The organism is Rhizobium yanglingense, from assembly GCF_977109285.1.
This window is the reverse complement of the sequence record NZ_CDSAWY010000005.1, coordinates 710,016-825,358: the sequence shown is the minus strand read 5'-3', so window position 1 is coordinate 825,358 and position 115,343 is coordinate 710,016. Positions and strand designations below refer to the sequence as shown.

Annotated in this window: 78 protein-coding genes, 2 tRNA genes, 23 pseudogenes and 2 riboswitches (2 of these 105 cut by a window edge); of the genes and pseudogenes, 74 read left to right on the top strand and 29 right to left on the bottom strand. The window is 59.4% G+C overall.

All coding sequences use genetic code 11. From position 1 onward, the window contains the following. Positions 1-820: the 5' portion of a DUF6880 family protein gene (locus ACW4PC_RS13630; RefSeq protein WP_455874148.1), read on the bottom strand. Its footprint begins 617 nt before the window's first position; 820 of the gene's 1,437 nt are visible here — the first part of the coding sequence; its start codon is at positions 818-820; its stop codon lies off the left edge, out of view. A gap of 383 nt (positions 821-1,203) precedes the next feature. Here ACW4PC_RS13630 and ACW4PC_RS13625 point away from each other — a divergent pair, with 383 nt between their 5' ends. The 4 genes and pseudogenes from ACW4PC_RS13625 to ACW4PC_RS13610 form a co-directional block, all read left to right on the top strand. After that, positions 1,204-2,562 carry a GGDEF domain-containing protein gene (locus tag ACW4PC_RS13625; RefSeq protein WP_455874147.1) on the top strand — a complete coding sequence of 453 codons (1,359 nt, stop codon included), beginning with the start codon at positions 1,204-1,206 and terminating at the stop codon, positions 2,560-2,562. An 824-nt stretch (positions 2,563-3,386) separates the two neighbouring features. Further along, the gene (locus ACW4PC_RS13620) at positions 3,387-3,674 is read left to right on the top strand and encodes an NAD-dependent epimerase/dehydratase family protein (protein ID WP_455874146.1); all 288 of its coding nucleotides are present in this window, start codon (positions 3,387-3,389) and stop codon (positions 3,672-3,674) included. Then, positions 3,619-4,332 (top strand): NAD-dependent epimerase/dehydratase family protein, encoded by a 714-nt coding sequence (locus tag ACW4PC_RS13615; protein WP_455874145.1) that lies wholly within the window; start codon positions 3,619-3,621, stop codon positions 4,330-4,332. Before ACW4PC_RS13620 ends, ACW4PC_RS13615 begins: the two co-directional genes overlap by 56 nt. A gap of 88 nt (positions 4,333-4,420) precedes the next feature. Continuing rightward, a pseudogene (locus ACW4PC_RS13610) lies at positions 4,421-4,575 on the top strand (NAD(P)-dependent oxidoreductase); the annotation flags it as partial. A gap of 25 nt (positions 4,576-4,600) precedes the next feature. Here the strand turns inward: ACW4PC_RS13610 and ACW4PC_RS13605 are convergent. Further along, a complete protein-coding gene (locus tag ACW4PC_RS13605) occupies positions 4,601-5,425 on the bottom strand; it encodes an alpha/beta hydrolase (RefSeq protein ID WP_455874144.1) in 825 nt (274 codons plus the stop codon). A gap of 523 nt (positions 5,426-5,948) precedes the next feature. On the opposite strand from ACW4PC_RS13605, the pseudogene ACW4PC_RS13600 reads away from it, so the two are divergent. The 4 genes and pseudogenes from ACW4PC_RS13600 to ACW4PC_RS13585 all read left to right on the top strand — a co-directional run bounded on the left by ACW4PC_RS13600 (position 5,949) and on the right by ACW4PC_RS13585 (position 9,660). Next, a pseudogene (locus ACW4PC_RS13600) lies at positions 5,949-6,886 on the top strand (HEPN domain-containing protein). Positions 6,887-6,891: 5 nt separating this feature from the next. Beyond that, positions 6,892-6,981: transfer RNA gene (locus ACW4PC_RS13595), tRNA-Ser, on the top strand. 170 nt (positions 6,982-7,151) lie between these two features. After that, positions 7,152-8,132, top strand: coding sequence for a UDP-glucose 4-epimerase GalE (gene galE, locus ACW4PC_RS13590; RefSeq protein WP_132562172.1), 981 nt, complete (start codon positions 7,152-7,154; stop codon positions 8,130-8,132). A gap of 10 nt (positions 8,133-8,142) precedes the next feature. Continuing rightward, positions 8,143-9,660 (top strand): alkaline phosphatase family protein, encoded by a 1,518-nt coding sequence (locus ACW4PC_RS13585; protein WP_455874143.1) that lies wholly within the window; start codon positions 8,143-8,145, stop codon positions 9,658-9,660. Between the two features lie 4 nt (positions 9,661-9,664). Here the strand turns inward: ACW4PC_RS13585 and ACW4PC_RS13580 are convergent. Then, positions 9,665-10,175: pseudogene (locus tag ACW4PC_RS13580) on the bottom strand (DUF1993 domain-containing protein). 331 nt (positions 10,176-10,506) lie between these two features. Here ACW4PC_RS13580 and ACW4PC_RS13575 point away from each other — a divergent pair. The 17 genes and pseudogenes from ACW4PC_RS13575 (at position 10,507) to ACW4PC_RS13495 (ending at position 34,171) form a co-directional block, all read left to right on the top strand. Then, the gene (locus ACW4PC_RS13575) at positions 10,507-11,436 is read left to right on the top strand and encodes a sugar ABC transporter substrate-binding protein (protein WP_455874142.1); all 930 of its coding nucleotides are present in this window, start codon (positions 10,507-10,509) and stop codon (positions 11,434-11,436) included. 78 nt (positions 11,437-11,514) lie between these two features. Next, positions 11,515-13,057: pseudogene (locus tag ACW4PC_RS13570) on the top strand (sugar ABC transporter ATP-binding protein). A gap of 34 nt (positions 13,058-13,091) precedes the next feature. Then, a complete protein-coding gene (locus ACW4PC_RS13565; protein ID WP_455874141.1) occupies positions 13,092-14,117 on the top strand; it encodes an ABC transporter permease in 1,026 nt (341 codons plus the stop codon). Positions 14,118-14,269: 152 nt separating this feature from the next. After that, positions 14,270-15,328, top strand: coding sequence for a dipeptidase (locus ACW4PC_RS13560; RefSeq protein ID WP_455874140.1), 1,059 nt, complete (start codon positions 14,270-14,272; stop codon positions 15,326-15,328). A gap of 46 nt (positions 15,329-15,374) precedes the next feature. Then, positions 15,375-17,018, top strand: coding sequence for an ABC transporter substrate-binding protein (locus ACW4PC_RS13555; protein ID WP_455874139.1), 1,644 nt, complete (start codon positions 15,375-15,377; stop codon positions 17,016-17,018). 18 nt (positions 17,019-17,036) lie between these two features. Beyond that, positions 17,037-18,104 (top strand): ABC transporter permease, encoded by a 1,068-nt coding sequence (locus ACW4PC_RS13550; protein ID WP_455874138.1) that lies wholly within the window; start codon positions 17,037-17,039, stop codon positions 18,102-18,104. Beyond that, entirely contained in the window at positions 18,101-19,036 is a 936-nt protein-coding gene (gene nikC / locus ACW4PC_RS13545; RefSeq protein WP_455874137.1) for a nickel transporter permease, read from the top strand. Before ACW4PC_RS13550 ends, nikC begins: the two co-directional genes overlap by 4 nt. Continuing rightward, positions 19,033-19,865, top strand: a pseudogene (locus tag ACW4PC_RS13540) (ABC transporter ATP-binding protein); the annotation flags it as partial. The gene nikC and the pseudogene ACW4PC_RS13540, both read left to right, overlap by 4 nt. Beyond that, positions 19,856-20,638 (top strand): ABC transporter ATP-binding protein, encoded by a 783-nt coding sequence (locus tag ACW4PC_RS13535; RefSeq protein ID WP_455874136.1) that lies wholly within the window; start codon positions 19,856-19,858, stop codon positions 20,636-20,638. The pseudogene ACW4PC_RS13540 and the gene ACW4PC_RS13535, both read left to right, overlap by 10 nt. 136 nt (positions 20,639-20,774) lie before the next feature. Then, positions 20,775-20,963 (top strand): hypothetical protein, encoded by a 189-nt coding sequence (locus tag ACW4PC_RS13530; protein WP_239596426.1) that lies wholly within the window; start codon positions 20,775-20,777, stop codon positions 20,961-20,963. Between the two features lie 124 nt (positions 20,964-21,087). Next, positions 21,088-21,252, top strand: coding sequence for a hypothetical protein (locus tag ACW4PC_RS13525; RefSeq protein WP_455874135.1), 165 nt, complete (start codon positions 21,088-21,090; stop codon positions 21,250-21,252). A 453-nt stretch (positions 21,253-21,705) separates the two neighbouring features. After that, positions 21,706-30,224 (top strand): annotated as a pseudogene (locus tag ACW4PC_RS13520) (GH36-type glycosyl hydrolase domain-containing protein). A gap of 98 nt (positions 30,225-30,322) precedes the next feature. Continuing rightward, the gene (locus ACW4PC_RS13515) at positions 30,323-31,552 is read left to right on the top strand and encodes an OpgC family protein (protein ID WP_455874134.1); all 1,230 of its coding nucleotides are present in this window, start codon (positions 30,323-30,325) and stop codon (positions 31,550-31,552) included. A gap of 157 nt (positions 31,553-31,709) precedes the next feature. Next, positions 31,710-33,023 carry an MFS transporter gene (locus ACW4PC_RS13510; protein WP_455874133.1) on the top strand — a complete coding sequence of 438 codons (1,314 nt, stop codon included), beginning with the start codon at positions 31,710-31,712 and terminating at the stop codon, positions 33,021-33,023. 142 nt (positions 33,024-33,165) lie between these two features. Next, positions 33,166-33,489 carry a DUF6074 family protein gene (locus ACW4PC_RS13505; RefSeq protein WP_455874132.1) on the top strand — a complete coding sequence of 108 codons (324 nt, stop codon included), beginning with the start codon at positions 33,166-33,168 and terminating at the stop codon, positions 33,487-33,489. A gap of 203 nt (positions 33,490-33,692) precedes the next feature. Beyond that, positions 33,693-33,965: pseudogene (locus ACW4PC_RS13500) on the top strand (transcriptional regulator). Continuing rightward, entirely contained in the window at positions 33,962-34,171 is a 210-nt protein-coding gene (locus tag ACW4PC_RS13495; RefSeq protein WP_455874131.1) for a hypothetical protein, read from the top strand. Before ACW4PC_RS13500 ends, ACW4PC_RS13495 begins: the two are co-directional and overlap by 4 nt. 146 nt (positions 34,172-34,317) lie before the next feature. Here the strand turns inward: ACW4PC_RS13495 and ACW4PC_RS13490 are convergent, their stop codons facing one another. Beyond that, the gene (locus ACW4PC_RS13490; protein ID WP_455874130.1) at positions 34,318-36,081 is read right to left on the bottom strand and encodes a glucan ABC transporter ATP-binding protein/ permease; all 1,764 of its coding nucleotides are present in this window, start codon (positions 36,079-36,081) and stop codon (positions 34,318-34,320) included. A 185-nt stretch (positions 36,082-36,266) separates the two neighbouring features. Beyond that, a complete protein-coding gene (locus ACW4PC_RS13485) occupies positions 36,267-36,530 on the bottom strand; it encodes a hypothetical protein (RefSeq protein WP_455875079.1) in 264 nt (87 codons plus the stop codon). Between ACW4PC_RS13485 and ACW4PC_RS13480 the strand changes: the two are divergent. The 3 genes and pseudogenes from ACW4PC_RS13480 to ACW4PC_RS13470 all read left to right on the top strand — a co-directional run bounded on the left by ACW4PC_RS13480 (position 36,411) and on the right by ACW4PC_RS13470 (position 41,350). Continuing rightward, a pseudogene (locus ACW4PC_RS13480) lies at positions 36,411-37,128 on the top strand (helix-turn-helix transcriptional regulator). The gene ACW4PC_RS13485 and the pseudogene ACW4PC_RS13480 overlap by 120 nt on opposite strands. 128 nt (positions 37,129-37,256) lie before the next feature. Next, positions 37,257-40,722, top strand: a pseudogene (pyc, locus tag ACW4PC_RS13475) (pyruvate carboxylase). Positions 40,723-40,789: 67 nt separating this feature from the next. Further along, the gene (locus ACW4PC_RS13470; protein ID WP_455874129.1) at positions 40,790-41,350 is read left to right on the top strand and encodes an NADPH-dependent FMN reductase; all 561 of its coding nucleotides are present in this window, start codon (positions 40,790-40,792) and stop codon (positions 41,348-41,350) included. A 171-nt stretch (positions 41,351-41,521) separates the two neighbouring features. Here ACW4PC_RS13470 and ACW4PC_RS13465 read toward each other — a convergent pair whose 3' ends face one another. Continuing rightward, positions 41,522-42,328, bottom strand: coding sequence for a class I SAM-dependent methyltransferase (locus ACW4PC_RS13465; protein ID WP_455874128.1), 807 nt, complete (start codon positions 42,326-42,328; stop codon positions 41,522-41,524). A 664-nt stretch (positions 42,329-42,992) separates the two neighbouring features. Here ACW4PC_RS13465 and ACW4PC_RS13460 point away from each other — a divergent pair. From ACW4PC_RS13460 to ACW4PC_RS13450, 3 genes are all read left to right on the top strand, one after another. After that, a complete protein-coding gene (locus ACW4PC_RS13460) occupies positions 42,993-45,461 on the top strand; it encodes a hypothetical protein (protein WP_455874127.1) in 2,469 nt (822 codons plus the stop codon). Positions 45,462-45,537: 76 nt separating this feature from the next. Beyond that, the gene (locus tag ACW4PC_RS13455) at positions 45,538-47,307 is read left to right on the top strand and encodes a type I secretion system permease/ATPase (protein WP_455874126.1); all 1,770 of its coding nucleotides are present in this window, start codon (positions 45,538-45,540) and stop codon (positions 47,305-47,307) included. Between the two features lie 3 nt (positions 47,308-47,310). Continuing rightward, positions 47,311-48,771 (top strand): HlyD family type I secretion periplasmic adaptor subunit, encoded by a 1,461-nt coding sequence (locus tag ACW4PC_RS13450; protein ID WP_455874125.1) that lies wholly within the window; start codon positions 47,311-47,313, stop codon positions 48,769-48,771. A gap of 234 nt (positions 48,772-49,005) precedes the next feature. Here the strand turns inward: ACW4PC_RS13450 and ACW4PC_RS13445 are convergent, their stop codons facing one another. From ACW4PC_RS13445 to ACW4PC_RS13435, 3 genes are all read right to left on the bottom strand, one after another. Then, positions 49,006-49,767 (bottom strand): amino acid ABC transporter ATP-binding protein, encoded by a 762-nt coding sequence (locus ACW4PC_RS13445; protein WP_455874124.1) that lies wholly within the window; start codon positions 49,765-49,767, stop codon positions 49,006-49,008. Next, positions 49,764-50,444: an amino acid ABC transporter permease gene (locus tag ACW4PC_RS13440; protein ID WP_074070024.1), complete on the bottom strand. Its 681-nt coding sequence runs from the start codon at positions 50,442-50,444 to the stop codon at positions 49,764-49,766. The genes ACW4PC_RS13445 and ACW4PC_RS13440 overlap by 4 nt, the downstream gene beginning before the upstream one ends. 104 nt (positions 50,445-50,548) lie before the next feature. After that, positions 50,549-51,322, bottom strand: a complete 774-nt coding sequence (locus tag ACW4PC_RS13435) for an amino acid ABC transporter substrate-binding protein (RefSeq protein WP_455874123.1) — start codon at positions 51,320-51,322, stop codon at positions 50,549-50,551. A 240-nt stretch (positions 51,323-51,562) separates the two neighbouring features. Here ACW4PC_RS13435 and ACW4PC_RS13430 point away from each other — a divergent pair, with 240 nt between their 5' ends. From ACW4PC_RS13430 to ispG, 3 genes are all read left to right on the top strand, one after another. Continuing rightward, positions 51,563-52,345 (top strand): DeoR/GlpR family DNA-binding transcription regulator, encoded by a 783-nt coding sequence (locus ACW4PC_RS13430; protein ID WP_455874122.1) that lies wholly within the window; start codon positions 51,563-51,565, stop codon positions 52,343-52,345. A 55-nt stretch (positions 52,346-52,400) separates the two neighbouring features. Then, positions 52,401-53,594, top strand: a complete 1,194-nt coding sequence (locus ACW4PC_RS13425) for an MFS transporter (protein ID WP_455874121.1) — start codon at positions 52,401-52,403, stop codon at positions 53,592-53,594. 94 nt (positions 53,595-53,688) lie between these two features. Continuing rightward, on the top strand, positions 53,689-54,939 hold the full coding sequence (ispG, locus tag ACW4PC_RS13420; protein WP_455874120.1) for a flavodoxin-dependent (E)-4-hydroxy-3-methylbut-2-enyl-diphosphate synthase: 1,251 nt from the start codon (positions 53,689-53,691) through the stop codon (positions 54,937-54,939). 46 nt (positions 54,940-54,985) lie between these two features. Here the strand turns inward: ispG and ACW4PC_RS13415 are convergent, their stop codons facing one another. Beyond that, positions 54,986-55,900: a polyprenyl synthetase family protein gene (locus ACW4PC_RS13415; protein ID WP_455874119.1), complete on the bottom strand. Its 915-nt coding sequence runs from the start codon at positions 55,898-55,900 to the stop codon at positions 54,986-54,988. Between the two features lie 136 nt (positions 55,901-56,036). Between ACW4PC_RS13415 and mtgA the strand changes: the two genes are divergently transcribed. The 4 genes from mtgA to ACW4PC_RS13395 all read left to right on the top strand — a co-directional run bounded on the left by mtgA (position 56,037) and on the right by ACW4PC_RS13395 (position 58,403). After that, positions 56,037-56,783, top strand: coding sequence for a monofunctional biosynthetic peptidoglycan transglycosylase (mtgA, locus tag ACW4PC_RS13410; protein ID WP_455874118.1), 747 nt, complete (start codon positions 56,037-56,039; stop codon positions 56,781-56,783). A 74-nt stretch (positions 56,784-56,857) separates the two neighbouring features. After that, positions 56,858-57,505 (top strand): glutathione S-transferase family protein, encoded by a 648-nt coding sequence (locus ACW4PC_RS13405; RefSeq protein WP_455874117.1) that lies wholly within the window; start codon positions 56,858-56,860, stop codon positions 57,503-57,505. A 156-nt stretch (positions 57,506-57,661) separates the two neighbouring features. Then, the gene (gene rpmF / locus ACW4PC_RS13400; RefSeq protein ID WP_003543812.1) at positions 57,662-57,847 is read left to right on the top strand and encodes a 50S ribosomal protein L32; all 186 of its coding nucleotides are present in this window, start codon (positions 57,662-57,664) and stop codon (positions 57,845-57,847) included. A 148-nt stretch (positions 57,848-57,995) separates the two neighbouring features. Continuing rightward, entirely contained in the window at positions 57,996-58,403 is a 408-nt protein-coding gene (locus tag ACW4PC_RS13395; protein ID WP_039846462.1) for a hypothetical protein, read from the top strand. 3 nt (positions 58,404-58,406) lie between these two features. On the opposite strand, the gene phaR is transcribed toward ACW4PC_RS13395, so the two are convergent. Then, entirely contained in the window at positions 58,407-58,979 is a 573-nt protein-coding gene (gene phaR, locus ACW4PC_RS13390; protein ID WP_455874116.1) for a polyhydroxyalkanoate synthesis repressor PhaR, read from the bottom strand. 237 nt (positions 58,980-59,216) lie between these two features. On the opposite strand from phaR, the pseudogene ACW4PC_RS13385 reads away from it, so the two are divergent. The 3 genes and pseudogenes from ACW4PC_RS13385 (at position 59,217) to ACW4PC_RS13375 (ending at position 61,495) form a co-directional block, all read left to right on the top strand. After that, positions 59,217-60,399, top strand: a pseudogene (locus ACW4PC_RS13385) (acetyl-CoA C-acetyltransferase). Positions 60,400-60,464: 65 nt separating this feature from the next. Further along, positions 60,465-61,190 (top strand): acetoacetyl-CoA reductase, encoded by a 726-nt coding sequence (gene phbB, locus ACW4PC_RS13380; RefSeq protein ID WP_039846460.1) that lies wholly within the window; start codon positions 60,465-60,467, stop codon positions 61,188-61,190. A 41-nt stretch (positions 61,191-61,231) separates the two neighbouring features. Then, positions 61,232-61,495: a hypothetical protein gene (locus tag ACW4PC_RS13375; protein ID WP_455874115.1), complete on the top strand. Its 264-nt coding sequence runs from the start codon at positions 61,232-61,234 to the stop codon at positions 61,493-61,495. Between the two features lie 10 nt (positions 61,496-61,505). Here ACW4PC_RS13375 and ACW4PC_RS13370 read toward each other — a convergent pair whose 3' ends face one another. The 3 genes from ACW4PC_RS13370 to ACW4PC_RS13360 all read right to left on the bottom strand — a co-directional run bounded on the left by ACW4PC_RS13370 (position 61,506) and on the right by ACW4PC_RS13360 (position 62,425). Beyond that, a complete protein-coding gene (locus ACW4PC_RS13370; RefSeq protein WP_455874114.1) occupies positions 61,506-61,772 on the bottom strand; it encodes a YMGG-like glycine zipper-containing protein in 267 nt (88 codons plus the stop codon). 43 nt (positions 61,773-61,815) lie between these two features. Beyond that, positions 61,816-61,971, bottom strand: coding sequence for a DUF3309 family protein (locus ACW4PC_RS13365; protein ID WP_022717477.1), 156 nt, complete (start codon positions 61,969-61,971; stop codon positions 61,816-61,818). Between the two features lie 328 nt (positions 61,972-62,299). Continuing rightward, positions 62,300-62,425, bottom strand: coding sequence for a hypothetical protein (locus tag ACW4PC_RS13360; RefSeq protein ID WP_455874113.1), 126 nt, complete (start codon positions 62,423-62,425; stop codon positions 62,300-62,302). A 331-nt stretch (positions 62,426-62,756) separates the two neighbouring features. Between ACW4PC_RS13360 and ACW4PC_RS13355 the strand changes: the two genes are divergently transcribed. From ACW4PC_RS13355 to ACW4PC_RS13335, 5 genes are all read left to right on the top strand, one after another. Next, on the top strand, positions 62,757-65,831 hold the full coding sequence (locus tag ACW4PC_RS13355) for a helicase-related protein (RefSeq protein ID WP_455874112.1): 3,075 nt from the start codon (positions 62,757-62,759) through the stop codon (positions 65,829-65,831). A gap of 3 nt (positions 65,832-65,834) precedes the next feature. Next, a complete protein-coding gene (locus ACW4PC_RS13350) occupies positions 65,835-66,239 on the top strand; it encodes an RNA-binding S4 domain-containing protein (protein ID WP_455874111.1) in 405 nt (134 codons plus the stop codon). Positions 66,240-66,433: 194 nt separating this feature from the next. Continuing rightward, positions 66,434-66,772: a ferredoxin FdxA gene (fdxA, locus tag ACW4PC_RS13345; protein WP_028739996.1), complete on the top strand. Its 339-nt coding sequence runs from the start codon at positions 66,434-66,436 to the stop codon at positions 66,770-66,772. A 399-nt stretch (positions 66,773-67,171) separates the two neighbouring features. Beyond that, complete coding sequence (locus tag ACW4PC_RS13340) at positions 67,172-67,744, top strand: CarD family transcriptional regulator (protein ID WP_455874110.1); 573 nt, start codon at positions 67,172-67,174, stop codon at positions 67,742-67,744. 373 nt (positions 67,745-68,117) lie between these two features. Beyond that, a complete protein-coding gene (locus ACW4PC_RS13335) occupies positions 68,118-68,981 on the top strand; it encodes an RNA polymerase factor sigma-32 (RefSeq protein WP_022717472.1) in 864 nt (287 codons plus the stop codon). 50 nt (positions 68,982-69,031) lie between these two features. Here ACW4PC_RS13335 and ACW4PC_RS13330 read toward each other — a convergent pair whose 3' ends face one another. The 4 genes and pseudogenes from ACW4PC_RS13330 to thiB form a co-directional block, all read right to left on the bottom strand. After that, the gene (locus ACW4PC_RS13330; protein ID WP_455874109.1) at positions 69,032-70,576 is read right to left on the bottom strand and encodes a M48 family metalloprotease; all 1,545 of its coding nucleotides are present in this window, start codon (positions 70,574-70,576) and stop codon (positions 69,032-69,034) included. 252 nt (positions 70,577-70,828) lie between these two features. Beyond that, positions 70,829-71,548, bottom strand: coding sequence for a thiamine ABC transporter ATP-binding protein (locus ACW4PC_RS13325; protein ID WP_455874108.1), 720 nt, complete (start codon positions 71,546-71,548; stop codon positions 70,829-70,831). After that, positions 71,535-73,173: pseudogene (gene thiP, locus ACW4PC_RS13320) on the bottom strand (thiamine/thiamine pyrophosphate ABC transporter permease ThiP). The gene ACW4PC_RS13325 and the pseudogene thiP overlap by 14 nt, the downstream one beginning before the upstream one ends. Beyond that, positions 73,173-74,195 (bottom strand): thiamine ABC transporter substrate binding subunit, encoded by a 1,023-nt coding sequence (gene thiB / locus ACW4PC_RS13315; RefSeq protein WP_455874107.1) that lies wholly within the window; start codon positions 74,193-74,195, stop codon positions 73,173-73,175. The pseudogene thiP and the gene thiB overlap by 1 nt, the downstream one beginning before the upstream one ends. A 48-nt stretch (positions 74,196-74,243) precedes the next feature. Next, a riboswitch (TPP riboswitch) is annotated at positions 74,244-74,357 on the bottom strand. 96 nt (positions 74,358-74,453) lie between these two features. Here thiB and ACW4PC_RS13310 point away from each other — a divergent pair. Both ACW4PC_RS13310 and ACW4PC_RS13305 read left to right on the top strand, forming a co-directional pair. Further along, positions 74,454-75,105, top strand: a pseudogene (locus tag ACW4PC_RS13310) (thiamine diphosphokinase). Between the two features lie 3 nt (positions 75,106-75,108). Next, positions 75,109-76,936, top strand: a pseudogene (locus ACW4PC_RS13305) (ABC-F family ATP-binding cassette domain-containing protein). Between the two features lie 91 nt (positions 76,937-77,027). Here ACW4PC_RS13305 and ACW4PC_RS13300 read toward each other — a convergent pair. Continuing rightward, entirely contained in the window at positions 77,028-78,863 is a 1,836-nt protein-coding gene (locus ACW4PC_RS13300; protein ID WP_455874106.1) for an ABC transporter ATP-binding protein/permease, read from the bottom strand. Positions 78,864-79,018: 155 nt separating this feature from the next. Next, a riboswitch (SAM riboswitch) is annotated at positions 79,019-79,096 on the top strand. Positions 79,097-79,158: 62 nt separating this feature from the next. On the opposite strand from ACW4PC_RS13300, the gene metA reads away from it, so the two are divergent. From metA to ACW4PC_RS13270, 6 genes are all read left to right on the top strand, one after another. After that, positions 79,159-80,082, top strand: a complete 924-nt coding sequence (gene metA, locus ACW4PC_RS13295; protein ID WP_455874105.1) for a homoserine O-acetyltransferase MetA — start codon at positions 79,159-79,161, stop codon at positions 80,080-80,082. A 122-nt stretch (positions 80,083-80,204) separates the two neighbouring features. Continuing rightward, a complete protein-coding gene (locus ACW4PC_RS13290) occupies positions 80,205-81,227 on the top strand; it encodes an aldose epimerase family protein (RefSeq protein ID WP_455874104.1) in 1,023 nt (340 codons plus the stop codon). Positions 81,228-81,339: 112 nt separating this feature from the next. After that, positions 81,340-82,113, top strand: coding sequence for a GntR family transcriptional regulator (locus tag ACW4PC_RS13285; RefSeq protein WP_455874103.1), 774 nt, complete (start codon positions 81,340-81,342; stop codon positions 82,111-82,113). After that, on the top strand, positions 82,110-83,141 hold the full coding sequence (locus tag ACW4PC_RS13280) for an SIS domain-containing protein (protein WP_455874102.1): 1,032 nt from the start codon (positions 82,110-82,112) through the stop codon (positions 83,139-83,141). The genes ACW4PC_RS13285 and ACW4PC_RS13280 overlap by 4 nt, the downstream gene beginning before the upstream one ends. After that, positions 83,141-84,292 (top strand): N-acetylglucosamine-6-phosphate deacetylase, encoded by a 1,152-nt coding sequence (gene nagA / locus ACW4PC_RS13275; protein ID WP_455875006.1) that lies wholly within the window; start codon positions 83,141-83,143, stop codon positions 84,290-84,292. Before ACW4PC_RS13280 ends, nagA begins: the two co-directional genes overlap by 1 nt. A gap of 15 nt (positions 84,293-84,307) precedes the next feature. Beyond that, positions 84,308-85,036 carry an SIS domain-containing protein gene (locus ACW4PC_RS13270; RefSeq protein ID WP_455874101.1) on the top strand — a complete coding sequence of 243 codons (729 nt, stop codon included), beginning with the start codon at positions 84,308-84,310 and terminating at the stop codon, positions 85,034-85,036. A gap of 55 nt (positions 85,037-85,091) precedes the next feature. Here ACW4PC_RS13270 and efp read toward each other — a convergent pair whose 3' ends face one another. Beyond that, positions 85,092-85,661, bottom strand: a complete 570-nt coding sequence (gene efp / locus ACW4PC_RS13265) for an elongation factor P (protein WP_039846444.1) — start codon at positions 85,659-85,661, stop codon at positions 85,092-85,094. Between the two features lie 151 nt (positions 85,662-85,812). Between efp and epmA the strand changes: the two genes are divergently transcribed. The 7 genes from epmA to ACW4PC_RS13230 all read left to right on the top strand — a co-directional run bounded on the left by epmA (position 85,813) and on the right by ACW4PC_RS13230 (position 93,993). Beyond that, the gene (gene epmA / locus ACW4PC_RS13260) at positions 85,813-86,874 is read left to right on the top strand and encodes an EF-P lysine aminoacylase EpmA (protein WP_455874100.1); all 1,062 of its coding nucleotides are present in this window, start codon (positions 85,813-85,815) and stop codon (positions 86,872-86,874) included. Then, positions 86,874-87,926 carry a lysine-2,3-aminomutase-like protein gene (locus ACW4PC_RS13255; RefSeq protein WP_455874099.1) on the top strand — a complete coding sequence of 351 codons (1,053 nt, stop codon included), beginning with the start codon at positions 86,874-86,876 and terminating at the stop codon, positions 87,924-87,926. Before epmA ends, ACW4PC_RS13255 begins: the two co-directional genes overlap by 1 nt. A 264-nt stretch (positions 87,927-88,190) precedes the next feature. After that, entirely contained in the window at positions 88,191-88,442 is a 252-nt protein-coding gene (locus ACW4PC_RS13250; RefSeq protein ID WP_022717455.1) for an acyl carrier protein, read from the top strand. Then, positions 88,442-89,623: an acyl-CoA dehydrogenase family protein gene (locus tag ACW4PC_RS13245; protein ID WP_455875005.1), complete on the top strand. Its 1,182-nt coding sequence runs from the start codon at positions 88,442-88,444 to the stop codon at positions 89,621-89,623. Before ACW4PC_RS13250 ends, ACW4PC_RS13245 begins: the two co-directional genes overlap by 1 nt. A 5-nt stretch (positions 89,624-89,628) precedes the next feature. After that, complete coding sequence (locus ACW4PC_RS13240) at positions 89,629-90,537, top strand: amino acid--[acyl-carrier-protein] ligase (RefSeq protein ID WP_455874098.1); 909 nt, start codon at positions 89,629-89,631, stop codon at positions 90,535-90,537. A gap of 8 nt (positions 90,538-90,545) precedes the next feature. Beyond that, entirely contained in the window at positions 90,546-91,508 is a 963-nt protein-coding gene (locus ACW4PC_RS13235) for a DUF1839 family protein (RefSeq protein ID WP_455874097.1), read from the top strand. A gap of 16 nt (positions 91,509-91,524) precedes the next feature. Continuing rightward, positions 91,525-93,993, top strand: coding sequence for a glycoside hydrolase family 2 protein (locus ACW4PC_RS13230; RefSeq protein ID WP_455874096.1), 2,469 nt, complete (start codon positions 91,525-91,527; stop codon positions 93,991-93,993). On the opposite strand, the gene ACW4PC_RS13225 is transcribed toward ACW4PC_RS13230, so the two are convergent. Continuing rightward, entirely contained in the window at positions 93,956-95,749 is a 1,794-nt protein-coding gene (locus ACW4PC_RS13225) for a serine aminopeptidase domain-containing protein (protein WP_455874095.1), read from the bottom strand. The genes ACW4PC_RS13230 and ACW4PC_RS13225 overlap by 38 nt on opposite strands. Positions 95,750-95,829: 80 nt before the next feature. Further along, positions 95,830-97,344 (bottom strand): lipopolysaccharide biosynthesis protein, encoded by a 1,515-nt coding sequence (locus ACW4PC_RS13220; protein ID WP_455874094.1) that lies wholly within the window; start codon positions 97,342-97,344, stop codon positions 95,830-95,832. Positions 97,345-97,504: 160 nt separating this feature from the next. On the opposite strand from ACW4PC_RS13220, the gene ACW4PC_RS13215 reads away from it, so the two are divergent. After that, positions 97,505-98,383 carry a glycosyltransferase family 2 protein gene (locus tag ACW4PC_RS13215; RefSeq protein ID WP_455874093.1) on the top strand — a complete coding sequence of 293 codons (879 nt, stop codon included), beginning with the start codon at positions 97,505-97,507 and terminating at the stop codon, positions 98,381-98,383. Here the strand turns inward: ACW4PC_RS13215 and ACW4PC_RS13210 are convergent. From ACW4PC_RS13210 to ACW4PC_RS13200, 3 genes and pseudogenes are all read right to left on the bottom strand, one after another. Beyond that, positions 98,359-99,525, bottom strand: a complete 1,167-nt coding sequence (locus ACW4PC_RS13210) for a glycosyltransferase family 4 protein (RefSeq protein WP_455874092.1) — start codon at positions 99,523-99,525, stop codon at positions 98,359-98,361. The two genes, ACW4PC_RS13215 and ACW4PC_RS13210, sit on opposite strands and share 25 nt — an antisense overlap. 120 nt (positions 99,526-99,645) lie before the next feature. Then, complete coding sequence (locus ACW4PC_RS13205; RefSeq protein ID WP_016556708.1) at positions 99,646-99,882, bottom strand: Lrp/AsnC ligand binding domain-containing protein; 237 nt, start codon at positions 99,880-99,882, stop codon at positions 99,646-99,648. 72 nt (positions 99,883-99,954) lie between these two features. Beyond that, positions 99,955-100,850: pseudogene (locus ACW4PC_RS13200) on the bottom strand (LysR family transcriptional regulator). 109 nt (positions 100,851-100,959) lie between these two features. Here ACW4PC_RS13200 and ACW4PC_RS13195 point away from each other — a divergent pair. From ACW4PC_RS13195 to ACW4PC_RS13165, 7 genes and pseudogenes are all read left to right on the top strand, one after another. Continuing rightward, positions 100,960-101,139 (top strand): hypothetical protein, encoded by a 180-nt coding sequence (locus ACW4PC_RS13195; RefSeq protein WP_455874091.1) that lies wholly within the window; start codon positions 100,960-100,962, stop codon positions 101,137-101,139. A gap of 3 nt (positions 101,140-101,142) precedes the next feature. After that, positions 101,143-102,429, top strand: a complete 1,287-nt coding sequence (locus tag ACW4PC_RS13190; RefSeq protein WP_455874090.1) for an NAD(P)/FAD-dependent oxidoreductase — start codon at positions 101,143-101,145, stop codon at positions 102,427-102,429. A gap of 36 nt (positions 102,430-102,465) precedes the next feature. After that, positions 102,466-104,003: pseudogene (amaB, locus tag ACW4PC_RS13185) on the top strand (L-piperidine-6-carboxylate dehydrogenase). 78 nt (positions 104,004-104,081) lie between these two features. After that, positions 104,082-105,078 (top strand): annotated as a pseudogene (locus ACW4PC_RS13180) (Ldh family oxidoreductase). 140 nt (positions 105,079-105,218) lie between these two features. Continuing rightward, positions 105,219-106,264 (top strand): annotated as a pseudogene (locus ACW4PC_RS13175) (iron ABC transporter substrate-binding protein). Positions 106,265-106,334: 70 nt separating this feature from the next. After that, a pseudogene (locus ACW4PC_RS13170) lies at positions 106,335-108,046 on the top strand (ABC transporter permease). Beyond that, positions 108,043-109,100: pseudogene (locus ACW4PC_RS13165) on the top strand (ABC transporter ATP-binding protein). Before ACW4PC_RS13170 ends, ACW4PC_RS13165 begins: the two co-directional pseudogenes overlap by 4 nt. Here the strand turns inward: ACW4PC_RS13165 and ACW4PC_RS13160 are convergent. Further along, positions 109,097-110,430, bottom strand: a pseudogene (locus tag ACW4PC_RS13160) (glucoamylase family protein). The pseudogenes ACW4PC_RS13165 and ACW4PC_RS13160 sit on opposite strands and share 4 nt — an antisense overlap. Before the next feature lie 507 nt (positions 110,431-110,937). On the opposite strand from ACW4PC_RS13160, the gene ACW4PC_RS13155 reads away from it, so the two are divergent. Beyond that, on the top strand, positions 110,938-111,435 hold the full coding sequence (locus tag ACW4PC_RS13155; protein WP_455874089.1) for a dioxygenase family protein: 498 nt from the start codon (positions 110,938-110,940) through the stop codon (positions 111,433-111,435). On the opposite strand, the pseudogene ACW4PC_RS13150 reads toward ACW4PC_RS13155, so the two are convergent. Together ACW4PC_RS13150 and ACW4PC_RS13145 are read right to left on the bottom strand one after the other, a co-directional pair. Further along, positions 111,432-111,647 (bottom strand): annotated as a pseudogene (locus ACW4PC_RS13150) (hypothetical protein); the annotation flags it as partial. The gene ACW4PC_RS13155 and the pseudogene ACW4PC_RS13150 sit on opposite strands and share 4 nt — an antisense overlap. A 233-nt stretch (positions 111,648-111,880) precedes the next feature. Beyond that, a tRNA-Gly gene (locus ACW4PC_RS13145) sits at positions 111,881-111,955 on the bottom strand. Positions 111,956-112,208: 253 nt separating this feature from the next. Between ACW4PC_RS13145 and ACW4PC_RS13140 the strand changes: the two genes are divergently transcribed. The 4 genes and pseudogenes from ACW4PC_RS13140 to ACW4PC_RS13125 all read left to right on the top strand — a co-directional run bounded on the left by ACW4PC_RS13140 (position 112,209) and on the right by ACW4PC_RS13125 (position 114,730). Further along, positions 112,209-112,718, top strand: a complete 510-nt coding sequence (locus tag ACW4PC_RS13140; protein WP_455875004.1) for a prolyl-tRNA synthetase associated domain-containing protein — start codon at positions 112,209-112,211, stop codon at positions 112,716-112,718. A gap of 54 nt (positions 112,719-112,772) precedes the next feature. Next, on the top strand, positions 112,773-113,744 hold the full coding sequence (gene trxA / locus ACW4PC_RS13135) for a thioredoxin (RefSeq protein WP_455874088.1): 972 nt from the start codon (positions 112,773-112,775) through the stop codon (positions 113,742-113,744). A gap of 104 nt (positions 113,745-113,848) precedes the next feature. Then, positions 113,849-114,531, top strand: a pseudogene (locus ACW4PC_RS13130) (LON peptidase substrate-binding domain-containing protein). A gap of 10 nt (positions 114,532-114,541) precedes the next feature. Next, the gene (locus ACW4PC_RS13125; RefSeq protein WP_039846422.1) at positions 114,542-114,730 is read left to right on the top strand and encodes a Trm112 family protein; all 189 of its coding nucleotides are present in this window, start codon (positions 114,542-114,544) and stop codon (positions 114,728-114,730) included. Here the strand turns inward: ACW4PC_RS13125 and ACW4PC_RS13120 are convergent. Beyond that, positions 114,727-115,343 (bottom strand): annotated as a pseudogene (locus ACW4PC_RS13120) (ubiquinone biosynthesis hydroxylase); it runs 599 nt beyond the window's last position. The gene ACW4PC_RS13125 and the pseudogene ACW4PC_RS13120 overlap by 4 nt on opposite strands.

Below are 115,343 nucleotides of genomic sequence, written 5' to 3'. Positions count from 1 at the left end.
GGCCCGCCTTCAGCAGTCGCTGGGCGATTTCTGCCGCAATCATCGGCGCGGATCTCGCCTGCTCGCTCTGCTGCGCGATGAAGGCATCAACGTCGCCCTGGGCATCGGCGATCTGCTCCAATGCTGACCTGATGGTTCTGTCGCGATGGCGGAGATTGATTTCGTCTTCGTAAACCGGGCCACTGCTTGCCCAACCGATCGCGACAAGGCCTGCCTCAGTTGGCGTATCGACTGGCGTGCTTGCCAAATCGTCGAACAACGACTTCAGCCGGTCGAGGCCTTCCGCACCCAGCGCCGGCGACAGATTCTCGATCAGAAGATCATACTGTCCGTAGTCATTGTCCTGCAGCGCGCGGAAAGTTTGTTCGCCGAGCAGGCGCGGGTCCGGTCTTGCCGCGCTCGCTATTGTGCCCAGATCAACGCAGGCCTGATGAAAGACATCCATGATCGTGCCGTTGCCATCGTCGCATCGCTCGAAAATCGAACGCGCCAGGCCCATGAAGCGCCACATCACCTCCAGCGCCTCGTCCGGATCGCTGCTGGCGATCGTATCAACGATCACGTGCCGCTGCGTCTCCAGATCGTTCTTCAAGGCCTTCACCCGGCGCCAATTGATCATGGAGCGGGAGCGTTCGATCGATGAAAGCCGCTTTGTTACTTCCCTTGCAACTTCAGTGCTGCTCTGCGTTCCGGCGAGCTCGATCCGCAGCCGGCGTTTGGTCGCGGCGCTGCCCGTGCTGATCTCGATCAGCAACTCGGCCAGCCTCTCGGCGCCCAGCACTTCCAGGTTTTTGGCGTTCAGCGTCGTTTTCGGTGCCATCCATCTTTCCAAGGTATCAAGAGCGAGGAATCATACAGGTCGCTGGTATCCGGGCCAACAGAGGGTTCCACCTCTCGACGGCGCCTCTCCCTTAGTTGAGATCGATGAGTGCCGGGTAATCCTTGGTTCCTCAATATTCATTGGAGATCGTATGAAGACGATCGAAAATTCACAGGACGCTGGCAAGCTCAGGCATAATGATGAATTGAAGCACTCGACACGCTTAGCCATTGCGCTGGCCTTCTTTGCCGTTTCCAGGTCGCAATCGATGGCGAGCCCTTCTGAACTCAAACATCGCAAACCGATAGTCCTCGTAAACGAGGTTGATCTCGCGGACTCGCAACTAGGTCTCCGGCGGTTAGGGTAATCTGTCGAGGGGCGGCTTGCCCAAAACGAACAACCCTCTGTTAACGAGTTGCGTCCAGATTAATATCACCGCCTTTCTAGTGGATGATCCGCCTTGTCTATTGATTTTGAGCGCTCCTGGCCACGTTGCAGGTGTGCCGGACGGAACATTATACGCAATGGAAATGCAAAACATTATCTTTTACCTCCCGTCGAGCCTTTTCCTTATCATGGCTTTCGTCTTTCTTCTCCTATGGCGTATTGGACTTTCTTCGTCATGGCAGTGGGGAGCGGGCTTCGCGCAGACCGCGAGCGGCTTTGCTCTCTCGTCGTTTCCGATTGAACCGACCTTCGACCAATTTACCTCAGGCATTTTATACATTGGCGCGGCTTACTCTTATGGCAGCGCGATCCTTATTCATTTTGAACAACCGTTGTGGCAATGGACGCGGCGCGCGCTGGCAATAGGCTTTTTGGCACCGCATACCTATCTCGTCTTGATCATCCCTAGTCTGCGCTGGGACCTGTTTCTGATTGAGATCGTGTTTGCCTGCCTACTCGGATCGACCATCTGGCTTGCCTCAAGTAGGGCAAAGTTCGCAGCAGACGTTGCGTTCATTATCGCGAGCTCACTTGTGGTGATCGATTGTCTCGTTAGAGGCGTAGTTTTCACCTTTCTCATCCAGACCAGCGACGAGATGGCTGACTTCCTGCACTCTGCCTACAATCTTTCTGTCCACGTTTCGACGATAACCGTCTGCATGCTCTTTCCGTTCTCGGCAATCGCAGCAATGACCGCTGCTGCCGTCAACAGACACCGTAATGCCGCGGAGCAGGATCCGCTGACCAGTCTCTTGAACCGTCGAGGTTTCGAGCAGGCCATTCAAAGATCGAGCGGGGGAACCCTGCTCACCGGCGCGATCATTGTTTGCGACATAGATCATTTCAAGAAAATCAACGATAGCTTCGGCCATACAACCGGCGATCACGTCATTGTTGAAGTTTCGAAAGAGCTGTCAAAAATCCAAAATCAAAAGACGCATATCGCGCGCTTTGGCGGAGAAGAGTTTGTAATTTTTGTTTTGGACGCATCCGAAATAGAAGTTGCTCAGATTGCAGAGACGTTGAGAGAAAAGATTGCGACCCGACGCTGGGTCGACTTAGGTTTCGATCGCAAAGTCACAGCAAGCTTTGGTGTCGCAGAGTTGGATCTTTCCGACTTCTCAGTGGATGCCGCAATCGATCGAGCTGATCGAGCCCTCTATCTCGCGAAACTTGCCGGGCGCAACCAGGTGGCCTTGGCATCGTCTATTCAGGAAAAACACTTGGGATCAGCCGGTGCGATGAAAAGCAAGACCGCGCGGCCGTCTAGCAGACCCACAGCCGCGAGCGTCTAACGCACAAAAGATCGAAATCTCCACGTCTTCGCCAGCGCGACGGTGGCCCATAGTGGTCGATATAGCCCACAGCTACTTCCTAGGGCGTCCTGCGCAATCCCAACAACCCGTTGGAGATCACATGGCGACCATCGGTAGGCTAAGAGGCGGTGGCAAGTGCACGGTGCTTGGGCTTAACTTGCTCCAAATGTCAATTTAAGCGTAACTTTGTATGTCATTCGGAATTGGATGGTAAATCTTTGGAAGCCTTGCGATCTGTCTCGCAGGCCGACTTCGGAATGGATGAACCGCCACTGGGTGGCCTAGGGTCCATGAGGACCGTGCAGCAGCTAGTGATAAGTGAACTGGTCCTCGCGATCCAGGCGGAGATAGCGAAACGAAGTCCGTAAAGGCGCATCTCGGGCACGCTCGCATGCGACCCGTCATCTGCCAGGCCGTCAGGTTCGAAGCGGAGCTGCAGCTTCGCGCCCCGCATCCGGACCGTGCTGGGGATGCCGCGAAGGTCACCTCTCGACCCGAAGGGTCCGTTTGTCGCACGGTCATCCACGTGACGCCATGACCCTGAGCCGACCTCCATCGATCCCTTTCATTGCGATTGGGAACGTTCGCGGAACGGATGCCAATTGGAAACGTTTCCTCGCCTCTACCTCGAATGCCTGCCTGCGATCGGCCGTAGAATGCTGCCGTATGGTTCGGCAGCCAGCGAGGACTCGCGGAACGAGAAACTCTCATCCCGCCGAGCGGGATCAAGAGCAGAGGCGGGTATTGCGGTAAACTCGGAGAACGCGACGATGCGTCGCTAGGTGATGGTCTTAGAGAGCAAGATGACTAACCAACCTGGTCGAAATGATTTAGCCGGCGAAAACATTGTGGCAGTGTTCGGCGGAACGGGCTTCCTCGGGCGGCGGATCGTGACCAGCCTTCTGGACAAGGCTGTTGATGTACGTGCCATCTCGCGCCATCCGCACAAATATAAGTTGGACAACGTGTCCGGTAAGAAGCCATCTCAGGAGATCGAGGCGGACATACTCGAATTCATCCTCGATCGCCGCTGCCGTGGCTGGATCTCGCGCGGTTGTGAATGCGGTCAGCCTTTATGTGGAGCGCGGTGAGCAGACCTTCGAGCGCGTCCATGTAGAAGCTGCGGCCGATCTGGCGAACGCTTCGCGGGATGCCGGCGTCGAGATGTTCGTCCAGATTTCGGGCATTGGATCGGATCCGAAATCCCGTTCGAATTACATCCGGGCCCGGGGCCGCGGCGAGGAGGTGGTGAAGGCGGCGTTTCCAGGCGCGGTGATCGTCCGTCCCTCTGTAATGGCGGGACCCGACGACACGTTCATCACAACGATCGCGAGGCTGGTGCGCATCCTCCCGATCTATCCGCTGTTTGGAGAAGGCCGCACTCGGTTGCAGCCGGTTTATGTCGAGGACGTGGCGGAAGCCGTGAGCCGCTTGGCCTCAGGGCAATATTCCACGGATGCTTCGATCTTCGAGTGCGCCGGTCCGCGCATTTATGCGTATCGGGAACTCGTCCAGGAAATCGCCACTCAACTCAACGTGCGAAGCAGGCTTGTGCCCGTGCCATTCGCGGTATGGAGCATAGTGGCGACTGCTGCGGAGTTTCTTCCCGCTGTGTCCCTAACGCGCAACCAAGTCGATCTCATGCGGCGTGACAATGTCGCGGCAAACGATCTTCCGGGCCTGGAAGAACTGGGCATCCAATCCCGCGGCATCGAGGGACTCGTCCATATGATTGGGCACGAGGCTTGAGCCAGAACCTCGCGAGCAACCTGTTGCTGCTCGCGAGGTTGGTATGGCTCAACAGGAGGAATACAGCCATAGCAGATGCGACCAGTGAAAACGCGGCGCCTATCTGGTGAACACCGCGCGGGCAAGATCTGCGATCGCAACGCTGTTGCCAGAGCATTGGCAAGCTGTCAGCTGGCCGGCTATGCGGGGGATGTCTGGTTTCCGCAACCGTCGCCGCAAGAACATCCGTGCCGACCTAGACACAACGGCGAAATGGCAGCTAAAGCCGTCATGGGGCGGCCCTGGTGATGTCTCTTTTCAGCGCCTCCACGAAGCGGATGACCTGGCCAATCGTGTCGTCGAACCAAATATCATTGTGACCAGAACCGTCATAAATCCGCATCTGCTTTGGCTCGGGAGCGATGCGATATAGCGCTTCGCCCGAAGACAGCGGGATGATGTCGTCACGCCGGCCGTGGATGAACAGCTTCGGTTGCCTCAGCTTCGCGATTCTGAGGTCCGAGCGGAAGGGATCCTTGACAAGAAGCGCAACCGGAACGAACGGGTAGTACGTCTGTGCGAGCGACAGGACCGACAGGTAGGCGGACACCAGGATGATAGCCGCAGCCGGCCTTTGTGCCGCCGTGTTGACGGCGACGCCGCTGCCCAAAGACTGGCCCAGCACAACGATCTTGCCTTCAGTGCGCATAAAAAGCCAATCGAACGCGGCGATGCCGTCGGTCAGAAGCCCGTCCTCGCTCGGCGAGCCGGTCGATCCCGGATAGCCGCGATAGGAAATCGCCAGCAGGCCAATGCCCCGCGCCGCCAACGCCTGGGCGAGGAAGCCGTAGTTGCTGGCCCGATCAGCATTTCCGAGAAAGAAGAGCACAGACGGCTTGCCGGACTCGCCCCGGCGGTAGAGTCCATGAAGCGTCTCTCCGTCGGGCGTCCTGATAAAGATGCTCTCGCCCCAGCGCGCGTGCTCTGGAGCAAGTGTAGGGCTGGCGCCCGGATAGAGGAGGGCGCGCTGTGAAAGATACATCAGGCCGACAAGCGACACATACGCGAAGGCCGCCATCAGCGGCAAGATCAGCACGAGTTTGGTGACGCTCACGACAATATTTCCAAACGTAGGTCCGTCGAATGTCCAGAACCTCTTCCGGCAAAGCCATTCCGTTCCCGAATGAAGCGGAACCGCGCGGCGGACTTGCCCTGAATGGAAGGGCACAACTATACGGTAGCACCCAGAGCCTGGCGATGCAGAGATTATTTGACGTTTCAGTGGTCGAAATAGTCGGGTGCGTCGGACCGAAACAGGGTTTTCACAGATTGCAGCTTGTGACCGGGTTAACCCTCCGGCTCGCGTCAATCGCGTCTGTTAGCTTGCCGCCATGGCCTTCTCGCGCGAGGGCGTCGGCTTCTGGCTAGCCATCCAATCAGATCAACGGCCAGACAGCCGAAGAGCGCAAGGCGGTGCGTCAGCTCACTGCGCGGCATCGCTCTTGGGCGGCGAGCTTAGCTGTTTTGCGGCTGATCGCGGTGGCGCCTATACACTTCTCCGGATTCGAAACTTGGTTGTAATTTTCGAAACATGCGCGTAGAGAGTTTAGATGCGCAACAACCGATGAGCCGCTACGATGGATATGATTCCCACCGAAGGCTTCGACGCGGCAGTGACCCTGACAGACCATCTCGACCATCTGCCCGACAAGAAGCGCCGGGAGCTCGCCCGTATTCTGCAAATCCTGTTTTTCGAGGTCGAGCAGTTCCGCGTCCACCAAGCTGTCCGGCAAGAAGGCCGCCGGCAAGGTGCTCAAGGTGGTTCTTTACGGCTCCTATGCCCGCGGCGACTGGGTCGAGGATCGCTCAAGCGGCTACCGTTCCGACTATGACCTTCTGATCGTCGTCAACACCAAGAGCTTTGCCGAGGAGCACGCGCTGTGGGAGGCGCTGGAGGAACGGTTGCTGCAGGAGCAGATCAGCCACCGGATCGAAACGCCGGTGATCCCGATCGTGCACTGCCTGGCCGACGTCAACGGCCAGCTTGGCGCGCGGCCGGCCGTTCTTCACCGACATCGCCAAAGACGGGATCGTGCTCTACGAGGAGCCCGGCCATCCGCTCGCCCAGCCGAAACTTCTTTCCCCAGAAGTCGCCAGAGCCGAAGCGCAGCGGCATTATGACCAGTGGTTTGTAAGTGCTGTCGAGTTTCTCGACGGTGCTGAATTCTACTTGGGTCGGGGCAGCACGAACAAAGCGGCTTTCCTGCTACATCAATCATGCGAGGCGTTCTATCACTGTGTGCTCCTAGTCCGAACCCTTTACAGTCCAAAGTCTCACCGCATCAAGGTACTGCGCTCGCAAGCCGAAAGCGCGGATGCGCGGCAGGTTTCCGCCTGGCCGCGCGACACCCGCTTTGCCCGCCGCTGCTTCGAGCTGTTGTCGCGGGCTTATGTCGAGGCGCGCTACTCGTCGAATTACACGATCAGCAATGATGAGCTGCAATGGCTTGTTGCGCGCGTGAAGGACCTGCAGGCGCTTGTGGAGATGATCTGCAAGGAGCGTCTGAACGGGTGACCGGACGGTTGGTGCGGCAGAGTGGTTGAAATGCGCCGCGCTCGAAACGCGGCATGCCTGCAAGGGGATCGGGGGTTCGACCCCTCTCCGACCGGGCTTGGGTAGCGCTGCCCGAGAAAAATTCCGCCGCCGTTTGGCCGGTGCCGTAAAGCTTTTGCGGACATCGGCATGCTGCGCTGCAGCACGTTTTGCGGATTCCTTCTTTTTCTTGCCGTCGATCTCCTCTAAGTCTCTCATATCCGATGTGGCAACAAAGGTGATATATATGGCAGGTGAAACTGTTCTCGTGGTCGGCGGAGCCGGCTATATCGGCTCTCATACGTGCCTTGATCTGGCGAACAAGGGTTACAAACCCGTCGTCTTCGACAATTTCTCGAATGGTCATCGCGAATTCGTCAGGTGGGGGCCCGCCGAGGAGGGCGATATTCGCGATCGCGCCCGGCTCGAGGAGGTGCTGGCCAAGCACAAGCCGTCGGCGATCTTGCATTTTGCAGCGCTGATCGAAGTCGGCGAATCGGTGAAGGATCCTGTTTCCTTCTACGAGAACAATGTTATCGGGACGCTGACCCTGCTTTCGGCCGCGCAGGCCGCAGGCATCAAGGCCTTCGTCTTCTCATCCACCTGCGCGACATACGGGCTGCCGCAGAGCGTGCCGCTTGACGAGACGCACCGGCAGGTGCCGATCAATCCCTACGGACGGACGAAGTATATCGTCGAGCAGGCACTCGCCGATTACGACCAGTACAAGGGTCTCCGATCCGTGATCCTGCGGTATTTCAATGCGGCGGGCGCGGATTTCGAAGGACGGATAGGCGAGTGGCATCAGCCCGAAACCCATGCCATTCCGCTTGCAATCGATGCGGCACTCGGCCGCCGGCAGGGTTTCAAGGTCTTCGGTAGCGACTACGAGACACGCGATGGCACCTGCGTGCGCGACTATATCCACGTGCTCGATCTGGCGGATGCGCATGTGCGCGCTGTCGAATATCTGTTGAAGGGCGGCGATTCCGTTGCGCTAAACCTCGGGACGGGGACGGGCACGACGGTCAAGGAACTGCTCGGGGCGATCGAAGACGTGTCGAAGCGGCCGTTCCCGGTCGAATATATCGGGCGCCGGGAAGGCGATTCGCACACGCTGGTTGCCAATAACGACAAGGCTCGCGATGTGCTTGGCTGGGCACCCCAATATGATCTTTCGCAGATCATCCAGTCGGCCTGGAACTGGCATTCCAGATCCAATCACTGAGGCGGCTTTCATGAAGCGGCCGAACGTCCTTCTCATCACCGCGGATCAATGGCGCGGTGATTGCCTTTCGGCCACCGGCCACGCCTGTGTCAGGACGCCGAATGTCGATACGCTGGCGAGAGAGGGCGTGCTTTTTCGCAATCACTTCGCCGGCGCGGCACCCTGTTCGCCGGCGCGGGCGACGCTTTATACCGGCCTTTACCAGATGAACCACCGGGTTTGCCGGAACGGCTCGCCGCTCGACCGCCGCTTCGACAACTTGGCGCTGGCGGCAAGGCGCGCCGGCTATGACCCGACGTTGTTCGGCTATACGGATACTGCGCCTGACCCACGCGAACATGATCGGAACGACCCGCACCTTGAGACATACGAAGGTCTGCTGCCAGGGTTTACCGCGCGCCAGCTCCTGCCCGAGCATGAGAAGCAGTGGCTTTCGTGGTTGCGCTCACGCGGGCATCGCGATGCAGTCAGCCGGGACATCCATGTTCCGCCAGGTGCCGCCCGCGGCGAAATTTCGTCGGAACCGACCGCTTACTCCATGCAGGAAACGCAAACTGCGTTTCTTGCCGGCGAATTCATTCGCTGGCTCGGCGAACAGGATGCGCCGTGGTTTGCCCACGTTTCCTTCCTGCGGCCGCATCCGCCATTTTCGGTGCCTGAGCCCTTCGGCAGGATGTTCAAACCGGACGACGGACCGGAATTTTCTCGAGGGAAAAGCCGTGAGATCGAAGAGACGCTGCATCCTTATCTTAGCTATTCGATGCCGAAGAACGACAAGGGCAGCTTCATATATGGCGCCGAGGGGTCGGTCAGCGACTGGGGAGCCCAGGATTTCGCGGCGATCCGGGCGATCTATTACGGGATGATTGCCGAGGTGGATGCGCAACTCGGCCGGATCTGGCAGGCGCTGAAGGATGCCGGCGTGTGGGACGATACGATCGTCATCTTCACCTCCGACCATGCAGAGATGATGGGCGATCACTGGATGCTTGGAAAAGGCGGCTTTTTTGATGGCAGCTATCACATTCCCCTGGTCATTCGGGACCCAAAAGCGGCGGCGAGAGGTCACGTGGTCGAGCGCTTCACGAGTGCGGCGGATATCTTTCCCACGCTTTGCGTCAGCTTGGGCGTCGAGACGGCCAACCATGTCGACGGCCGCTCATTGCGCTCGTTCATCGATCATAAAGATGCAATCGACTGGCGGGAGGCGGCATTCTGGGAATTTGATTTCCGCGACATCGCCAATGGCGAAGCGGAGCGCCACTTCGGCCTGAAATCGAACCAGTGCAATCTCGCGGTCATCCGGGACGAACGGTTCAAATATGTGCATTTTGCTGCCCTGCCCCCGCTGCTCTTCGATCTCAAGACCGATCCGATGGAGCTCAACAATCTCGCTCCCGATCCAGCCTACGCGGTGAGGCGCCTGGAGTGCGCCGAAAGACTGTTATCGCTCCGGGCGCAGCATCTCGATCAGACGCTCGCCTATACGGAGCTGACGAAAGACGGGCCGGTCACGCGCCGGCCCTGATTACTCACGAGAGGCGGCCAAGATAATCAATCTTGCCGACCGGCACGCCCTGATTGCGCAGGATCGCGTGTGCCGTCGCAACGTGAAAATAGAAGTTCGGCAGTGCGAAGGTCGCGACATATTCGTCGCCGCGGAAGGTCATCTTGTTGCCCCCGGGCGCGATCGTCACTTCATTCGTTTCTGTGCCTTCGAGCGCTTCCGGCGCGATCGTCGCGAGATAGGCTTCGGTCTTGGCGATACGCTCGCGCAGCTCGGCGATCGTCGTTTCGCTGTCCTCGAATTTCGGCGCTTCGGTGGCGGTTAGGCGGGCAACTGCCAGCTTGGCGCTGTCGCTCGCACGTTGATATTCGGCCCGATAGCGGCAGCATATCGGGCGCAAGCCTGGCAGCGACCAGTTCATTCGGATCGATCCCCCTTTCCTTTGCATAAGCCTCGGCCTTTTCAAGATAATTTTTGAGTGTCGTAAGCCCGCGTTGAAACATCGGAACGGTCAGGCGGTACATGGAAATGGACATGGCTTCTCCTTGGGGATTTTTCGTCGGCGCAGCGTTTTTGATCGTTACGTCCGCACATTTAGGCGCGCGCTGTGACGATTTCATCGGCCTGCCCGCCCATAGATTCCTATTTCCAGTGCGGCTTTCGGTCTTCACTTTTTAAAAAGAGTTGACGCCGTGTGCGGAAAATGGAATGAATATTCCGCGAAACAAACGATACGGTTTGTTTGTTCCGTTTTGACGGAAGCTGCGGAACGGGAGTGGCAGCGCGAGGTAATACGGCTTTTGGGCAGCGCCCAAAGTTCCGGCGTGAGGAGGGTGCAGCCGGACACCGCTTTGTGGAGGAAATAAAATGAGAAAGTTTATTCTGGGCACTGCGATGGCGCTCGTCATGTCGACGGCGGCTCACGCGGAAACTGTTGGCGTTTCCATGGCGCTTTTCGATGACAATTTCCTGACCGTTTTGCGCAACGGAATGCAGGATTACGCCAAGACGCTGGATGGCGTGACGCTGCAGGTAGAAGACGCACAGAACGACGTCGCCAAGCAGCAGAGCCAGATCCAGAATTTCATCGCATCAAAGGTCGACGCCATTATCGTTAATCCGGTCGATACCGATGCCACCACCGCCATGTCGAAAATTGCTGCCGATGCCGGAATTCCGCTCGTCTACGTGAACCGCGAGCCGGTGAATGTTGATACGCTTCCGGACAAGCAGGCCTTCGTCGCTTCCAACGAACAGGAGTCCGGCACGCTGGAAACGAAGGAAGTCTGCCGCCTTCTCGGTGGCAAGGGCAAGGCTGTCGTCATGATGGGCGAGCTTTCCAACCAGGCTGCCCGCATGCGTACCAAGGACGTCCATGACGTCGTCGCGACCGACGAATGCAAAGGCATCGAGATCGTCGAAGAGCAGACGGCCAACTGGTCCCGCACCCAGGGTTCCGATCTGATGACCAACTGGCTCTCCAGCGGCATAGAATTCGATGCCGTCATTTCGAACAACGACGAAATGGCAATCGGTGCGATCCAGGCGCTCAAGGCTGCCGGCAAGGATCTGAGCAAGATCGTCATCGGCGGCGTCGATGCCACACAGGATGCGCTCGCCGCCATGCAGGCCGGCGACCTCGACGTGACGGTGTTCCAGGACGCTGCAGGTCAGGGCAAGGGCTCGCTTGATGCGGCTCTGAAGCTCGCCAAGGACGAAAAGGTCGAGAAGAAGGTCTATATTCCCTTCCAGCTCGTCACGCCGGAAAACGTCAAGGACTTCGTTGCCAAGAACTGAGGCGAAGAAATTGCGGATGCGGGCCTAGCCGGCTCGCATCCGCTTCGTCCGTCGTCGGACATCCGGAGAGGAGATGAGATGGCTGTCAGCCCTTCCACTATGGCCGCTGTTCGTGCAAGCGGAGCGATTCCGAACGCGGAATATCTCCTGAGCGCCGAAGGCATCCGCAAGGAATTTCCCGGTGTTGTCGCACTCGATGATGTGCAGTTCCGGCTGAAGCGCGGCTCCGTGCACGCGCTGATGGGGGAGAACGGCGCCGGCAAGTCGACACTGATGAAGATATTGGCCGGCATCTATACGCCGGACAAGGGCGACGTGCACCTGAAGGGCATGGAGATCCAGCTCAAATCGCCACTCGATGCGCTGGAAAACGGCATCGCCATGATCCATCAGGAACTGAACCTGATGCCTTTCATGACGGTTGCTGAAAACATCTGGATCCGCCGCGAGCCCAAGAACCGGTTCGGCTTCGTCGACCATGGCGAAATGTACCGGATGACCGAAGAGCTTTTCCATAGGCTCAATATAACCATCGATCCCGACATCGAGGTTCGGCACCTCTCGGTCGCAAGCCGTCAGATGGTCGAGATCGCCAAGGCGGTATCCTATGATTCCGACGTGCTCATCATGGACGAACCGACTTCGGCGCTCACCGAGCGCGAAGTGGCGCATCTCTTCGAGATCATCCGCGGTCTGAAGGTGCAGGGTATCGGGATCGTCTACATCACCCACAAGATGAACGAGCTGTTCGAGATTGCCGATGAGTTTTCGGTATTTCGTGACGGCAAATATATCGGCACGCACGCATCGACCGATGTGTCGCGCAACGACATCATCCGGATGATGGTCGGCCGCGAGATCACGCAGATGTTCCCGAAGGAAGTAGTTCCGATCGGCGATGTGGTGCTGTCGGTCAAGAATCTTCAGTCTCGACAATGTCTTCCATGAGGTTTCCTTCGACGTACGCGCGGGGGAAATCCTCGGTGTTGCAGGCCTCGTGGGCTCTGGCCGTTCGAACGTTGCCGAGACGCTGTTCGGCGTGACGCCGGCAAGCTCAGGCACGATCGAGCTTTTCGGCAAGAAGATCGATATCAGCTCGCCGACGGTGGCGATCAGGAATCACATGGCGTTCCTCACGGAGGACCGGAAAGATACAGGCTGCCTGCTGATCCTCAACGTGCTCGAGAACATGCAGATTGCCGTGCTGCAGGACAAATTCGTCAAGGGCGGCTTCGTGCAGGAAGGCGCGATAGAAGCGACATGCGAGGACATGGCGCGCAGGCTGCGCGTCAAGACGCCGAACCTCGATGAACGCGTCGAGAACTTGTCGGGAGGCAACCAGCAAAAGGTGCTGATTGGGCGCTGGCTGCTGACCAACCCGCGGATCCTCATTCTCGATGAGCCGACGCGCGGTATCGATGTCGGCGCCAAGGCGGAAATCCACAAACTCGTGACGGAGATGGCCCGAAACGGCGTCGCGGTCATCATGATCTCGTCGGAGATGCCGGAGGTGCTCGGCATGAGCGACCGCATCATGGTCATGCATGAAGGACGCGTGACTGGTTTTCTCAATCGCGACGAAGCAACGCAAGTCAAGGTGATGGAGCTCGCCGCGCAGTGATTGCGGCCCAATCAATCGCCGGAGGGAGGTTAACATGAATACTGAGGCAGCCGAAAGCCAGGCCCCGCTCGCAACACGGACGAGGCGGCACCGCGTGCCGCCGGAACTCACCATCTTCCTGGTGCTGATCGGTATTGCGCTTGTTTACGAAATTCTCGGCTGGATTTTCGTCGGCCAGAGTTTCTTGATGAACCCGCAACGCCTGACGATCATGATCCTGCAGGTGTCGGTGATCGGCATTATTTCGGTTGGTGTTACACAAGTGATCATCACCGGCGGCATCGACCTCTCCTCCGGCTCCGTCGTCGGCATGACGGCCATGATCGCGGCGAGTTTCGCCCAAGCGTCGACCTGGCCGCGGGCGCTTTATCCAGGCCTGACCGACATGCCGTTTTTCGTGCCTATCGGCGTCGGCCTTCTGATCGGCCTCCTGGCCGGCTACATTAACGGACAGTTGATCGCCAAGACAAAGATTCCGCCCTTCATCGCTACGCTCGGGATGATGGTCTCGGCGCGCGGTCTTTCCAAATGGTACACGAAGGGCCAGCCGGTATCAGGGCTTACAGATCAGTTCAATTTCATCGGCACGGGCATCTGGCCGGTCGTCGTTTTCCTTGTCGTTGCGCTGATCTTCCACATCGCCCTTCGCTATACGCGCTACGGCAAGTTCACCTATGCGATCGGTGCGAATGTGCAGGCGGCGCGTGTTTCCGGTATCAATGTCGAAGCACACCTGATCAAGGTCTATGCGATCGCCGGCCTTCTGGCAGGTCTTGCCGGCGTCGTCACGGCGGCTCGCGCTCAAACGGCACAGGCCGGCATGGGGGTGATGTACGAACTCGATGCGATCGCCGCTGCCGTTATCGGGGGCACGTCGCTGACGGGCGGCGTCGGCCGCATTACTGGTACGGTGATCGGCACGGTCATTCTCGGCGTGATGACGTCGGGCTTCACCTTCCTGCGGGTGGATGCCTATTACCAGGAGATCGTCAAAGGCGTGATCATCGTGGCAGCCGTCATCGTGGACGTCTACCGACAGAAGAAGCGGACAAAGCACTGATCGGGAATGGGGCCTTCGGGCCCCGTTTTCATTTCAAGCCAAGGCGCGTTTACCCATCCGCTATAAATTTCTGAGAAGGGGGCTGGCCAATTCTGCCAGCTTTTCTATTCTGCACGCTTGTCATTGCTCGGCAGGGCAGAGCAGGAAAACAGATGCAGCTTGTATTTGATGGCCATAATGACGTTCTCCTCAGGCTTTGGACACATGAAAGGGACGGTAGCGACCCGGTTGCCGAATTTCTGAACGGGACGACATCAGGCCACATCGATGGACCGCGTGCCCGGCAGGGTGGTCTCGCCGGCGGCCTTTGCGCCATCTACGTGCCCTCGGGCGATCTCGTCTTCGCCGATCCCGATCAAAACGGACATTACGAAACGCCGCTGGCCGCACCTCTCGACCGGCTGCCGTCACTTGGCGTCGCGACCGAGATGGCGGCGATTGCACTGCGTCTCGACAAGGCGGGCGCCTGGCGCCTCTGCCGGACGGTGAAGGACATCCGCAACGCCATGGCAAGCGGTGTTTTCGCCGCGGTCATGCATATGGAAGGCTGCGAGGCGATCGGGCCCGACCTTTCCGCGCTCGAGGTCTTTCATGCGGCGGGCTTGCGCTCTCTGGGACCTGTCTGGAGCAGGCATAACGTCTTCGGACACGGCGTGCCCTTCGCCTTCCCGATGTCGCCAGATACTGCGCCGGGGCTGACCGGCGCCGGCATTGAGCTGGTGCGCGAATGCAATCGCCTGGGCATCATGATCGATCTGTCCCACATAACGGAAAAGGGCTTCTGGGACGTCGCGAAGACAACAGATCAACCGCTGGTCGCTACGCATTCGAACGTGCATGCGCTGACGCCGGTGGCGCGCAATCTGACGGATAAGCAGCTTGATGCGATCAGGGAGAGCAAGGGGCTTATCGGTCTCAATTACGCGACTGCGATGCTGAGGGCGGATGGCCGCTCCGAGGGCGACACACCGATCAGGGACATGATCCGCCATATCAACTATCTCGTCGACCGCGTCGGGATCGATTGCGTTGCGCTCGGATCCGATTTCGACGGCGCGACCATTCCGGACGAAATAGGCGACGCGGCTGGCAACCAGAAGCTGATTGCTGCTCTCCGGGACGTTGGATATGGTGAGGAGGATCGACGGAAACTCGCCAGCGAGAACTGGCTTCGCATCCTGGCTTCGGCGTGGGGGGAGAAGAACGCCTGAGCCAAAATACTGCTTTGTAATCAATCAATAACAGGGGATCAAATCAATGATGATTACTAAACTCGGCCGCAACTTTCGTGCCCTTTCTGCGGGTGCCGCGCTTTCGCTGCTCATGCTGACGGCGCCTGCCGCTTTTGCCGAGACGCCGAAGGATACGCTCGTCGAAGGTTTCGCCATCGATGACATCATTACGATGGACCCAGGCGAGGCCTTCGAGCTTTCAACGGCGGAAATGACAACCAACTCCTATAGCCTGCTGGTCCGCCTCGACCTCAACGACACGACGAAGGTCAAGGGTGATCTTGCCGAGAGCTGGAGCGTCTCCGATGACGGCCTGACCTATACGTTCAAGCTGAAGCCCGGTCTGAAGTTCGCCTCCGGTAACCCGGTCACCGCTGAAGATGTCGCCTGGTCCTTCGAGCGCGCCGTCAAACTCGACAAGAGCCCGGCATTCATCCTGACGCAGTTCGGCCTGACCGGAGACAACGTGACTGAAAAGGCCAAGGCTGCGGACGAAAACACGTTCGTCTTCACGGTCGACAAGGCCTATGCGCCGAGCTTCGTGCTGAACTGCCTGACGGCGACGGTTGCCTCCGTGGTCGACAAGAAGCTGGTGATGGATCACATCAAGCCGATGACGCCGAGCGCGGAATACAAGTATGACAACGACTTCGGCAATGAATGGCTGAAGACGGGCTATGCCGGCTCCGGCGCCTACAAGCTTCGTGAATGGCGCGCCAACGAAGTCGTCGTGCTGGAGCGCAACGACAATTACTACGGCGACAAGCCGAAGCTGAACCGCGTCATCTACCGCAACATGAAGGAAAGTGCCGCGCAACGTCTGGCGCTGGAGGCAGGCGACATCGATATCGCGCGCAATCTCGAGCCGGGCGATCTCGACGCTGTTTCGAAGAACGCCGACCTTGCGGCGACGAGCGCACCGAAAAGCACGATCTATTATGTCAGCCTCAACCTCAAGAACGAGAACCTGAAGAAGCCGGAGGTACAGCAGGCCTTCAAGTATCTCGTCGATTACGATGCGATCAGCTCGACGCTTATCAAGGGCATCGGCGAAATTCACCAGACATTCCTGCCGGAGGGCCAGCTCGGCGCGCTTGACGAAAATCCGTTCAAGCTCGACGTCGCCAAGGCGAAGGAACTGCTGGCAAAGGCCGGTCTTGCGGATGGCTTCTCGGTGACGATGGACGTGCGGAACACTCAGCCTGTCACCGGCATTGCCGAATCCATGCAGCAGACGCTGGCACAAGCCGGTGTAAAACTCGAGATCATTCCGGGCGACGGCAAGCAGACGCTGACGAAATACCGCGCACGCACGCACGACATGTATATCGGCCAATGGGGTTCCGACTATTTCGACCCGAACTCGAATGCCGATACCTTCACGGCGAACCCGGACAATTCGGATGCGGGCACGAACAAGACGCTCGCATGGCGCAATACCTTCGAAACGCCGGAACTCGACAAGCAGGCCAAGGCGGCACTGCTTGAGCGCGATGGTGCCAAGCGTGCCGCGATGTACCAGGATATCCAGAAGAAGTATCTGGAGAACAGCCCCTTCATTTTCATCTTCCAGCAAATCGAAGTCGCCGGCTATCGCAAGAACCTGAAGGACTTCAAACTCGGACCGAGCTTCGATACGAACTTCGTTGGCCCAATCGCCAAGGAATAATCCGGCAGGATTCGTTCGTTGAGCATTATCGAAACAAAAATGGAGGCGCGGCCCGCCAAGGGTCGTGCCGTTCCTCTCGCGAAAGCAATCGGGCGTTTCCTGATCGCTGCCGTGACGACCTATCTTGGACTTCTGGCCGTCACTTTTTTCATCGGCCGTGTCGTGCCGATCGATCCGGTTCTTGCAATCCTTGGCGACCGCGCGCCGACGCATGTCGTGGAGCGCGTGCGTGAAGAGCTCGGCTTCAATCTGCCGCTCTATCAGCAATTCTTCATCTATATCAAAGGTATCCTTTCCGGTGATTTCGGCAATTCGGTTCTGACCACCAATCCGGTGATGACCGATATCCGCCGCGTATTTCCGGCAACAATCGAGCTTGCGACCCTCGGCACCATTATTGGCGCCCTGATTGGCATTCCGCTTGGCGTGCTTGCGGCTGTGCGGCGCGGCAGCCTTGCCGACCAGATTGTGCGTGTCGTCGGGCTTGTCGGCTATTCCGTGCCGATCTTCTGGCTGGCCCTGATCTCGCTTGTCGTATTCTATGCGCAGCTGCGCTGGGTGGCCTTCCCGGGGCGCATCGATATCGTTTTTGAATATACGTTCACGCCAATTACCGGCTTTTATCTGATCGACAGCCTCTGGCAGGGGCAGTGGGACGTCTTCTACGACGTCTTTCGGCACATTATCTTGCCGGCATCGCTGCTCGGCTATTTCTCGCTCGCCTATATCAGCCGGATGACGCGCAGCTTCATGCTGAACGAGCTCAGTCAGGAATATATCGTGGCTGCGCGCGCCAAGGGGCTTTCGGAAACCCGGGTAATTTGGGGCCACGCATTGCGCAATGCCGCGGTGCCGCTTGTGACGGTGATTGCGCTCTCCTACGCCGGACTTCTCGAAGGCTCGGTGCTGACGGAGACGGTGTTCTCCTGGCCGGGCATTGGCCTCTACATCACCAACTCCTTACAAAATGCCGATATGAACGCTGTTCTCGGCGGCACGATCGTCATCGGCACGGTGTTCATCGGCATCAACCTCCTGTCCGATCTTCTCTACCGGACGCTCGATCCAAGGACGCGAAGTCGATGACGGTTCCAGCCAGCCAGCCAGCGCCGATGAGCCGCCGCGAGTGGCTGCTTTCCGATCGCCCGCAATCACGCGTGCAGGCCCGCCTCGGGCGCGCCTATGTGACCTGGCGGCAATTCAGTGCGAACAAGCTTGCCGTCCTTGGTCTCATTATCATTATCGCGCTGCTCTTCGTTGCCGCCTTCGCTGATCTCTTGGCCACGCATTCGCCGGTCGTCGGCGATCTAAAGAATGCGCGACTTCTGCCGCCAGGTACCGGCGAGTATCTGCTCGGCACGGACGACCAGGGTCGCGATATCCTTTCGCGCCTGATCTACGGGTCGCGGCTGACGCTCTTCGTCGTCGTGCTGGTTGCGATCATCTCGGCGCCGATTGGACTGATTGTCGGCACAGTCTCCGGCTATGCCGGCGGATGGGTGGATGCAGTGCTGATGCGTATCACCGATATCTTCCTGGCGTTCCCGAAGCTGGTGCTGGCGCTTGCCTTCGTCGCGGCACTCGGGCCGGGCATCCAAAACGCGATCATCGCGATTGCAATCACGTCCTGGCCTCCTTACGCCCGCATTGCGCGGGCGGAAACGCTGACGGTGCGGCGCTCGGATTACATCTCGGCGGTCAAGCTGATGGGCGCATCGCCGGTCCGCATCATCGTCCGCCATGTCATGCCGCTCTGCCTCTCGTCGCTGATCGTTCGCGTAACGCTCGACATGGCGGGTATCATCTTGACGGCTGCCGGTCTCGGCTTTCTCGGTCTCGGCGCGCAGCCGCCACTGCCGGAATGGGGTGCGATGATCGCCTCGGGTCGCCGTTTCATTCTCGATCAATGGTGGGTCGCAGCCATGCCGGGTATTGCGATCCTCATCGTCAGCCTCGGTTTCAACCTGCTTGGCGACGGCCTGCGCGACGCGCTCGATCCCAAGGAGAGCGGCCAATGACGGCTTTGCTGGCGGTCGACAATCTCAAGGTCAGCTACCCGACGCGCACCGGCGTGATCGAAGCTGTTCGCGGCGTTTCCTTCACACTGGACAGGGAACGCCTCGGCATTGTCGGGAAGTCCGGATCCGGCAAGTCGCAGACCGGCCGCGGCGATCATGGGGCTCACGCCGAAGCACGGCATCGTCACGGCCGACAAGCTCGACTTCAATGGCATCGATCTCATCCAGGCTTCAGCGAAAGAACGGCGGCTCCTGCGCGGCAAGCGCATCGCCATGGTGTTGCAGGATCCGAAATATTCGCTTGATCCGGTGATGTCGATCGGCCGGCAGATCTGCGAGACGCTGAGAACGCATGAGAAAGTCAGCAAGGCCGAGGCGACCGAACGGGCGCTTGCCATGCTGGAGGCGGTGCAGATTCGCGATCCGAAGCGTGTCTTCGATCTCTACCCGCATGAGGTCTCGGGCGGCATGGGCCAACGTGCAATGATCGCCATGATGCTAATTGCCGGACCGGAACTGCTGATCGCTGACGAGCCCACCTCGGCGCTCGACGTCACCGTGCAGCTCGACGTGTTGAAGATCCTGGACAAGGCTGGTTTCCGAGCGCGGCATGGGGCTTATCTTCGTGTCGCATGATCTGCGTCTTGTTTCCTCGTTCTGCGACCGCGTCATCGTGATGTATGCCGGTAAGATCGTTGAAGAGCTTAGGGCTTCTGACCTCAAAAATGCACAGCATCCCTATACGCAGGGACTTTTGAACTGCATGCCGCAAATCGGAGAAGATCGCCATCCGCTGCCAGTGCTCGACCGCAAGCCGGAGTGGGCTGCACGAGTGCGGCGCTCTCGGTCGAAAATCTTAGCGTCGTCTATGACGATTTTCATGCGCTTCAAGATGTCAGCATCGCGGTCGCATCCGGCGGCTCCTTCGGGCTGGTTGGCGAATCCGGTTCCGGCAAGTCGACGCTGCTGCGTGCGGTAGCGGGCCTTGCGCCGCTCAAGGGTGGCGCAATTCGCGTTCATGATCAGCTGCTGCAGGGTGCAAAACGCAGCAAGGCTTTCTATCGAAATGTCCAGATGGTGTTCCAGGACCCTTATGGGTCGCTTCACCCACGGCAGACGATCGACCGGCTGCTGCTCGAGCCATTGGCAATTCACGGGATTGCCGATAGCGAGAAGCGCATCGCGCGAGCATTGGACGAAGTCGGCCTTGGAAACGGCTTCCGCTTCCGCTATCCGCACCAGCTTTCCGGCGGCCAGCGGCAGCGTGTGGCGATTGCGCGCGCCCTGATCGTCGAGCCGTCGATCCTGCTGCTCGATGAACCGACGTCGGCGCTCGACGCTTCCGTGCAGGCGGAGGTGCTCAATCTGCTGGAACAGATTAGACGTGACCGCAAACTGACCTTTGTCATGGTGAGCCACGACCTTGGTGTCGTTACCCATATGTGTGAAAGGCTTGCCGTGATGCGCAACGGCGCCGTCGTCGAACGGCTGACCTCCGGCCAACTGGCCAGCGGGGACGTTCATGAGGATTACACGAGAAATTTGATGATTGCGAGCAAAGGCTTCGTCAAAACTATAACCGCAGATTTTTCAAATATTTGAAATCCTTTCGGGCACTGGTCGTTCAAGGTTAAGCAGCCGTTAAAAGACGACTATTCGACTAGACTATTGACAGTCGATTTTCATCTGTCATGATCCTGTTAACGAGTGTTAGCTTTCGTGATCGTGGAGGTGAGGCATGTTCTTTCTCGGCGGAATGACCATGGGATATCTCGATCCTCCGGCCAAGGTCGAACGGAGCGAGCAGACAAGCGTTTCCATTCCCGCTGAAAAAGATCGCCGATTGATCGAGGCTTCCTCGGGTGCCCAAAGAGAAGAAAACGCAATCGAGCGTTCGTTGATATGGGCATGGCGCACTCTTTGCTGAGCCGGGTCAGATTTTCTATCCCTCGCGCTATGGAAGGAAATTTATCTCTACCTAGCTTATAGAGTATATAGGAATATCAGTGCCGGCAGACCGCCGCGCCAATAATAAGAGACGGAGGCAACACATGGCAGACCTGGGTATTTCGCATACTCAAGCGAACTATTATGGTTCCGTACCGGCCAAGAAGCCGGCTTCAATGCGCCAGAAGCTTCATTTTGCGCTCAATGCCACGCTGTTTACCGCGGCGTTCGCTTTCGTTGCAGGCTTGGTCTGCGGCGTTATCGGCTGATCGAGCTGTCGTGCCGGCATGTTGCCGGCACCTTAATTTACTTCAAATCGCTGGCTGGGACATTCTTCTGCGTGAACCGGGAATTTTCGGCCAACAACAGCGGTCCAATCACGTTTGAAAATCCGGTGCCCGATGGGTGCCGGATTTTTCTTTTGAATTGCGAAGAACTGCCAAAATTGAGGTAAGCAAAGCTGGGCAATTCCGTGCCTCCTGACTTGAATTATCGGGAGGGTGTCCAACTTTCCCGGATGGTTCTTCGGGGGTGGAGGCAAAATGCAGCTCTGACCGGCAGAATCGTGCCATAAATCAGGCCTAAACCGTTTCGTATCGGAAATCTGTGGCTTTCGCATCTTCCTGCAAAGCCCTTTGGCCGTTCATGTCGCAGTCATAATTGCCGGTGCAAAAGGCTAGGCAAAATTACCATAACCTTAGTTTGGACCCAGAACCGAACCCATGACCATTTCCATTCCGTCTCCAAACCCGTCACGCAGAATCCGAAGTCAAGCACATCGATCACAACAACTCGGTCCGCTCGACCTACCTGTCGATTGAAGACATCAAGGCGATGGGTGAATCGATTGCCCGCAAAGGCGTCAATTCGCTGCCGGCTTTTACTGCCTTCGATTTTTTTGCACGACATAAGGAGAACGAGAAGGAAATCCTGCGCGTTTACCGCACGACCGCGGCCGACGTGGAAGCGGGCGAGACAATCACGCCTGCCGCCGAATGGCTTCTCGACAACCACTATATCGTCGAAGAGGCAATTCAGGAGGTCCGCCGCGACTTCCCGCGGCGCTTCTATCGCGAGCTGCCGACCATCGATGTCGATGGCGTGCAGGTACCGCGCACGCTGGTGCTCGCCTGGCTCTATGTCGCTCACACCCACAGCACCGTTTCACAGGAAAGTCTGACGGCGCTTGTCGATGGCTTCCAGCTGGGTGAGACGTTGCGCATCGGTGAGCTTTGGGCGGTTCCCTCACTCGTGCGTTATGTACTCGTCGAAAACCTCCGTCGCATTTCCAGCCGCGTTGAACGCAGCCGGCGCATACGCCGCCGTGCGAACGAGGCGGCCGATGAACTCGTGCGTTTGGACGATCCGGCGAAGGCTGCGGAGTATCTGAGGACGCTCGAACCGCTTGCCGAGGACAATACCTTCTCGACGCAGTTCCTCTATCGCATGCGCGACGGTTCGCAGGCGTCTAGCCTTGCGATCGCCTGGCTCGACGAGCGCCTGGAAATGCTCGGCCGTGATACCGAAGAAGCGACGATGGCGGAGCATAGCCGCCTCTCCTCCGGCAATGTCACGATGGGCAACATCATCCGGAGCCTTCGCGAGATCGATGATGCGGAATGGTCGGTCTGGGTCGAGCAGGTCAGCCATGTCGACAAGCTGCTCTGGGAGAATTCCGATTACGGCATCCTCGATTCGGGATCACGCAACAAATACCGCAAACAGATCGAAAAGCTCGCCAAGCGCTCGCCGCTGACGGAAATGGAAGTCGCCCAGTTGGCGCTCGACATGACCAGCGAAGCCAGAGCCTCCGAGGAGCCGCAACCGCATGAGCCGAATGTCGGCGGCTTTCTTGCCGGCATGCACCGGCCGAAGCTTGAAGAACGTGCCAATTATCGTCCGACCCTTGTCCAGCATTTTGTTCGAACAGTCCGCAAGTTCAACTGGCTGTCGATTGCCGTCCCCGTCATGCTGCTTACCGTCATTGCGATGGCGATCGTCGGGCGCTTCATGGCCAATGCCGGCATGGGCACGTTGGAAATCGCCGTATTGCTGATCATGTTCTCTCTTCCGGCATCGGAGGGCGCGACAGGTCTTTTCAATACCTTGCTGTCCTTCTTCGTGACGCCGTCGCGGCTTGTCGGCTACGAGTTCAAGGAAGGCATTCCGGAAGATGCACGCACGCTGCTTGTCGTGCCATGCCTGATTTCGAACCGCGACAGCGTCGACGACCTGGTTCGCAATCTCGAGGTTCACTATCTCGCCAATCCGCGCGGCGAAATCTATTTCGCGCTGCTGAGCGACTGGCCCGACAGCGACGTCGAGGAGACGCCGAACGATCTGGAAGTGCTGGATTACGCCCGGCGTGAAATCGCCAATCTTTCGGCGCGTTACGCCTATGACGGCAAAACGCGCTTCTATCTCCTGCATCGCCGCCGCCTCTACAACCCATCAGAGGGCGTCTGGATGGGCTGGGAGCGCAAGCGCGGCAAGCTGCACGAGCTGAACATGCTTTTGCGCGGCGACAGCGACACGACCTATCTGCCGGGCGCCAATATTGTGCCGGCTGGCGTTCAGTATATCATGACGCTCGATTCCGACACGCGCCTGATGCGCGATGCCGTGACCAAGCTTGTCGGCAAACTCTATCATCCGATCAACCGTCCGGTGATAAACCCGAAGACCGGCCGCGTCGAAAGCGGCTATGGCGTGCTGCAGCCGCGCGTGACCCCGTCGCTGACGACCGGCAAGGACGCTTCGGTCTTCCAGCGCGTCTTCTCGATCAACCGCGGCCTCGACCCTTACGTCTTCACGGTTTCCGATGTCTATCAGGACCTCGCCGGCGAAGGCACGTTTACCGGCAAGGGCCTTTATCATGTCGATGCCTTCGAAGCTTCGCTGAGGGACCGCATCGATGAGAATTCGGTGCTGAGCCACGATCTTCTCGAAGGTTCGATGGCGCGCTGCGCACTCGTCACCGACCTCGAGCTCGTCGAAGACTTCCCGATCCGCTACGAAGTCGAGGCCTCGCGCCAGCATCGCTGGGCGCGTGGCGACTGGCAGCTTCTGCCATATCATGTTCAATCCAAAATACGGCGTCACCGCTCTCGGGCGCTGGAAGATGTTCGATAACCTGCGCCGCTCGCTGACGCCGATCGCCTGGTTCTTCGCTTCCGTGCTCGGCTGGTATTTTATGGGCCCGCTTGGCGCACTCGTATGGCAGATCCTCCTGATCTTCTGCCTCTTCGTTGCGCCGACGCTGTCGCTCATCCACGGCATCATTCCGCGCACCAGCGATATCGTTGCACGGGCACATCTTTATACCGTGTGGTCGGATATCCGCGCTGCGAACGCCCAGGTGGCGCTTCGTATCGTTTTCATTGCCGATACGGCTTGCATGATGGTCGATGCGATCGGCCGCTCGCTCTACCGTCTTCTCGTCAGCCATAAATTGATGTTGCAATGGCGCACTGCTGCCAGCGTCCAAGCGGGCGGGCAGGGAACGATTCTCTCCTACTACGGCGCGATGTGGCACGCCCCGGTGCTGGCGCTGCTCGCACTCGGCTTTGCAGCACTTCCCGGCGACAACGCATTCCTCGTCGGCATTCCGTTTGCCCTGCTGTGGACCCTGTCTCCGCTCGTTGCCTGGTATGTCAGCCAGTCGGCAGAAACCGAAGACCGCCTGGAAGTCGCCGATTCGGTCTCAAGCGAGCTCAGAAAGATCGCGCGCCGCACCTGGCGTTACTTCGATACGTTCACCACGGCGGAACAGAATTACCTGCCGCCGGATAACATTCAGGAGACGCCGCACGTCATCGTCGCGAGCCGCACCTCGCCGACCAATATCGGCGTGTATCTGCTCTCGGTCGTTTCCGGGCGCCAGTTCGGCTGGTTTTCCTTCGAGGAAACGATCGAGCGGCTGGAGCAGACGATCGCCACCATCGACAAGATGGAGAAGTATCGCGGCCACCTCTTTAACTGGTACCACACCGATACGCTTCAGACCCTTGGGCCGCGATACGTTTCGGCTGTCGACAGCGGCAATCTCGCCGGTCACCTGATTGCCATTTCGTCGGCTTGCCGCAATTGGGCCGAGGCCCCGTCGGCGCATATGCAGGGCAATCTCGACGGCGTCGGCGACACTGCCGGCATCCTCGGCGAAGTACTGGCCGACCTTCCGGACGATCGCAAGACGGTCCGTCCGCTCCGGCGCCGCCTGGAAGAACGGATCGTCGGCTTCCAGAACGCACTCGCCGCCGTTAAGCGCGAGCACGAGTTCGCCTCGATCCGCGTCATCAACCTTGCGGTTCTTGCGCGTGATATCCAGAAGCTTGCGGCAAATCTCGATCACGAAGTGAAGTCGGCACTCAGCGGCGAACTTACCCGTTGGGCCGAAGCACTCGTCAAGATTTGCGAAGCGCATATTTCCGACAGCACATTCGACCTTTCAAATATCGATGCTTTGCGGCCGCGGCTGATCGCCCTTCGCGACAAGGCCCGCGATCTCGCCTTCTCGATGGATTTCAGCTTCCTGTTCCGTCCGGAACGCCGCCTTCTTTCGATCGGCTATCGCGTCGAAAGCGGCGAACTCGACCAGGCCTGCTACGACCTTCTGGCGTCGGAATGCCGGCTGACCAGTCTCTTCGGCATCGCAAAGGGCGACTTGCCGACGGAGCATTGGTATCGCCTCGGCCGCCAGGTCGTGCCGGTCGGTTCGCGCGGCGCTCTCGTCTCTTGGTCCGGCTCGATGTTCGAATATCTGATGCCGCCGCTCGTCATGCAGGAGCGCGGCGGGGGTATTCTCAATCAAACCAACAATCTGGTCGTGGTCGAGCAGATGAACTACGGACGCAAGCTCGGTATTCCGTGGGGCATTTCGGAAGCGGCCTTCAATGCTCGCGACCATAACCTCAACTATCAGTACACGAACTTCGGCGTGCCTACGCTTGGCCTCAAGCGCGGCCTCGGCCACAATGCCGTCATCGCGCCTTATGCCTCGATCCTCGCCAGCCAATACGACCCGCAAGGAGCACTCGAAAATCTGCAGCGCCTGCGCAAGCTCGGTGCGCTCGGCAAATTCGGTTTCCATGATGCCGTCGACTTCACCCCGACCCGCGTGCCGGAAGGCAAGAAATGCGCGGTTGTCTATAACTACTATGCGCACCATCACGGCATGTCGATCGCGGCGGTTGCCAATGTCGCTTTCAATGGGCATCTGCGTGAGCTCTTCCACTCCGATCCGGTGATCGAAGCAGCCGAACTGCTGCTGCAGGAAAAGGCGCCGCGCGACATCCCCGTCATGAGCGGCAAGCACGAATCGGATACGCCCGCCAGCATCCAGGAAGATCTACTGCGGCCGGAGCTTCGCAAGATCGCCGATCCGCTTTCGCGCGATCGCGAACTCATGTTCCTGTCCAACGGTCACTATTCGATGATGTTGACGGCGACCGGTGCCGGCTACGCACACTGGAACGGCCAGGCCGTTACCCGCTGGAAAGCCGACCCGACGGAAGACCGCTGGGGAAGCTTCATCTTCCTGCGCGACACGGCGACCAACGAATGGTGGTCGGCCACCGCCGAACCAAAAAGTGTCGAGGGCGAAAAGGTCAATGTGCTCTTCGCCGACGAAAAGGCGGAATTCACTAAGGTTGTGGGCGACCTCAGCAGTGAACTGGAATGCATCGTTGCAACCGAGCATGATGCGGAAGGCCGAAGGCTGACGCTTCTCAACATGGGATCGGAAGACCGCTTCATCGAAGTCACCTCCTATCTGGAACCGGTGATCACATTGGATGACACGGACAATGCGCATCCGGCTTTCGCCCGCATGTTCGTGAAGACGGAATTCGGCAGGCGCGGCGACGTCATCCGTGCCGAACGCAACAGACGCGATCCGGGCGAACCGAACATGAGCATCGCCCATCTGATCGTCGACAGTGCCGGTCCTTCCCGGCAAACGGAATTTGAGACCGATCGCCGCAAATTCCTTGGCCGCGGCCGTAGTCTTGCGGATGCCGCAGCCTTCGATCCTGGTGCGACGCTTTCGGGCACCGACGGCTTCACGCTCGATCCGATCCTTTCGTTGCGCCGCACGGTTCGTGTGCCGGCCGGCAAGAAAGTCAGCGTGATCTTCTGGACGATCGCCGCTCCTGGCCGCGACGAGGTGGACAAGGCTGTCGAGCGCTACCGGCACGCCGATGCCTTCAACCATGAGCTTGTTCAGGCCTGGACACGCACGCAGGTGCAGATGCGCCATGTCGGCGTGACGTCGCAGCAGGCTGCCGCCTTCCAGTATCTTGGCCGGCATTTGGTCTATCCGGACATGGACTTGCGCGCCGATGCTGCGGCAGTTCGAGCCGGCATGCAGTCACAATCGTCGCTGTGGCCGCTTGCGATCTCCGGCGACTTCCCGATCTTCATGCTGCGCATCGATGACGACATGGATCTCGATATTGTTCGCGAGGCTTTGCTGGCGGAGGAATATCTGCGCTCGCGTGGCGTGACGGCCGATCTTGTCATCATGAACGAGCGTGCATCCTCCTATGCGCAGGACATGCAGCATGCCGTGGACCAGATGTGCGAAAACGTGCGCCGCATTGGCCAGGCCGATGGCCTTCGGCAACATATCTTTGCCGTCCGGAAGGATTTGATGGAGGAGGCGACCTATCATGCCCTGATCGCCGCTTCGCGCGTCACCTTCCATGCGAAGAACGGCAAGGTTGTCGATCAGATCAACCGCGCCATCGCCCTTTCTGCGCCTTCCAAGGACGACCTGCCGGAAATGGAACGCGAGCAGCGCAAGACCCCGGTCAAGCGCGTGGCGCGTGTCGTGCAGCCCAGGCCGTCGGCGCTTGTGATCGAGGAGGAAGGCGATCTCGACTTCTGGAACGGCTTCGGTGGTTTTGCCCGCGACGGCCGCGAATATGTCGTTCGTCTTGCTGGCGGCACGGCAACACCGCAGCCCTGGATCAACGTGATCTCGAACGAGAAGTTCGGCTTCCATGTGTCTGCGGAGGGCGCGGGTTTCACCTGGAGCGTCAACTCGCGCGACTATCAGCTGACCTCCTGGTCGAACGATGCCGTCGTCAATCGCTCAGGCGAGGCGATTTACGTCACCGACCTTGAAAGTGGCGCGCTGATGACGCCCTTTGCTGGGCTTTCGCAGCGGAGCGATGTCCGCTTTGAGGCACGCCATGGTCTCGGTTACTCCGTCTTCTCCAGCGAGCAGAACGATATCGCGCTCGAAGTGACACAGACGGTCGATCGTCTAAGGCCGGTCAAGCTGCAGCGCGTCCGGTTGCGCAACATAGGCACCACGGCGCGCAAGCTGCGGCTCTATGGCTATGTCGAGTGGGTTCTCGGCAACAACGCACAGCGCTCGGTGCCCTTCATCCTCTCATCCCGTGACGAGGAAACCGGCGCACTCCTTGCCGCCAACCAGTACAGCATCGACTTCTCGAACCGGGTATCCTTCTTTGCCGCCAGCGTGAAGCCGTCGAGCTTCACTACAAGCAGGCGCGAGTTCATCGGCAAGGCCGGCACGATCCGGGCTCCGCAGGCGCTCAAGCCACCCGTTGCGCTTTCCGGCGCCACGGAACTTGACGGCGACCCGGCAGCGGCTCTCGCAATCGATATCGAAATCGGTGCTGGAGAAGAGCGTGACGTCACGTTCTTCCTGGGCGACACGGCCTCGAGGCAAGAGGCCCAAACCTTGATCGCCGAGATCCGCAAGACCTCTGTCGAGGACACTGTTCAGGCAAACCGCGATTTCTGGCAGAGCTTTACGGGCAAGGTTCAGATTTCGACGCCGAACCAGGCCATGAACAATCTCGTCAATGCCTGGCTGCCCTATCAGAGCCTTGGCTGCCGCATCATGGCACGGTCGGCCTTCTATCAGGCAAGTGGCGCCTTTGGCTTCCGCGATCAGTTGCAGGATACGCTGGCTTTCGTGCTTCAGGAGCCATCGCTCGCGCGCAACCAGATCGTCAACGCTGCCTCGAGGCAGTTCCGCGAGGGCGATGTCCAGCATTGGTGGCTGCCGGGAACCGGCGCGGGTGTCCGTACATTGATTTCGGACGACGTGGTCTGGCTCGCCTATGCGATCCATCACTATTGCAGCGCAACGGGCGACAAGAGCGTGCTTGACGAGGAATTGCCGTTCCTCGAGGGCCCGGCGTTGCTCGAAGGCCAGCACGACTCCTTCTATCGTCCGGAAGTCTCGGATGACAAGGCCAGTATCTACGAGCATGCTGCCCTGGCACTTGATCTCGCGATCAAGCGCAAGGGCTCAAACGGCCTGCCGCTGATCATGGGCGGCGACTGGAATGACGGCATGAACCGCGTCGGCATCCAAGGCCAGGGCACAAGCGTCTGGCTCGGCTGGTTCCTGGCAGGCGCGCTGCGCTCCTTCATTCCCTATGCGCAAGAGCGGCGCGACGCTGCTCGCGTCGAGCGCTGGACGAAACATCTCGGTGAATTGAAGGCCGCGCTCGAAAGTGAAGGTTGGGATGGCGGCTATTATCGCCGAGGCACATTCGACGACGGCAGCCTGCTCGGTTCGAAGGAAAGCCTGGAATGCCAGATCGATTCGATCGCGCAATCCTGGAGCGTGCTTTCCGGCGAAGGCAATCCGGATCACGCAGTCAAGGCCATGGACGCGGTTTTGAACCGCCTTGTGGACAAAGAAGCGCGAATCATCCGCCTGTTTACCCCGCCTTTTGCCACGTCGGTCAGGGATCCGGGTTATATCAAAGCCTATCCTCCAGGTGTTCGCGAAAATGGCGGCCAGTACACGCATGCGGCCACCTGGGTGGTTATGGCGCTTGCTGAGCTCAACCGGGGCGATGATGCAATGGCCTGCTTCGAACTCCTGAACCCGATCACCCATGCGCGCGACAAAGCTTCGGCCGAGCACTATCGAGTCGAGCCCTATACGGTGGCTGCCGACGTCTACGGCGAAGGTGCGCTCAAGGGCCGCGGCGGCTGGACGTGGTATACGGGTTCTGCGGGCTGGCTCTATCGTGCCGCAGTCGAAGGGATTCTCGGTATCCGTTTGAAAAACGGACGGATTTTTGTTCGTCCAGCACTGCCGAGCGGTTGGGACGGCTTTTCGGCAGAGATCGAACATTCAGGTGTGAAATATCGCATTTCGGTCTCAAAATCGTCCCATCCGGACGGCTACACTGTGGTCATCAACGGCAGCGAAGTCGCCCATCCCCATGAGGGATATTCGGTCGGATAGCAGCATTTTCGACGCTCACACTCCGGCGATTCGTTGCAGCCAAAAGGTGAAACTTTTTGGCTGCAACCGCGTTTGCAGATCGAAACAGGAGAAACATCATGGCGGCTACGCCGGAAAACGCCATCGGCGCTGAGCGCTTGCCTCAATCAGCAGTGCGACCGGCGCGCGATACGAGGCTTGATGTTCTGCGTGGCCTTGCCCTCATCACGATTTTCATCAATCACGTTCCCGGCCAGATATTCGAGTATGCGACGACGAAGAATTTCGGCTTCTCGGATGCCGCGGAAGCATTCGTGCTGATCTCGGGGATTGCGGTCGGACTGGCCTATGGCTCCGGCTTCAAGGTCGGCGGGCGACTAGACATGGCGAAGAAGGCGATCAAGCGCGCCTTCACGCTCTATCTCGCCCATATGATCACGACGTTCATAACGCTCGCGCTGTTCATTTGCGGCGCCTGGCTGTTCCACCGGCCGGGATTGCTGGTCGAAATCAATATCCTCGCCGTCTTGATGAACTTGACGGAGGGAATACCCGCCCTGCTTCTGCTCGGCCACCAGATCGGCTACAACAACATATTGCCGATGTACGGCGCGCTGATGCTCATGGTACCGGTCATCTTGCTTCTTTACTCGGCACATCCGCTTCTGGCGCTTGGTGTTTCGGGTGCTGTGTGGCTGTTTGCGGGCATCTATCAGATCGCGCCGCACAACATGCTCATCGCCGACTACTGGTTCCTCAATCCACTCTCGTGGCAGTTCTTGTTCACGATCGGCGCCGTCGGCATCATGCATGTCAAGCGTGGCGGCAAGCTGCCGGAGCACCCGATTTTGTTCGTGTTGGCTTCCGGCTACGTAGCGCTGTCCTTTGCTTGGGTTGTCGGTCACCTCTGGGACCTCGGCAATGTACTGGCAGCGCTTGGCTTGCCGGCTGTCCTTACCGGTTTCGACAAGACTTTCCTGTCCCTGCCGCGGCTGCTGCATGTTTTGGCGCTCAGCTACCTCGTTATCAATATTCCCGTGCTGTCTCGTATCCTGCGCCGTCCGTCGGATCATCCGCTGACCATCATTGGCCGTCACTCGCTCAATATCTTCGTCGCAGGGACAATCCTTGCGATGGCGGGCCAAGTACTGCTCTACATTACCAATCATGACCAGATGATCGGTGCGCTCTTTGTCGTCGCAGGCATCTCGGGTCAGTTTGCTTATGCCTACCACCTCGAGCGTAAACGCATCGACGGTACCGCGAAGGCCAGGTCGATGGGGCGTGGTGCTTCCGTTCCCGTCGCCGTCCGCGTCGGTGATGGCCGAAAGCTCTATCGCGACAAATAGCTCTCTCTTTTTGCGATATCAAAACCGGCTGGCGAAACCGCCAGCCGGTTTTGATCAATCGGCCTTGGCCTGCAGTTCGGCCACCGGCCGACAATTGATGATGGCGAACTCGCCGTATCTTTTCCCCGCCCAAATGCAATTGCCCAAGGAGAAATTCATGGTCGACGAAAAGCAACTGATTGCCAAAATCACGTGGCGACTCATGCCGTTCTTAGGCATTCTTTATCTCATCGCCTACATCGATCGCCAAAATGTCAGCTTCGCCAAGCTGGAAATGGTCGGGGCGCTTGGCATGAGCGAATATGCCTACGGCCTCGGCGCCTCGCTCTTCTTCATCGGTTATTTCCTGTTTGAAGTCCCGAGCAACCTGCTGCTCGAGCGGTACGGCGCCAGCAAATGGTTTGCGCGTATTTTGCTCTCGTGGGGCGCAGTTACGATCGCCTTGGCCTACACGCAGAATGCGACGATGTTCTACATTCTCCGCTTTCTTCTTGGCGCCTGCGAAGCCGGGTTCTTTCCGGGCGTCCTTTATCTGCTGACACTTTGGTATCCGTCCGCCTATCGCGGTACGATGGTCGGACTGTTCATGATCTTCAGCGCCCTTGCCAATGCCGTCGGCGCGCCGCTGGGCGGCATGCTGCTCGATCTCGACGGGCTTTATGGCATCGCCGGCTGGCAATGGGTGTTTATCGCGACGGGTATTCCAGCCGTCGTGGCAGGTGTGGTCACGCTGTTTTATCTCTCGGATCGCCCAGAGAATGCGAACTTCCTGAGCGATGCGGAGAAGAGCTGGCTCAAACGCAGGATTGAGGCGGAAAATGCAGACATGGACAAGAACGCGGAGAATGGCTTCAAGGCGCTCATCAATCCGAAGGTACTTCTCATGGCATTGTGCTATGTCGGCTTTCCTCTTGCAGCCTACGGTCTGAGCTATTGGCTCCCGACCATCGTCAAGGAATTCGGCGTCAGCAACACGGCCAACGGCTTTCTGAACATCATACCCTGGGTCCTCGTGGCGGTGGCGCTTTACATCGTCCCGTCGATGGCAGACAGGGCAGCTTCGAAGACGCCTTATATCGTCATTCCGGCACTGCTGGGCGCCATATGCCTTGTCCTTTCTGCTGTTATTCCGGACCATGGCGTCCAGTTCGCATTTCTCTGCATCGCTGCAGCGGGCATCTTCGCCGGCCAGCCGGTTTTCTGGAGCCTGCCGTCACGCTTTCTGAGAGGCGCTGGTGCGGCGGCCGGGCTCGCCGCAATCAACTCCGTCGGCAATCTCGGCGGCTTTGTCGCCCAGAACGTCGTGCCCTGGATCAAGGACAGTACGGGAAGCACAATTGCGCCGATGTTCTTCCTTGCCGCGTGCCTGGCTGCCGCCGCGCTGCTGGTGCTCGTGGTCGGACGCGTGATGTCGCGTACGCAGATTCCCGCCGTAGAGAGCACAACTGTGCAACAGCGCGCGCAATCCTAACAATGCCAAGCCGAAGTCCCAGCAGAAGTATCGGCTGCTGGGGCTTTGGCGTTAGTCGGTCAGCAACGGCATTATTCCGCGAGAGAAGGTAAACGTTAACCAACACCAGCCTAACAGTCTGATGGAAACATGGATTGATTCGATGGCATCTTCTTTCGACACCCCTCTCGCCGCGCTGACCGCAAGCGAAATCGTGATATTTCCAACCATCCCCCAGCCCGGCGATATCGAGCGCTGCGCCGCGACGCTTGATGATCTGCACGGAGAACCGGCGGTCGCGTTCTGGAAAGCCGAGTGCCGTTTGCTGGCGGACGAGCTTTCACGATGTGGCTTGCGCGAGGAGAAGATTCGGGAGCGCGTCTTGTCCTTCCAGGCCGCGGTTCAGGCCGCTCTGGTAGAGAGACATCAGTTGCGCGCTTTATCCGAAAGCCGCGCGAGGCAAGGCAGAAGTCGACGTCGCCTCTGACGCGATAAACCGCTGCCGCAGCTGTCACGGCCTCGAGACCCGTCTGAGGTTACTCAGCCCGTATCGATCTATAGTTCGTCAGCCGTCAAAACTCCCCGATCGGTACGTTTTTATCGCATACTGCCGAATGAATTCCCGATCGGTAAGACGCGCATTGAAATTAAGAGCCTTCCTGTACGATAAGCCGACACAGGAGATGCTGGATGATCAAGTCTACACGTGATTTCGGCACTGCCGTCAGAGAAAAACGCAAAGGCCTCGGCTAGACCCAGACCGAGCTTGCCACCCGTTCCGGAACGGGCGAGCGTTTCATTGTCGAACTCAAATCCGGCAAGCCGAGCTGCCAACTCGAAAAGGCGCTGATCGTCGCGCGCACGGTCGGCATTGAGCTCGGCGACCCGACGACAGCCCAAGCGTCCCCAGCAGCATCCGAAGATGACCTCGGCTTCCTGCCGAACTTCGGTGATAGTCGATGACAAAGATCTTCTACGAAACCTTCCCCGTCGCACAGGTGACTTTCGAAGGCGAATGGCGGCTCGAATACGATCCAATCCTGGGAAGCGCGCCGCTCGGCTTTCCCCATTTCGTTCATTGGCTCAGGACGATCCGCGATTGTTACCAAAAGGCCTGGAGCAATAGCGAACAGGAGCTCAGTACCCCGCAAGCCATAGCGTTGTTTTAGCACCGAATTCCACTTCGCGGCGGAAGAAAGGGTGCTTGGGTGCATTCCGGCTACGATCTCACTTGCAGCGCGTCCCGAGTTTCTACCCGATAAAAAAGGCCGGAAGGTTTTCCCACCGGCCTTGCAATTTCGTTTTTCGAACCTGGTTAAGCAGCTTCGGTCGTATGAGCCTTGCGGACTTCCTCGTCCGTCAGGATACCGCTGGCGCGAAGCAGCGCTGCAAAGCGGCCGTTGCTGTGGCTGAGTTCATCGAAACTACCCTGTTCGACGATCCGGCCATTGTCGAGGAAAAGCACCTTGTCTGCCTCACGAACCGTCGAGAGGCGGTGCGCGATGATAAAGGTGGTGCGGTTCTGGCGAAGGTTGTCGATCGCAGCCTTCACGCGGTTCTCGGTCTCCACGTCCAGCGCGCTGGTCGCCTCGTCGAGAACCAGGATCGGTGCGTCCTTGAGGATGGCGCGGGCGATGGCCACGCGCTGGCGCTCCCCGCCCGAGAGCCTGTTGCCACGCTCGCCGACATGCGTGTCATACTGTTCCTCGCGCGTCTCGATGAAGTCCGCCGCGGCTGCCGCTTCGGCAGCACGGCGCATCTCTTCTTCGCTGGCACCTTCGCGGCCAAGGCGGATATTGTCGCTGATCGAACGGTTCAGCAGACCCGCATCCTGGAACACGGTGGCGATATAACGGCGCAGCGACCTGCGGGTGACCTTGGTGATGTCGTGGCTATCCACCAGGATCTGGCCGCTGTCCGGATCGTAGACGCGCTGCAGCAGATTGACGAGCGTCGTCTTACCCGCACCTGTCGGGCCTACGATCGCGACTGTCTGGCCAGCCTTCACCGAGAAGGAGACATTGTGCAGGCCCTGCGACGAGTTGCCGAAGCCGAAGGATACGTCGCGGAATTCGACTTCGCCCTTGACATCCTTGATGTCGGCGTTGCCCGCCGGTTCTTCGCGCTCGCGAACGGAGTCTTCGAGCGTATAGAAGTCTTCAAGCTTCGCGCGGGCTTCGAAAATCTGCGTGGCGAACTGGCGCATCTGGTCGAGGCGCGAGATCAAAAGGTTTGCAAAGCCGATGAAGGCGATGACGTCACCGATCCGCAGTTCGCCGGCCTGCACCAGAAGCGTGCCGATCACAAGGATGATCATCATGGCGATGGTCGATGCCATTCGGTTCAGAGCACCGGCAAGGGCCCACCAGTCGAGGACCGGGTACTGAGCCTGCAGCAGACGGTCGGCAAAGCCCTTGAGCGCCTTCGTTTCAGCTTCGATGCGGTTGTAGCTGTGCAGCACCGAAACGTTGCTGATCGAGTCGCTCACATGCGAGAAAACGGTGTGATAGTGGTTCTCGACCGAAGCCTGTCCGTCCTTCGTGCGGCTCATGACCAGACGGCCGATCAGCCAGTAGGCAAGACCAAGCACGACCAGCACGCCGGACAATCTCAGGTCCATGGCCATGGCGGTCGGCACCAGGAGCGTAATGGCGACGGCGGTCGAGAGGTGATTACGCATGAATTCGAGCCAGAGGCCGAAGAGCGTTTCGCAAGCGCGCAGCAGCGTATGCAACGCGTTCGACGTGCCGCGCTGGTGATGCCAGGAGAGCGGCATCGAGATGATGCGGCCAAATGCTTCCGTCAGCAAAGTCGCGCGCCGGCCATGGGCCAGCCTGTCCGCCTCGCGGGCGACAAGAACGAAGGCGATCGTATTGAAGACGGCAAATCCGGCCCACATGAACAGAATGGGCTTGACCTCGCCATTGCCTGAAATGGCGTCGATGATGCGACCAAACAGAACAGGCTCCGCAATCGTGATCGCAGCCAGAACAATGTTCGCTACGACCACCAGGGATACGCGGAGCTTGTAGGCGCCAAGGTAGCGCAAAGCTCTTGCATAGACCTTGAATAATGACACGGCGGTACCTCTTGTGTGCATCTGCAAAAAACGGGATGGCGCGATGCTATGAAACAACACCTGAACCGACGATTAACGGCGCATTCAGGTGAGGTGTTTTTGCAAGATGCGACTGGATAACCGCAGCGCAAAGCTGCTCAACCGATCGGGAGTGCAACAATTTCCACTTGTATTTAAACCAAGCTTTAGCAATCCATAAACCTTATATGAAGCCAGCTTTTTAATTGAAGACCGTCGTTGCCGCGTTTCAGGTGATCCGACCGACGGACTTCACCGATCGCCCATTGCCGGGCAAGGGGCCTTTTGTGAATATTCATTCTTTGGTTCAATTGCTCGTCGTCATAGAGGAATGCACGAAGCCCGAAACCGTCGTTGAGGAACTTCGGCGGGCCGTTCATTCCTATGGCTTCGAATATTATGGATTGCTGCGTCACTTGAAGCAGAGCCAAGAATTCCTGGGGTCTCGTACTTGCCGGGCATTGGCCCGAGAAGTGGCCGCAAAAATATGTTGCAAAAAAATATGTCCTCATAGATCCAACAGTCCGGTATCTGGCGCAGGCGCAAAGGCCATTTCGATGGAAGGAAAGCCTTGCCGCCTATCGCCGCGATCCGCACCAGCGGCGAATGGAACAGATGATGGCGGATGCCCATGCCCACGGCCTCCGCGACGGTTACATCTTCCCCATTCACGGCAAGAGCGGCGTGCTCGGAAACTTGAGCGTCGGCGGTGGGCCTGTCGAATTGTCGCCGGTGGAGATGTCATTGTTCGAAACTGTCGCCCGCAAAGCGTTCTGGCGGCTGCTTGATCTCAAGGGCGAAGCGAAGGCACTCGAAAGCACTTCATTGCTCAAGATGCCGCTGACGCGCCGCGAGCTCGAAATCCTGCACTATTTGGCCGACGGCCTGACCTCGATGGAGATCAGCAAGGTGCTCAGCATCTCGAACCACACGGTCGATTGGTATATGAATGGATTGCAGGACAAGCTGAAGGCCAAGAACCGCCAGCAGGCGGTGGCGCTGGCTTTCCGGCACGGGCTCGTTACCTAAATTGGCGTCCGACCCTCGCATTTGGGAAATTCTATTTCGCAAGGGAAATTGAACTTTCTGTAACGGCGCGTTAAGAATTTTCTTCGCGGGTGCAGCATTGCCCGTTTCGATGCCGTGAGGAGAGCGCATTGCCCATATCCAAGATACTCGTTGCCAATCGTTCCGAAATTGCCATCCGCGTGTTCCGCGCGGCCAATGAGCTGGGAATAAAAACGGTCGCGATATGGGCGGAAGAGGACAAACTGGCGCTGCACCGCTTCAAGGCGGACGAAAGCTATCAGGTGGGCCGCGGGCCGCATCTTGACCGCGATCTCGGGCCGATCGAAAGCTACCTTTCGATCGATGAAGTGATCCGCGTTGCCAAGCTATCCGGCGCCGATGCCATCCATCCGGGTTATGGCCTGCTCTCGGAGAGCCCTGAATTCGTGGATGCCTGCAACAAGGCGGGCATCACTTTTATCGGCCCGAAGGCCGATACGATGCGCCAGCTCGGCAACAAGGTCGCCGCGCGCAATCTGGCGATCTCGGTCGGCGTGCCAGTGGTTCCGGCAACCGATCCGCTCCCGGACGACATGAAGGAAGTCGCCCGCATGGCAGAGGAGATTGGCTATCCGGTCATGCTAAAAGCTTCCTGGGGCGGCGGCGGGCGCGGCATGCGCGCCATTCGCGACCCGAAGGATCTTGCCCGTGAGGTGACTGAAGCCAAGCGCGAGGCGATGGCCGCCTTCGGCAAGGATGAAGTCTATCTCGAAAAGCTCGTCGAGCGTGCCCGCCACGTCGAAAGCCAGGTGCTTGGCGATACGCACGGCAATGTCGTGCACCTCTTCGAGCGCGACTGCTCGATCCAGCGCCGAAACCAGAAGGTCGTCGAGCGTGCGCCGGCACCGTATCTTTCGGAAGCGCAGCGCCAGGAGCTCGCCGCCTATTCGCTGAAGATCGCCAAGGCGACGAACTATATCGGCGCCGGCACCGTCGAATATCTGATGGATTCCGATACAGGAAAATTCTACTTCATCGAAGTCAATCCGCGTATCCAGGTCGAGCACACGGTCACCGAAGTCGTGACCGGCATCGATATCGTCAAAGCACAGATCCATATCCTCGATGGCTATGCGATCGGTACACCGGAATCGGGCGTTCCCAAGCAGCAGGATATCAAGCTCAACGGCCACGCGCTGCAGTGCCGCATCACGACGGAAGATCCGGAACATAACTTCATCCCGGACTACGGCCGCATCACGGCCTATCGCTCGGCCTCGGGTTTCGGCATCCGTCTTGATGGCGGCACGTCCTATTCTGGAGCGATCATTACCCGCTATTACGATCCGCTGCTCGTCAAGGTGACGGCCTGGGCGCCGAATCCCGCTCGAGGCGATCTCTCGCATGGACCGGGCGTTGCGTGAATTCCGCATTCGCGGCGTGGCAACCAACCTCACCTTCCTTGAAGCGATCATCGGGCACCCGAAGTTCAAGGACAACAGCTATACAACCCGGTTTATCGATTCGACGCCGGAGCTTTTCCAGCAGGTTAAGCGTCAGGACCGCGCGACGAAGCTTCTGACCTATCTTGCCGACGTGACCGTCAATGGCCATCCCGAAGCCAAGGACAGGCCGCGGCCGCTGGAAAACGCTGCAGAACCGGTCGTTCCCTATGCCAACGGCAGCAAGGTCCAGGACGGCACCAAACAGCGTCTCGACAAGCTCGGCCCGAAGAAGTTCGGCGAGTGGATGCGAGGCGAAAAGCGCGTGCTGATAACCGATACGACGATGCGCGATGGCCATCAGTCGCTGCTGGCGACGCGCATGCGCACCTACGACATCGCCCGCGTCGCCGGAACCTATGCCCATGCGCTACCGAATCTGCTGTCGCTCGAATGCTGGGGTGGTGCGACTTTCGACGTTTCCATGCGCTTCCTGACGGAAGATCCATGGGAGCGTCTGGCGCTGATCCGTGAAGGCGCACCGAACCTGCTTCTGCAGATGCTGCTGCGCGGCGCCAACGGCGTCGGATACAAGAACTATCCGGACAATGTCGTCAAATACTTCGTCCGGCAGGCCGCAAAGGGCGGCATCGACCTCTTCCGCGTCTTCGATTGCCTGAACTGGGTCGAAAACATGCGCGTGTCGATGGATGCGGTCGCTGAAGAGAACAAGCTCTGCGAAGCGGCGATCTGCTATACCGGCGATATCCTGAACTCGGCGCGCCCGAAATATGATCTGAAATACTACACCGACCTTGCCGTTCAGCTCGAAAAGGCCGGGGCTCACATCATTGCACTGAAGGATATGGCGGGTCTGCTGAAGCCCGCTGCTGCAAAGGTGCTCTTCAAGGCCCTGCGCGACGCGACAAGCCTGCCGATCCATTTCCATACGCACGATACGTCCGGCATTGCGGCTGCGACCGTGCTTGCAGCCGTTGACGCCGGCGTCGACGCGGTCGATGCCGCCATGGATGCGCTTTCCGGCAACACCTCGCAGCCCTGTCTCGGTTCGATCGTCGAAGCGCTGCGCGGTTCCGAGCGCGATCCGGGGCTCGATCCGGAATGGATCCGACGCATCTCCTTCTACTGGGAAGCGGTGCGCAACCAGTACGCAGCCTTCGAAAGCGACCTCAAGGGGCCGGCATCGGAAGTCTATCTGCATGAAATGCCGGGTGGTCAGTTCACCAATCTCAAGGAGCAGGCCCGCTCGCTTGGGCTGGAGACGAAGTGGCACAAAGTGGCGCAGGCCTATGCCGACGCCAACCAGATGTTCGGCGACATCGTCAAGGTGACGCCGTCTTCCAAGGTCGTCGGCGATATGGCGCTGATGATGGTTTCGCAGGACCTCACGGTTGCCGATGTCGTCAGCCCGGAGAAGGAGGTGTCGTTTCCGGAATCGGTCGTTTCGATGCTGAAGGGCGATCTCGGCCAGCCGCCGTCCGGCTGGCCCGAAGCGCTGCAGAAGAAGGCGCTGAAGGGCGAGAAGCCCTATACGGTTCGTCCGGGCTCATTGCTCGAGGACGCGGATCTCGATGCCGAGCGCCGGGAGATCGAGACCAAACTCGAACGCGCGGTGAATGATTTCGAATTTGCCTCCTACCTCATGTATCCCAAGGTCTTCACCGACTTCGCACTGGCTTCCGACACCTACGGCCCGGTCTCGGTCCTGCCGACGCCCGCCTATTTCTACGGTCTGGCGGACGGCGAGGAACTCTTTGCCGATATCGAAAAGGGCAAGACGCTGGTCATCGTCAATCAGGCGATGAGCGGCACGGACAGCCAGGGAATGGTGACGGTGTTCTTCGAGCTCAACGGGCAGCCGCGCCGCATCAAGGTGCCGGATCGTGCGCATGGCGCTTCCGGAGCCGCTGCCCGCCGGAAGGCCGAGCCTGGAAACGCCGCCCATGTCGGCGCGCCGATGCCGGGCGTTATATCTCGCGTCTTTGTTTCGCCGGGCCAGGCAGTCAGCGCCGGCGACGTGCTTGTCTCGATCGAGGCCATGAAGATGGAGACGGCGATCCACGCGGAGAAAGACGGCACGATCGTCGAAGTGCTCGTCAAGGCCGGTGACCAGATCGACGCCAAGGACCTGCTGGTGAGCTATGCCGGCTAACCGCAAGCCGTAGGGCTAGGGTGGCCCCTGGGCCGCCCTTGCGTGTAATGGATAGGAAAGGCCGAAAATGAACAACCTCAAGATTGCAGTAATCGTCGGAAGCACACGCATCGGCCGCTTTGCCGATCATCCGGCGAAGTGGATTGCCGAGATTGCCCGGCAGCGGCCGGAATTTGAAGTCGAGGTGCTCGATCTCCTCGACTACCCCATGGCTTTCTTCGGTGAAGCACGTGCGCTGGAAGCTGAGAGCGAGGCGGCGGAGCGCTGGAAGAAGAAGCTGCGCGAGTTTGACGCCTTTATCTTCACCGTTGCCGAATACAATCACGGCCCGACGGCCGTGCTCAAGAATGCCATCGACCTCGGTGAATTCATCCACAAACCGGTTGCCTTCGTCGGGTATGGCGGTGTCGGTGCTGCGCGTGCCGTCGAACAGCTTCGCGTGATCTTCGTAGAAATGGGCGCGGCTTCGGTAAAGACGGGCGTCCATATTTCTCTGCCCGAATATATCGGCGTTGCCAGGGAAGGTAAAAGCCTCAACGACTACCAGCACCTTATCGATGCCGCCGGCAAGCAGCTCGATCAGCTGGCCTGGTGGGGCAATGCGCTGAAAGCGGCGCGCTCGAAATAAACGAGCGCTGCGGCGCGAGGCCGAGTGGAGAAAATCTGACGCTTGGAACCGGAGCCGAAAAACCATTTCGAGGCCCTCTCGCGAACAACCGTTTGAGCTGTCGGAGCTGGATCGCGCACGAAATCCCATCTTTTCCCGAAATGCGGTCCAAACCGGCAGCGCTGCCTGGAGCTACGCGCGCCGGGCGGTATAGATTGCAGTTGTCATGTTGCGATCTACGCGGCCCGCAAACTGCCCAGTTACAATTTCGGCCAAAGTATCGAGCAAATAGGTCCGCTCTGTAGGCGCAAGGGCCGAAACATTAGAGTACGTGGCATAAAGGCTGCGCACGCCGGACGCATCAAGCCTCAATGTCCAGCGGATAAATTCAGGAGGATCGGGTCTGAACCCAGCATCCGTCATCTCCCGAATTCGTGCATCCGCATCAAGCGCGTAAGGAGGACTGTCGGGCCCACCCGCTGACAGGCTGGCACGATGGCCAACGAACAAATGCGTGGTGGCATCATGAAAGGGATCGGGCCGACTTTCATCGCCAAAGACGTTCCACCAAAGGGCGGCGGCGCCGTTTGGTGGCAGCAATCCATGAATTCGTTTCAGAGCAGGCGCAGCGTCCAGCCAGTGAAACGCCGTCGCACTTGCGACCAGGTCGAACGAGGCAGGCTCCAGGTTTGCGTCTTCAAAGGGCAGCGCGAGCACCTGCAAGCAGTCAACCGCGATCGAGGTTCGCAGGAAGTCTGCCAGCCTCATGTCAGGTTCAACCGCTACCAACCGCCGCGGCTTGTGCGCCAGCAATTCTGCCGTTGCAAGCCCGGTACCAGCGCCGATCTCCACAATAGCAATGCCGGGTCCAAGTTCAGAACGCTCGCGCAACAGCTGCCATGTTTCTTCAGGATAGCGCGGGCGGGCAGCATGATAGTTGGACGGATCGGCCCCGAAAGCCACACGGCCAAACACACGATCCATTGTTGGAACTGTCATCGCGTCCTCCCAACTGCACAGATCACTCTCCGACCTTTTTCGTTCGTAGCCGGAAGCTCTCGCCCGTGACACCGCTCATTGTATTATCGTCTGTCATTGCCAGGAAGCCTGCAGGAGGGGCGGAGCTAACAGATCGGCTCTGGTCCAAGCCTTCTCAAGCCCTGCGAGACCCACGGCAGAAAAACGCCTCTCCCTCCATACCTCTTTAAGAGTAACGAGTAGACCAAAGATTAGCTTGCAGAACAAAAGGAAGCGGCGCCTTGCTAAGCTAGCAGTAATTGCACCGACAACCATGAAGAGGAGCGGACGCGGTCAACGAAAAATTCCGACACGCGTTACGCACCCTGAGTTCAGAGAGTGCCGTGGAGGCGGCACTCCAGCGCTGTCACGGTTCACTTGCGCGGTGACGAACTGCGATCCGAAAAGTCGGAGAAGCCCTGGGCTGGTAAGCCAGTCGCAGGGGTGCGGAAAGCACGCGCGGGGAATTCTTGTTCCCGGTGAGATTCTGGATTGTTGCTTACGAGCGCATCGCGCTCCCTCGAAATCGCCCCGTCATGCTTGTCCTACTCTTCTCCTGAGGTCTCCTGAGGGGCTCTTGTCTGGTTAGTCCGCAGGTAGGCCGCAACCGCCGGCCGTTAGGGCCGGCAATCAGGGAGCTGGAACAATGGCTATCACGATCACACCGACAGGCGAACTTGTCGTCCTCGACGAGACAGACGGCCTGCAGAACGCAACCGCAACAGCGTCCCCAGCCGGCGACGCCGACGACAACGATATCTTGAGTGGCAGCCTGCCGACGGCATTGTCGAGCCGGCTGACCTTCTATGGGCTGACGCTCGATGAGTCGGCGCTGAGTGGCTACAGCGGCGCTGCCGCCGACACCGGCGACAACGTCCTCAACGTCACCGGCGCCACCGCGACGAGCGATTTTGCGCTCACCGGTGAGGGTGGAGCCGCGTTCCCGGATTACGAGACAGGCGCGACATCCACCTCCAGCAGCGGTCTGTTCGCGCTCGACGACGCAACCGGGAGTACCACGGAAATCTTTCTCTTTACCGATCCGACCAACAATAACATCGTCTACGGCGTAGCCGGCGACAGCGGCGACGATCCCATCGTGTTTGCGGTCTATCTCGACGAGGTTAAGGCGTCCGGCATCACGACCGGCACCAAGCTGTGGACTGCGCTCGCGGACGGCTACACGCTGGCACATAATACGGATGGCACAACCGTTGCTGATCATGACGATTCCCTCGACCTGACGAACAAGCTTTACGTCGCCGCCGTGGCGGAGAACGACTTCTCCTTCGCAAACGCGCCTTCGGGCCAGAACCTGTTCATGATGTTCGGAACCACGTCGCTGGCGATCCTCGTGACGGGCGAGGATCCGGCCAACGAGTTGGCCGGCCAGCAGGTTTCGAATGACGGCGACACCGTCAATACGGGCCAAGGCGGCGGTGCCACCACGCTCGGCACCGAAGGTCAGCAGATCAAGGCCCAAAAGGCGATGGTCGTCACCTTCGTCACGGGCGCTAATTCGCAGTTCCTCGTTCCGGACCTTACCCCCGGCGAGGCAACCGACGAGACCAGCATCGCTTTCACCGGCTATGCTCAGAATGTTCGGGGCGCCGAGATCACCATCTCGCAGATGACCCCAGGCAATGCCAACACGTCCGCGACCATGGAGCTCGTGGCCTATTTCACGACAGACGGGACGGGGGACAATTATATCGACAATAATCCGCTCGTGACCGGCGACACCCAAATCAATATCACGGACGTGAACGTTATCCGCGCAGGGGTCGATGTCACCAACACCTTGACCGTGGATTACTCGGGCAACACGGCCATAATCACGGGCGTGAAGGACGACGACGTCATCCAGTATACAACCGATGACGACCACAATCGTGTGCTGGTCCGGAACGACCAGCCGGCACAGGGCGCTGGCAGCAACGTGTCCTTCGATCTCGGCGGCTTCACCATCACTCAGGTCTCGAGCGACGTCGAAGAGGTCGGCTCGAAGGTCAAGTTCGAGGATGACGGCCCGACTGTGACTGTGAACGACATCACCGGAATCTTCACCAATGCTGCCCAGACCGGTACGTGGGCTCACGCTCCCGGCGAAGACGACTTCGAGTCGCTGAACGTGCGCTTCGATAGCTACGAGATCGACGACAATGGTCCCGTCGCCGGCAGCGCGCTGACGAAGACGGGCGATTACACCTTCGACGGATCGATCACGGACGACTTCAACGGCGATGGCAACGATGAAACGGTGCCATTCACGCTGATCTTCGATCCGCTGACCGGCGAGTACACGTTCCAGATGGAGAACCCGCCGACGACGATCATCCAAAGGGACAGCACGCAGGGTGCGCTCAAAGCCGGCGGTCCTGATCCGGTGCAGACGTTGCTGTTTGGCGGCAGCGAGACGGGAGCTGACGATGTCGTCTTCTTCGGGACTGTCGCGACTGCACCCCAATCGGGCGTAGCGGGCGACCCGCCCCCCAACGACCTTCTCGATCTGATCGTGAGCGGTGCGGCGGACCTCACGGAGGACCAGATCCAGGCATTTCTGTCGCCGACGAACCAGATCCCGACGCTGATCAACGCCGATACAAAGATGAACGTGTCGACTTCGGGGATAGGGATCAACAACAACAACCTTGACGGCAGCGGAGCGGGGATCCAGGCGGGCGACGAGAGTTTCGTCTTTAACCCCGAGGAAGTCGTCGACAAGGTGACGGTCTATATCGACAATTCCGTCGGCGGCTATAGCCCGCCAACAGAGCAACTGTACTATACGATCTATTATACCGACGGGACCATCAGCAGCAATAACCTGGTCTCGGCGGGCGATCTGCAAAATTCCCCCCGCAAGGATCCTACCGTTCCCGACGTGGCCGAGGGTGGGAAGTTCTTCGAGATCGATGGCGGCACCAAGCAGATCGATGCGATCCAGCTGACAATGGGCGCAGGCACCGTCAAGATCCCGGTGATCCAGTGGACCATCGAGCAGGAGTTCAATCCGGAGCCCCTCCACCTCGACTTCACGGCGTCGCTGTTCGATGGCGATGGCGATAGCGATGTGGACGCCTTCGCGATCGATCTGGCCGATGCTACGGTCTGAACGCACAGCGGGCTCGCCCACCTGGGCGGGCCTGCACCCTTGCCAACAATGCTGTTCCAGTCACGGTGCGTAGTCGATGCTTCCTCAGGTCAGCACCACCCGTCTTGCGGAGGTCATGGGCGCTATACGCAGGCAGTTCCCGCTGCTGATCGTGCTGAGCTGCCTTCTCAACCTGCTGCTCCTCGTCACCAGCATCTACATGCTGCAGGTTTATGACAGGGTGCTGTCGAGCGGGTCGCTGGACACGCTTCTGTGGCTGACGCTGATCGCGGTATTTGCCGTTGCCGTTTACGGCATGCTCGAGCAGGCGAGGCGGATGGTGCTCGGCCGCGCGGCCGGCTGGCTCGACACCGAGCTCAACGCGCCGATGCTGAAGCGCGCGATGGAAGTGCGGCTCGCGGGCAAGGATGGTCCCGCCGGCACCCGAGACGTGGCCGATCTGCGGGCCTTCTACGGGGGCGATGCTGCCCTCGCCTTTTTCGATATGCCCTGGAGCGTGATCTTTCTCGCCTTTATCTGGGCTCTGCACCCGGCACTGGGTATGGTCGCCACGGCCGGTGCCGTCATCCTGCTGGCGCTCGCATTGGCAAACGACGCGCTGACCCGGAACCGGCAGAAGCGCGTCGCAGCCGTCACCAAAACCCATCAGGAGAATGCCATGCGCTATGTCGATGCCGGCGAGACGATCGCGCCTCTCGGCATGGCACGGGCAGTCTTCGAGCGCTGGCGCCGCCGTCAGGCCGAGGTGGTGGCCGAGCAGCAGCTATTGGCCGATCGGACGACCACGATCCTTTCGATTTCGCGCAGCCTTCGGATGATCCTGCAAATTGCCATCCTGACTGTCGGCGCCTACTTCGTTCTTCTCGGGGAGATAACCGCGGGCGCCATGATTGCAGGCTCAATTGTCATGGGCCGCGCGCTCGCCCCGATCGAGCGCGCGACCAGCGCCTGGCGTTCCTTGGTCGCAGCCAGAAGCGCGCTTGCGAACCTGACTGAGCTCTTCGCCGGCACGTCACGCGATGAACGCGACCGCGTCTCGCTTCCCCGCCCGAAAGGCGGGCTTGTCTTCGATAACGTCCTCTATCTTCCTCCCGGCAGTCAGGAGCCGCTCCTCAATGCGATCAGCTTCGCGCTTGAACCGGGCGAAAACTGTGTCGTAGTCGGTCCATCCGGCGCCGGCAAATCGACCCTCTGCCGTCTCGCCGTGGGTGCCTGGAAACCGACCAAGGGCCATGTCCGGCTCGACGCAGCGGACGTTTTCGACTGGGATCCGGAGGATCTCGGCCCGCATATCGGCTATCTGCCGCAGCAGGTCGAGCTCCTGCCTGGTACGGTGGCTCAGAACATCGCACGTTTTGGAAAGGCAAACAGTAACGCGTTGATCCGGGCAGCGCAGATCGCCGGCGTTCATGAACTGATCCTCTCACTGCCGAACGGCTACGAAACCGAGATCGCGCTGCATTCGCAGCGTATCTCGCTGGGCCAGCGGCAGCGCCTCGGTCTCGCACGCGCGCTCTATGGCGATCCGGCCTTCGTCGTATTGGACGAACCGAATGCAAATATGGACGAGGCGGGAGACCGAGCTCTGATCGAGGCGCTAACAACGCTCAAGCAGCTTCAAACGACCGTGTTGATCGTCACTCATCGAGCCTCGGTTCTGAAATGCGCCGATAAGGTGCTGGCACTGCACGGCGGCGCCGTTGCAGCCTTCGGTCCGCGCGAGCAAATGGTGCGGCCGGTACAGCCGACCGGACCGACGGTCGCGAGACCACCCTTACCTGCTTGTCCTCCGAAGGAGCCATCGCAGGTCCCTGGTCGTGAGACACGCCTTTCCGCAGGGGAATGAAGCATGGCTGACAGGTTGGATCTGATGGATTTTGCCGTTAACTGGGTCGAAACGCAGTTTTCCCGCGCCATGGAAGGACTGCGGTCAGGTAGCGCTGCGATGATCGCTTCAATCCGTGATCAATTGGCGCTTGCCGGCATCGAATTGAGCGAAACAACCGTTGCATTAATCGTTTTGGCGACTGCAGCGGTCACCGTATTTGCGCTTGCGTGGATGTTTCGCATCAACATCCGACGCAGCGCCGAAAAATCAACAGACGGGCTTGCGACTGCCGTTAGGAATCCGCGCCGCCTGGGGCTTTTGGCAATAACAATGTTCATTCTGGTTTTCGGCGGCTGGTCCGTTCTTGCCCCTTTGGCAAGCGCGGCGCTTGCGCCGGGGGTGATCAGCCTGGATGGACGCCGCAAGACCATCCAGCATCTCGAAGGCGGCATCATCCGAACGATCCACGTGCGAGAGGGGGATGCGATCAAGCCAGGTGACCCGCTAATTACGCTCGTGGACACGAAAGCCAAGGCCCTCGATGCCGAGGTCCGTCAGCGGTTCTTGCATTTCTTGGCAACAGAGGCGCGCCTCGAGGCCGAGCGTGGCGATGCCGCCGAGATCAGCTTCCCGGAGATCCTTCTGCTGGAAGGCTCGAAGGAGCCGCAACAGATCACGCAAGGTCAGCGGCAATTATTTTCCATCCGGCGCGCCGCGCATGAAGGTCGGGCGCAAGTCCTCCAGGCCCGCATTCGCCAGCTCGAAGAGCAAAATACCGGCCTGAAAGAGGTGATCGCTGCAGGTGACGATCAACTCACGCTTATCGAGGAGGAATTATTATCCGCGCAGGAGCTTCTCGAGAAGGGCCTCGAACGCAAGCCGCGGGTCTTGGCCTTGAAGCGCTGGCGCGCCGATGCCGCCGCCACGAAGGCGACCGGCCGCGCGAAAATCGCCGAAAACGAGCAGGCAATCGGAGAAACGCGGTTGCAACTGCTGACGATGGCCGAAGAACGCCAGGAAAAGGTCGCCGCAGAGTTGGCCGACGTTCGCCGGGCGCTGGGCGAGCTCAAGGGGCAATTGCCATCGCGCGAGGACATTCTTGCGCGCACCGTGGTTCGCGCGCCGATCGCCGGCAGAGTGATGGACATCCGGGTGACGACCGAAAGCGGCGTCGTAAGTCCCGGCCAGCCACTTCTCGACATTGTGCCGGACGCTAACAAACTCATCATCGACGCCAGGGTTAGGCCGACCGACATCGAGCGTGTCAGGCCAGGCATGCCTGCCCGCGTGGTCCTGACGGCCTATCGGCAACGGAATCTCGCCGCGAAATTCATGGAAGGCTGCGTTCGATCTCGGCGGACGCACTGGCTGACGAACGAACAGGAACAACCTACTTCCTCGCCAAGGTTGAGGTCCTTCCCGAAGAGCTCGCAGCGTTGGGCGGAAGAGTGCAACTTCTCCCAGGCATGCCTGCCGAGGTGATGCTCATGGATGGCGAACAAAGTCTGTTTACATACCTCCTTGCACCGATACTCAACAGCGGACGGCGAGGCCTTCGCGAGAATTAGCCTGCTTTCGGCCCTGGTCCTGCACCGGAGACGGAGGCCGCAGCAATGCCAAGGCCGCGAGTCGATTTGCTCACACGCTTGATGAAAGCACCCCCTCGATACCTGCATATTCTGAGACGGGTCACCCGGTCCTAGGCGAATATTGAGTCTAGATGTCGTAGGTATGCGCGGCGTTGATCGTCGAGATGAAGCGTTTGGTGCGCTCGCGTTCCGGCGCCGTGAAGATGGACTTCGCCGTGCCGGTTTCGACGACATTTCCTGCTTCCAGGAACACGACGTTGTGGGCGATCTTCGAGGCGAGCCGCAGATCATGTGTCGCCATGACCATGGTCGTGCCTTCGCTGGCAAGCCGGCCGAGAACATCGACGACTTCCGCCGAAAGTTCGGGATCGAGTGCCGAAGTCGGCTCGTCGCAGAGAAGGACGCGCGGCGACGGAGCCAATGCTCGGGCGATCGCGACGCGCTGCTGCTGACCGCCGGAAAGGGTCGAGGGCCAGGCATCCGCCTTATGCGCCATATCGACCTTGGTCAGCAGTTCCATAGCGCGGGCGTGCGCCCTTTCCTTCGGCCATTTCAGGACCGTCACCAGGCCTTCCATGACGTTTTCGATCGCGGTTTGATGTGGGAAGAGCTGGAAATTCTGGAAGACCATGCCCGTCTGGCGGCGGATCTTCTGGATCGCTTGCCAACCAACCCTCCTTTCCGGCACAAAATCCAGCGTCTCTTCGCCAATCCGGATCGATCCCGCTGTTGGAATCTCCAGCAGGTTGATGCAGCGAAGCAGCGTGCTCTTGCCGCCGCCGGAGGGACCCACGAGAGCAGTGACGGTGCCTTCCGGGATGCGGATGCTGATATCCTTTAGGATGATGGCATCGCCGAAGCGCTTTTCGATGTTGGAAAGCTCGATCATGCATTTGCCTCCAGCATGCCGCCGTAGCGCGCGAAGCGGCGCTCGAGCCGTACCTGCAACGCTGAGAGAACGGAGCTCAAAACGAGGTAGATCAGCGCTGCCTCGATATAAAGGATCAGCGGCTCATAGGTTGTCGCAACGATGCGCTGTGCAGCCTGGAAAAGCTCCGGCACGGTGATTGCTGCCGCCAGCGACGTATCCTTGACCAATGAAATGAAGGTATTTGAAAGCGGCGGCACGGCGACACGACCGGCCTGCGGCAAGATCGTGCGGCTCATCGCCTGACGCCAGTTCATGCCGATCGAATAGGCAGCTTCCCATTGTCCCTTCGAAACGGAGGAGATGACCGCCCGGATGATTTCGGAGCTGTAGGCGCCGATGTTCAGCGTGAAGCCGATCAGGGCCGCCGGAAAAGCATCGAGCAGGATGCCAAGGCTCGGCAGGCCGTAGAAGATGACGAAGAGCTGCACGAGCAGCGGCGTGCCGCGGATGACCCACACGTAGAACCGCGCGATTGAGGCGATGGGAGCCGGGCCGAAGAGGCGTGCCACGGCAGTCACCAGCCCGAGCGCCAGGCCGAAGACGAAGGAGAGCAGGGTCAGCGGTATGGTAAAGATCAGTCCGGCCCACAAAAGCGTGGGGAGCGATTCCGCCATCAGTTGAAGCCAGTGCGGCACGGGTGTGTTTCCTTAATGAAAGGGCGTCCAGCGGGTTTTCGCTGGACGCTCTTCAGCAGATATAGAGGATGTGCCAGCGGCAGGAAACCGCCCTTTCGAAGCGCTTACTTCGATACGTCCTGGCCGAAATATTTATCGGCGATCTTCTTATAGGTGCCGTCTGCCTTGATGTCTGCCAGTGCCTTGTTGATCGCCTCGAGCAGTTCCGGCTCTCCCTTGCGGATGATGATCCCGGAGTAGTCGGCGTTTTCCTGCTCGGCCGCAATCTTCACATTTGCGTCCGGCTTGTGCTTCTTGAAGTCCAGGAAAGAGAGGCTGTCATTGATCGTTGCATCGGCGCGGCCGGTCAGCACGAGCTGGATCGATTGGTCGAAGCCTTCGGTACCGACGAGCTCTGCGCCGGACTGCTCGGCGAGCTTGCCGAAGTTGCTCGTCAACGACTGGGCAGATTTCTTGCCCTTCAGGTCGGCGAAGCTCTTGATGCTGTCGTCGTCTGCACGGGCGATGAGCACCGCCTTGGAGGCGATATAGGGCTCGGAGAAGTCGTACTTCTGCTTGCGGGCTTCGGTGATGCCGACCTGGTTGATGACGGTGTCGTAGCGCTTGGCGTCGAGGCCGGCAATCAGGCCGTCCCACTTGCCTTCAACGAACTCGGCCTTGACGCCGAGCTTGGCGGCAACCGCTTCGCCGATCTCGACGTCGAAGCCCACGAGCTTGCCGCTTTCGTCATGGTAGGTGAACGGCGCATAGGTGCCTTCCGTACCGATCTTGAAAATGCCTGCGGACTTGACGGCGTTGAGATTTTCGCCGGCCTGGGCGGAGAGGAAGGCAGCGGCCGAGACAAAGGCCGCGGCAGCGATGGTCTTGAGGAGTTTCATGTTTTGCGGGTCCATGTAGGAGGAATTCGATGACAGATAGATTGCAGAAAATAGGGCGTGGCGAAGCGTAGAAAACTGCAAAGAAATTGGGCAACTGCGAATATTTTTCTCATTTATCTGGCTTTTGACGCGGCTTGTTTCAGGGTGTCAGGAAATGTGTGGTCAATGCCCATTGTGTGCACGTTCATATACGTTTATGCACGTTCTCAAAATCTGGCGCCAATTGTGAGCTAAACAGGCATGAATACGACCGAGATGCTGTTGAAGGAGCGGCAGAACATCATATCTGGCAAGCTTCAGGCGAACGGGCGTGTGCTTGCGGCTGAACTCGCGCTGGAATTCGGAGTTTCCGAAGATACGATCCGTCGCGATCTGCGCGAGATGGCAGCTGCCGGGCTCTGTGAGCGGGTCTATGGCGGTGCGCTGCCAGTTTCGCCTGCCGGCGGGAGCCTCAAGCAGCGAATGGGCATTGCCCTCGATCGCAAACAATTGCTGGCCCAAGCCGCCGTCTCGCAGATTGCGCCGGGGTCGACGGTATTTTTTGATGCCGGAAGCACCAATCTGGCGATTGCCAAAGCCCTTCCATCAGACATGGCGCTGACGGCTGCGACGAATGCTCCGGCAATTGCCGCAGCGCTGATAGACAACGGCGGCGTCGATGTCATCCTGATCGGCGGAATGGTCGACCGGCAGGTGGGTGGCGCGCTCGGCGCCAAGGCAATGCGGGACATGGAGCAGATCTCGCCAGACCTTTGCATTCTCGGCGCCTGCGGCATCGATCTGGAAGCGGGCGTCACGACATTCGGTTTCGAGGACGCCGAGTTCAAGCGGTTCGCGACGTCGCGAAGCCGGAAGGTGCTGGTTGCGGTGACCTCGGATAAATTCGGTACAGCGGCGCCTCACGGCGTCCTGCCCGTCGCGCATTGCGAATGCCTCGTCGTGGAGCACGACGCAAACGAGGCGCTGCTTGCGGCCTATCGCGAGCGGGGCTGCCGCACTGTCAAGGCGCGCAAGGCGCGATGAATAATCTTTGAGTCGGATCCTTAAGCGGCCGACTGCAGGAGGAGACGGGAATACAATGGATAATCCGATGAATGTGGCCCAGGGGGTCCGGCGTGGCTTCTTGCCAAAGAGCAGGGTTGCGGTGTCGCTGCTCTTCTTGATGAACGGCTTTGTCGTCGGTTGCTGGGCTCCGAAGATTCCGGATTTCGCCGAGCGTCTGGAACTGACGAAATTCCAGCTCGGGCTGATGATCCTGGTGTTCGGCCTTGGGTCATTGACATTGATGCCGATTGCCGGGGCGCAGATCGCCAAGCATGGCTCGCACGTAGTGTCGCGGGCAACCGCGGCCTGCGTAGTGCCAATTCTTCTGGCGCTGACGCTGGCGCCGAATATTACGACCGGCGCAATCGCGCTCTTCCTGTTTGGTGGGTTCATCGGCGCAATGGACGTTGCAATGAACGCCAACGCGGTTGCCGTCGAAAAGTCGATGCGCCGGGCGATCATGTCGTCCTGCCATGCCTTCTGGAGCCTTGGTGGCCTGATCGGTTCGGGCCTTGGCGGCTTCGTCATCGCCAAGCTCGGTGTTCTTGGCCATGCGCAGCTCGCCACCGTGCTCACGTTGTTTTTCCTCGTGATCGCCTGGCCGATGATCCTTGCCGATCCGCCGCATCCGGATGAGAAGAAAGAAAAAACACGCCTGCCGATGACGCCTCTGCCATGGTTGCTTGGGCTTATGGCGCTCTTTTCGATGGTTCCGGAAGGTGCTGTGCTCGACTGGGGTGCGCTCTATCTCCGCCAGGAAATGAATGCATCCGTGGCTCTTTCCGGTTTCGGGTTCGCGGCCTTCTCGCTGACGATGGCAATCATGCGTTTCGCCGGCGATCTGGTGCGCGACAAGCTCGGCGGCGTCAAGACGCTGCGCGTCTGCACCCTCTTTGCCATCGCCGGCATGCTGATCGCAGCCCTTGCGCCGAATGCCGAGCTTGCCATTGTCGGCTTTGCGTTCTGCGGCATCGGCATTTCGAACATGGTGCCGATCGCCTTTTCCGCGGCAGGCAATGTCCCTGGCCTGAGGGCCGGGATCGGCCTTTCGGTCGTCACGACCATGGGCTATTCCGGCATGCTGGTTGCACCCTCTGCAATCGGCTTTGCAGCCGAGCATGTCGGCTTTAGCGCCGTCTTCATGGCGCTGCCCGTCCTGCTGGTCGTGGTGCTGATCTTTTCGAAGCTTGCCCGCTACGCGGACGGCATCTCCGGCGGCGGCCACTAGGTCAGCCAAGCAAAAGTGATGCTTTGGGCGTTGACAAGAAAGCGGGTATGATCCACCTGAAAGGCACGAATTCAAGGGTTCAAGAGCTCTGTCTATGTCTTCACCTACCGATTTTGATCCGAAACCGCGCCGCGCTTCCGTCGCGGTCGATGTGGGCGGCGTCGTCGTCGGCGGCGGTGCGCCTGTTGTCGTGCAGTCGATGACAAATACGGATACGGCGGATATCGATTCCACGGTTGCGCAGGTTGCCGCCCTCTTCAAGGCGGGGTCGGAGCTCGTGCGGATCACCGTCGATCGTGACGAAAGCGCTGCTGCCGTTCCGAAGATTCGCGAGCGGCTCCTGCGCCTCGGCATGGATGTACCGCTTATCGGCGATTTCCACTATATCGGCCACAAGCTGCTTGCCGATCATCCGGCCTGCGCCGAAGCATTGGCGAAATACCGCATCAATCCTGGCAATGTCGGTTTCAAGGACAAGAAGGACAAGCAGTTCGCCGAAATCATCGAGACAGCGGTCCGCTATGACAAGCCGGTGCGTATTGGCGTCAACTGGGGTTCGCTCGACCAGGACCTGCTGACGGCGCTGATGGACAAGAATGCCGAGGCGGGTTCGCCGCTTTCGGCACGTCAGGTGACGCGCGAGGCGATCGTGCAATCGGCATTGATCTCGGCCACCCTTGCCGAAGAAATCGGCCTGCCGCGAAACCGCATCATCCTGTCGGCCAAGGTCAGCCAGGTCCAGGATCTGATCGCTGTCTATTCCATGCTTTCCGAGCGCTCGGACCATGCGCTGCATCTCGGGCTCACCGAAGCCGGAATGGGCACCAAGGGCATCGTCGCCTCGTCGGCTGCCATGGGCTACGTTCTGCAGCACGGCATCGGCGATACGATCCGCGTTTCGCTGACGCCGGAGCCGAATGGCGATCGTACACGCGAAGTGCAGGTGGCACAGGAACTGCTGCAGGTTATGGGTTTCCGACAGTTCGTGCCGGTGGTCGCCGCCTGTCCCGGCTGCGGCCGCACGACATCGACGGTTTTCCAGGAACTGGCGCAGAATATCCAGAACGATATCCGCAAGAACATGCCGGTCTGGCGGGAGAAATATCCGGGCGTGGAAGCCCTGAACGTCGCGGTGATGGGCTGCATCGTCAACGGGCCGGGCGAAAGCAAGCATGCCGATATCGGCATTTCGCTGCCTGGCACCGGCGAGACGCCGGCCGCTCCCGTTTTCATTGATGGCAAGAAGGCGCTGACGTTGCGCGGGCCGAACATTGCTGCGGATTTCGAGGCGCTTGTCATCGACTATATCGAAAGGCGCTTCGGTCAAAAGACCGCTGCTGAATAAGCTCAGCCGCTAGATGCCAAGAAGTATCTCGCCTGCCGCTGCTGCGTCAGCTTTTTCGAGCGGCAACAAAATGCGCGGTCGCGGCGAGCGTCGCAGCGGCATCGCCGTAAGGCTCCAACAGCTGTGTCGCATCCTCGACGTGGCGCCGGAGTTCGGCTTCTGCCCATTCGATACCACGCAAAGAGACGAGGGTACCTTTGCCGCGGCCCACGTCCTTGCCGGTTGCCTTGCCCATGGTGGCGGCGTCTGATGTGACATCAAGAAGATCGTCGGCGAGCTGGAAGGCAAGACCGATCTTTTCGCCGAAAGCGCGCAGGCGCTTGCGATCATCGCTCGAGGCGCCGGCGATCATTGCGCCTGCTTCGCAAGCAAAGCGGATTAACGCTCCCGTCTTCATAGCCTGCAATGTAACGATGCCGCGTTCATCCGGCGGGTTTTTTTCCGCAGCGAGATCGAGTGCCTGTCCGCCAGCCATTCCGCCCAGGCCAGCGCTGCGCGCAAGCGCAAGGATCAGCGCCACCTTGCTTTGCTCTGGAAGTCCCGTCTCGTCGGCGGCGATAATGTCGAAGGCGTAGGTCAGAAGGCTGTCGCCTGCAAGGATCGCGGTCGCCTCGTCGAAGGCTATGTGGACCGTCGGTTTGCCGCGGCGCAGCTTGTCATCGTCCATCGCTGGAAGATCGTCATGAACGAGCGAATAGCAGTGAATGCATTCAAGCGCTGCCGCCACTCTCAAGGCCGCCTCTTTGTCTCCACCGAGGAGCAGCGCGCTCTCCACGACGAGAAACGGGCGAAGCCGCTTGCCACCGTTCAGCACCGCATAGTGCATCGCCGCCCTCAGGCTTCCAGGACGGGCTATCTCATCCTCTCGCATGTCATCGGAAAGCAGCGCGTCCAGCAACGCCTCGATCTCTTGGGCGTTGGTCTTCAAACGGATATCGAAGGCTTCGGAGCTCGCGACCATGCGCGCTCTTTGGCATGAGCAGTGGCGCCGTTGCAACGGAATTGTCAATGATCACAGCAAGATTTCCTTTGCATCTGGCCTTCACGACCTGCAAACGCTATGAGAGCGAAGGGAACAGGTGTTGGGCTTACACATATTGGACATATCGCCGGAAAGAGAGGACAGCATTGCGATGCCGGCTCATCGCCGTTTGTTCGCTTGGCTGCGCAGCCGGTCGATCATGACGCGCATCGTCCTTGCGACCGCTGGATTTCTGATCCTGCCTTATGTTCTGATCTTTGTTTATCTGATCCCTTTTATTCATCCCGTCTCGACGCTGATGCTGCGCGACATCGTGCTCCTGCGCGGCTACGACCGGCAATGGGTCCCTTTGGACGACATCTCGCCGATTCTCGTTCAGTCCGTGATGATGTCCGAGGATGGTCAATACTGTTTTCACGGCGGCGTCGACTGGGGTGAAATGCAGGAGCTGGTCGCAGAGACCCTCGACGGCGAAGCGACGCGCGGCGGCAGCACAATCCCCATGCAGACGGCCAAGAACCTGTTTCTGTGGAATGGCCGCTCGTTTGTGCGCAAGGCACTTGAACTGCCGCTGGCGGTCGCCTCTGACCTCGTCTGGACCAAGCGCCGGCTGATGGAGATCTATCTCAACATCGCCGAGTGGGGACCGGGTATCTACGGCATCGAGGCGGCGGCGCGCTATCATTTCAAGGTATCGGCTTCCAAGCTCTCGCGACGCCAAGCAGCGCTTTTGGCCGTTTCTCTTCCGAACCCGATCGACCGGAACGCCGGAAAACCCCGCCGCGGCCTTCGCACGCTTGCCTCGGTCATCGAGCGCCGGGCTCAAGGTTCCGGCGATTACATCAGATGCCTTTATGATTGAGGCATGAATTATTCATTGGTCGCTTTAGCCGGGCGCCGCTAAATTCGGCCCCGAAATCAATTTGCGGATGCTTCATGGATAGCCTTACCCTCTATATCGGAAACAAGAACTACTCCTCATGGTCGTTCCGGCCATGGATTGCGATGGAAGCAACGGGCATTCCGTTCGAAGAAATTCTGATCCCCTTTGATTTTCCCGCAGGCAATCCGCGCATCAGGGAAATCTCTCCCACGGGCAGGGTGCCGGTTCTACTCCATGGCAGCCTGCAGGTATGGGAATCACTCTCGATCATCGACTACGTCTCCGAACTTTATCCCGAGGCGGGGCTTTGGCCCAAGGATCGCGCACAGCGCGCGGTGGCGCGTTCGGTCTCGATGGAGATGCTTTCGGGTTTCCAAGCGCTCAGAGGCGCCTGTCCGATGGATATCCGGCGCGAGCGAGGCAAGATCGCACTTGCAGATGGCGTAATGGCTGATGTCCTGCGGATCGAAACCATTTTCCGCGAGGTGCGCAACCGCTCGGGCGGACCGTTTCTCTTTGGCGGATTTTCGGCAGCCGACGCGATGTTTGCGCCGGTCGTCAGCCGCTTCGATACCTATGACCTTGTAACTGCCAGCGATACGTTGAGTTATATGTCGGCGCTAAAGGCGCATCCTGCCTGGCTGAAGTGGGAAGCTGCGGCCCGGGCCGAACCCTGGATCGTACCGAAAGACGAGGTCTGAGCTTGAATTCACGAGAAGTCGCAAAAAATCTGTTTGGGGACTGGTCAACCACCTTCAAGGCATGTATAAGCGCGCAAAATTTCCGAAATCGCGATACGTCCGTTTCGGCCGCCAGCTTGGCCGGGAATGTATTGCCTGTGAATTGGAGTACGTAAAATGGCTGTACCGAAGAGAAAAACGAGCCCGTCCAAGCGCGGTATGCGCCGTTCTGCAGACGCCCTGAAGGCTCCGACCTACGTGGAAGACAAGAATTCCGGCGAACTGCGCCGCCCGCACCATATCGATCTGAAGACCGGTATGTATCGTGGCCGCCAGGTTCTGACGCCGAAGGAAAGCGCATAAGCTTCCAAAATCTGGCACAGCCAGGATTGAAAAGGCCGGCTTCAAACGCCGGCCTTTTTTGCTTTTGAGCACTATTGTATTTCCAATGCCTTGAAGTGGTGCTGTGATCTGCTGCAGTATTCCCGTCGAAATAGGGGGACATGGCTCAATGATCGCTGTAATGCCGCTGATGGTAATCCCGTTTATTCTTTACAACATGACGATGGCCGGTTTGATGGGTGGCGGAGGCATTCCCGCGCTCCAGCATGACATCATGGTGCTTTCGATGATCTCCGGTGCGATCTGGAGCATGGCGCTCGGCGATCTCTTCATCGTCGTGGCGCTGGTCATCCTGTTCTTCGAGATATTGAAGGCCACCCGCAATGGATCCGGCAGCCTTGTCAATCACATGCTGTCGATGCTGGTCTTCATCGCCTTCCTGGTCGAGTTCCTTCTCGTCCAGGATGCGGCAACACAGGTCTTCTTCATCTTGATGACGATTGCACTGATCGACGTGATCGGCGGGTTTGCAGTCTCGATCCGCAGTGCCGGCCGCGATGTTTCGATCGGGCTTTGAACCTTAGAGATTGTCGAGCTTGTTCTGCAGGGCGCGCAGCTGTTCCTTCAACTCGTCGATATCCTTCGCCTCGGCCTTCTTCGTTTCCTTGGCGGGAGGGGTCATGAAGGGAGAGAACATCTGCATGGCCTTCTGAAACATCTCGGTGTTGCGGCGGACCTGGTCCTCGACCATCTGTATCGGCAGCTGCAGGTTCTTGCCGAGCGGTGACTCGCCGAAGGCGCGGTTCACCTGTTCGCGCATCTGCGCCTGCTGTTCGGTGAAGGCGCGCATGGAATGTTCGAGGAAGCTCGGAACGACCATCTGCATCTGATCGCCGTAATAGGTGATGAGCTGGCGCAGGAAGGAAATCGGCAGCAGCGTATTTCCGGTTTTTGATTCCTGCTCGAAAATGATCTGGGTCAAAACGGAATGTGTGATGTCATCACCGCTCTTTGCGTCCTGTACCGTAAAATCCTCTCCCTTCTTCACCATCTCCGCCAGATCTTCCAGCGTCACATAGGTGCTGGTGCCTGTATTGTATAGGCGGCGGTTGGCGTATTTCTTGATGACTATTTGACCCTCGTTCTTCGCCATATCAGTCTCCTGAACCCCGTCTGATTGTCATGGATATTCCTCCGTAACAGACTGTAGACGCAAAAGAAGCCTGGTGACAATCTCTTTGTGCGATGCGGCAACCCCTTTGAGAAAAGGGATAATTCGCATATTCGCAAGCCGCAGCGAAAATTGCCGCAATCGCCTTCTCGTTTGACTTAGGGCTGAAGCTTTGCCAGTTTCGACCTATGTATGCTGAAGGAAAACGAGGAGGCCTTTATGAGCAGTTCATCCATCGTCATCGCCAGCGCGGCCCGCACAGCGGTCGGCTCTTTCAATGGTGCATTCGCCACGGTTCCGGCACATGAGCTTGGGGCTGCCGCCCTCAAAGCTGCGCTCGAACGCGCAGGCGTCGACGCAGCCGAGGTCGACGAGGTTATCCTTGGCCAGGTGCTGCAAGCAGGCGAGGGCCAAAATCCAGCGCGCCAGGCGGCTATAAAAGCGGGCGTTCCGAACGAGGCTACCGCCTGGAGCGTCAACCAGCTTTGCGGGTCGGGCCTTCGGGCGGTCGCTCTCGGAATGCAGCAGATCGCGCTCGGGGATGCGAAAATCATCGTCGCCGGCGGCCAGGAATCCATGTCGATGGCCCCGCATGCCGCGCATCTGCGTGGCGGTACGAAGATGGGCGACATGAAGATGGTCGACACCATGATCAAGGACGGCCTGACAGACGCTTTTTACGGCTACCACATGGGCATCACCGCCGAGAACGTCGCCCGCCAGTGGCAACTTTCCCGCGACGACCAGGATCAGTTTGCGGTCTCCTCTCAGAACAAGGCGGAAGCGGCCCAGAAGGAAGGCCGCTTCAAGGATGAGATCGTTCCCTTCGTCATCCAGACACGCAAGGGCGATGTGACGGTGGATGCGGACGAGTATATCCGTCACGGTGCTAACACTCGATGCAATGGGCAAGCTTCGTCCGGCTTTCGACAAAGAGGGCACGGTGACGGCTGGCAATGCGTCAGGCCTCAATGACGGCGCAGCAGCCGCGATCCTGATGACGGAAGCGGAGGCCGCCAGGCGCGGCATCCAGCCGCTGGCACGCATCGTTTCCTGGGCGACGGCTGGTGTGGATCCTCAAGTCATGGGTACTGGCCCGATCCCTGCGTCGCGCAGGGCGCTCGAGAAGGCTGGCTGGTCCGTCGGCGATCTCGACCTGGTCGAGGCGAACGAGGCCTTTGCCGCTCAAGCTTGCGCTGTGAACAAGGATCTTGGCTGGGATCCGGCGATCGTCAACGTCAATGGCGGCGCAATCGCGATCGGTCATCCGATCGGTGCGTCCGGAGCGCGGGTTCTCAACACGCTGCTGTTCGAAATGAAGCGGCGCAGTGCCAAGAAGGGTCTTGCGACACTTTGCATCGGTGGCGGCATGGGTGTCGCCATGTGCTTCGAGGCACTTTGAATAGTATGCGATTGATGATTCGAGAGCGCCTGATCAAAGGCGAATGACCGAGAGGGGAGCGAAGCATGAGCAGAGTGGTTTTGGTCACCGGTGGCACGCGCGGCATCGGTGCCGCCATTTCGATGGCACTTAGGAATGCGGGCTATAAGGTCGCCGCCAGTTATGCCGGCAATGACGAGAAGGCGAGGGCCTTCCATGACGTGACCGGCATCCCGGTCTTCAAGTGGGATGTTTCCGATTACGTCGCTTGCGGCGAAGGGGTCGCAAAGGTGGAGGCAGAGCTCGGCGGCATCGAGGTGCTGGTCAACAATGCCGGCATTACGCGCGACGCAATGTTTCACAAGATGACGCCGCAGCAATGGCATGAGGTCATCAATACAAACCTTACCGGCCTCTTCAACATGACGCACCACGTCTGGGGCGGGATGCGCGACCGCAGCTTCGGACGCATCGTCAACATCTCTTCCATCAATGGCCAAAAGGGTCAGATGGGGCAGGTGAACTATTCGGCTGCCAAGGCGGGTGATCTCGGCTTTACGAAAGCACTTGCCCAGGAGGGGGCAGCGAAGAACATTACGGTGAACGCCGTCTGCCCTGGCTATATCGGCACGGAAATGGTCCTTGCCGTTCCGGAGAAAGTGCTCAACGAGCGGATCATTCCCCAGATTCCGGTCGGGCGCCTTGGCGAGCCGGAGGAAGTCGCGCGCTGCGTTGCCTTTCTCATCTCCGACGATGCCGGCTTTATCACCGGCTCGACGCTTTCGGCGAACGGCGGGCAGTTCTTCGTTTAGTCGCCGCGCGGACGCCTGATATTTGCCCTGACTGGTACTCTTTGCGTACGGCTGTCGCCGCCGCAAAGCGCAGCAGAGGCTGTCGTGAGAAGCGCTGCCGCAACAAGGACGGCGGCAGCGGCATTCAAAATGATCTGAACCATGGAAGCATTCCTTGCCTGAACGGCAATCGTTGCCGTGTTAGGAAGGATTATGCGCCTCATCCCTATGGTGGAGTAGATTTGAATTTCGCGACCGATCGTCAACATGGGGTTGACGACACGCAACAAAAAACGGGCGCCGAGCGCCCGTTTGCATTCATTTGAACGGCAATACTTAGTAACGGCGCGGGCAGCGTGCTTCGTAGCGGCGGCCGTAGCGGTCGCGATAGACGCAGTAGCCGCGGCGTTCCACAGACTGGCCGATAAGAGCACCTGCAAGGCCGCCAGCAACTGCACCGACTGCAGCGCCGCCCCAGCTGTCGCTAACAGCACCGCCAATGATTGCGCCGGTACCAGCGCCGATGGCCGTGCCTCTTTCCGTCGGCGTGCAGGATACAAGGGCGCCTACAAGGGCGGCTACAATCGCAATTTTTTTCATCATGGCTTTCACTCCCAGTTAACTAGCCGTTAAATCCGGCCCATTGTTAAATCCGGCCCATTAAGACAAGGATAATTATGATGATGAGAACTAGCCCCAACCCCCCCGAAGGTCCATAGCCCCAACCACGGCTGTATCCCCAATTCGGGAGAGCACCAATCAAAAGCAGAATAAGGATAATGAGAAGTATCGTTCCGAGCATGTTGCGATTCCTTCAACTCATCGTGAGTCCGAATGGACAATAAACACGCATCCGCGATTTTTGTTCCCGGCTAAGCTCCGCAATATGCAAACGGCGCGGGTTTTCTGCTTAAGGACGGATCGAGAACGGTGATCAAGAGAAGCGACAATCGTTAAAAGGACCGCCGATGTCAGTGCCGAGCGACCAACGCTTCGTGGTGGTTCTATGGTTAAAATTTGATTTCAATACAATATGTTGCGGTGAACGAACCGGGAAAATCGCGATGTCGCTGATTCGTCAGCGATTCGTTCCGGATTTGATCGAAATGTTAATGCGATCGCGTGGAGCGTTAGTCGAACATGAATCCGGCTTCCGAAACCGGACGCAAACGTTGCGGTTGCGATTCGCCGCCGATCGGACCGGCTTCGGTCGCAGCATCAATTCCGGGCAGTTTTTCCAGCTGTTTCTCGTCCATGTTCGCTCTCGGCAAACAACGTTAACCCGAGCGGCATTTCGAGCTATCCAGCGCCTGATGCCGATTCAGCATCTAGTAGGAAAAACTGATTCAAAACCAATACTTAGCCGTGAACAAAAGCTGAATCACCGCGAGTCACCAATTCGTCGCTGATTCGTTCTCACGCTGTTCCGAATCTTAAAACAGTCACTTAGCGGCATTTCCTGAATCAAGTTTGCAGCTGATTCTAGAAGACGGCTCTTGCGTTTAGCCGGCCGGCTGTCCATGTGTTGTCTGCTTCGGGAACGGAGCGCACTTGACCTCGAGGCTCCCGGCCTCACTTGCATGGACAATGACACTGACATCGCAGCCCATGATACTGAGCGGGCGCGGCGTGACCGCGGTGCTCGGCCCCACCAATACGGGCAAGACCCATTACGCCATCGAGCGTATGGTAGCCCACGGCACCGGCGTGATCGGCCTGCCGCTGCGTTTGCTGGCACGTGAAGTCTATACGCGCGTCGTCGAAAAGGTGGGAGTGCAGAATGTCGCCCTCGTGACCGGCGAGGAGAAGATCTCGCCGCCGACTGCGCGCTTTTCGGTTTGCACGGTCGAAGCCATGCCGCGCGAAACCAAGGCCGCCTTTGTCGCGATCGATGAGGTCCAGCTTGCAGGCGACCTTGAGCGCGGCCACATCTTCACCGACCGTATTTTACATTTGCGAGGTCGCGACGAAACGTTGCTTCTAGGCGCCGACACGATGCGGCCGATCCTGCAGCAACTCCTGCCGGGCATCACGGTCGTTGAGAGGCCGCGGCTTTCGCACCTCTTCTACGCGGGTCAAAAGAAGATCACCCGTCTTCCTCAGCGCTCGGTGATCGTCGCCTTTTCGGCAGATGAGGTCTACGCCATTGCCGAATTGATCCGCCGCCAGCGAGGGGGTGCTGCGGTTGTTCTCGGTGCCCTCAGTCCCCGCACCCGAAATTCTCAAGTTGCGCTCTATCAGGCCGGCGATGTTGAATATCTCGTCGCAACCGATGCGATCGGCATGGGCCTCAATCTCGATGTCGATCACGTGGCGTTCGCGCAGGACCGCAAGTTCGACGGCTATCAGTTCCGCAATCTCAATCCTGCCGAACTCGGCCAGGTTGCCGGACGTGCCGGCCGCCACGTGCGTGACGGTACATTCGGGGTAACCGGCCAAGTGCAGCCGTTCGATGAGGAATTGGCGCAGCGGATAGAAGCGCACGAATTCGACAATGTCAGGGTCTTGCAGTGGCGCACGAAAGAGCTTGATTTCTCGTCGATACAATCATTGCGGGCGAGTCTCGAACGTCCGCCGAGCGCTGAAGGTTTGACGCGGGCTTTGCCCGCCGTCGACCAGCAAGCGCTTGAACATCTGACGCGCTATCCGGAAATCATAGATCTGGCCACAAATCCGCAGCGCGTGGAGAAGCTTTGGGAAACTTGCGCGCTGCCTGATTATCGGCGTATCACCCCTGCACAGCATGCTGACCTGATCTCGACGCTCTTTTCCGATCTTGTGCGCTATGGCACGGTGAACGAGCAGTTTCTTGCAGAGCAGGTGCAGAGAGCCGATCGCACGGATGGCGAAATTGACACGCTTTCGGCGCGAATCGCGCAGATAAGAACATGGACTTATGTGTCGAATCGGCCCGGATGGCTTGCCGATCCGACACACTGGCAGGAAAAGACGCGGGAAATCGAGGATCGATTGTCCGATGCGTTACATGAAAGGTTGACGAAACGCTTTGTTGATCGCAGGACATCTGTGCTCATGAAGCGCCTGAGAGAGAATGCGATGCTGGAAGCTGAAATCAGTGTGAATGGCGATGTCTTTGTTGAAGGACATCATGTGGGGCAGTTGTCCGGGTTCCGGTTTACCCCAATTTCGGGTGCCGACGGATCGGACGCCAAGGCGATCCAAACGGCATCGCAAAAGGCGCTTGCCCTGGAATTCGAGGCACGCGCCGCGCGCCTCCATGCTGCAGGCAACAGCGATCTGGCGATCAGCGCCGACGGCCTCATCCGGTGGATCGGCGATCCGGTTGCGCGCCTTGCGGGCAGCGAGCACGTCATGCGTCCTCGCGTCATCCTGCTTGCCGACGAACAGCTGACGGGCAACGCGCGCGAGCACGTTGCAGCCCGCGTCGAACGCTTCGTCAATCACCATATCAGCACGGTTTTGAAGCCGCTCGATGATCTTTCGCGTGCTGAAGACCTACAGGGCCTTGCCAAGGGCCTCGCCTTCCAGCTCGTCGAAAATCTCGGCGTGCTCTTCCGCCGCGATGTGACGGAAGAGGTGAAGTCGCTGGATCAGGACGCGCGCGCTTCCATGCGCCGTTATGGTGTTCGCTTCGGCGCCTACCACATTTTCGTCCCTGCGCTTTTGAAGCCGGCTCCGGCTGAACTCATCACGCTGCTCTGGGCCTTGAAAAATGACGGCCTCGAAAAACCGGGCTACGGCGACCTCATTCCGGTGCTGGCTGCCGGCCGCACGTCCGTCGTGACCGATCCGGGCTTCGAGCGCACGTTCTATAAGCTCGCCGGCTTCCGTTTTCTCGGCAAGCGTGCCGTTCGCATCGATATTCTCGAGCGGCTTGCGGATATCATCCGTCCGTTGCTGCAGTGGAAGCCCGGTCAGGCGAACCGGCCGGAAGGCGCTTATGATGGCCGCCGCTTCACGACCACCACTGCGATGCTTTCGATCCTCGGTGCGACGCTGGAGGACATGGAAGAGATCCTCAAGGGCCTCGGCTATCGCGCCGATGCAGTGACGGCCGAGGATGCAGCAACTCATCTTGCTGCCCACGATGCTTCCGCTGCCCCGGCAGCCGAAACCTCTGGGGAAGAGGCCGCCGAGAAAGCCGATCATGACGATGCCGACAGCACATCGGAAGACGCTGCTTCCGTGGCGCCGGCTGCAGAAGAAAAACCTGCTGTCGAGGCCGCGGCGAGCGAAGCATCCGCGGCTGAATCTGCTGACGCCGCTGAACCTGTCGAACCTAAACCTGTCCTTTTGTGGCGTCTTGGCGGACGCAACGACAACCATCGCCAAGCACGCGGTCCCGGGGAACGCCGCGGCGGTGACCGTCAGCAGCAGGGCAACCGCCGCCACGGCGGAGGTGAAGGCCAAGAAGGCAATCGTGGCGAAGGCCGCGACGGCAAACGCCACGAACGCAGCCGCGACGGCGGCAAGCCGCACCAGGCTCGGGGCGATCGCAACGAGCAGCGGGGCGATCGTCAGGATCGCGGCGACCGCAAGGATCGCAACGACCGCAACAACAATCGCAACGGCTCGCAGCCGTTGCGCTTCGAGGCAAAGGCGCCGCGCAAGGAAAAGCCGATCGATCCGGATTCTCCTTTCGCAAAGCTCGCTGCCTTGAAGGAGCAGATGAAGAAGTAGCCGATGAGCGGGGAGACACAGCCAGGAAGCGGTTCGCGTCAGCGCATCGACAAGTGGCTGTTTTTCACGCGCATGGTGAAATCTCGCTCTCTGGCGCAAGGCCACATCCAGTCAGGCCACGTTCGCATCAATGGCGAGCGCGTCCAACAACCCAGCCAGACCGTGAAGGCGGGTGACCGCGTCGAGCTTACGCGGGATCGCCGGGATGTGGTTCTGATCGTGAAGGCATCAGGCGAGAGGCGCGGGCCCTTCGAAGAGGCAAAACTACTTTACGAGGATCTCACGCCGCCCCAGGGTGAGACAAAACGTCTCACGCCCTACGAGCAGGCCATCCGTTCGGCGGGCGCCGGCCGGCCGACGAAAAAGGAGCGGCGCGCAGTCGACAGGCTGATGTCGGACGAGGATTAGAAAACTCTGTCCATCCGGCCCTGATCGGCAGATCGTTTATCCTTGAAATTCGACCACAAAGCCGATACGTGACAGTCAACTTGCCGGACAGTGTGCTTGCCTCCCAAGCCTGTCCACGCTGTCCTCCGGCCAGGGGAAAGGCGCGACGTTCCAGGTTGCCCGGCCCCGCTTGCGTGAAAATCCTGGAGTTCTTCATGACCTATGTCGTGACCGACAATTGCATTCGCTGCAAATATACCGACTGCGTGGAAGTATGCCCTGTCGACTGCTTCTATGAGGGCGAAAATTTCCTCGTCATCCACCCGGATGAGTGCATCGACTGCGGTGTCTGCGAACCGGAATGTCCCGCCGAGGCCATCAAGCCGGATACCGAGCCTGGGCTCGACAAGTGGCTCAAGATCAATGCGGAATATGCCAGCAGCTGGCCCAACATCACCGTCAAAAAAGAACCGATGGCGGAAGCCAAGGAAATGGACGGAGAGGCCGGCAAGTTCGAGAAGTACTTCAGCGAAAAACCCGGTTCCGGCGATTGATGATTATTTTGCCGGCCTGGCCCTGAAATCGGAGTCGAAGGCGGGCGTAAACGTTTATAAGATGCTCTACTCATATGGGTGCCATGTGTTGCCCACATGACTCACGTTAAGCAAATTATTGATTTCCTCATATTTTTATGATAGGTTTGCCACACTGATCCATTTGAGGCACGAAGCGTGCCCAAAACCATCACGAAAGCAAAAGAAATCCGTACGCGGTTCCCCGTGAGATATCAACGCCTTGAGCTGTTCGATCATTGATCGCGCGCAAGGAAATCTTTTGCTTCTGTCTGGTGGGACCAGAGTGAAGTCACCCGACGGAGCTGATCCGTCTCAACCGGGCCTGACTGACCCGGCGCCGGCCGCTGCCGGACGCGTAACAGGGAGTTTTTGATTAGTATGACGACCCAGCAGAAAAAACCTTCAGCAGCACGCCATGGCTTCAAGACCGGTGAATCGATCGTATACCCCGCTCACGGCGTCGGTAACATCACGGCTATCGAAGAGCAAGAAGTCGCCGGCATGAAGCTCGAGCTTTTCGTTATCGATTTCGAGAAGGACAAGATGCGCTTGAAAGTTCCGGTTGCCAAGGCAATGAGCATCGGCATGCGCAAGCTCTCAGAAACCGATTTCGTCGAGCGCGCCCTGAAGGTCGTGCAGGGTAAGGCACGTGTCAAGCGTACCATGTGGTCCCGCCGTGCGCAGGAATATGATGCCAAGATCAACTCAGGTGACCTGATTTCCATCGCAGAAGTCGTTCGCGACCTCTATCGCGCTGAAAATCAGCCCGAGCAATCCTATTCCGAGCGTCAGCTCTATGAAGCGGCGCTCGATCGCATGGCGCGCGAAATCGCCGCAGTGAACAAGATGTCGGAAACCGAAGCTGTCCGTCTCGTCGAGATGAATCTCAACAAGGGTCCGAAGCGCGGCAAGGCAATCGAAGAAGACGAATCGCAGGACGAAGCCGCTTAATACTGCATTGTTTTCCTTAACAAAAAGCCCGGCCTGCGAGCCGGGTTTTTTTGTGGAACTTTTTCCGGTCAGCCGCGTTTAGACACTGTACGTGCGGATTGCATCGGGAAATATCTGCCTGATCGAACGTTCGCATTCCTGTCAACGTTCGATGAGGAGCGGATCATGCCTTCCACAATTTGCCAGGCCGGCAACTTGAAGAAACGGGTCCAACCTTACCTGCATATGACAAAGAGATAGGGCCTCCTCCTGAAAAATCCAGGAGCGGGGCCTTTATGCATTCACACGCTGGATTGATCCGGGCAGCTTTGGTCCGGGAGTAACCTGATTGTTTCTTTCAAGGGCACGAGGCCTGATTTTTAGGAGACCGATTATGAAGAACATGTCTGCAGACCGGCGCATGATCAAAATCGCCATGGCGGCTCCCTATCTTGCTCGCGAAGAAGAACATGATCTCGCTATTCGCTGGAAGGACAATGAGGATCGCGGTGCCCGCAACCAGATCGCGATGGCTCACATGCGTCTCGTCATCTCGATGGCGGGCAAGTTTCGCAATTTCGGTCTGCCGATGAGCGATCTTGTCCAGGAAGGATATGTCGGACTCCTCGAAGCGGCCGCCCGCTTTGAGCCGGAGCGCGAGGTGCGCTTCTCTACCTACGCAAGCTGGTGGATTCGTGCGTCGATCCAGGATTACATCCTGCGCAACTGGTCGATTGTCCGCGGCGGTACGAGCTCCGCCCAAAAGGCTCTCTTCTTCAATCTGCGTCGCCTGCGCGCCAAACTTGCCAGAGGCGACTCGCATCTCACCCTTCAATCCATCCATCAGGAGATTGCGGCTGCCCTGGGTGTCAGCCTCGCCGACGTCCAGACGATGGATGCGCGCCTTTCCGGCAATGACGCCTCGCTACAGGCGCCTTCGGTTTCGGGCGATGCCGACAGCGCGGAGAAGATGGATTTCCTTGTCAGCGACGATCCGTTGCCGGACGAGCAGGTTTCCAACATGATCGATGGCGAACGTCGCCGAATCTGGCTGACATCGGCACTGAAACATCTCAATGAGCGCGAAATGAAGATCATTGCGGCACGCCGCCTTGCCGAAGAAGGTGCGACGCTCGAGGAACTCGGCGCCGATCTCGGAATTTCGAAGGAACGCGTTCGCCAGATCGAAAGCCGCGCCATGGAAAAGTTGCGCAGCGCGCTTGTCAGCGCGGATCCCCATATGGCGGCTCACGCCTAAAGCTCTTACTTCCAGCAGCACAAACTGGCCCGGCGAAAGCCGGGTTCTTTTTATTCGGAAATGATTTTCACGCGGTCGCCGGGCGAGACCGTGCCGCCGGTTGGCAGCGCATTGATCAGTTTGAAGAGGTCGAGCTTACGATCCGTGCCCAGCATGCGGGCCGCCAGCGTTGCGACGTTTTCGCCGGGACGGACGCTGATGACGCGGATCCTCAGAGGCTTCAGCGTTGCCGCCTCCTGCGGTGTCATGCGGCGGAAGCTGGCGCGCAGCACGTCTGCTGTCGGCTGCAGGACGGCACTGCCCTTTGGAACGGCGGTCAGGAAGCGGAAGATCTGCGAATTGTTGCGCACCACGGTCACGTCGAAATCCCAGCGATCCGCGGTTGCACGGGCCGTTGCCGCTTCCATGCCGTTGACGGTGATCGGCCGGATCGTCGAAGGATCGAGGCCGGTGACCCAGCCGCTCGATATGTAGTTCGTCAAGCTTTGGTTGTTGTTGTCGGCAACCCCGTCGAAGCGGATCGCCACGTCTCCCGGACCGGTTGCCATGACGGCTTCGACTTTATTGTCGATGCTGAAATCCGGCGGCACGTCGAAGCGAATGCCGAGACCACCGTGCAGAAAGGTCTGGCCACGAACATAACCTTCCTCCGGACTGTCACCATAGAGAAGACCGTCGATCCCATCGAGATAATAGCCCCGACCCTTGTCTCCGACCGTCCCTTCCTGGCCGAAGGCGCGGGCGTGATCGCGCGCAAGCTCGATACGCTGCACCGAGTTCGGGTGGCTCGAAAGGAAGTCCAGGCTTTGGTCGGCCTCGGGATCGGCGGACATGAAGCGACTATAGGCCGCCATGGAATCGAGGAAGCGAGTGGCGGCGTAAGGATCGTAGCCCGCTTCACCGAGCATGCGCACGCCGATCACATCGGCCTGCAGTTCCTGCTGGCGCGAGAAGGCGGCGAGACGCAGCTTGCCGCGGGCAAGCGCCTGCTTGCCGGCGATGTCGCTCGACAAAACCTCGGCGACGACGCGGCTCGCGATGACCTCCGCCTCTTCGCGCTTCTGGCGTTCGATGCCGTGGTTGGCCGTAACGTGACCCATTTCATGCGAAAGAACAGCCGCGACTTCGGAAGCGTCGTTGGCAAGCGCCAGCAGACCACGGGTCACATAGAGATAGCCGCCCGGCAGCGCGAAAGCGTTGATTGCCGGCGAATTCAAAATCGTGATTCGGTAGGACTGGCTCGGATTTTCCGAAACCGCCGTTAGCGCACCGGCAATGCGCGCAACGAGGCGTTCAGTCTTGGCGTCCTTGTATTCGCCGCCGTAGCTTGCAACGATACGCGGATGTTCGCGCGCGCCCATGGCGGCACGCGGATCGTTCTTCTGCACTTCATCGACGATCTGCGGGCTGGCAGAGGGCGAGACCGTCGGCTGATAGGATTGCTCGAGAATCGACTGGCAGCCATTGAGCGCGACTGCGGCCGCAGACACAAGCAGCGCATGGCGGCTCCACCGGTATGGCGCAGAAAGCACGTTACTGGAGGGCGCGGGGCGTTTCCACGTCGTCATGCTGTCCAGTCTGGCTCTCCGAGTCATCTTGCTTTTCGGCCGGTTTGCCGCATGTCCGATCCGGCCGCTTCCAACGGGGTTCAACAGTCGTCCATCCCGGTTCTCGCACTGCACAGCGGGAAGACACAAGTCATTGCTGTAACTGATTTCCGCATCGGTTGCATAGCGAGACTCTGTTTAATTGTAGCGCCGTTGTATTTTAGCAAGCGTGGCGTCGTTAGGGCGATCTTTCGCTCGGATGAAATTGTGGCGAAAGTGCCATCGCCAGTATGAGATTCGTCAACCGTGCAGAAATCGCCTTAGCGCGGGCATATCTTCCCGCGCGAGATACTCGGTGAGTGGCGCAGCAAGAACGATCGCGCGTTTATCGATAAAGACACCGTAATCGGCGATCCGGCGCACCTCGTCGGGATCGTGCGAAACGATGATCACCGTGTTTTCGGTTTCCCTATGCAAACCAAGCAGCAGTTCGGCCATGCCTGCGCGCAAGCCTGGGTCAAGCGCTGCAAAAGGTTCATCCAGCAGCAGAACGGCGCGCTTTCGCACGAGCGCCCGCGCAAATGCGGCTCGCTGCCGCTCTCCACCGGAAAGCGTTGCGGGCATACGCCGTTCGAAATTGGCGAGGCCGACCTTCTCAAGCGCGTGGGAAATTTTTCTCCGGTCTTCGGCGGCAAGCTTCAACGCCGGATCGATCCCCAGGCCGACATTGGTGAAGATATCAAGATGGGCAAAAAGATTGTTGTCCTGGAAGACGACAGAGACCGGACGTTCCGCCGGATAGGCGGCCGTCACATCGGCGCCGTGCATCAGAATGCGGCCTCTGTCGGGTCTTTCAAAACCGGCAAGCAGATTGAGAAATGTTGACTTCCCGGCGCCGGAAGGGCCGCTTACCGCGACTATCCGGCCGGCCGGCACACGGCAATCGAAATGGAAAGCGTGCGTGCCGAGCATCAAGCGCACGTCCTGCATTTCGATCTCGTCTTGATCAGCGATCGCCATCGCCATTCTCCCGTCTCGGCTGGCCCGCTGTTCCGGCGATTGTCAGCAGCAGGCAAATGATGCCGAGGATCAGCGCAAGGCCGTCGGCATCGTTCGTCCGATAGCTGCCCATGCGGCTGTAGACGAGCCATGGCAATGTGACAAAACCTTCAGAGCCGAAGAGAGCAACGGCGCCGAGATCGCCGAGCGAGAGCGCCATGGCGAACGACAAGGCGGTGAGCAGCGGCTTCTTCAGGCCCGGCCAATCGATCAATCTCAATCGAGCCGCGCGCGCAATACCCAGGCTTGCGGCCAGTTTCTGCGTCCGGCGCTGATGTACAATATAGGCCGGCTCCAGTACGCGCATGACAAAGGGAAGTGCCATGAGCATATTGATGAGAACGACGAGCACGGCTGCAAAGCGCGTCGCATCGCCGAAAGGCCGCAGTGCCATGAACCAGCCGGTTGCGAGTACGATTGGAGGCACGAGCAGGACCATCGATGAAGCACCGCCCATGGCTGTGAAAAAGGACCTGTCGGCAACGCCGCGCCGCCGCTTCGATAAGATTGCATGTCGGGCACGAATCATGGCCATCGAAAGGACGATCGAGAGCAGGGCGGCCGAAAGCGAGATCGCCAAGCTCATCCCGGCTGACTGCCAGAAGATCGGCTGCTGCAGCAGCTTTAAGAGATCGGCGCGCAACCCGGCGGCGATGATGGACACAAGCGGGAGGCCGAGGAAGAGCACGGCGATCAGCAAGAGCAGACTGTCGGCCAATCTGGCACATTGCCCTTTGCCATCAAGCCGCTTGATGTCTTGGCCTTCGGTCAGGCCCTCATCTCTGGCAGGCGGAAAAAGTGCCATCGCGCCTAGGATCATCACCGTCAGCGCGATCTGCAGGAGCGACAACGCGATTGCGCGGCCTGGGTCGAAATCGAAACGGAGCGACTGGTAGATCGCGACCTCGATCGTGGTTGCTGCCGGGCCGCCACCGAGGGTTAGCACCAACGTGAAGCTGGTGGCGCAGAGCATGAAGATCAATCCGGCTATCCCGGGAATGAGCGGGCGGATCGCCGGCCACTCAATGAAGCGGAAGACCGAGCGGGGCCGCATGCCCAGCCCGCTTGCCATCAGCCAGTATTCGGCGGGCACGCGTTCGAGACCTGCAAGCATCAGGCGGCAGGCAAGCGGCAGGTTGAAGAAGACATGGGCGAGAAGGATGCCGGTCAACCCATAGATGCTCACCGGTTCGTCAAGCCCGATCTTCATCATAAGCGAGTTCAACAACCCCTGCCTGCCCCATATCCCGATCAAGCCCAGTGCGCCGATCAGAACCGGCAGGCCCCATAGGAACCGCCATCAGGCGGATGATCCAGATGCGCCCTAGAAAATGCGGCTGGCGAGCGAGCGCGCGTGCGACCGGAATCGCGAAGACGATGGAAAGCGCGGTCGAAAGCAGCGCCTGCAGCAGCGTGAAGCGCAGCACACGCAGAATATAAGGATCGAAAAGAATGCCGGCGATGGCCGCGCCGCCTCCGGCAAAAAGCAACGAGACCGCTGCAAGGCCGACAAACAACGTGACGGCGGCGAGGCTGATCGCCCCGCCGGTCAATGCACGCTGCCGTTCGGCTGCGGTCTGCAGCATCAGTTCATGCTCATCGCCGCAAGCCACTCGTCGATCCAGGCCTTGCGGCTCCTGGCGACCTCGTCGGAGCTCATCAGAAAGGTCTTGGCAGGATTGACGAGCTTGCTAAAGGCATCCGGCAGCGGCTTTGAGGTTGCGGAAACGGGCATCATCCAGTTGTTCGTCGGGATGGTATCCTGGAAGCCGGGCGTCATCATGAACTTCAGGAAGTCGCGGGCAAGATCCTTGTCCGGCGCATTCTTCAAAAGGCCCGCGACTTCGATCTGGATATAGTGGCCTTCCGAGAAGGCTGCGGCCTGGTAGCGATCGGTATTCTCAGCCACCATGTGATAGGCAGGGGATGTGGTATAGGACAGCACCATCGGCGCCTCGCCCTTGGTGAACAGGCCATAGGCCTCGGACCAGCCGGGCGTGACCGTCAGGATGCGGTTCTTGAGTTTGCCCCAGGCTTCCGGCGCCTTGTCGCCGTAAATGGATTTGACCCAGAGCAGCAGGCCGAGGCCCGGCGTCGAGGTTCGCGGATCTTCGATGACGATCTTCTGCGAAGGATCACCTTCGACCAGATCCTTCATGCTCTGAGGCGGGTCCTTGATCGTTTGTGTATCGTAGATGATCGCGAAGTGACCGTAGTCGTAGGGAACGAAGACATCGTCCACGAAGCCGCCCGGCACCTTCAGCGCGCCGACATCGACGCCACTTGCGTCGAACAGGCCGGTCTCCTTGGCTTCGGTGACGAGGTTCGTGTCGATGCCGAGGACGACGTCGGCCTTGGTCGAAGCTCCCTCGAGCTTCAAGCGCGAAAGCAGGGCGACGCCATCGGCGACGCTGACGAAATTGACCGTGCAGCCGCATGTCTTCTCGAAAGCGTCCTTGACCTTCGGCCCAGGCCCCCATTCGGACGTGAAGCTTTCGTAAGTGTATATGGTGAGCGTCTTTTCCGCGCCGTGCGCGGCAGACAAGCCGAGCGTCGCGGCAAAAAATGCTGCGGTCAGCGAAGAGATGATCGATGTGCGGCCGGACATGGCGCGCCTCCTCCTTGAGTTTCTTTTGATTGGGAAAAGGGCGTTGCCGAATGTCACGCGTCTAATCCCTCCGCCGGTGTTAACCGGATCAGGTTCCGCGGGTTGGCTCGATGCCTCTCAGCCGGCATCCTTGCGGACATCCAGGCACCCCGTTAGAGCGTTGGCAGATGTATCGCCATGAAGGCTTTATGACAAGGGCGAAGCGCGCTGACTGTAGCCCCTTTCCCTTGGCCCCTGCTTTGCGCTATGGGCAATGCCATGAGCCAATCCACTTTCACGATCCTGCTCGGCGGCGAACTCGCCCTGACCGAGCGCCTGCGTTCTGCCGTTTCAGGCAGCCGCTTCATCGCAGCCGACGGCGGTATGCGGCATGCAGCAGCGCTAGGCGTGGTGCCGGAGCTCTGGGTCGGGGACTTCGATTCCACGCCGCCGGATCTGGAGGGCGCATTTCCGCATGTCCCGAAACAGCCCTACCCAGCCGCCAAGGCCGCAACGGATGGCGAAATCGCCGTGTCGGAGGCGATTGCGCGCGGCGCACGGCGACTTGTCCTTGCCGGTGCGCTCGGTGGCGAGCGCTCGGACCACGCGCTGCAGCTCCTGCTTTACGCCGTCAGCCTTGCCGAACAGGGATTTCGACATTCTGTTGACCTCCGGAACGGAGGAGGCCGTGCCGCTTCTCGCTGGCAAAATTGAGCTCGATTTGCCAAGGAACAGCCTGTTTTCGGTGTCCGGCTTCAGCGAACTGCATGGCCTTTACATCGAGAATGCCCGGTATCCGCTCATCAATTTTCATTTGCCCTTCGGCTCCTCGCGTACCATTTCCAATGTCGCGGAAGGCAAGGTTCGTTTTACGCTCGGCAGCGGCCGGGCGATCGTCCTTGCCCGCCCTCATGATTTTTCCGGAGTCTGATTTTTGGCCCCTCCCATCCTGAAACTCGACGATATCTTCCTAAGCTTCGGCGGAACGCCTCTCTTGGCCGGCGCGGCCCTGCAGGTCGAGCCGGGCGATAAGATCTGTCTGGTCGGCCGTAACGGGTCGGGCAAATCGACCCTGCTGAAGATTGCGGCCGGGATCGTTGAAGCGCAATCGGGCGAGGTTTTCCGCCATCCATCCTCGACGGTGCGCTATTTGGAGCAGGCGCCGGATTTCGCCGGTTTCAAGACGGTGCAGGCTTATGCGGAAGCCGGTCTTGGGCCGGGCGATGACCCTTATCGCGTGACCTACCTCCTCTCGCATCTCGGCCTCACTGGCGAAGAGGACCCGAAGAACCTCTCCGGCGGCGAAGCGCGACGCGCAGCGCTTGCCCGCGTGCTGGCCCCTGAACCGGATATTCTCCTACTTGATGAGCCGACGAACCATCTCGACCTTCCGACCATTGAATGGCTGGAAGGCGAACTCCAGAAGAGCCGCAGCGCGCTGGTCCTGATTTCCCACGACCGCCGTTTCCTCGAAAAGGTCTCCACGGCGACCGTCTGGCTCGACCGGGGAATGTCGCGGCGGCTCGACCGTGGCTTTGCCCATTTCGAAGCCTGGCGCGATCAGGTACTCGAGGCGGAAGAACTGGAGCAGCACAAGCTCGGCAAGGCGATTGAACGCGAGGAGCACTGGCTGCGCTATGGCGTAACCGCTCGGCGCAAGCGCAACATGCGCCGCCTCGGCGAGTTGCAGACCATGCGCTCGCAGCATCGCGGCCACAAGGGGCCGCAGGGGACCGTGCAGGCTGCGGTGTCCGATGCGCAGGAATCGGGCAAGCTGGTGATCGAGGCGGAAAAGATCACCAAGACTTTCGATGACCGTCAAATTGTTGCGCCGTTCTCAATCCGCGTCCATCGCGGCGATTGCATCGGTCTGGTCGGACCAAACGGCGCGGGCAAGACGACGATTCTGAAGATGCTGACGGGACAGCTTTCGCCGGACGGCGGCACGGTGAAGCTCGGGACCAATCTCGAGATTGCAACGCTCGATCAGAAGCGCGAAGATCTCAATCTGGAGGATACGCTCGCGCACTACCTGACCGACGGGCGCGGCGAGAATCTGCTGGTGAACGGGGAGCAACGGCACGTCACCGGCTACATGAAGGAGTTCCTCTTCCAGCCGGAAGCAGTCGCGCACGCCGATCAGGAACCTGTCAGGCGGCGAGCGCGCGCGGCTGATGCTGGCGCGCATCCTCGCGCGCCCAACCAACCTTCTGATCCTCGATGAACCAACCAACGACCTCGATCTCGAGACGCTGGACCTGCTGCAGGAAATCGTCGCCGGCTTCCCGGGCACAGTTGTCCTCGTGAGCCACGACCGCGACTTCCTCGATCGCACGGTGACCTCGACAATCGCGCCCGCCGTCCCCGACGCGCCTGATGGGCGCTGGATCGAATATGCCGGCGGCTATTCCGATATGCTTGCCCAGCGCAAGGGCGCAATGGAGGAGCGGAAGAAGGTCGAAAAGGCCGCGGAGAAGCCGAAAGCTCAGTCCGCTGCATCCGTGGCAGATGCCTCCAAGGGCAAAGGCAAGCTCTCCTACAAGCAGAAATTCGCGCTCGAAACCCTGCCCAAGGAAATGGCCAAGGCAGAAGCTGAAATCGCCAGGCGCGAAGAAAAGATGGCCGATCCCGATCTCTTCAGCAAAGATACCGCCACCTTCAACCGGCTTGCGGCGGAGATGGAAAAGCTGCGCGACAACCTGACGAAAATGGAAGAAGAATGGTTGGAGCTTGAAATGCTGCGCGAGGAGCTGGAGGGCTGAGGTTCCGTCCTGACGAGGAAAGGCTTCCGCCCTATGTCAGATCGCACAGGTCTTTTCCGTCCTTGGTTCGAACGCATGGTACTGCGACTGTTCAAATGACCGGTGCAGGTGCGTGTGCCGTGCCAGTTCCCGCTGCCGGGGAGGCCGACTGCTCGATCTGCGCCGCCAGTGGATGCAAATGCAACTCGCGCGGATTGAAGGTTTCGAGGTAGGTCTCGGACCGTCCGATATAAATCATGGTGGAATCGGATAGTGTCGCCAGCAGCGCCATCAGGGTCGATTGCCATTCCGGCTCAAGGCCTTCCAGCACTTCGTCGAAGATGATCCAGCGCGGCCGGGCCAGCAGCAAGCGGGCAAAGCCGATCCCCTTCTGCTCGTCGGAGTCGAGCATCTTATCCCAGCGGGCCCGCGTATCGAGACGCGCAATGAGGTGGCTAAGGCCGGCTTTCTGGAGCGCTGTTTCGACGTCCTCGCTCTTGTAGGTGTCCACCGGTTCGGGGAAGGACAGCGCTTCGCGCAGCGTACCACCGGGCACATAGGCCACTTCTGGAACGAAAACCATGCCGTCGGCGGGCGGCAGCCCTATCTTGCCGCTGCCGCAGGGCCAGAGGCCTGCAAGCGCCTGGAACAGCAGCTTGCGGTTCACATTATGATCGCCGTTGATCATCACCTTCTCGCCGGCTCTGATCGTGACATCCGTCTCGCGGACGGCAAAGCCGCCGCACAGATCGATCTCTTCGCCGAGCTTGGCGGCGATCATGAGATTCTTGAGGGTCAGCGTATCGGCGTTATCCTCGTAGGTGATCGCATTCTTCGGATTGATGGGTTCGTCCATGCCGTGCAAAGCATGGCGGAAATCGGTCACGCGCATCAGCGTGGCGCGCCACTCGGCGATCGCGGTGAAATTGGCAACATACCAGCGCAGGGCGGTATTCACCTGGTTGAAGGCGCCGACGGACATCATCAGTTCGCCGAAGGTCAGGCTGCCTGAAAAATAGGCGGGAGCCGCGACGATGATCGGGACGACGATGACCAGCCAGCCGTAACCGGCCGAAACCCAGGTGAGGTTGGTGCTAGCCATGGTCAGCCGCTTCAGGATGGCAAGTACCGAAGTGATATCCTCATTGATCCGCCGGCGTTCGTTTTCCTCGCCGCGGGCCACGGTAATCGCCGGCATGTTCTCGTTGGCATGCATCAGCGAAAAGCGCAGCTCCGCTTCCTTGGAGAAGCGGTCGGCATTCAAGATCACCAGCTTGCGGCCGACGATCTGGCTGAGGATCGAGGCGGATGCCGCATAGAAGATCGCGGCCCAGACCATATAGCCCGGAATGGCAAAGGCGTAGGTGCGAAAATGGAAGACGAAGCCGCTCGAAAGCTCCCAGAGAACGCCGATGAAACTGACGAGCAGGATTGTCGACTGGATGAGGCCGAGCGTGAGGCCGGTCGTGCTTTCTGCAAGGTTGCGGGCGTCTTCATGCAGCCGCTGATCCGGGTTGACCCCGATGAGGCCGGTTGAGGCGAGACGCAGCGCACGCTTGCGCTTCAGCCAGTGATCCACGAGGTCGCGGGTCAGCCCTTCGCGCATATAAAGCGCGGTCATCTGGTTGAGCCACGCCTGGCCGACGTTCATGAGCAATAGCGAACCGGCAATCAACGCGAAGACCTGGAGCTGATGGAAGAATTCGCCGACGTCGCGGCGCTGCAGGGAATCGTAGAACGGTGCGTTCCAGCGGTTCAGAATGACCTGGCCATAGGCCGTCGCCAGGATCACCGCGAGCAAGATCGAGGCGAGAAGCAGAATCTTTCCGCGGACCTTGGAATCCCAGAATGCCGCAAACATCAGTTTCAGGCGGTATCCGAGGCTCAGATCGTAACCTACTCTATCCTGCCCTTGAATGCTCGGCCTGCCTTCGACGTCGTCTGCCATTATGTCCTTCCATGCGGACCATGATGATGCTTGATTAACATGGTGACGCGCCCTGTCCATCAACAGATTCTACCAGTCATTAACGCGTGAGTTACCTTGGTTCAACGCGCGCCCTTCAGAATTGCGATTGATTCGCGTGGGCTCCGGCGCTATTTAGTGTTCTCCGTGGTGATTTGGCCGGCCGGCTTGCAGCCACGTTAAATAAGTCGCTAAAGGGCCGCGTGCGGACCGGTAGCGATTCTTTCGCCGCCGGTTTTTTATTTGCCGGTACCTTTTGCTTTGTTGAGTGACCGCAATGCCCATCAAGATCCCCGATACTCTGCCCGCTTTCGAGACCCTCGTTCATGAGGGCGTGCGGGTGATGACCGAAACGGCGGCGATCCGTCAGGATATCCGCCCTTTGCAGATCGGGCTTCTCAATCTCATGCCGAACAAGGTCAAGACGGAGTTGCAGATGGCGCGCCTTGTGGGCGCTTCGCCGCTTCAGGTGGAGCTCTCGCTGATCCGCATTGGCAACCATAGGGCCAAGAACACATCCGAAGACCACCTGCTTGCTTTCTACCAGACCTGGGAGGAGGTAAGGCATCGCAAGTTCGACGGCTTCATCATTACTGGCGCACCGATCGAAACTCTGCCTTACGAGGACGTGACCTATTGGGCGGAGATGAAGAAGATCTTGGATTGGACCGAGACGAACGTTCATTCGAGCATGAATGTCTGCTGGGGCGCAATGGCGGCGATCTACCATTTCCACAAGGTTCCGAAATACGAGCTGAAGGAAAAGGCGTTCGGCGTCTATCGCCATAAGAACCTCAAGCCTTCATCCGTCTACCTCAATGGATTTTCCGATAATTTCGAAGTGCCGGTTTCGCGCTGGACCGAGGTCCGGCGCGCCGATATCGACAAGTCCTCAAGCCTCGAAGTCCTCATGGAATCCGACGAGATGGGTGTGTGTCTCGTGCACGAGAAAAAAGGCAAGCGGCTCTACATGTTCAATCATGTGGAATACGATTCCACATCGCTTTCCGACGAATATTTCCGCGACGTGAATGCCGGCGTGCCGATCAAGATGCCGCATAATTATTTCCCGCATAACGATCCCTCGCTCGCACCGCAGAACCGCTGGCGCAGCCATGCGCATCTGCTCTTTGGCAATTGGATCAACGAAATTTACCAGACGACGCCCTATAATCTCGACGAAATCGGTACAAAAATCTGAACTGCAGCCGCCGCTGATCTCGTTGCGGCGGCGTTTCTTTTTTGTGTTTGACGGTTGCGGTCATCAACAAATGGAGGCAGGTTCGCGGGCCTGAAACCAACACAGATTTGGGATGGCGAACTATGTCGGAAAAGCTCGAACGGGACGTTTTCGGGACGACGAAAGACGGCGAAACCGTCTATCGCGTCGAGATCAAGGGCGGCGGCCTTACAGCCAAGATCATGACTTGGGGGGCAGTCATCCAGGATCTCCGGCTCGACGGCCATGATGCGCCTCTCCTGCTCGGCTTCGACGACTTTGCCAGCTACCCCTCCCATTCCTCCTATTTTGGTGCAACGCCCGGCCGCTGCGCCAACCGCATCGGCGGTGGCAAGTTTACCCTCGACGGCAAGGCCCATCAGCTCGAGCTCAATGAAAAGGGCGTTTCGCATCTGCACGGCGGCAGCGATAATATCGCCAAGCGCAACTGGACGATTGTCGAGCACGATGCCGACCGTGTCGTCTTGAAGATCGTCGACCCGGACGGTCGCGCAGGCTATCCAGGCAACTGCACGGTCCAGGCGACTTACCGTGTGCATGGCCATGGCGAATTCTCGGTCGTCTACGAGACGACCACTGACCAGCCGACGCTCGCCAATCTTTGCCAGCACGCGTACTTCAATCTCGACGGCCGCGAAGATGCGCTCGGCCACGATATCATGATCGCTGCCGATCATTATCTACCGACTGACGAGAAACAAATCCCGACCGGCGAGATCCGACAGGTCGAAGGCACGGTTTTCGACTTTCGCGAAATGGCCCCGATGAAGCGGTTTGAAGACGGCGAGCAGGCGTTTTACGACCACAATTTCTGCCTTTCGACGGAACGCACGGCCAAGCGCTCCGTCGTACTGGCACGCAGCGTCAACTCCGGTGTCTCGCTGGAGGTTAGAACCACCGAACCGGGCATCCAGTTCTATGCCGGTTTCAAGCTCGACGTTGCGGTCGCAGGCATCGGAGGGCGGAAATACGGGCCCTTCGCCGGCTTCTGCCTCGAAACGCAGGTTTGGCCGGATGCGATCAATCACGAGGGCTTTCCGAATGCGGTGCTACGCCCAGGCGAGGTGCTGCGGCAGGAAACGGATTACATCTTCACGAAAAGCTGATCTTCGCGGACATTCGATCACTTATCAACCTTCGTGCCGCCACGAGGGTTTTCATCTTTGCGGCAGAGATTCAGCTTGAAAAGTGGTTCTAAATAGGTTCTATGGTTATTCCATGGATAGAACCAGTCTGATAGCGGAGCTCAATGCCCGCGGTCTGCGCGACGAAACGATGACGGGACCGCTCTACAAGCGGCTCGCACTGGCGTTGACTGGCCTCATTCAGGAAGGCCTTCTCAAGCCGGGTGCAGCCCTTCCCGGAGAGCGCGATCTCGCAGAAGCTCTGAAGGTCGGCCGCGTGACGGTGCGAACCGCCTATCGTGATCTGATGGCCTCCGGCGCATTGGAGTCGCGTCACGGCAGCGGTACCTTCGTTTCCAGTAAGGTGGAGCGCATGGAGCAGCCGCTCTGGCGTCTTTCGTCTTTCTCGGCCGATATGCGCTCACGCGGCCGTTCGCCGGCGGCAAGGATATTGTCCCGCACGATCAATTCGCCATCGCCGGAAGAATCCTTCCTTCTCGGACTTGGGCAGGATGAGGCCGTTCTGCGCCTGGATCGTCTGCGCCTTGCGGATGGTTTGCCGCTGGCGATCGAGCGGGCGGTTGTGCCGGTCAAGTTCCTCGGCGGCAATGCCGGTGGCGAGGGATCGCTTTATGATGCGCTGGCCGCAAACGGCCACAAGCCGGTGCGTGCTTTGCAGCGGCTAACCGCCGTGACGCTCGATCCTTCATCAGCCTCGATGCTGAATGTAAAGACCGGTGCGCCAGCACTCTTGATCGAACGGATTTCGCGCCTGGAAGACCAGCGCGTCGTTGAATACACCCGTTCGCACTACCGCGGCGATGCCTATGATTTCGTGGCCGAACTGAAAATTGGAGATGACCTATGAGTGAGAACCAGTCGCTGATGCTGCAGGAGGCGGGCCAGTCGCCGGACGTGGTCGCGACGCTCCTTCAAAAGGAGAAGCCGGTTTTCGCCGAAATCGCCAAGCTGTTTTCCTCGGTTCGCCCGAGCGTGGTGACGACGGCAGCGCGCGGCTCTTCAGACCATGCCGCAACCTTCTTCAAATATCTTTTCGAGATCACTGCCGGTATTCCCGTTGCTTCCGTCGGCCCGTCGATCGCTTCCGTCTATGGTGCGGCTCTACAGTTGAAGGATGGTGTTCACTTCACGGTTTCGCAATCCGGCGCCAGCCCAGATATCGTTGCCCTTCAGGATGCTGCCAAGCGTGGCGGCGCGACGACGATCGCCGTTGTGAACGTCACCGACAGTCCGCTTGCAAAGCAGGCAGATATCGTTCTGGACCTCAATGCAGGTGCGGAAAAGAGTGTTGCTGCGACCAAGTCCTTCATCGCCTCGGTTGCCGCGCTCGCCGGTGTCACTGCTGCGATTGGCGGTACGGCCGATCTGCAAGCCTCATTGGAGAGGTTGCCCGAGGCTCTGTCGGCGACTGCTGGTATCGATACGGCTGCCGCAGAAGACGTGCTCTTCAATGCAACCTCGCTTTATACGGCAGGCCGCGGGCCAGCTTTTGCGATCGCGCTCGAGGCCGCGCTCAAAGCCAAGGAAACGTCCGGCCTTCACGCGGAAGCCTTCTCGCTGGCAGAGCTAATGCATGGCCCGATGCGCCTCGTTCAGCCGGGTTTCCCGATCGTCGCCTTCATGCCCGACGATGCGGCCTATGCCAACAACGTTCAGGCACTCGGGCGATTACAGAAGCTCGGCGCAACGACCGTACCGTTCTCGGCGCGGCCGCTTTCCGGCGTCAATCTGCTCGTGCCGACGACCGGCAACGGCCTACTCGATCCGCTCGTGTCGCTTCTCGTCTACTATCGCCTGATCGAGTCAGTTACACGCCGCAAGGGTTTCGATCCAGACAAGCCGGCGAATCTGCTCAAAGTCACGGAGACGATATGATACCCCGCAAGATCTTCACCGGTGCCCGGATCTTCGACGGCGAGAGGTTCCACGACGAAAAGGCGCTGATCGTTGCCAATGGCCGGGTCGAGGCTATTGTCTCGTGCAACGGCTTGCCCGAAGGCGAGACGATCTTGCTTGACGGCGGTGTGCTTTCGGCAGGTTTCGTCGATGCGCAGGTGAATGGCGGTGGCGGGCGTATGCTGAACGATGAGCCGTCGGCAGCTTCGATGTGTATCATTGCCGAAGGTCACCGGCGCTACGGCACGACGGCGCTGCTTCCAACGCTGATCACCGATACGGCGGATGCGACGGCGGCTGCGATCGAGGCCGCAAAGGATGCGATTAAGACCCATCGCGGCGTGGCCGGTCTTCATCTGGAAGGTCCGCATCTGGCGCCTGCCCGCAAAGGCGCGCACCTGGCCGAACTGATGCGCCCGGTCGAAGACAAGGATGTCAAAGCTTTCATCCGCGCCCGTGAGGCGATCGGTACGCTGCTCGTGACGATGGCGGCCGAACAGGTGACGGTCGCTCAAGTTCGCGAACTGAGCGAGGCTGGCATCATCGTCAGCATCGGCCATTCGGATTGTTCGAGCGAAGCTGCAGAAGAGCGTTTCGATGCTGGTGTGCGCGGCGTCACCCATCTTTTCAACGCCATGAGCCAGTTGGGTCACCGCGCACCCGGTCTGGTTGGCGCGGCAATCGACCATCCGTCGACGTGGTGCGGCATCATCGCCGACGGCCATCATGTTGATCCAAAAGCGCTGCGCACTGCACTTCGCGCCAAGCGCGGGGAGGGCAAGCTCTTCTTCGTGACGGATGCCATGTCTCTGGTTGGCTCCCAAAAGGATAGCTTCATGCTGAACGGTCGCACCGTGCGGCGTGAGAAGGGGGGCTTCTGCTCGAAGCTGGTGCTTTCGGACGGCACGCTTGCCGGATCGGATGTCGATATGGCGTCGACCATCCGCTATGGCGTCGCCTATCTTGATCTGACGCTTGCCGAGGCGCTGCGCATGGCAACGCTCTATCCGGCCCGGTTTCTCCGGCTCGATGGTTATGGCCATCTTTCGCCGGGAGCGCGCGCCGACCTCGTGCATCTGACGGATGCGGTCGAAGTCACCGCCACGTGGATCGACGGCGAAGCGGCCTGAAGCAAAGGAAATGCCATGACGGCGGTTACGGATGCCTATTTCTCCAATCTGATCGGCCGTCTTGAGGCTTTGAAGAAAAGCCTTGCCGAACCCATGGAGAAGGCCGCAGCAGTCATTCTCGATGCGGCGCGTCATGACAAGCGCGTTTACGTCTTCGGCACGGGCCATTCGCATATGCTGGCCGAGGAGGTGCATTATCGCGCCGGCGGTCTTGCGTTCACCGTGCCGGTTCTCATCGGCTCCGCGATGCTGCATGAGGGGGCGGTCATCAGCTCGGTCTATGAACGCACGCAAGGCCTCGTTCGGCCGGTGCTGGAGCGCTACGGCATGCAGCCAGGCGACGTCATCATCATTGCTTCGAACTCGGGTGTGAATGCCGCACCAATCGAGGCTGCGGACTATGGCCGCGAGATCGGCGCCAAGGTGATCGCTGTTACCTCGGTTGCCTATTCGAGCGCGATTGCCAATGGCCGCCGCCGGCTCGTGGATATCGCCGATGTCGTGCTAGATAACGGCTTGCCGCCCGGCGATGCCGTGCTCGATCTGGCTGGAAGCGATCTCAAGGTGGGCCCAGTGTCGACGGCTGTCGGAGCAACAGTGCTGAACGCAATCTTCGCTGAAGTTGCCTCAGTACTTTCGAAGTCCGGCGACGCACCAGTCTATCTCAGCGCCAACATGCCGGGAGCTGCGGAGGTCAATCAGCGGCTGGTGAAAAAATACCGGCCGCGTAACCCGCATCTGTAATCAAAACAGAAAGGCCGGCGTTAGGCCGGCCTATCTGTCTGATATGTCCGAAGGATCAATCCTTGGCGCGTTCGACGTAGGAGTTGTCTTCCGTTGCGATAACGACGCGCGTGCCCGCGTTGATATGCGGCGGCACCAGGGTGCGCACGCCGTTCGAAAGCATCGCTGGCTTATAGGAGGACGACGCCGTCTGGCCCTTGACGACCGGTTCCGTCTCGGTGATCTCGAGCGTGACGTGACGCGGCAGCTCGAGTGCCAGCGGAATGCCTTCATGCATCGACAGAATGCAGGTCATGCCTTCCTGGAGGTAGGCCTTCTGGTCGCCCATCGTTTCGTTGTCGACGACAACCTGATCGTAGGTCGCCGGGTTCATGAAGTGGAAACCTTCGCCGTCTTCATAGAGATACTGGAAGTTCACATCCTCAACGAAGGCGCGCTCGACCTGCTCGGTCGTGCGCCAGCGCTCGGAAACCTTTACGCCGTCGACGATGCGGCGCATGTCGACCTGGGTGACCGGCGTACCCTTGCCGGGGTGAAAGTTCTGCGCGGTGAGAACGACGTAAAGTTTGCCGTCTACGTCGAGAACGTTGCCCTTGCGGACCGAAGAGGCGATGACCTTGACCATAAGACTTCCTTGTAACTCGGCTTTTGGCGTCGTAGAGGGATTGTCTGGATGGTCCCGATGACGCCAATTGTTTTTCGTTGGGGCGCAACTAACCTAAAATCCGGCAAAACGCCAGCCCTCGCGTTGGCGGGCCTGGTGATGAAAGCTGAGAATGAACCTTACCAGCGCCAAAGCGTCTCCTTGGTGGACCCCCAGCGTCCACGCGGACCGCCGCCCCTTCCTGATTGGACGGAACGCGATCCAGGTGGCGCTGCGCGGCTACTTCGCGCGCGAGGATTTCATCGAGGTAGATACGGCCACGCTGCAGGTTTCGCCCGGCAACGAGGCACATCTGCACGCTTTTGCAACCGAGGCGCTGACGACGGACGGGCAGGCGACATCCTTCTACCTGCACACCTCACCGGAATTTGCCTGCAAGAAGCTGCTCGCGGCCGGTGAGCAGCGCATCGCCTGCTTCGCGCATGTCTATCGCAACCGCGAACGCGGCCCAGTCCATCATCCCGAATTCACGATGCTGGAATGGTATCGCGCCGGCGAAAGCTATGAAACGCTGATGATGGACTGCGTGCGGATTCTGGCGCTGGCCGCCGAAACCGTCAAGACGCCGAAGCTGGCCTATCGGGGCGCCGAAACCGACCCCTTCGCCGGACCTGAACGCATCAGCGTCGCAGAGGCGTTCGAGCGCTATGCGGGCATCGACCTGTTGGCGTCGGTCGCCGCCGATGGTTCGACGGATCGAGAAGTTCTGGCTTCCGAACTACGCCGGAACGGCATGCGCGTCTCGGCCGACGACGGCTGGGCGGACCTCTTCAGCCGCGTCCTGGTTGAAAAGATAGAACCCCACCTCGGTTTCGGCCGCGTGACCATTCTGGATGAGTACCCGGTTTCCGAAGCGGCACTCGCCCGTCCCTCGGCACGCGATCCGCGGGTTGCGGAGCGTTTCGAGCTCTATGCCTGCGGCGTTGAACTGGCGAACGGCTTCGGCGAACTCACCAATGCGACAGAACAACGCCGCCGCTTTGAGCTCGAGATGGCAGAAAAAGCGCGCGTCTATGGCGAACGCTACCCGATCGACGAGGATTTCCTCGATGCGCTTTCGATCATGCCAGAGGCAAGCGGCATCGCGCTCGGCTTCGACCGGCTGGTCATGCTGGCGACAGGAGCCTCGCGCATCGACCAGGTGCTCTGGGCGCCGGTTGCGGAGTATCGCTGATGAATATCGTCCGGCCGATCAAAAGCGTCGATGACCTGTCGAAAGCCAGGTTGTTGGCCGATCGCGACCGGCTGGCACTGGAAGAGGTCGCCGCACGATATGCGATCGCCCTGACGCCGACCGTCGCCAAGCTGATCGATCGAGCCGACGTCGACGATCCGATCGCGCGTCAGTTCGTGCCGGATGCGGCCGAGCTTGTCGTCACACCTGAAGAGCGCGCCGACCCGATCGGTGATCATGCGCACAGCCCGGTTGAAGGCATTGTGCATCGCTATCCGGATCGCGTGCTGCTGAAGGCCGTGCATGTCTGTCCGGTTTATTGCCGCTTCTGCTTCAGGCGGGAGATGGTCGGTCCTCAAGGTCTCGGTACGCTCGATCCGGCGGCGATGATGGTTGCTTTCGACTATATCCGCAGCCATCCGGAGATCTGGGAGGTGATCCTTACAGGCGGCGATCCGCTCGTCCTTTCGCCGCGACGGCTGGAAGAGATCATGCAGGAGCTTGCGGCCATCGACCACGTGAAGATCGTCCGGTTCCATACACGCGTGCCTGTTGTCGATCCGCAGAGGATCGATGCGACGTTGATCGCCGCGTTGAAAGCGAGCGGCAAGACGACTTATATCGCGCTACATGCCAACCATCCGCGCGAAATGACGATCGAAGCCCGTGCGGCCTGTGGCCGGCTCATCGATGCCGGGATCGTCATGATCAGTCAGTCCGTGCTCTTGAAGGGCGTCAACGACGATGCCGGCGTTCTGGCGGACCTGATGAAGACCTTCGTCGAGACGCGTATCAAGCCTTACTACTTGCATCATCCCGATCTGGCGCCCGGCACCAGCCATTTCCGGCTGACGATCGAAGAAGGCCAGAAGATCGTTTCTTCGCTGCGCGGCCGCATCTCGGGCCTTTGTCAGCCGGCCTATATCCTTGATATCCCCGGTGGTCACGGAAAGGCAGTGATTGGCGAAAATTCTGTCCGGAAGACGGCGGAGGGTTGTTTTTCCGTGTTGGATTACCGTGGCGCAGAGCATTCCTACCCGCCTTCCGAGTGACGTGAAGACACGCGGCGTATCATTTCTGCACTTTCAGCCTGGACACCAATCTTGGCGCCTGAGGCAGGAGTAACGCCTAAGTGTCTGTCAAGAAAAAGATAAACGCCATCGAAGCAAGGTACTCCCTAAAATTTTAACTGTGAGTCTTCCTCATATTTAACCAGACAAGTTAGCGGAATGTTTTGTTTTCCGGCCTAAAAGAACGCTCATGATGAAGGCGATAATCGCCACTCGGGATCATGACAATCTTGGAGGTTGCTAAGGATGAACAAGACTATCCGCGAACTGCTCGCCAAATTCGGCAAGCTTCCTGTTTCGATCGATCAGCTAGCCGACGATGCCGATCTCTATGCGGCCGGTCTGACATCCTTTGCTTCCGTGCAGCTCATGCTTGGCATCGAAGAAGCGTTCGATATCGAATTCCCGGACAATCTCCTCAATCGCAAGTCCTTTGCCAGCATCTCCGCGATCGAAAAGACCGTCGATATCATCAAGGACAACCGGAAGGTCGCGTGATGAACTTTCCGGTCAAGATCACGGAACAGAGTTTTACCGTCAGAACGGCGCGGGTTGCCGAGATCGCCGCGAAATATGCCGACGCTGTCGACGCCGAAGGCCGCTTTCCATGCGAGGCCGTCGATGCGATGAAAACCGAGCGCCTGCTCGGCATTCAAGTGCCGCGCCACCTTGGTGGTGAGGGGGCTTCGACGACCGAAGTCGCCGAACTCTGCTCCGCTCTTGGCCAGGCTTGCGCCGCAAGTGCGATGGTCTTCGCCATGCACCACATCAAGCTTTCAAGCTTGGTCGAGCACGGCGCCGAAAGTGAATGGCATGCGGGCTTCATGCGGCACATCGCCGCCAAGCAGCTTTTGATCGCATCGGCGACGACCGAAGGCGGGATCGGCGGCAATCTGCGCAACAGCATCTGCGCCATCGAGGTCAGCGGCGACAGCTGCCGTCTCGAAAAGGACGCGACCGTGATCTCCTACGGCTCGCATGCCGATGCCATCCTCATAACCTCTCGCAGCCATCCGGACGCAGCACCCTCGGATCAGGTCCTGACGGCGTTTCTCAAGGACCAGTACACACTTGAGCGCACGCATATCTGGAACACGCTGGGCATGCGCGGCACCTGCTCCGACGGATTTCTCTTCAAGGGGCAAGCGCCTGCCGTTCAGATCCTGCCGAAGCCTTTCGCCGAAATCGCCGCACAGTCGATGCTCGCTTCGTCGCATCTGCTCTGGAGCGGCGTCTGGTATGGCATTGCGGTCGACGCCTTCTCCCGCGCGCAGGCCTTCGTGCGTGCCGCCGCCCGTAAATCTCCTGGTGTTCCGCCCCCCGGTGCGCTGCGGCTCGCCGAAGTCTCCACTCTGCTGCAGATGGTGAAGTCGAACGTCGTGGCGGGTCTCAAGGCTTACGAAGATGCCAAGTCCGATCCGGACAAGCTTTCCTCGATGGGCTTTGCGGTGGCCATGAACAACGTGAAGATCGCTTCGTCGGAAACGATCCTGGAGATCGTCAACCACGCCATGCTGATCTGCGGCATCGTGGGCTACAAGAACGGGACGCCCTTCAGCCTTGGCCGGCATTTGCGCGACGCTCATTCCGCACAGCTCATGATCTCGAATGACCGCATCCTCGGCAACACGTCGAGCATGCTTCTCGTCCACAAGCAGGACACTAGCCTACTGGGGTGACAGTCATGGATATGCAGACCTCGTTTCTAGACCGGCTCTTCGAATCCGGTCTACTGATCGATACCGGCGTCGACGGTCTTTATGGCCGTAGCGGCCAGTTCGAAGACGTGATCACCGCCTTCGAGCGCCTGATCGACAAGTTCGGCGGTGCGGATGGCGCAGAAGCCATGCGCTTCCCGCCGGGCATGAACCGCGCGCTTTTCGAAAAGAGCGGCTACATGAAAAGCTTCCCGCAGCTTGCGGGCACCGTCCACAGCTTCTGCGGCAGTGAACTCGATCACATGAACCTGCTGCAGTGCATGGAAGTCGGCGACGACTGGACGAAGGGCCAGGAAGCAACCGATATCGTGCTGACGCCAGCCGCCTGCTATCCGCTTTATCCGACAATCGCCAAGCGGGGCAATCTGCCTGCGAAGGGCGGCCTCTTCGACCTGCAGTCCTATTGCTTTCGCCATGAACCGTCGAAGGATCCCGCCCGCCAGCAGCTTTTCCGCATGCGCGAATATGTCTGCATGGGCACCGAAAGCCACGTGACCGACTTCCGTCAGCGCTGGATGGATCGCGGCGTCGAGATGATGAATCAGCTCGGCCTCGAAGTCGTCATCGACGTCGCCAACGATCCATTTTTCGGCCGCGGCGGCAAGATGATGGTTAACAACCAGCGTGATCAGAACCTCAAGTTCGAGCTGCTGATCCCGATCACGTCGGCTGCCAAGCCGACAGCCTGCATGAGCTTTAACTATCATCAGGACTCCTTCGGCCAGAAGTGGGACCTGAACCTTGAGGACGGCAGCGTCGCGCACACTGCATGCGTCGGCTTCGGTCTCGAGCGCATCGCGCTTGCGCTGTTCCATCATCACGGGCTCGACGTGACGGAATGGCCGGCGAATGTGCGCAAGACCCTGTGGGGCTGAGCGGTTCGATGTCCTGCGTTTTCCCGGCCATCCGTCCAGATGGCTACCGCCAGCATGCGCTGCATTCCAACGAGCGCATGTGGCCGGAAACCAACTGCTATATCGACCTCTGGATCGAAGTGCTGAACACGCTCAGGCTGCCGCCTGAAGCGATGCTCGGCTTTACGCTGACGCAGGATTTCGAGGGCGATCAATTCACCTTCTTCAAGGTGCCGCTCGAAGACCTCGAGGCGCTTTATGGCATCCGTGTCACCGAACTCGCGATCTTCGACCGCGTCGAGCATCACGTCGAAACGCAGATCAGGCGCGGCCGACTTTGCCTGATCGAAATGGACTCCTTCTATATGCCGGATACCCACGGTACGGCCTATCGTTCCGAACACGGCAAGACGACCGTCGCCATCAACCGGCTGGATGTTGCTGCCAAGCGCGTCGAGTATTTTCACAATGCCGGCTATTTCCAGCTTGAGGGCGAGGACTTCGACGGTCTCTTCCAGATGCATCTGGCGGACGAGGATTCGCCCTTCCTGCCCTATACGGAATTTGCAAAACTTCCGGAGGCGTTCGCAGGCGCAAACTATATCGGCGATGTGGCGCACCGTCTTTTCAAGGTCCATTTCTCACGCCGGCCTGCCGAAAACCCGATCCGTGCCTTTTCCAAGCAATTTCCGCAGCAGGTGGAAGTTGTCGCCGAGCGCCCTTTCGGCTTCTTCCACAAATATGCCTTCAACACCTTGCGCCAGTTCGGCGCCAATTTCGAGTTGGCCGCAGATCACCTCGCGTGGCTTTCTCCGGGCAGGTTCGCGCAGGCTGAAGAGCATGCCCGGCGCATCTCCGAAGTGGCGAAGTCGGTGCAGTTTCAGCTTGCCCGCGCCGTCACGCGCAGGAAGTTCGAGCCATTGCAGGCCGCGCTTGATCCGGCGGCAGATGCATGGGATGCCATGATGACTTCGATTTCCGATCGGCTTTGATACCGGGAGCTTGAGCATGGTGGGGCGGTTGGCAAGCGTCGGTGCGGAAGAGGTCCTGCTTTCCGAAGGCTGGAATCTGGTTCTGACGGAACCGGGAGCTTGCTTGACGCCGCATGACATCGCGCCGTCTTCGAGGTTCATTGCAGCACCTGTTCCCGGCACTGTGGCTGACGCTCTGGAGCGCGCCGGTCTCTTCGATCGCGAAAATCCGGAGCCGCTGAATACGAAAGACGCCTGGTACGTCTGCCGGCTCTTCGACGCCCAGCCTGGCGATGTTATCCTTCGTTTCGCAGGGCTTGCGACGCTCTGCCATGTCTTTCTGAACGGGCAGGAAATCCTCTCTTCCGAGAGCATGTTCACGGCGCACGAAATCCCGGTCACGCTTATGGGCGGCGATGACCTGGTCCTTTGTTTCCGTGCGCTCGGTCCCCGTCTTAGCGAGCCCGGAGCCCGCGCCCGCTGGCGTCCTCAGATGATCGCGCCGCAGGGGCTCAAGAACTTTCGTACGACGCTGCTTGGGCACATGACTGGCTGGTGCCCGGAGATTCATGCTGTCGGGCCGTGGCGGCCGATTACGCTTGTTCGCCGCAGCGTGATGTCGATCGATAATGTCTCGATCCGGGCTGTGCTGGAAAATGGCGTCGGCCGCCTCAGCGTTTCTTTGCACGCGGATGCCGAAAATCCCGAGATGCTGCTTCGCTGCGGAGAGGTGGAGCAAGGCTTTGAGAAGATCGGCGGAAATCATTATTCGGCGATCCTCAAGCTGCCGGAGGTCACGCCGTGGTGGCCGCATACGCACGGGACCCCGCATCTTTACGAACTGACGCTCGTTTCGGACGGCACCGAATATTCGCTCGGAAAGACCGGCTTCCGGCGGATTGAAATCGATCGTGGCGTCGACGGCGACGGGTTCGGCCTTCGCGTAAATGGCGAGCCCGTCTTCTGCCGCGGTGCTGTCTGGACGACGGCCGATATCGTTCGCCTGCCGGGTTACCGCGCGGACTACGAGCCCTTTCTGCGCCTTGCTGCCGGCGCCGGTATGAACATGATCCGAATCGGCGGCACGATGGCTTACGAGACGCCAGAGTTCTTCGAGCTTTGCGACGAGCTCGGCATTCTTGTCTGGCAGGACTTCATGTTTGCCAATTTCGACTATCCCCGAAGCGACAAGGCCTTCACGGGCCACGTTCATGCCGAAGTCGAGGGTTTTATCCACGGAGTGCAGGCTTCTCCTTGCCTTGCGGTTCTTTGCGGCGGAAGCGAGATTTATCAACAGGCGGCGATGCTTGGGTTGCCGCAGGAATTCTGGCGCGGACCGCTGACGGAGGACGTCATCCCGGCGATTGCAGAGCGTATGCGCCCCGACGTGCCCTACGTGCCGAACTCCCCTCACGGTGGGGCCATGCCTTTCTCGCCAAATACCGGCGTCACGCACTATTACGGCATTGGTGCCTATATGCGCCCGCTGGAGGATGCTCGCCGAGCCGACGTCCGGTTTGCTGCAGAAACCCTCGCCTTCGCCCATGCACCGCAACAAAAAACATTGCAGCGGCATCTGGATGTCCCGGCAGTCCATAGTCCGCTGTGGAAAGCTCGCGTTCCGCGGGATCGCGGCGCCTCCTGGGATTTCGAGGATGTTCGCGACTTCTACCTGAAGGAACTTTATAACGTCGACCCAGCGGCGCTGCGCCGGGAAAATCCGGAGCGCTATCTCGATTTGTCCCGCGCCGTGACAGGCGAGGTTCTGACGGAAACCTTCGCCGAATGGCGGCGCAAGGGTTCAAACTGCAACGGTGCTCTTGTCTGGACGCTTCAGGATATTCTGCCTGGTCCCGGTTGGGGCGTTGTCGATTCCACCGGTGAGCCGAAACCGGTCTGGTTTGCCATGCGCCGCGCCTTCCGCCCGATTCAAGTGCTGCTGACGGACGAGGGCACGAACGGCCTTGACGTGCATGTCATCAACGAAACCGGCGAAAGCTTGCCGGTTGAGCTTGACGTCGTTTGCCTAAGAGACGGCAAGCAGAGAGCCGTCGGCGGCAGCCAAGCACTGTTACTTGCGCCAAGATCCACCGAAAAGCTCGCCGCGACCGAGCTCTTCGGTGCATTTTTCGACACGACCTATGCTTTCCGTTTCGGTCCGCCTTCCCATGACGTAACCGTCGCGCGGCTGCGCTCCGCCGACGGCGGCCTGCTTGCCGAAGCATTCCATTTCCCGCTCGGACGGTCGAAGGCGTTTCACGATGCCGCGATCGATGTGAAGGCGGTAGAAGATGGCGGGAACTGGACCCTTGAGCTGCAGGCCGATCGCTTTGCGCAGTCCGTACACGTTGATGTCCCGAATTACCGTGCAGCCGACGATTGGTTTCATCTGGCGCCAGGTTCGGTCAAACGCGTCCCACTGCATGGGCTTGCGGGCGCGACGATGGGGGAGGCGCCCTCTGGTGAAATCAGGACGTTGGGAGGTTCGCGTATTTCGGCGATCTGACGGCGTGGCTGCGGTGCTCATGCGGTGTTGCCTGGCGCGTCCCGATCTTCAGCGATATGGAGCGGACCTCCTGAAGGTAGAAGGACTGAGCATGTGCCTGTGTAAGGTTATGATCGGCTTCCGGGATAATGTTGAGCCGAACGTTGCCGTAGCGTTTCAGATATGAGCCATTCTTGCCAAAATGATCATTGAACTGCTCAAGACCGGTATCATGGGCGGTATAGATCAGCGACACGTCAACCTTGCGGGCTTTCAGGGACTGGAAAAGATCGAGAATTGCGGTCCGTTCCTCGGATCGGACCGGCAGAAAATCCAGCATCGGACGGCTTAGCCTGATCGCTCGTCGCGCCAGAGAGGTCATGAAATTTTTGATTGCCCGCGGGACATCGATTTCACCGCGCAACAACCGCTTTAGGGTTTCCAACTGCAGCAGCTTCAGGCGGTATGTTTCGAGCGAGCGCGGCACATGGCGAAGCGATGCGTCGACCGTGAGCTTACCGGACCAGTGGAAGACATAGGGATTGGCGGCAATCAAGCCGCTGGAGCGTTCATCCCAGAGGCTGCCCTGGAAAGCGAGATAACCGCCGCTGCAGCGTCCGACAAGCACGGCAGGCAGCAGCTTGGATGATTCCAGAAGATCGAAGGCCGCTGTGATCTCATCGTTCTGTCCTTTGAAATAGAGCACCTGCTCTGGCGCGCCCGGTGTGGGCGGGCTATCTGCGACATTCGCATTGTCGAAGCGCAGCGAGGGAATACCGTCGCGGGCAAGCGCGCGCGCCATTTTTACGGATGTGCGGCCCCAGCCCGCATTCCGGTCGTAAGCCGTCGTCAAGATGATCGCGGTCGCCCCACGACGCGGAGCCGTGGGCTCGCAAAGAATGCCGTAGAGTTCGCCAGCTTTTCCAAACCGCAGCGGCGTCTCGGTGAACTCGGCGGTTGTAAGCGGTGCCACGGTCGGGCGTTGCCTTCGCGTTGATGTCCCCATCTGAGAACCGGAAATCGATTTCACCCATTCGACGATGTGATTGCCGGTCTCTACCGGCATCGTTGCGATCGTCGGGTTGAAGACGAGTTCGTCATAGCCGCGATAGACAGCTTCCCGCGTGGCCGGATGCAGGTCCTTGACATGGGCGGCAAAATCTTCGTCGGCCGAACGGTTCGGGCGCGTCAGCACCAAGCAGTTCTTTGCGTCGAGCTTCGAAAGCTCCATGAGGTTGATTTTGCGGACTTCCGCGGCGATTTCGTCCGACATACGAAGGCCGGCGATCCATACGCCCTGTGTTTCGCGCTGGCTTTCGGCAACGCCCATTCCGTCGTCGATCATCTTCGACCATACGGAGAGTTCACGCAGATAGAGCCGGCCGGAGATTGCGGGCGCCAACAATGCAATGCCCTCGACACCACCGAGCCTTTGCGCCAGATCGACAGCGATCGTGCTGCCGAGACTCTGGCTCACAAGTATGATGCTGTCACAGCCGGAAAGCGATTTCAGCTGCGCTGCAGCCTGCTCCGCCGTTTCGAGCCAGACGGCTAGGCCGCGGCTATGGTCCGTTACCTCCAGCGCGTCGCCGGTTCCTGCGTAGTCGAAGCGCAGGCTTGCCACACCCGCTTCGGCAAGTTCTTCCGCCAGCATACGGAAGAACTTGCGGGTGCACATTTCCTCAAATCCCCAGGGGCTGACAAAGAGAACGGCCGTGGATTTGCGCGCGGCTTGACTGGCAGGTGCGTAAAGGCCGATTGTGCCGGCAAATGTCACCGCCGCTCGGCTGCTGCGGCAGCCTTTCGCGTTGTCTTGCTGTTGTTGGTATCCAGCCCCGTGCTCATTTCCATTCCTTGTCATATTCTGCGCGGCGTGAGCAGCGCCAGCGCATGAAATGCTAATGGATGCGCCAGCTTCGGCAGGCGATTGACGATCTGTTCCATCACCGCAATATCAGCAGCCGGAACGGCGTTCAGCAGGCGTAGGGCGATCCCATAGGCGCCTGCTGCTGCGATAACCGCAACTACCAGCCCGCCAATTCCTGGAACAAAATGGATCGCTCCATATGCTGTCGCCCCACAAAGGGCCGCGGCAGCGGCGATGCGTAGAATCGGGATCGACATTTGGTAGATCGAGCCGTCGAGGTCGATCCGCGCGACCATAAACATGCACATGACCGTAAATGCCAGAAAACGGATTGCCGCGGCACCTTCTCCGCCGTACCAGGGCACGGCGGCAAAACAGCCCACAGCGAGTACGAGGCTGGCTATGCCTCCGATCATCAGGCGTTCGCGAATTCGATCGACGGAATACAGATATTGCGTGCAAATCTGCGTGAAGACGTAAGGTATGGCCGTCAGCGCCAAGATGGCGACTGTACCGCCCGCCGGCGCGAAAGGCTGGCCGAAGATTGCAACGACGAGCGGCTTGGCGATAGCGGCAAGACCGAAGCTCATTGGCAGCGTGATGTATGCAATGCTTCGAACGACCCCTTCAAAAATGCTTGCGGGGAGTTTGCCGTTGGGATTGGAATGAATTTTTTCCGAATAATAGGGAATAAGGCTACCGCTCAGTTGGACGGGAAGCTGCAGCGCGAGATTGGCCAGCGACAAGCCGACGGCATAATAGCCGACAGCCTCCACGCCCCAATCCTTCTGCAGGAAGAAAAGCTCGATGCGATTTAGGAAGATCGATGTATTCGCGTACTCCAAGGACAGAATGAACGAAGAGCTCGCAAGATAACCCACGCCGATACCACACGAGCTTGCGCGCGCCGAGGCAATCCTGAGCGTAAAGAGGAACATCAGGAACTGACCGGCTGCATAACCGGCCAAGGCGCCGCTAACGCCGTACAGCAGCGCACCTGCAAGCACGATGACGACCTGTACGACGGAGCTTGCGATCGTCAGCAGAAAATAAGGCGCGAGATTCTGTTCTCCGATCAGATAGTTCTTCGTGTAAGCGCCGATCGACTGGAAAAGGAAGAGCACGCCGGTGATGACAATCACGGCCGGGGCGCCGACGGCCCAATGAAGCTGCTCGGCTTCGAAATAGACCAGCGAATAAACGGCGAGCACTATCAGCGAGGCAACGATCGTTGGCCGTACGAGATAGGCGGCAAAGCTACGGCGTTCTTCGTAGGATCTTCCCTTAGCCCGCAGTTGCGGCAGGATGCGCAGAAGCATGACGCCAGTGCCTAGTTCGGCGACAAGCGCTCCGGTCGTTACCAGCCACAGGGAAAATGCGATAATCCCGTTTGCTTCCGGGCCGAGCAGCCGCGCGGCAATGATTGAACATGCAAAACCCGTCGCAAGCAGGGTCAGGCCTGCTGCCGCATTGAGCGCCGAGTTTGCCATTATGCTCTTCGCCATGAATACTACCGCTTTTCCTTTTCCCGGAGACCACAGCGCATTGTGAAGTGTCTATTTCAGATACCTTAATATTTGCCGCTTAAAGTCCAGTTAAACGTCGCACCGGTGGTCGGTATGAAAATCACCGCAATTTGCCGGCTTCTGCCTTCAGGGGTATCGATTGTTCAGCCTCATCGTCTGTACCGTTGATCGTTTCGATCAACTCGCGCGTCTTTTTGGATCCTTGGCAAGGCAGACGCTGAAGACCTTTGAAATCATTCTGGTCGATCAGAATGAAGATGACCGGCTATCTGATCTGGTGGAACGCTTCGCTTCCTCCTTTCCCATTCACCATCTACGCTCCGCGCGCGGGCTTTCGCATGCGCGCAATAACGGAATTGCGAAAGCATCCGGTACCTATGTGTGCTTTCCGGACGACGACTGCTGGTACGAGCCCGCTACCTTGGAAATCGCCGCGCGGCTCTTTCGAGAAAATCCCGCGCTTTCGATCGTAACGGGACGAACGCTTGATGCGGATGGCAAGCCTTCCGTGAGCCCGACGGGTGATCGCAGCGTAGAGATATCCCGCCGGACTTATCTTCGCTGCGGCAATTCGAACGGCATCTTCGTTCGTCGTGAAACGCTTTGTGCAATCGGCGGCTTCGACGAGAATCTGGGCGTTGGGTCGGCGTCGCCGTTTCAAAGCGGAGAGGAGGCAGATCTCCTGCTGCGCTTCGTCGGTGCCGGCCAAAAACTCATGTACTTCCCGGAACTCATCGTCCATCACGATCAGGTTGTGAGCGTGATCGGTACCCAGCAGATCGAACGCGCTCGAAAATATGGCCGCGGTTTCGGCGCGCTGCTGCGCAAGCACGATTTTTCCTTGCCGTACGTGACCTACAGAATTGCACGCCCGGCGGTCGGCTGGCTTGTTGCGCGCTTCCGGTTTAATGCGGATGAAGCGGCATTCAAGCGAGCATGGCTCAAGGGGATCGTCGAAGGGTACAAGGCTTGGCCGAAATGGAACGGCGTTGATCAGTCGCTTAGGACCGAGTCGTAGACGCTGAAATAGCGACCCGCCACCGTTTGCCACGAATACCGGCCGGCTTCCTGCATCAGTGTCAGGCGAATGCCTGCCGGATCAATTGAAAGAGCAAGATAGGCCGACTCCAAGATATCAGCCGCGGCTTGCGGATCGGAAAAGTCGGCAAGGCGTAGCAACGGGTGTTTTGCGGCCAGACTGCAATAGGCTGCATTTCCGTTGAGTACCGGCACAAGGCCAGCACTCATGGCTTCGAGGGCGACGAGGCCGAAGCCTTCATATTCAGAGGCGGAAGCGAAAAGCGACGCGCTGCGAATGAGGCGGGCGATCGAATCGTTGTCCGGTGAAACAGTCAACGTCACGGCAGTGTCGAGCGCGCGTGCCTGGATTTCTCGCCGCACGTCTGCTTCCTTGAGGTCGGATTCAGAGCCGACGATGTCGAGGTGCCATTCAAGATTGCGTGCTTTCAGGATGACCATGACATCCAGCAGATGATCCAGCCGCTTGTTGATGGAAAAGCGGCCTATGGTGATGATGCGGCGTCGTGGCTTTTGAGATGCGCTGTCGGCGAATTTGCCGATATCCACGCCGTTCTCGATCAGGATGCTCGTTCTTGGCGAGATTTTGCGAAACTGTTCCAGATCGGAGACGCTGCAGCCGACGATGCGTTTGTACCCCCTTGCCGACATGCGTGTCAGGGTCTGGAACCAAAGCTTTTTGATCGTGGCGTATTTTCGAGTGTGGAAGAAGCCGCCATGGGTGGTCACGATCATCGGCTTGCCGTGCAGGAAGCGTCCCAGGGCCAATGCATCGAAGAAGAAGTCGATCGCGTGCACGTGAATGACGGCGGCGTCCCCCAGGTGGCGAAAGACGTGCGGTGCAATCGGATAGCGCTGGCTGCCCGACCAAGGGATGCGGACCACCTCGATACCGTCGATCGTCTCATGGGCGGGCAGTTTGTTGTCCCGCGACGTGAAGAGCGAATCGAGCGTTATGACGCGGACGCGGTAGCCGTGTTTGATCGTCTGGTAGGCAAGGTTGGCGACAACATCTTCGAGTCCGCCGCGATTGGGCAGAAACTGGCGTACGACATGCACGATCAGTGGTGCAGCAGCTGCCTGCGGCACCGATGTGACTGTCTCTGTTTCCACTGCTGACATCGTTCACCTACCGGCCACATGGCCGTAACTCGGCTTTGACCAGATAATGGATGGCGTTAAAGCGGGGTTTACGGGGAGACCGGCGGATCGATTGTTGCGGAAGAAGGTTAATCGTATCTGTCAGAAGGCCTTGAAGGTCAGCGTCGTCAGCGAGCGAACAATGCCGGGGATATTGGCGATGTTGTCGTTGATGAACTTGCCGATGTCCTGACCCTCCTCGATATAGACCTTGAGAAGCAGGTCGTAATCGCCGCTCGTCGAGTAAAGCTCCGAAACGCGTTCGGTCTGGTAGATCGCGTCGGCAACCTCGTAGGTCTTGCCGGGCGCGCATTGGAGCTGGACGAAAATGGGTTTCATGGGCGTTTCCTGCGAAATATTCTGATTGGGCGCATAATGCTCGAAAGCGCTCTTGCGATGCAAGCCGTTCCGTCATCCCGCTTTCGCTTCTGCAATGATCCAGCCGCGAAAGGCTGAAAGCGGCGCATAGTCGGCCCGCTCGGGAGGACAGGCGAGATAATAGCTTTCGCTGCTTTCCATTTCCCGGCCGATCGCCGCGACAAGATCACCGCGCTTCAGCTCGTCCTGAATGAGAAATGTCGGCAGCAGCGCGACGCCGAGGCCGGCGATCGCTGCCTGTGCCGCCGTCGCAAACTGGTCGAACAACATGCCGTGTACGTTTTGGAAGGCGACGTCGTTATCGGCAAACCACCGCTCCCAGGCGTCAGGGCGGGTCGTCAGATGCAACAGGGGAACATCCAGCAGGTCTTCAGCTTTGGTGATGCCGTGCTGCCTCAGGAAGGCGGGGCTGCAGGCAGCAACCGTCTTTTCGGACATCAGGAAGGTCAATTCCGCTCCCGGCCAATGCGGATGGCCGAAGTGAATAGCGGCGTCGATGGAATCGAGCCGGAAATCGAAGGAGGAGAGCCGGGTGACGAGGTTGATCGTAACGCCCGGGTTCTGGTTCAGGAACCGGCCGAGGCGTGGTGCCAGCCAGCGGGTGCCGAAGGTCGGCAGGATGGCGAGGTTCAGCGTTCCGCCATGCGGATTAGCCCGCAGGTTCAGCGATGCGCTGGAAATTCGGCGAAGTGCTTCGCGGATCTCGCGGGCGTAGCTGTCGCCAGCAAGCGTGAGGCGCATCGTCTGGCGTTGCGCGAAGAAAAAGTTCAGCGCCAAGCTGTACTTCCAGTGCCTTGATCTGGCGGCTGACGGCGCTCTGGGTGAGGTCGAGTTCGGCGTGCTGCCGCCGTCACGCTGCCGGTTCGGGCGACAGCCTCGAAGGCGGCGAGCAATGAAATCGACGGCAGAAAACGTCGCGAAGGCAGCATGGTTCATTCCAACTTGAGAATGATGTGTTTCCAAAACGTCGATATTCATGGCGCTGGAGCCTTTGTAAAGACTTCTATCCTCCAAAATCGGAATGACCCGGAGTTCTTGATGCCGAGCACCGTAGAGGACGAGCTGAAGCTCTATGCCGAGCGCCAGTCGGCTTCTCCCGACGCCGTGATGAAGACGCTGGGGATCGTCGGCCTGGAGTTGAAAACCGTTGACCGAGGCTGCTTCCGCAACGCCGTGGACGGCGCTAGAGTGCTGCCGCGCTTGCTTGGAATGGACTGACCGATGCTGAATGATCCCCGCTCCCACGGCCTCTGGGAAAAGACCGCCCCGCTGCCCCAGGAGACATCGGCGCTCCAGGGCGCCCTGTCGGCCGATGTGGTGATTGTCGGCGGCGGCTACACCGGGCTGTCGTCCGGTCTTCACCTTGCCGAAGCCGGCTCGAAGGTCGTGCTGTTGGAGGCCAAGGAGATCGGTTTCGGTGGGGCTGGCCGCAATGTCGGACTGATCAATGCCGGCATGTGGGTGATGCCGGACGATCTGCCGGGCGTTCTCGGGCAGACCTACGGCGATCGCCTGCTCGGTATGCTCGGCGAGGCGCCTCGCCTTGTCATGGAGTTGATCGAAAAGCACGACATCGCCTGCGAGCTTGAAAAGAACGGTACGTTGCATTGCGCCGTCGGCGCGGATGGGTTGAAGGAAATCGAGACGCGTGCTGCGCAGTGGTCCGCGCGCGGGGCGCCAGTGACGCTGCTTGATGCCGCCGAGACCGCACGTCGCGTTGGCGCCGGCGCCTATGCCGGATCGCTGCTCGATATGCGTGCGGGAACACTGCAGCCGCTCGCCTATGCTCGAGGGTTGGCGCATGCGGCTATCAAGGCGGGCGTTTCGATCCATACATCGAGCCCTGTTATCGCAACCGAACGAGACGGCAGCCGATGGACGGTGAAGACTGAGAGCGGCCGGGTGAACACTGACTGGATTATCGTCGCGACGGATGCCTATAGCACCGGGCCATGGGAACAGGTCCGCTGCGAGCAGGTGCATCTTCCCTATTTCAATTTCGCGACGGCGCCGCTCAGCGATAATCTGCGCAAATCGATTCTGCCCGGTCGCGAAGGCTGTTGGGATACGAAGGAGATACTCTCCTCATTCCGGATGGATCGTGCCGGGCGCCTCGTTTTCGGCAGTGTCGGAGCGTTGCGCAACACCGGCGCTGCAGTTCACAAAAGCTGGGCGAAACGCTCGCTAAAGAGGCTCTTTCCGCAGATCGGCGACGTAGAATTCGAATACGAATGGTACGGCAAGATCGGCATGACCGACAATGCGCTACCACGCTTTCACAAGTTCGCGCCGAATGCCGTTGGCTTCTCCGGCTATAATGGCCGGGGCATTGCGCCTGGCACGATATTCGGCCGTACGCTGGCACACCATATATTGGGCCGGATCGCGGAGGCGGACCTGCCCTTGCCGGTTACGGACCTGCGGGTGCCCGGTTTCCGCGCGCTCAAGGAAATGTGGTACGAAGCCGGCGCCCAGGTCGCTCACTTCGCCGCCGCGCGCTTTTGGTAAAAGCTCGCAATCAAGAACAACAAGGTTGGAAACACGATGACCATCGCTACCCTCGATCTCGCAGCCGAGACGAAGAAACTGCTTTCCGAACTCGGCGTCGATGCGGCCCGCTATACCGGCGGCTCGCAGCGTGTGGCTTCGCCGATCACCGGCAAGGAAATCGGCCTACTCAAGGAACATTCCGTCGCGGATGCCAAAAAGGCGATCGATGAAGCGCACAAGGCATTTGCTGAATGGCGCGCAGTCCCTGCGCCGAAGCGCGGCGAACTTGTTCGTTTGCTTGGCGAAGAGCTTCGCGCGGCGAAGCCGGCGCTCGGTCGCCTCGTTTCGATCGAAGTCGGCAAGATCACGTCCGAAGGTCTCGGCGAAGTCCAGGAAATGATCGACATCTGCGATTTCGCGGTCGGCCTTCGCGCCAGCTCTACGGCCTAACGATTGCAACCGAGCGTTCCGAGCACCGCATGATGGAAAGCTGGCATCCGCTCGGCGTGGTCGGCATCATTTCGGCCTTCAACTTCCCGGTCGCGGTCTGGTCGTGGAATGCGGCGCTGGCGCTCGTCTGCGGCAATTCCACCGTCTGGAAGCCGTCGGAAAAGACGCCGCTGACGGCACTTGCCGTACAGGCGCTGTTCGAAAAGGCGCTGAAGCGCTTCGTCGCCGAAGGCGGGCAGGCTCCGGCGAACCTTTCGACGCTGCTGATTGGCGGCCGCGATGTCGGTGAAGTCCTCGTCGATCACCCGAAGGTGCCGCTGGTTTCCGCCACCGGCTCCACGGCCATGGGCCGCGCCGTCGGCCCGCGGCTGTCGCAGCGCTTTGCCCGTGCGATCCTAGAACTCGGGGGCAACAATGCCGCCATCATCTGCCCGACAGCCGATCTCGATCTCACTTTGCGCGGCGTTGCCTTTTCGTCGATGGGAACCGCCGGCCAGCGCTGCACGACGCTTCGCCGTCTCTTCGTACACGAGAGCATCTACGACAAACTCGTGCCTCGCCTGCAGAAAGCCTATGGATCGGTCACGATCGGCAATCCGTTGGAAAACGGGACGCTTGTCGGTCCGCTGATCGACAAAGCGGCCTTCGAGAAGATGCAGTCGGCTCTATCCGAGGCAAAGTCGGCTGGGGGCAAGGTCACGGGTGGCGAGCGCGTCGAAAACGGCGCTGCCGAAGCCTTCTATGTGCGCCCGGCGCTTGTTGAGATGCCGTCTCAGACCGGTCCCGTCGAACACGAGACCTTCGCGCCGATCCTCTATGTCATGAAGTACACGGATTTCGACGAGGTGCTGAAACTGCACAATGCCGTGCCGCAGGGCCTGTCTTCCTCGATCTTCACCAATGACATGCGTGAAGCCGAAACATTTGTTTCCGCCCGTGGCTCCGATTGCGGCATCGCCAACGTCAATCTCGGCCCGTCGGGTGCCGAAATCGGCGGTGCTTTCGGTGGCGAAAAGGAAACCGGGGGCGGCCGCGAATCCGGCTCGGATGCCTGGAAGGCCTACATGCGCCGCACGACGAACACGATCAATTACGGCAAGACGCTGCCGCTCGCTCAGGGTGTCAAGTTCGACGTCGAGTGATCGAGAGCCGCATTGAATCCGAAGGGACGATGACGTAACACCGTCATCGTCCCTTTGTTTTTGCCCAAGGTTTTTTCCATGCATCTGACACTTGCCGCAGCCGAAGCGCTGGTCATCGACGCGTTGAAGCGCAGCGGAGTGGAGGAGGGAAATGCGCGCTCCGTCGCGCGTGCGCTGGTCGCCGCAGAAGCCGCAGGACAGGGTGGCCACGGGCTGCGCCGCGTCGTTGCCTATGCGGCCCAGGCAAAGTCCGGAAAGGTCGACGGAATAGCCAAGCCGATCGTCTTCCAGCCTTTTCCATCCATCATCCAGATCGACGCCTGCCACGGCTACGCTTATCCGGCTTTCGATCTCGCCGTGCCGTTGCTGTCGCAGATGGCGCGCAAACAGGGCATTGCGCTTGCCGCTATCCGCCGTTCGCATCACGCGGGCGTGCTCGCGCTGACCGTCGAACGTTTTGCCGAAGCTGGTCTCGTGGCGCTGATGGTTGCGAATGCCACGGCTTCCATGGCTGCCTGGGGCGGACGCAAGCCCGTCTTCGGCACCAATCCCATTGCCTTTGCAGCGCCCGTTCCCGCAGATGATCCGATCGTCATCGACCTTGCCTTGTCGCGCGTTGCGCGTGGCAAGATCATGGCCGCCCGGCAAAAGGGCGCGTCGATCCCGGCCGATTGGGCCTTTGATCGTGACGGCCAGCCGACAACCGATGCGGTTGCCGCCCTGGAGGGCACCATGGTGCCATCCGGCGGGGCCAAGGGTGCTGCGCTTGCCATGATGGTCGAGAGATTCTCGCAGCTCCGCTCGCAGGGGCCAATTTTTCCTTCGGTATCATCACTTCCTTGTTCGATGACCAAGGAGCAGCGCCCGGCCTTGGGCAGATGGTGATCGTTATCAATCCCGAAGCCAGCGGTGGGAAGCTTCGCGGCATCGCGTCTGGGCGAACTTGCCGCTGAAATTTCTCTCCGATCCCGGTGTCCGCCTGCCCGGTCGCCGCGGTCAGAATGCGCGAAAATACGCGCTGGAGCATGGCATCGAAGTCGAGGATGATGTGATCGACGCCATCCTGGCTATATAGAATTGATCTAAAGTTGATGGGTGGGTTCAAGTATTTGTGAAGTCCGGCGGCAAGGGGAAACTTGAAAAACTAAATCAAGAAAAATATACGGGGCGCACATCACCCGGGGAGTTTGGGTGACACTCGCCATGGAGGGCATCATGAAAATTTCTCTTACGCGCTTTTCCGCGCTTGCTTTGGCCGCCTCGCTTCTTGCTGCGACGTCGCTGGCATCCAGCGCAGATGCGCAGGAATCCGAAGGTATCGTCGTCTATAACGCTCAGCACGAAAGCCTCGGCCGTCGAATGGATCGATGCCTTCACCAAGGAGACCGGCATCAAGGTCACGATGCGCCAAGGGCAGCGACATGCAGTTCGCCAACCAGATCGTCCAGGAAGGGGACGCATCCCCGGCCGACGTGTTCCTGACCGAGAACTCGCCGGCGATGGCGCTCGTCGACGGCGCGGGCCTGTTCGCCCCGGTCGCCACAGAAACGCTTGAGCAGGTGCCCGGCGCAGTACCGCCCGGCCGATGGCCATGTGGACCGGCGTTGCCGCCCGCTCGACGGTGTTTGCCTATGACAAGACCAAGCTGACGCGAAGACAAGCTGCCGAAGTCGATGCTCGATCTTGCCGATCCGAGCCTGGAAGGGCCGCTGGGCCGCGTCGCCATGCTGGCGCCGATTTCCAGGCGATCGTCAGCGCGCTTCTGTCAGCTGAAGGGCGAAGAGGCGACGGCCTCACTGGCTGACGTCCATGAAGGAAAACTTCACCGCCGTACAAGGGCAACAGTCGACTGCGATGAAGGCCGTCAATGCCGGCGAAGTCGAAGGCGCGGTCATCTATCACTACTATTGGTTCGGCGATCAGGCGAAGACCGGCGAGAACAGCAAGAACGTCGCGCCTGCATTACTTCAAGAACCAGGATCCGGGCGCCTTCCTCAGCGTATCCGGCGGCGGCGTGCTTGCAGTCGACGCCAGCACAAGGAAGGAATGCCCAGGCGTTCCTGAGGTTCGTTGCCGGCAAGGCCGGGCAGGACATCCTGCGCGACGGCACGTCCTATCGAGTACGCCGTCGGCAATGGCGAAGCCAACGAAAGCGGCTCGTGCCCGCATTGTCCGATCTCGATGCGCCGAAGGTCGAGGCTTCCGACGCTCGACAGCGCAGAAAGTCGTCAGACCTGATGACGGCCGCGGGCCTGCTCTGATAGGCCTGCTCTAGCCGCAGGCCCGATCGAGTTAAAGCTATTGCTTTTGGCTCAAGAAAACCTTACGGGCATGACCCAATCCGGCAACCGCTTCGAAACGAGGCGGTTGCGCATGTCCTTTTTCAGCGTATCAAAGGCAGTCGGCCTTGCGTGCACGACAGCAGATTCGCTTGTTTCCGGCTCCGCCGCCCGGCAGATGGTAGTCGCCAGCCAGCGGAACAGGTTTGCTGCGCGGGGGCATGCCGCACGCCTCCGGGTCGTCGTCTTTGCAACGCCTCGTCGCGCTCATCAGCCTCGTGCCGCTCGGCTTCATCGCCTGGATTACCATCCATGACCGGCTGGCAGACGCGTCAAGGCGTTGGTCTTCCGGCCTCGTGTCGGCGAGCTGCTCGATCAACACGGTCGCTCCTCGAAGCGCTGCACCATTCCCGCTGACGATTGCTCTTGCCGTGACGCTCGCCTGGCTGACGGAGCGGACCGATCTGTCCCGGTGCCACGGCTGTGGTCCTGGCTTGCCGTGGCGCCGCTTGCCGTTCCGGCCTTCGTCCACAGCTATGCCTGGGTCAGCCTGGTTCCCGGCACTGCGCGGCCTGCAGAGCGGTGTCTTCGTTTCCGTGCTCGCCTATTATCCGTTTCTCTACCTGCCGGTCGCTGCTGCATCTTCGCCGCCTCGATCCGGCGATCGAGGATGCGGCGGCGTCGCTTGGCCTCGATCCCTGGCAGTGTCTTCTTCCGTACGATCCTGCCGCAGTTGCGGCTTGCGATCTGCGGAGGCTCGCTGTTCGATCGGGCCTGCATCTCCTGTCGGAATACGGGCTTTACGTGATGATCCGCTTCGACACCTTTTCGACCGCGATCGTCGATCAGTTCCAGTCGGCCTATCAACAGCCCCGCAGCCAATATGCTCGGCCGGTGTGCTCGTCGCCTGCTGCCTGTTCCTGCTTGGCCTCGAAATGCCTGCTGCGCGGCAACGAGCGCTACGCCCGCGTCGGCTCCGGTTCCGCACGGCCCGCCGATCGCCGCCGTCTCGGCTGGTTTGTCGTACCTGCCATTCTGCTGCCGGCCATCGCTTGCGGTGCTGACGCTCGGCGTCCCGCTCATGACGCTCGGCCGCTGGCTCTATCTCGGCGGCGGCGAGATCTGGCGGCTGGATGCGTGTCGGAAATGCGTTCGTTCAAACGATCGTCCTTGCGGTTGCAGGCGGCGTGCTGACGACGATCGCGGCCGCGCCCATGGCCTGGCTGTCGGTCCGCGCACCCGGCCGATTCGCAGCGCCTGCTCGAAGCCTGCCATTATTATGTCGGCGTCGCTTCCGGGCGTTGTCGTGGCGCTGGCATTGGTGACGATCACCGTGCGGCTGGTCGCTGCCGCTCTACCAGACTTTTGCGACCCTCATCATTGCCTATGTCCTGCTCTTCCTGCCGCGTGCGATGGTCGGCCTTCGTGCCAGCATCGCACAAGCGCCTGTGGAGCTGGAACGGGCTGCCATGTGCCTGGGACGCACGCCATCGCAGGCCGTGCGCCAGACGACCATGCGCCTTGCTGCACCCGGGCTTTGCTGCAAGCATTGCGCTGTCGGCGCTTGGCATCACCAACGAGCTGACGGCTACGCTGATGTTGTCGCCGAACCGGTGTTGAAACGCTGGCAACGAAATTCTGGTCGCTGACCAGCGAAATCGACTATGTCGTCGGCCGCTCCCTATGCGGTGATGATGATAGTGCTGTCGCTGCCGCTGACCCTTCTCTCTATATGCCCAATCGAAACGGACCGCCGGCCAATGACCTTGCTTACGATCCAGTCTGTCAGCAAGTCGCTATGGCCTAGTGACAGCGCTGGACAAGGTGACGCTGGACGTTGCCGCCGGCAGTCGCACCGCCGATCGTCGGCCCCTCCGGCTCCGGCAAAACGACGTTTGCTGCGCATCGTCGCCGGCTTCGAGACGGCCCGATGAAGGGCAGGTCGTCCTGAACGGCGAAGCGCTTGCCGGATGGCTCGGCAGCCGTTCCCGGCGCACAAGCGCGGCATCGGCATCGTCTCGCAGGACGGTGCGCTCTTCCCGCATCTGAGCGTTGCCGACAATATCGGCTTCGGTTTCGAGCCGAGGGCGCTCCCGATCGCGACAAGCGGATCGTCGAACTGACTGGATATGGTCGAGCTCGACCGCAACATGGCTGACGCGCCGTCCCCACCAGCTTTCCGGCGGCCAGCAGCAGCGCGTGGCACTGGCGAGAGCCCTCGCGCCGCAAGCCGCGCCTCATGCTGCTCGACGAGCCCTTCTCGGCGCTCGATACCGGCCTGCGCGAACACATGCGCAAGGCTGTCGCGCGCGTGCTGCACGACGGCGGATATCGACGACGATTCTCGTAACCCATGATCAGGCAGAGGCTCTCTCCTTCGCCGATCAGGTCGCGGTGCTCCGGGAAGGCAAGCTGATCCAAGCGGGTTCACCGCAATCGCTCTACCTGCAGCCGAAGGACCGCGAGACCGCACTCTTCCTGGGCGATGCGGTGATGCTTCCCGCGATTGTCCGAAATGGCTTTGCCGATTGCGCGCTCGGCCGCGTTGCAGTGGAAGGCAGCCATCAAGGCAAGGCCGAGATCATGCTGCGGCCGGTAGCAGATTCGCGTCGTTGCCGATGAGAGCGACGAGCCCGCCTATGGTGGTCGCGTCGTCGAGGTCGAGTTCGGCGGCGCAACCTGCACCGTGGCGGTGTCGTTGGAAGGTGTGGCGCTGCCGCCGATCTTCATCAAGACATCCAGCGTGGCCTTGCCCGAACGCGGCGATCGTGTTCGCCTTGATATCGCCGGCAAGGCGCATGTCTTCGGCCGCCGTTAAGCCGTCTTTCGCGAAGCCCTTTCCGTTTCCGCCTGCTCCAGCCAGCCGCCCGTAAAACCGGCGCGTTCAAGGCCGAGACGGATGACCGGCGACTGCCGCATGAGGTCCCAGATGAACTCCGACCGGTCGTTTTCGATCGCCATCACCACCAGTCCTTGGTCGATCGCGACGCATCGATCGTCCACCCAACCTTCTGGCCGGGCCGTCTTCACCGTCGGGTTGAAGCCACCTGGAAAGCGGCCTTCGCAGAGCAGGTCAGGATAGGCGGCAAGCAGCGCCTTTAGGCCATCAAGCGACGCCTGCCGGTCAAAGGGCAATGCCGCAACCGCCGCCCAGGGTGCAATTGTCCCGTCATCCGGGCCAAGCGGTGCACCGCGGGCGGCGTAACCCAGCACCTTCGGACGCCGGCCGCCACGCATGCTGCGCGTTGGCGGCGGGCCGTCGGAGGCGGAAAGTCCCCAGACATCCTTATTGTAGCCAACGAAGTGTCCGGGGTTGCGCTCGGCATAATCGCGCTGCACGGCGATCGAAACCTGTGTGTTGCGGAAATAGTCCCAGTCACGGGCGGCCATCTCTCGGTCCTTAATCCCGCGGAAGTCGATCCACGCATGCGAAAAAAGGTGAATGAAGAACGGTCCAGCATAGAGATAGGGCTGCTTGCCAAAGAGCATCCAGGAATAGCTTGAGACGAAGGCATCGTAGCTCGATGGCGGGATCGGATGGGTCGGCGAAGCAAGCGCCAGCATATAGAGCAGGATCGCTTCGTCATATCCCTGCCAGCGCCAGCGCAGAAAGCCGCTGCCCTGGCTTCCAGCCCATACTGACGGTCTGCCCCTTGTTCAACGCCCAATGCCAGTCGATGCGCTCATAGATGAATTTCGCAAGCTCGCGGATTTCCGCCTCCACCGCATCGGTCCGATCGAAATAGGCGGCAGCTCGTCAGCATGCCGGCGACGAGCAAGGTCGTGTCGATTGTCGAGAGCTCGCTGTTCCAGGCCCGGTGGCCGCTATCCATATGCAGGAAGTGGTAATAGAAGCCGCGATAGCCGGTCGCGTGGCGTTCGCGTCCCTGATGGCTCCTGGCAAAGAAACGCAGCGTCGTGACTGACCTGCCTGCGGCTTCTGCGCGCGCCATCCATCCGCGTTCGGCGGCGACCGTATAACTGGAGAGCGCAAAGCCGACGGCAGCGATGCTGCAAGGAACCCCGGGCACTGACGTGTCCGCGATCAGGCCGTTTTCGGGATTGGAATATTTCACAAAATAGTCGAATGCGGATTTCTGCAGCCTGTCGATTAGGGCGGCATCCGTGTCGTCAATTCGTTGCAGCATACATCAAACCAACCGTTGCCCGCCCACGCTCAACATGGCGATGCGTTGCGCGCAAATCAAATTCTTTTCAGATAGTGCGGCAAATGGCTGCGATCGGTCGTTTTGGCGCTGACGTGGCGACATGGCTTTAAAACACTAAATCGTCTTACGGTGGGCTATTATAAATATTTGATATTTTTATGATAACTGGAGAGATCGAAGGAATTTGAACCCTCGACCCCAACCCTTGGCAAGCATAAAAATACGACGTCGTAGAATCGTGCCCCTACTGCAGAATTCGCTCCAGTTTTAGAAAGAGCGGTTTTTGCGTCGCGGAGCGCTCGATGCTACAACTGAGTACCCAAATTCCAAGCGACCCGCCCCACTTCTGCCCAATGGCGCCGCAAGAATTCTTGGTTTCCATGTTAGGGAGATACAACGCCATGCCGACCCGGCGACATTTCCTTATGGGCTTCGTTGCCACGCCGATTGTGCTCCCAAGACTTGGCTCATGCAGCTGGCGCTCCTGTGCAGCTGTCGCTTACACCAACTTGCGATGGTGACAACGATCTGACGCCAGAGCAGACCGAGGGCCCGTATTTCACCCCAGAGAGCCCTGAAAAACAGGACCTCGCGCGCGATGCACCGGGCGGTGAAAGGATGACGCTTGCCGGTTACGTGCTGACCGAGAACTGCCAGCCCGTGGCAAAAGCGTTGATCGAGTTATGGCATGCCAATGAGATTGGCGCCTATGACAACAGCGGATACAAACTCCGCGGACATCAATTCACCGATGCTGAAGGCAAATGGTGGTTTGAGACGATCGTGCCAGGGGTCTATCCTGGCCGCACCCGGCATTACCACCTGAAAGTCCAACGGCCCGGCGGAAACGTGCTGACGACGCAGCTCTATTTTCCCGGTGAGCCGGACAATGAACGTGACCGGATATTCAACGCAGCCTTGTTGCTCGATGTCAGGGCGACGAGCGACGGAAAATTCGGCCGCTACGATTTCATAGTGGCCTAAACCGGGCGCCTTGCATGGCAAGCGATGAAGCGAGGCCGTTGCATTGCAAAATTCCACGGCATGAGGGTTTCGATTTCGCTGGCTGGCCACCCGCTGCGATGCGCTCGAGGGTCTGCGTCATCGACATCGTTCATCTTGGCGGTCTGAATGAGCGTTGCGCTTAGATGCGTGCCGGCAAAAAGAGAATTCTTCCGAACGATGGCCTGTGGCCTGGTTGGGATCGACTACCCTGCCCACGACAGACATGGGCTCGTCAAAATTGCGGGCGGCACTCATGCATGATTGCAAGAAGATCAACATCAGCTTCATGCACTATGATCTGGGATATATCGACCTGGAGCAGAGGACCTTGCAAACCATCGACAACCCGTTCGGCACGAGGTTGTCACCCATGTGTTAGGTACGATCTGTTACCTATCTCTCCGGGTCGGACAAAAGATGAAACTGGAGCGGGCGAAGGGATTTGAACCCTCGACCCCAACCTTGGCAAGGTTGTGCTCTACCCCTGAGCTACACCCGCTCAATCCGCATCGGTCCGGGGTAGTTGGTGGACCGTGGGCTGCCACCTTGCGGCGACGGGCGCTATATGGCCCAATCGATTTTTAAATGCAACAGGGAAATCACGCAAAGCCCAAGAAAAATTCCACGACTTCCGAGGCGCTTTCGCAAACTGCCGCAAATTCAGGGATAAGCGTCGATCCCGAACATTGCAAAACACGTCCCTCCGACTTAATCAGGGCACCTTATCTCCTTCTTTCCGCACGGATGCCGCGATGACCGAAACCAAGCCGAAAAACAAGAACGAACTTTTCGCCTTCCTCGACGGGCTCGGCATCGCGCACAGCACGCATGAGCATGCTCCAGTCTTCACCGTGGCCGAATCGGTGTCGCTGCGCGATGCTATTCCCGGCGGGCATACAAAAAACCTTTTCGTGAAAGATAAGAAGGATCAGTTCTTCCTGCTGACAGTCGAGGAACATGCCGTTGTTGATCTCAAGACCGTGCATGCGCTGATCGGCGCCGCCAGCAAGGTTTCGTTCGGCAAGGCGGAAAAGCTGATGGAATATCTTGGCGTGATCCCCGGCGCGGTCACCGCCTTTGGCGCCATCAACGACATGGGCAACAATGTGACCTTCGTGCTCGATGCGGACTTGATGAAGGAGGAGGTCGTCAATTGCCATCCGTTGTCCAACGATGCGACGACGTCGATTGCAAGCGCAGATCTCATTCGCTTCATGGAAGCGACCGGCCATAAGCCGCTTGTCTTGAAAGTGACGGCCTGACATACGATTTTAGCGCTAGAAAAAGCCGGGCAACCGGCATGGCGGGAGATACCAATGAGCGGCAGCGACAATTCTTACAGCAATTCCTTCGGCAGCCAGATGTCGGCAACGGCGAACTTCGGTTCGGCGCCGCAGCCGGCGGCAGGCGGCGGACATATCAAGGATACGACAACCGCCACTTTCACGAAGGACGTCATCGAGGAATCGCGCAACCAGCCCGTGCTCGTTGATTTCTGGGCGCCTTGGTGCGGCCCGTGCAAACAATTGACGCCAGTGCTCGAAAAGGTGGTCAATGAAGCGCAAGGCCGCGTCAAGCTCGTGAAGATGAATATCGACGACCATCCGTCGATCGCGGGCCAGCTTGGCATCCAGTCAATCCCGGCCGTGATCGCTTTCGTCGGCGGCCGCCCGGCCGATGGCTTCATGGGTGCCGTGCCGGAAAGCCAGGTTCGCCAGTTCATCGACCGCATCGCCGGTCCTGCTGGTGCAGATCAGGCTGCGGAGATCGAAGCGGTGCTCGAGGAGGCTGCGGGGCTCCTGGCCGCGGGCGACGTTAATGGTGCCGCGCAACTCTACGGCGCGATCATGCAAGCCGATCCGGAAAATGCCAAGGCGCTTGCCGGGATGGCCGAATGCATGATTGCCGCCAACCAGCATCAGCGCGCTCGCGAAGCGCTGACCGATCTGCCGGAAGAGCTTGCCAAGGACGCCGGGATTCAGGCCGTCATCACGAAGCTCGATCAGATCGAAGAAGCCCGCAAGCTCGGTGATCCAATCGCCCTGGAACACGACCTTGCAGCCGATCCGGATAACCACGATGCGCGCATGAAGCTTGCAAAGATCCTGAACGTAGAGGGAAAGCGCGACGAGGCGGCCGAGCATCTGCTCCATATCATGCGCAAGGACCGGACCTTCGATGACGACGGCGCACGCCGTCAACTCCTGCAGTTCTTCGAAGTCTGGGGCTTCAAGGATCCGGCAACGGTGTCGGCGCGGCGCAAGCTTTCGGCGATGCTCTTCTCGTAACTTTCAAAACCTTGCCCTTGCGTTTTTGGGCAAGGGCACCACATTTCACAGGCAGGACAGGGAGCACCGTTTCGCTCCTGCCGCTTGGTGTGGGACAAGTTTTGATGCAAGTCGGGAATGCAAGATATCTAAAGCCCGGCGATCTGCCAATTCGATCGCCGTCTTTCCTCTGACCGGCGCTCTTCTCTTGCCTACGGGACAGCTTCCGCTGAATATTTTCGAGCCGCGTTATCTCGCGATGTTTGACGCCGCGTTGGCTGGCAACCGGCTGATCGGCATGGTCCAGCCGGCGCTTGGCGACAATGATTCGACGGCGGGCGACAAAGGCAGCGAACCTCCTCTTGCTCCCGTCGGCTGCATCGGGCGGATCACCTCTTTCGCCGAGACGGGCGACGGGCGCTATATCGTTTCGCTGACGGGCGTTTGCCGTTTCCGCCTGCTTGGCGAGAAAATGACGCATGAGCCGTTCAGAAGCTTCCGCATCGCTCCCTTCATTTCCGATCTCTCCGCACGCGATGAAGAAGATGCCGTCGATCGTGGCGCTTTGCTTTCCGCTTTCAGGGCCTATCTCGATGCGAACAAGCTGGAGGCCGACTGGGAAAGTGTCGAGCGCGCCAGCAATCTGACGCTCGTGAATTCGCTTGCGATGATGTCGCCCTTTGGCCCTGCAGAGAAACAGGCGCTGCTGGAGGCTCCCGATCTCAAAACCAGGGCGGAAACCCTGATCGCAATCACAGAAATCGTGCTCGCGCGGGTCTTCGGTGACTCCGATACGGTTTTGCAGTAAATCATCGGGTATGGACGAAAAACTCAGCCGTGTTGATCCGAAACTGCTTGAGCTCCTTGTTTGTCCGCTCACCAAGGGCACGCTCCGCTATGACCGCGAGCACAACGAACTCGTCTCGGAAAAGGCGCGCCTTGCCTATCCGATTCGTGACGGCATCCCGATCATGCTGGTGTCAGAGGCGCGGCGGCTGGACGATTAGATCGTCTCGCCTGCCAAAAGCCGCGGATTGTTCCTGGCCGCGGTCCCGGCCGCCTGCCCGATGAAGAAGGACTTGAGGCTCGGGATCCTGTCGACGATGCCCAGGCCGACGTCGCGGGCAATGCGCACCGGCATCACGTCATTGGAGAACAACCGGTTCAGCACGTCGGTCGTCACCCCCATGCGAAAAGTATCGAAGCGGCGCCAAGTCTGGTAGCGCTCGAGTATATTGATCGAGCCGATATCGAGCCCGAGCCGGTCGGCCTCGACGATGGTCTCTGCCAATGCTGCCACGTCCTTGAAGCCGAGATTGAGGCCCTGGCCGGAAATCGGGTGAATGCCGTGGGCTGCATCGCCTGCAAGCGCAAAGCGCGGCGCCACGAAGGCCCGGGCGAGCGTCAGGCCGAGCGGGAAGGCGCGCCTTTCGCCAATCACCTTGAGCGCGCCGAGCTTGTGGCCGAAACGGCGCTCCAGTTCCTCTTCGAAAATCAGGTCGTCGCCGGCAACAAGCCGGTCGGCATCGTGGGCCTGCTCGGTCCAGACAAGGGAAGACCGGTTGTTGGTGAGCGGCAGGATCGCAAAGGGACCGGAGGGCAGGAAATGCTCTTCGGCGC

Bases quoted from the DNA above. Each gene is read 5' to 3' on its own strand.
- rpmF (WP_003543812.1), top strand. From the start codon at position 57,662: ATGGCTGTACCGAAGAGAAAAACGAGCCCGTCCAAGCGCGGTATGCGC.
- ACW4PC_RS13585 (WP_455874143.1), top strand. From the start codon at position 8,143: ATGAAGCGGCCGAACGTCCTTCTCATCACCGCGGATCAATGGCGCGGT.
- ACW4PC_RS13365 (WP_022717477.1), bottom strand. From the start codon at position 61,971: ATGCTCGGAACGATACTTCTCATTATCCTTATTCTGCTTTTGATTGGT.
- ACW4PC_RS13465 (WP_455874128.1), bottom strand. From the start codon at position 42,328: ATGACAGTTCCAACAATGGATCGTGTGTTTGGCCGTGTGGCTTTCGGG.
- ACW4PC_RS13190 (WP_455874090.1), top strand. From the start codon at position 101,143: ATGCTGAATGATCCCCGCTCCCACGGCCTCTGGGAAAAGACCGCCCCG.
- ACW4PC_RS13140 (WP_455875004.1), top strand. From the start codon at position 112,209: ATGACCGAAACCAAGCCGAAAAACAAGAACGAACTTTTCGCCTTCCTC.
- ACW4PC_RS13330 (WP_455874109.1), bottom strand. From the start codon at position 70,576: ATGACTCGGAGAGCCAGACTGGACAGCATGACGACGTGGAAACGCCCC.
- trxA (WP_455874088.1), top strand. From the start codon at position 112,773: ATGAGCGGCAGCGACAATTCTTACAGCAATTCCTTCGGCAGCCAGATG.
- ACW4PC_RS13280 (WP_455874102.1), top strand. From the start codon at position 82,110: ATGAGTGAGAACCAGTCGCTGATGCTGCAGGAGGCGGGCCAGTCGCCG.
- ACW4PC_RS13495 (WP_455874131.1), top strand. From the start codon at position 33,962: ATGACAAAGATCTTCTACGAAACCTTCCCCGTCGCACAGGTGACTTTC.
- ACW4PC_RS13210 (WP_455874092.1), bottom strand. From the start codon at position 99,525: ATGTCAGCAGTGGAAACAGAGACAGTCACATCGGTGCCGCAGGCAGCT.
- ispG (WP_455874120.1), top strand. From the start codon at position 53,689: ATGTCTTCACCTACCGATTTTGATCCGAAACCGCGCCGCGCTTCCGTC.
- ACW4PC_RS13195 (WP_455874091.1), top strand. From the start codon at position 100,960: ATGCCGAGCACCGTAGAGGACGAGCTGAAGCTCTATGCCGAGCGCCAG.
- ACW4PC_RS13505 (WP_455874132.1), top strand. From the start codon at position 33,166: ATGGCATCTTCTTTCGACACCCCTCTCGCCGCGCTGACCGCAAGCGAA.
- efp (WP_039846444.1), bottom strand. From the start codon at position 85,661: ATGGTCAAGGTCATCGCCTCTTCGGTCCGCAAGGGCAACGTTCTCGAC.
- ACW4PC_RS13405 (WP_455874117.1), top strand. From the start codon at position 56,858: ATGGATAGCCTTACCCTCTATATCGGAAACAAGAACTACTCCTCATGG.
- phaR (WP_455874116.1), bottom strand. From the start codon at position 58,979: ATGGCGAAGAACGAGGGTCAAATAGTCATCAAGAAATACGCCAACCGC.
- fdxA (WP_028739996.1), top strand. From the start codon at position 66,434: ATGACCTATGTCGTGACCGACAATTGCATTCGCTGCAAATATACCGAC.
- ACW4PC_RS13220 (WP_455874094.1), bottom strand. From the start codon at position 97,344: ATGGCGAAGAGCATAATGGCAAACTCGGCGCTCAATGCGGCAGCAGGC.
- ACW4PC_RS13515 (WP_455874134.1), top strand. From the start codon at position 30,323: ATGGCGGCTACGCCGGAAAACGCCATCGGCGCTGAGCGCTTGCCTCAA.
- nikC (WP_455874137.1), top strand. From the start codon at position 18,101: ATGACGGTTCCAGCCAGCCAGCCAGCGCCGATGAGCCGCCGCGAGTGG.
- ACW4PC_RS13530 (WP_239596426.1), top strand. From the start codon at position 20,775: ATGTTCTTTCTCGGCGGAATGACCATGGGATATCTCGATCCTCCGGCC.
- ACW4PC_RS13430 (WP_455874122.1), top strand. From the start codon at position 51,563: ATGAATACGACCGAGATGCTGTTGAAGGAGCGGCAGAACATCATATCT.
- ACW4PC_RS13460 (WP_455874127.1), top strand. From the start codon at position 42,993: ATGGCTATCACGATCACACCGACAGGCGAACTTGTCGTCCTCGACGAG.
- ACW4PC_RS13335 (WP_022717472.1), top strand. From the start codon at position 68,118: ATGAAGAACATGTCTGCAGACCGGCGCATGATCAAAATCGCCATGGCG.
- ACW4PC_RS13255 (WP_455874099.1), top strand. From the start codon at position 86,874: ATGAATATCGTCCGGCCGATCAAAAGCGTCGATGACCTGTCGAAAGCC.
- ACW4PC_RS13350 (WP_455874111.1), top strand. From the start codon at position 65,835: ATGAGCGGGGAGACACAGCCAGGAAGCGGTTCGCGTCAGCGCATCGAC.
- ACW4PC_RS13240 (WP_455874098.1), top strand. From the start codon at position 89,629: ATGGATATGCAGACCTCGTTTCTAGACCGGCTCTTCGAATCCGGTCTA.
- ACW4PC_RS13300 (WP_455874106.1), bottom strand. From the start codon at position 78,863: ATGGCAGACGACGTCGAAGGCAGGCCGAGCATTCAAGGGCAGGATAGA.
- ACW4PC_RS13270 (WP_455874101.1), top strand. From the start codon at position 84,308: ATGACGGCGGTTACGGATGCCTATTTCTCCAATCTGATCGGCCGTCTT.
- ACW4PC_RS13425 (WP_455874121.1), top strand. From the start codon at position 52,401: ATGGATAATCCGATGAATGTGGCCCAGGGGGTCCGGCGTGGCTTCTTG.
- ACW4PC_RS13250 (WP_022717455.1), top strand. From the start codon at position 88,191: ATGAACAAGACTATCCGCGAACTGCTCGCCAAATTCGGCAAGCTTCCT.
- ACW4PC_RS13205 (WP_016556708.1), bottom strand. From the start codon at position 99,882: ATGAAACCCATTTTCGTCCAGCTCCAATGCGCGCCCGGCAAGACCTAC.
- ACW4PC_RS13470 (WP_455874129.1), top strand. From the start codon at position 40,790: ATGAACAACCTCAAGATTGCAGTAATCGTCGGAAGCACACGCATCGGC.
- ACW4PC_RS13235 (WP_455874097.1), top strand. From the start codon at position 90,546: ATGTCCTGCGTTTTCCCGGCCATCCGTCCAGATGGCTACCGCCAGCAT.
- ACW4PC_RS13620 (WP_455874146.1), top strand. From the start codon at position 3,387: ATGACTAACCAACCTGGTCGAAATGATTTAGCCGGCGAAAACATTGTG.
- ACW4PC_RS13510 (WP_455874133.1), top strand. From the start codon at position 31,710: ATGGTCGACGAAAAGCAACTGATTGCCAAAATCACGTGGCGACTCATG.
- ACW4PC_RS13415 (WP_455874119.1), bottom strand. From the start codon at position 55,900: ATGGTCGCGAGCTCCGAAGCCTTCGATATCCGTTTGAAGACCAACGCC.
- ACW4PC_RS13525 (WP_455874135.1), top strand. From the start codon at position 21,088: ATGGCAGACCTGGGTATTTCGCATACTCAAGCGAACTATTATGGTTCC.
- ACW4PC_RS13290 (WP_455874104.1), top strand. From the start codon at position 80,205: ATGTCGGAAAAGCTCGAACGGGACGTTTTCGGGACGACGAAAGACGGC.
- ACW4PC_RS13245 (WP_455875005.1), top strand. From the start codon at position 88,442: ATGAACTTTCCGGTCAAGATCACGGAACAGAGTTTTACCGTCAGAACG.
- ACW4PC_RS13325 (WP_455874108.1), bottom strand. From the start codon at position 71,548: ATGGCGATCGCTGATCAAGACGAGATCGAAATGCAGGACGTGCGCTTG.
- ACW4PC_RS13230 (WP_455874096.1), top strand. From the start codon at position 91,525: ATGGTGGGGCGGTTGGCAAGCGTCGGTGCGGAAGAGGTCCTGCTTTCC.
- epmA (WP_455874100.1), top strand. From the start codon at position 85,813: ATGAACCTTACCAGCGCCAAAGCGTCTCCTTGGTGGACCCCCAGCGTC.
- ACW4PC_RS13395 (WP_039846462.1), top strand. From the start codon at position 57,996: ATGATCGCTGTAATGCCGCTGATGGTAATCCCGTTTATTCTTTACAAC.
- ACW4PC_RS13575 (WP_455874142.1), top strand. From the start codon at position 10,507: ATGAGAAAGTTTATTCTGGGCACTGCGATGGCGCTCGTCATGTCGACG.
- ACW4PC_RS13565 (WP_455874141.1), top strand. From the start codon at position 13,092: ATGAATACTGAGGCAGCCGAAAGCCAGGCCCCGCTCGCAACACGGACG.
- metA (WP_455874105.1), top strand. From the start codon at position 79,159: ATGCCCATCAAGATCCCCGATACTCTGCCCGCTTTCGAGACCCTCGTT.
- ACW4PC_RS13370 (WP_455874114.1), bottom strand. From the start codon at position 61,772: ATGATGAAAAAAATTGCGATTGTAGCCGCCCTTGTAGGCGCCCTTGTA.
- ACW4PC_RS13360 (WP_455874113.1), bottom strand. From the start codon at position 62,425: ATGGACGAGAAACAGCTGGAAAAACTGCCCGGAATTGATGCTGCGACC.
- ACW4PC_RS13445 (WP_455874124.1), bottom strand. From the start codon at position 49,767: ATGATCGAGCTTTCCAACATCGAAAAGCGCTTCGGCGATGCCATCATC.
- ACW4PC_RS13125 (WP_039846422.1), top strand. From the start codon at position 114,542: ATGGACGAAAAACTCAGCCGTGTTGATCCGAAACTGCTTGAGCTCCTT.
- ACW4PC_RS13455 (WP_455874126.1), top strand. From the start codon at position 45,538: ATGCTTCCTCAGGTCAGCACCACCCGTCTTGCGGAGGTCATGGGCGCT.
- ACW4PC_RS13435 (WP_455874123.1), bottom strand. From the start codon at position 51,322: ATGAAACTCCTCAAGACCATCGCTGCCGCGGCCTTTGTCTCGGCCGCT.
- ACW4PC_RS13355 (WP_455874112.1), top strand. From the start codon at position 62,757: ATGACACTGACATCGCAGCCCATGATACTGAGCGGGCGCGGCGTGACC.
- thiB (WP_455874107.1), bottom strand. From the start codon at position 74,195: ATGTCCGGCCGCACATCGATCATCTCTTCGCTGACCGCAGCATTTTTT.
- galE (WP_132562172.1), top strand. From the start codon at position 7,152: ATGGCAGGTGAAACTGTTCTCGTGGTCGGCGGAGCCGGCTATATCGGC.
- ACW4PC_RS13555 (WP_455874139.1), top strand. From the start codon at position 15,375: ATGATGATTACTAAACTCGGCCGCAACTTTCGTGCCCTTTCTGCGGGT.
- phbB (WP_039846460.1), top strand. From the start codon at position 60,465: ATGAGCAGAGTGGTTTTGGTCACCGGTGGCACGCGCGGCATCGGTGCC.
- ACW4PC_RS13560 (WP_455874140.1), top strand. From the start codon at position 14,270: ATGCAGCTTGTATTTGATGGCCATAATGACGTTCTCCTCAGGCTTTGG.
- ACW4PC_RS13450 (WP_455874125.1), top strand. From the start codon at position 47,311: ATGGCTGACAGGTTGGATCTGATGGATTTTGCCGTTAACTGGGTCGAA.
- ACW4PC_RS13285 (WP_455874103.1), top strand. From the start codon at position 81,340: ATGGATAGAACCAGTCTGATAGCGGAGCTCAATGCCCGCGGTCTGCGC.
- ACW4PC_RS13340 (WP_455874110.1), top strand. From the start codon at position 67,172: ATGACGACCCAGCAGAAAAAACCTTCAGCAGCACGCCATGGCTTCAAG.